The following is a 115,343-nucleotide window of genomic DNA, read 5'->3' as shown; positions in this document are numbered from 1 at the left end:
TCTCGTCCTGAACAAGTCCAAGTACGATAACGTTCTTGTATGGAGCTTTGTCAAAGATAAGTGTTGATATGGCGAGAAGTGAATAGAACCAGCCTCTTGTCTGGTCAACAGCCTCCGAAATGAAGTCAGCAGGGAACTGCTCTTCAAAAAGCTCCTTATTCTCAAATGGATAGTGATGCTGAGCGAAAGGCATAGAACCTGAATCGAACCAGCAGTCGATAACTTCTGAAACTCTCTTCATCTGCTTGCCGCACTCAGGACACTTTATTGTAACAGCGTCGATGTATGGGCGGTGAAGCTCGATATCGTCCGGACAGTTGTCTGACATTGACTTAAGTTCCTCGATAGAACCGATAGAATGTCTGTGACCGCATTCACACTCCCAGATATTAAGAGGAGTACCCCAGTATCTGTTTCTTGAAATGCCCCAGTCCTGAACGTTTTTCAGCCAGTCGCCGAAACGTCCCTTACCGATGCTCTCAGGGATCCAGTTGATAGTATCGTTGTTTGCGATAAGTCTGTCCTTTACATCGGTCATCTTGATGAACCATGTATCTCTTGCATAGTAGATGAGCGGTGAGCCGCATCTCCAGCAGTGCGGATATTCATGCTCGAACTTAGGAGCGTCGAAAAGCTTGCCCTGTGCGTCCAGATCCTTCAGAACTTCAGGGTCAGCGTCCTTAACGAACATACCTGCATAAGGTGTTTCAGCAGTAAGATCACCCTTGCCGTCAACGAACTGAACGAAAGGCAGATCATACTTCTTTCCTACCTTAGAGTCGTCCTCACCGAAAGCAGGAGCGATATGAACGATACCTGTACCGTCAGACATTGTAACATAGCTGTCGCAGGTGATGAAATGAGCCTTCTTGTTCTGCTTCTTGGCAGCTTCGCCTGCACATTCATAAAGCGGAACGTAAGGGATATATTCAAGATCCTTGCCCTTGTAAGTTGCGATAACTTCATAAGCAGCCTCGCCGTCCTTAGCAAGCTTGCCGAGAACTGTGTCGAGAAGAGCCTCTGCAAGGATATATGTGTAACCGTCGCAAGCCTTTACTCTGCAATAGGTTTCATCAGGGTTTACGCAGAGCGCAACGTTTGAAGGAAGAGTCCATGGAGTAGTTGTCCATGCGAGGAAGTAAGCGTCCTCCTCAGCAAGCTTGAAACGAACAACAGCTGAACGCTCCTTGACCGTCTTGTATCCCTGAGCAACTTCGTGTGAAGAAAGAGGAGTTCCGCATCTTGGGCAGTAAGGTACGATCTTGAATCCCTTGTAGAGAAGTCCCTTGTCGTAGATCTGCTTTAAAGCCCACCATTCGGACTCGATAAAGTTGTTGTCATAAGTTACATAAGGGTTATCCATATCAGCCCAGAAGCCTACTGTACCTGAGAAATCCTCCCACATACCCTTGTACTTCCATACGGATTCCTTACATTTCTTGATGAACGGCTCAAGACCATATTCCTCGATCTGTTCCTTGCCGTCAAGTCCCAGCAGCTTTTCAACTTCCAGCTCAACAGGAAGTCCGTGAGTATCCCAGCCTGCTTTTCTCGGAACTTTATAGCCTTTCATTGTGCGGTATCTAGGGATCATATCCTTGATAGCTCTTGTGAGAACGTGACCGATATGCGGTTTGCCGTTTGCAGTCGGAGGGCCGTCATAGAAAACATAGCTTTCGCCCTTGCTGCGTGTGTCGATACTCTTCTCGAAAATGTTGTTTTCTTTCCAGAAATTCTCGACTTCTTTTTCTCTCTGAACGAAGTTCAGATTGGTGTCAACCTTTTTGTACACGGAGAATCATTCCTTTCTAAAATAAGGCTAAATATTCTAATGCAAAAATATTCAAGTAATAAAAAAGCTCCCGCCCCTGAAATAGGACGAAAGCAAACTTTCGGATAAACCACCTGTTTCACAGCATACGATCATATGCGTTCCTTTAACGCAGGAAATACGTCGTTCCATACTCGGCGCAGCCTTTCCGGACTGAAACTCAGGAGTGATCTTCGGCAATAAGCTTTTAGCACCGCACTTTCACTGTCTGCGGCTCGCTGGAGCTTTTGCATAACTGCTTACTCTCTCCGTCAAAGTTTTTACTTAATATTCGGCATTGTTATACATACAAGATATTATATCATTGCTCCGCCGATTTGTCAAGAGAAACACACAATTTTAGCCGTTACATAAAAAAATGTTAAGATCGAAGGAGCATAAAAACTTAAAGAGCAAAATAAAAACAGGCTGTTGCATAAACACCAGCCTGTTGAGATCATGTGATCGAAATGTATTAGCCGAGCTTCTTAGCGAGCTGTGACTTCTTTCTTGCAGCATTATTCTTGTGAAGAATACCCTTTGAGCAAGCCACATCAACCTTCTTGATAGCAGTTCTTACTACCTGCTCCTTATCAGCAGCGTTAGCTGTTACAGCAGCGTCAGCCTTCTTAAGAGCAGTCTTAAGATCGGACTTGATCGCCTTATTTCTCATTGTCTTTGTATTGATAACCTTAACTCTCTTCTTAGCAGACTTAATGTTTGGCATACAGACACCTCCCTCATCAAATGTGAATAGATTTGCACTTATTTGGATAAGCTATCCGCAGACTGAGAGGAAATGCGGAAAGCAGATTAAACAAGCCTTGTTAATTATTTTACCACATAGTACAGAAAAATGCAAGCCTTTTTTGAAAAAAAAACATACTTTTTTACAGGTGTGTTTTGTGCATTTTAACAGATAGTCAAAATAAATAAGAACAAATACTTTTGGAGGGCATTAAAATGGGAATACGGACAGATCTTGCAATGGAATCGGCGGCGGAGATACTTTCGGAATATAATATCAGCGGCATAGAGAACCGCACCCGGCGCATAGATGAACTTGACCTTGAAATAACGGACATCAATATAACCACACCGCAGGCTGCACTGCGTGTTGGCAGACCGCAGGGGAGATATATCACTGTCAGAGCCTCGGACGGTACTTTCGATCACTTTTCCCCCTGCTTTGAAAAACGCTGTGAGGTGATAGCAGAGCAGATAAGACTTCTTGCAGGCAATGCCGAGCGTGTCCTTGCCGCAGGTCTTGGCAACAGGGATATAACCCCCGACGCAGTAGGACCTCTCTGCGCTGACAGGATATTTGCCACAAGGCATATTAAAAAGTATGCCTCTGAGATAGATAGTTCAGACCTTACGGAAATGTCTGTCATTCAGCCGGGAGTAATGGGCAAAACAGGCATAGAGGCAAGCGAGCAGGTAAAAGCCGCTGTTGACAGCATAAAACCTGCGGCAGTCATTGCGGTAGACGCTCTGGCTTGTTCCGAGATAGATAACCTTGGCTGTACTATCCAAATGTGCGATACGGGAATCTCCCCAGGCAGCGGCGTGCAGAATTCACGGAAGGAGCTGTCAGAAAGCACCTTGGGAGTACCCTGTATAGCCATAGGTGTGCCTATGGTCATAGACCTTTCCACCGCAGCAGAAAAAATGTTTTCCGCCTCTGCGAATGAAAAAGCGGCTGGAATGACCGTTACGCCTAGAAATGTTGATAAGCTTGCGGCGAATTGTGCGGAGTATATATCCCTCAGTATAGATCTGGCATTCCAGAAGTCATTGACGGCTGAGGAACTGAGATCCTTGACACAGTAAGGCTTATACATTATAATATAGTAAAGGCGGAAAATGCCGTTTTATGGTGGTTTTCGTTAGTAAAATGCAGATGTAAACTTTTTATTAATTTGAATCATACGATTATAGAAAACGTTTTCTGTAATCGTATTCTGTCATTTATTTATCACCTAATTGTCATAATCGCCAAAAATGTAACCGATTTATATTGCAAAATGCTGATTGACTAATTATTGTATTTTTGTTATGATATAAATGACGAAGATATATAACGCTTTCGTGTTAGATAAGTGCTTTAGGGTAAGGAAGCACTTGTTTATTTTTCAAGGAGGTTACTATTAATCATGAAAATTACGAAAAGATTACTGGCAGGCGTATGTGCGCTTACACTTTGCTGCGGTCTTGCAGCCTGCGGCGGATCAGGTTCAGATACTGAATCTTCATCTAAGGCTAAGGCTATCGAAATGAACGACGATCAGAAGGCTCAGGTAAGTGAACTTGCCAGCAAGCTGGAAGATAAGGAGCTTGCAAACAAGACTATCAAGTGGATGGCTCACTATGACATCAACCCTGGTGACGGAAAGGTCGTTCCTCCGGGACTTCAGCTTTTCAAGGATAAGTATGACGGAAACATCGAGTACGTTCAGACAACTTGGGAAAACAGATATACAGACCTCGCTAAGGCTGTAATGGCTAACGATTCACCTGACTTCTTCCCTGCATCAGACATGGACGGTTTCCCGAAGGGTGCTATCAAGGCAATGTTCGAGCCTATCGATGATTATATTGATTTCGATTCAGACACATGGTCTGACGTAAAGGCTACAAATGACTCATTCGTATTCAACGGTGGTCACTATGTTGCAGCTATCCAGTCTGCACCAAACTTTGTATGCGTATACAACACAAAGACTATTGAAGAAAGTGGTCTTGAGGATCCTGCTGAGCTCTACTATAACGACGAGTGGACATGGAGCAAGTTCACAGAGATGTGTCTTGACTTCACAGACGCTGACGCTGACAAGTACGCTCTTGACGGTTACTGGTACGGCAAGGCTCTTAACGATACTTGCGGTGTGCCTCTTATCGGTATCGAGGATGGTAAGCTTGTAAACAACATGAGCAATCCTCAGGTAACTAAGGTTCAGGAGCTTATGTATGAACTCCAGAAGAACGAAGTTGTATTCGACCGTTCAAGCAACAACTGGAGCACAAGAGGCGACGGTACAACAGGTGAAGGTCTTGGTTCAGGACTTACACTCTTCATCCCAGTTGGTACATGGGCTATCGAGGCTTCTCCGGCAGAAGTTAAGCCTTTCGGTGACGTTGAAGCAGGCGAAGTTATGTTCTGCCCAATGCCTAGAATGGACGATTCCGATACATATTATGTATCTGCAAGAGTTGAAGGTTACTTCCTCTGCAAGAACGCTCCAAACCCAGAGGGCTTTGCAGCATACATGAACTGCCTTAAGGTTGCTAGCGCTGAGGCTGCTAACATCACAGAAGAACAGCTCAAAAATGACTATAAGTGGAATGACGATATGATCGCTATGCGTCAGGAGATCATGACACTTGTTAATACAAACCCTGTATATGATTTCCAGGATGGTGTTTCTGCTGAGCTTTCTACACAGATGCAGAACGTAAACCAGGCTACAATGATCACAGGCGGCGGAGCTACAACATGGACAGCTTGCGTTGCTGAGTATGAGAAGGCAGTTGACTACCTCATCAAGGAAGCTAACTCAAACATTTCTGATACTCCGGAGGAAATGGAATAATCAGTACAGCTGATGTTTATACGATATTAAAAGTATAATCAAGATATTTCAAGGGACAGACTTTGCGGTCTGTCCCTTTTGTGTTGGAAAGGTTATGAAATGTGTTGGCAGAATATGCTTTAAAAACATAAAAATCTTCTGAATTTATCATACATTTATCACATTGAAAAGTATAATATAATTATAGCAAAAAGATAAAGACATCTGAGAGTGGAAGCATTCAGATGACGCATATAGGAGGTATTCATTATGAATGATTACAATAATTTCGGAAGCTTTAATAACGGCAAGCCAAACGATCAGAACGTCAGAAATGAGCAGAACAATGCAAATAACGCAAATGCTCAGAACATGAATAACGGTCAGCCGTACAACAGAATGAACGGCGCACAGTTCACAAACCAGAACAACGCAAACGGCTCGTATAATTACGGTCCACAGAATGCAAACAATATGGGCGGTATGAACGAGTTCTCATATAACCCCGGCAAGCCGAAGAAAACTATCGGCAGAAAGATCCTTACAGCCTGCATAGCTATCCTCAGCGTTGCGGCGATAGCTACTACTTCTATCGTAGGCTATACACTTGTTACTGGCAAGAATCCTATCCCGACTTCATCAAGCGATTCATCAGTTTCTTCAAAGGACGATTCATCTTCTTCATCTGCAAAGTCAACAGTTGACAGAGATAATCTCCCAACGCTTGAACAGCTTGCAGCTCCTGACGATGCACTTTCTATCCCTGAGATAGTTGAAAAGGTTTCACCGTCAGTTGTGGGAATTTCCTGCATCACTTCAAGCGGCGTTCAGACAGGTTCAGGTATCGTGCTGAGCGAGGACGGTTACATCATCACAAACGCTCACGTTATCAGCGGCGCACAGTCTATCTCAGTTGTTCTTCCAAGCAGCTATTCAGATTCATCTGACAGCAGCTCAGACAGCTCTGATGAAAACACAGAGGATAACCTCACATTCACAGCAGAAAAGGTCGGCAGCGACGATCAGACAGACCTTGCCGTACTTAAAATAGATAAAACAGGTCTTACACCTGCCGAAATAGGCAAGTCAGCAGACGTTCAGGTCGGCGAACTTTCTATCGTTATCGGTAACCCTCTCGGACTTGACCTCGCAAACTCTGTTACCGCAGGAATAATCTCTGCTAAGGACAGAACTATCACAGTCGAGGACAGAACAATGAACCTTATGCAGACAGACGCTTCTGTAAACAACGGTAACTCAGGCGGACCGCTCATCAACGCTTACGGTCAGGTGATCGGCATCACTTCAGCAAAGGTTTCTTCATCAGTCGCTGAGGGACTTGGATTTGCTATCCCGATCGACGAGGCTCTCCCGATCATTGACGATCTTATGAAGAACGGCTATGTAACAGGCAGACCAAGCCTCGGTATCTCAGGAACAGACGTTACAAGCGCTTATTCAAGCTATTACGGAATTCCACAGGGCTTCCTCGTTGCAGACGTTTCAGAGGGCAGCGGTGCTGAAAAGGCCGGTATCCAGCAGAACGATATCATTATCGCTATCAACGATACTATGATAACTTCTATAAATGAACTCAACGAGATAAAGAATAAGTGCAGCGTCGGCGATACAGTTACGCTGACGATATACAGAAACGGCAAGAAGATGGACGTTGACGTTGTCCTCGGCGAATCTTCAAATGAGGAATCATCTTCTTCCGACGATCAGAGCGACCAGAACGCTCAGCAGGAACAGCAGCAGGGTCAGCAGAACTACGGATATTCTAGTCCTTTCGGTAGCTTCGGCTGGTAAATCTGCAAAGTTTATAACTGTAATGTAAGTTTTCTCCATACTTTTTCATATTCTTTTACTTCTGGAAAGAGCCGTACTCAGGTGCGGCTCTTTCTTTTGCTGTATGCGGCAGGCTTTAACCCTATGGCAGCGGTCGGCATATAATATGTCAGCGGAACAGGAACGTGAATGCTTTTGTTTCGCAAAAAAAGAAAAAGGACGGTAGACAGAATGGAAAATTTTAATATAACGGGAACTTATATCGCAATGACGTCGATAACCTATGCAATGAAAGCAAAGGATATCCTCAACGGTCTGGGGTACTTCTGTGAAGTCACCCGAACCCCGAAAAATATGGGCAGCGGCTGCGGATATTCGCTGAGAATAAAGGATAACCCCGATCTGATAACGGCACAGCTGGACAGACATATGCTGCCCTATAAAGGCGTGTTCAGACCATGAGCGGAGGTGAAAGCCTTGACGGCGAATTTTGATAACTCGGCGACCACCTTTCCAAAGCCTGAAAGCGTGAGGAAAGCTGTTTCCACGGCTATGGTGAGATACGGCGGAAATCCGGGAAGGGGCGGACACAGCCTGTCTGCGGCGGCAGGAGAGCAGGTTTACAGGGTGAGGAAAACGGCGGCTGAATTTTTCGGCGCAGATGTGGAAAACACCGTTTTTACGCCAAACTGCACCTATGCGCTGAATATGGCAGTAAAGGGGATAATGCAGAACGGCGGTCATGTAATTATAACCTGCTATGAGCATAACGCCTGCTCACGTCCTGTGTTCGCTTTGGCGAAAAACGGCAGGGCGAGATTTTCGATAGCAAATATTTATGAAGACACCGACAGGACGATCGACGAGCTTTCTGCGCTCATTATGCCCGAAACAAAGGCGGTCTGTTGTATAATAGCGTCAAACGTCACGGGGCGGATAATGCCTTACAGGGAGATAGCCGAGCTGTGCAGGAAAAGGGGACTGTGCTTTATAGCTGACGGCGCACAAGCCTGCGGCATACTCGACCTTAAAATGTCAGACGGATTTAATTTCCTCTGCACATCGGGACATAAGGCGCTTTACGGTCCATCGGGAACAGGTCTGCTCATCTCGGACGGACAGTATAAGCTTTCGACCATCGTCGAGGGCGGAACAGGTGCGACCTCCTCCGAACTGGATCAGACGCCTTTTATGCCCGAACAGCTTGAAAGCGGCAGCGTTAATACCACAGGCATAATCGGTCTTGGAGCAGGCATAGAATTTGTCAGAAGAAAAACTCCTGCGGTCATCAGAACGCACGAAAAGTCCCTGTGCGAGCTTTTTGAAAACGGTCTGAGAAATATAGGCGGAGTGATCGTCTATGACGAGAGCAGCGAGCGTGTGCCTATAACGGCATTCAACTTGGGGGAGGAACATTCCGACAGGATAACCACTCTACTCAACGAGGAGGGCTTTGCACTCAGAGGGGGACTTCAATGCGCCGCCCTTGCTCACAGGACACTCGGCACAACTGAGCAGGGAGTTGTAAGATTTTCACCCTCAGCTTTCAACAGCAGGGAACAGGTAAGACGGCTGCTTGCGGCAATACAGAAGATCAAGAGAAAAAATTGAATATCATAAAAACTCACATCGGCGGTCAGTTTCAAAGCTGTCCGCCGATAATTTCTGCGTTTTATGACGAAAAATAAGCACTCTGAGATTGTAAATTTGTTGTGAACCGGTAACAAATTGTGCATATTTACAGAGCTGGTTTGTAAAAAGCCGAATTTTTAATAATATGTATACAAATTTACCAAAATTGATGTATAAGTCTTGACAAAGCGGGCGATATGCTATATAATAATATCATTGAAACAATTAATAGATACAATAACCATAAATGTTATTCCGTCCCTAGTGATTAAGTAAACTTCGATTAACAAATTGGATAGATTGACTTATTGAACATATTGAATTTGTGAATATGTACAAATCTGAAAAAAGTTTTGAAAAACTATTGACAAATACGTTCAAAAGTTGTATAATGTAATCACAGTAAAGGAAATGAACAAATGAATGTACTAATTCAAAAAATTTGTTTCAATACTTAATTTTGTAAAGTTTACCGCTAAGGTACTTTAATATTTTTTATTTATTATGGAGGGATTTTCTATGAAGAAATCTAACAAGAAGGGCTTCACCCTTGTAGAGCTCGTAGTAGTTATTGCAATTATCGGCGTACTTGCAGCTATTCTCGTGCCTTCAATGATGGGCTATGTAAAGAAATCAAGACTTAAGACAGCTAACGGAAACGCTAAGACAGCTTACAATGCAGTAGCAGAGTATGCAGCTGATCAGGAAACAAAGGGTACACCTGTTACTTGGACATCTGGTTCAGGCAATACTTATGATTGTAAGACAGACGCAAGCGGCGTTCAGCACGTTCTTTATTCAGCACTCGCTGACAATGGTAACGAAGCTGGTGAAGCTTATGTAGGCGGTGCTGATATCAACAGCAAGACTACATTCTTCGTTCACTGGAGAAAGACATCTTCTGACACGATCACTGGTCAGTATCCAGAGGCTACAGCTGATGTTGATTCTTGCCCAGCATTCGGAACATGGACAGCACAGTAATCCTGTAACTGAATTATGAATAATCAAGACGGTAACTTCGGTTGCCGTCTTTTTTTTGTACTTACATAAGCGAAAAAATTAAAAAGTTTTAAAATATTGCTCTTACGGTTGACATAACCCTCGAATAAGGTTATAATTAAAAGGTATGAAAAATTATTCGTATAAGGGGATATATGCTTGAAATATATTTTTAAAACCAATTCTGCGCAGGAAACTATCTCCCTCGGCGAAAAGATAGGCGCAAGACTCTGCGGCGGCGATATCATCGCTTACAGCGGCGGTCTTGGCGCAGGAAAAACCACCATTACAAGAGGAATTTCCCTCGGTATGGGACTTGGCGACGAGGTGACTTCCCCCACATTCGCCCTTGTGAATGAGTATAGGGGCAAAGGGCTGAGCCTTATCCATTTCGATATGTACAGGATAAATTCTGCCGAAGACCTTGAAACCACAGGCTTTTTCGACTATATGGACGAGGACACCGTCCTTGCGGTGGAGTGGAGCGAGAATATCGCTGACGAGCTGCCCGAAAACTGTATAAGGGTGGATATTCAGCGTACCGACGAAAATTCAAGGACCATAACGGTGGAAACAACTGACGGAGATGACAGATTTGAAGATATTAGGAATTGATACCAGCGGAAAGGTTGCGTCCGTTGCTATAACCGACGGCGAACGTCTGCTGTGGGAAAAATCGGTCTATACAAAGCTTACCCATTCGCAGGTAATACTGCCTATGGTAAAGCAGGCGCTTGAGGAAACTGAGCTGGATCTCTCAGACCTCGACTGTGCCGCTGTGGCGAAAGGACCCGGTTCATATACAGGCCTGCGTATCGGTATCGGTGCGGTAAAGGGAATGTGTATGGGTGCGCCTAAGCTTAAATGTGCAGGAGTTTCAACTCTGCTGAGCCTTGCGTATAACTGCTGTGCGTTCAATGGAAAAATAATTTCTGTTATGCGTGCAAGACCGAAGATAGTCTATGCCGCAGAGTTTGAATGTGATAACGGCAGGATAAAAAGGCTTACCGAAGATAAAGTCTGCCCCGAAGATGAATTTTTCGGAAGTGCTGACCTTAGCGGAAAGGTGATGCTTGTTGGTGATAATGCGGCTGAGATAAAGGCACAGCGTTTTGCTGACAATGCGGATATTATCTGTGCCGCTGCGCCGAACGTTCTGCAAAGAGCGTCCTCGCTTTGCCTTGCGGTCGAGGCTGATAATGAGCTTGTAATCACTGCGGACAAGCTGGAGGTATCTTATCTTCAGGCGACAAAGGCTGAAAAGGATAAGGCACATTCATAAAAGTAAAAAATATAAAGAAAATTTAACGGAGGAACTGATATGAAAATAGCAATAGGCTGTGATCACGCAGGTCCTGCCCTCAAGGCGGAGATACTTGCGCATCTTGACGAAAAGGGAATAGAGTACACCGATTTCGGCATTCAGGAGGGTGAAAAGGTAGATTACCCCGAAAAGGCTGAGGAGGTTTGCAGAAAGATTGCAGACGGCAGCTATGATATGGGTATCCTCATCTGCGGCACAGGAGTCGGAATGTCCATGTGCGCAAATAAGGTAAAGGGCATAAGAGCTGCCTGCTGTTCAGATTATTTTTCAGCAAAGTATACAAGAGCGCATAATGACGCAAACGTGCTTTGCATAGGCGCAAGAGTTCTCGGCGCAGGACTGGCAGCAGAGCTTGTTGACGTGTTTATCGAAACACCGTTCGAGGGCGGCAGACATCAGCGCAGAATAGACAAGATAACTGATATCGAAAACAGAAATTAAGTTGTCATTAAATATAAAAAACCTGTGAGCAGTTTATCCTGCACACAGGTCTTTTTTTGTAATGTTATGATCTCATTGCCCCCGACATTATACAGCCGCCTGCCGCACCTGCGGAGAGTATCTGCGGAAAGTTTTCCTCAGATATCCCGCCGATAGCGTAAACGGGTATGTCAAGCGCAGTGCATATGCTTTCAAGAAACTCCGTCCCTCTGGGCGGAAGTCCCTTTTTGCAGTCGGTGGCGAAAATATGCCCTGCGGCAACGTAGCTTGCACCTAAGCTTTTGGCAAGCACAGCCTGCTCCATACTGTGAACGGAAGTACCCGTAACATCAAATTCATCACAAAGCTCAGCCGTCAGCAAATCGAGCGGCATATGAAGCCTTTTCACACCCAGAGATCTTGCCGCCTGCGGATAGAAATGCAGGGTAAGCTCCACACAGCTGTCCTCACAGGCTCTCAGAACACGTTCCGCAAGCTGGGTGTATTCTTTCTCCGTCAGATCCTTTTCACGCAGTATGAGCCGTTTTATGCCTGTCTGCGCAATGCGGCTCACCTGCTCTTCAAGTGGTCTTGGACAAAGACTGCGGCATGACACCGCAATTATCTTATTCGGGTATGTAAACATAATCGTTGAGTACAGGCTGCAGTCCCTTTGAACGTATAGCTGCGCATACTTCGTCAAGACTGCGGTCATCACTTATCTCGAACTGGTTGTCGCCCTTTGATTCTTCCTCAGTGTGGCTGCCTATGCCGGTGCTTACTCCTGCGGATATCTTTGTGGCGCACATACCGATAACATTGTCACGGAAACCTGCCCTTTCACGGGTGGAAATGGTAAGTCCTGCGAACGGCATAAATATCCTGTATGCACACATAACCTGCAAAAGCTGTCTTTCGTGAACGTCCTTTGGATTTATCTTATCGTTGTTTATGATAGGGCGCAGACGTGGGCAGGAGAATGATATCTCTGCGTGAGGATATTTTCTCTGAAGAAGATAAGCGTGTGTTCCCACAGCGAAAGCGTCCTTGCGGAAATCGTCAAGTCCAAGCAGAGCCGCAAAAGCAACTCCACGCATACCGCCCCTTATCGCTCTCTCCTGAGCGTTCAGACGGTAAGGGAAGATACGCTTGTGACCTGCAAGGTGGAGAGTTTCGTATTTGTCGCTGTTGTATGTTTCCTGAAATACCGTAACATAGTCAGCGCCGCACTTGTGAAGATATGCATACTCGTCTGTGTTCATAGGGTAAACCTCAATGCCCACATTCTTGAAATATTCATGAGCTATCTCGCAGGCTTTTCCGATGTACTCCACATCGCTCATTTTTCTGCTCTCGCCTGTGAGAATGAGTATCTCCTCCATGCCTGTCTTTGCGATAGCCTCCATTTCACGGCGGATACCCTCATAGTCAAGCTTTGCACGGCGAATCTTGTTGTGACAGTTGAATCCGCAGTAAATGCAGTAGTTTTCACAATAGTTTGCAATGTAAAGTGGTGTGAAAAGACATACGCTGCTGCCGAAATGCTTTGCCGTTTCGATAGTAGCACGTCTTGCCATCTGTTCAAGGAAAGGCTCTGCGGCAGGGGAGAGAAGTGCGCCGAAATCCTCCGTTGTTGGATATTCCGCCGCAAGGGCACGTTTTACATCGTCAGCTGTGTATTTGTTGTAATCGTAAGCTTTCATTCTGCTTACTACCTGCTCGCCGATATCTGAATCCTCCAGTATCTCCATATCGGGCAGATATTTCATATGGTCTGTACGTTCCTGTTCCATTTTATATTCTCCTTACTATCATTCCTGAATAAATCCTGTGAGCGGTGATGAGGCTGACGCACGGTCAAGCACTCTTCCTGTGCCTGCGAGGTAAGCTGTTCTTCCTGCGATAATAGCGTGTTTGAAAGCCTTTGCCATCTCAACTATGTTTCCTGCTGTGGCGATAGCTGTGTTAGCCATTATAGCAGCCGCACCCATTTCCATAGCCTCACAAGCCTGTGACGGCTTGCCGATACCTGCGTCAACGATTATAGGCAGGTCGATCTCTTCAATGAGTATGCGTATGAACTGCTTTGTGGCAAGTCCCTGATTTGAACCGATAGGAGCGGCAAGAGGCATTATAGCTGCTGCGCCTGCATTGACCATATCTCTTGCGGCATAAAGGTCAGGATACATATATGGCATAGGGATAAAGCCTTCCTTAGCCAGCATCTCGCAAGCCTTTGCAGTTTCGTAGTTGTCAGGGAGAAGATATTTTGAATCGTGGATTACCTCTATCTTGATAAATTCTCCGCAGCCTGCCTCTCTTGCAAGGCGGGCGATCTTTACAGCCTCTTCAGCATTTCTTGCACCCGATGTGTTAGGGAGAAGTGTGATGCCCTTTGGGATATGTTCAAGGATATTTCCGTTAAAGCTGTTTACACGGCGCAGCGCAAGTGTGATTATCTCTGCGCCTGCGTGTTCTACCGCAGCGTTGATAAGGTCAAGGTCAAATTTTCCTGAACCGAGAATAAAGCGGGAATTAAATTCCTTTCCGCCGATAATAAGCTTGTCTTCCATAATAATATTCACCTTTCTGTTTTTAGTTTTCTGAGTTTAATGAGTTTAAAATTATTTCGATTATCTTGCTTGCCTGATGTCCTGCGCAGATAATCACCCTTGCGGCAGTCAACCCCTCGCCGTCAGCAACGTCCGTAACGCCGTCGCCGCATATGAAAAAGCGGTCTGTTATCCGTCGGGTAGTTATCTCGTTGGCTCTTCCCCAGCCTGCCATTCCCGAACCTGAAACGATGTACTTTTCGGGGAACTTTTCAAGCAGCGTGTTCACCAGCATGGCTTTCTGATCGGGGCGGTCGAATGCCTCGCAGATTATATCACAGTCCTTGAAAATATCGGCACAGTTTTCCTCCGTTATCTTTATGTTATGGGACTCTATCCTGCAAAATGGATTTATGCAGCCGAGGATAGATGTGAGAGCCTGAGTTTTCGGCTTGCCGATATCGGCTAAAGTGTAAAGCTGACGATTGATGTTTGAAAGCTCGACTTTGTCGAAGTCCGCAATGGTAAGCTTGCCTATGCCGTTTCTCGCAAGAGCGCAGGCTGTGTTCGAGCCTAGTCCGCCCAAGCCTGCAATGCCGACGTGAGCCTTTTTCAGCCTTTCGTAAATAGGCTTTTTGCTGCGTGAATCAAGAGCAGCCGCAAATTCCTGTTCGGTAATGGCAAAACTGTTCATATCAGCCGCCTCCCACAAAGCCGATGACTTCAACTTCATTGCCGTCCTCAAGAACGGTTTCGCCGTACTTTGCTTTCGGCAGTATCTCGCCGTTTATCATTACCGCAACGTGAGCAGGGTCACGGTTCTCTCTCTCAAGGTATTTCAGTACAGTCAGTCCCGTTGCCTCAGCCTGTTCGCCGTTTATAAGCAGCATCATATCACTCCTCTGTAAAAATTTTACACAAAATAAAAAAGACTGCGTTCAGAATTGCACCGAAGGTGGTACACCCCTGAACACAGTCTTTTGTGTTTAATTAATTATACCATATTTGCGTGTCAGATGTCAAGCATTTTGTACGCTTTTTTAATGTCATACATTGTATGTGCAAAGCATACATTAACGCCGTGTGAATTAAGTTGAAAACTGTCGGTAAAGATAAAAAGTTAACTAAAGAAATCGATAACAATTACGGCGTAACTGGCACATATGACAAAATATTAGCAGGACAATGTTAAAATTACAAAAAAGCATTGACTATAATTAACAAATGATATATAATATATGTGTAAATAAAAATGGAAAAGTAGAAGTAAAGTCAGAAGTATATAATCCGATTGGATTAAGTTTGTTTTGAGTATAGACAAGGGGGAATCTTAATGATCGGAACACAGACTGCCAGTCCTGTAATGGAGCAGACTGACTATGTTGGAGAATTGGAAACTGAACACCATACCGCAAAAAATATAGACATTTCAAGCCGTGCTGCGGCTGTCGTTAAGGAAAGGGAAGTCCCTGAGCTGGATTTCAAGTATGATCCTAAGCCTGTTTACAGCTTTGTAAAGCGATTTGCAGATATATTCCTTTCGCTTATGGCGCTTATCATGCTTTCACCGCTGTTTCTGGTGGTGAGTGCTGCTATCTTTATAAGAGATCCTGGAAATCCTTTCTTCTCACATTATAGAGTGGGCAGAAACGGCAAGAAGTTTAAAATGTACAAGTTCCGCTCAATGTATAAGGACGCCGAGGAAAGAAAGGCTGAACTTATGGCGGCGAACGAGTGCAAGGGCGCAAACTTTAAAATGGCTGACGATCCGAGGATCATCGGAAAGCTGGGCAAGTTTATAAGAAAGAGTTCTATTGACGAACTTCCGCAGCTTGTGAATATCCTTAAAGGCGATATGTCTGTTATCGGTCCAAGACCGTTCGTTCCGGACGAGCAGGATAAGCTTCCGAAGGAAAGACTGCTGGTAAGACCCGGTCTGTCATGCTACTGGCAGATAAACGGCAAGAATGAGCTTTCTGAGGAAATGGCTAATTACTATGACCTCAAATATATAATGGACAGATCTGCTGCAACGGACGTAAAGATAATCCTTAAAACAGTAGAGGTAGTTCTGAAAAGCTCAAACAGCTAAATCGGAACAAACTGGAAAAAATCAATATGAATATCAAAAGATCCCTGCCATATGACGGGGATCTTTTTTGCTTTATATTTTCTGTTTTTTAGCTGCATTAGCCGCATTGACCGCAAGCAAATGCTGCTCCTCATATTTATGCTTTGTGGCAAGTCCGCCTCTTATATGTCGCTGTTGTTTGTTTTCCTCTAAGATTTCTTTTACCTTAGCGTATAAAGCCGGGGATATTCCCGGAAGCCGTTCGGAAAGATCTTTATGTACAGTCGATTTGCTCACACCGAAAGCTTTCGCCGTGGCACGGACTGTCGTTCGTCGGGAAACCATATATTCTCCGAAGATCACCGGACGCTCCTTGTCGGATTCAACCATTATTCACACCCCTATACATTTTTATGTAGTAAAATATATGCATAGGGGATTGTAAATATTACCGAATTATTTGCCGAGTATCTCCTCGATAGACTCTGCACAAAGCTCTATTGCCTTGTCGATCTCTTCTTCATTTATAATGAGCGGTGGGTTAAAGTACAGCACATCGCCCAGCGGTCTTAAAAGCAGACCTTTTTCAAGAGCCTTTTTGTAAATGCTGTAACCCGTTCTCAGACCGCCGTCAAAGCCTTCCTTTGTTGACGGATCTTTTACAAGCTCCATTGCGTTTATCAGACCGAGATGACGTATCTCGCCCATATGCTTGTAATCACCAAGCCGCTCGTTGAGCCTGTTGTTCAGATAGACTGCTCTCTTCTGAGCGTTTTCAAGTATGTTTTCCTCACGGAAAAGCTTTTGCACAGCCAGTGCGCAGGCGCAGCCGAGTGGATTTCCCGAATAGGTGTGTGAGTGCATAAATGCCTTTCCCTCGCTGTAATCCGCATAGAATGCGTCATATATCTCCTGCGTGGTTATGGTTATCGCCATAGGCATATAGCCGCCTGTAAGTCCCTTTGAGATGCACATAATGTCAGGGCTTACGCCTGCGTGATCGAAAGCGAACATCTTTCCTGTACGTCCGAATCCTGTTGCTATCTCGTCCGCAATGAGCAGAACGTCATACCTGTCGCAAAGCTCACGGAGCTTTTTGAGGTAGAGAGCAGGATACATCTTCATTCCTGCACTGCCCTGAAGAAGCGGCTCAACGATAACTGCGGCTGTTTCATCCGCATAGAGTTCAAAGTCCTTTTCAGCGTGTTCAAAACATTCGCACTGACAGCAGTCACGGCATTTTCCGTATGGACATCGGTAGCAGTCGGGTGCTTGTATCCTTATGGTGTCCATAAGCATCGGCTTGTATATCTTAGCATAAAGATCCATTGTACCCACAGAGAGCGCACCTATTGTTTCACCATGATAGCCGTCGCTCAAGCACATAAAACGCTTTTTCTTAGGCTTGCCCGTCTGATACTGATACTGAAAAGCCATTTTCAGAGAACATTCCACCGCCGCAGAACCGTTGTCCGAAAAGTTGAACTTGCATAGTCCTTTCGGGATCATCTCCATAAGCTCTTCACACAGCTTTATTGCAGGCTCGTGAGAGAAGTTTGCGAAAATAACGTGTTCAAGCTTGTCGATCTGCTCCTTTACCGCCGCATTTATTGCAGGGTTGCAGTGACCGAGAAGATTGCACCACCAGCTTGAAACTATGTCGATATATTCCTTGCCGTCCTTGTCATAAAGCTTTACGCCTGAACCGTGATCGACGATAATAGGTTTAAGCTCCTCATAATCCTTCATCTGTGAGCATGGGTGCCAGATGTATTTCAGATCCTGCTCAACAAGCTGTTTTGTACTGTAACTGTCCATTTTATCATATCTCCTTATAAAGGGAAAGCAGCATCTTTTCGTCGATGTCGATATCCTTGTCGCCTATTTTTACATATGCGCATACAGGTACTGAGGTAAGCTCCTGCATCATTTTTGCGTTGTCCTCCTGCATAACTCCGCCTGTCCAGTTGTTTAAAACTATGCCAGATATAGGTATATCTCTGTTTTTCAGATATTCCACCGTCAGCACAGTTGTGTTTATCGAACCGAGTTTAGGTTCTGTAACTATGATAGTCGGCAGTTTGAACTCTTTTATGATATCTTCAAGGAATATCTTTTCCTTGTCGTCATATCTGATAGGACACATTATTCCCCCAGAGCCTTCCATTGTGACATAATCGTAGGCTTCCTTTACACGTTCAAAGCCTTTTTTTACAACGGACATCTCCACAAGATCTCCCTCGATCTGTGCCGCAAGGTGAGGCGACAGTGCATTTTTATAAATGTACGGCACAAGCATATCCAGCGGTTCGCCTATGTTGGCAACAGTGTTTACATAGCCTGCGTCGCTTTCCTCCACCGATTCCGCACCGCTGAGCGCAGCTTTATAGTAGCCTGCGTTTATTCCCATTTCTCTGAGCTTTTTTACGATAAGCGCTGTAACGTATGTCTTTCCGTCATCTGTACCTGTGGCTGTGACGAACAGCCCTTTTGAAATTTTACCCATTATCCCACTCTTTTCTTTTTTATTTTATTCTATCTTTTATATTTATTATATCACTTTTGTTCACACATTTGAAAGACCGACCTTGTAACCAAGTCTGTCAAGGGTAAGCATATCTTTTTCGATGGTTATTCCCTGTGTGGTGAGCATATCGCCTGTTATAGCGGCATTTGCTCCCGAACAGAAAAGCTTTTCTCCCTTGTCAGGCATAAGTCCTCTTCCGCCTGCAAGTCTTATAAATCCGTCAGGGATAATAAAGCGGAATATCGCAGTAGTCCTTGCCATTTCCTCGGTGGAAAGGACCTTGTTGTTTTCAAGTGGTGTGTGTGGGATAGGGTTGAGCATATTTACAGGGATAGATCTTACACCAAGTTCTCTTGCCTGAAGTACCATATCTATTCTGTCCTCCATAGTTTCGCCAAGTCCCATTATTCCGCCGCTGCATATTTCAAGTCCTGCCGCCTTTGCAGCGTTGATAGCAGCTATCTTGTCGGCATAGGTGTGGGTCGTGCATATCTGTGGGAAAAATCTTTCAGAGGTTTCGAGATTGTTGTGTACACGCTGAACGCCTGCGTCTTTCAGTTTTCTGAAATTCTTTTCGTCAAGAAGTCCGAGAGAAACGCAGATAGATATAGGACAGACCTTTTTTATCTCTCTTATGCTGTCGCAAAGCTTGTCTACCTCGCTGTCTGAAAGCTTTCTGCCCGAACATACGATAGAGTATCTCGGAACGCCTCTTTCGTAGTTGTAAAGCGCCTGTTCAAGTATCTTGTCTGTATCAAGCAGAGGATATTCCTCAATGCTTGTGCAGTAGTGAGCAGACTGAGCGCAGTATTTGCAGTTTTCAGAGCAGCGTCCGCTCTTTCCGTTTATAATGGTACACATATCAAATGTGTTTGAGCAGAACTTTTCCCTTATCTCGTTTGCGGTATCGCAAAGCTCCTCGAAAGGAGCGTCGATAAGCGATATCGCCTCATCTCTTGTAATAAGTTCTCCGCCGTATATTTTCTCTTTAAGTTTCTTTATTGTGTTGTTCATATTAAATGTCCTCTGTTATTATCTGCGGTATTTTGATGTGATAGGTATAAGTCTTTTTCCGATAAGTGTGCCTAAGAAGCAGAATGCAATATCTCCCGGAACGACCAGCAGGAAGCAGTGAAGTATAAGCGCCCATACTCCGATCGGTGTTCCGCCTACCCAGTAGTTTGAAACTATGTAACAGTGAATAAGACCTAATGCATAAACTATGCCCATTCCTGCAAAGTTTGCCGCAAGTATCCTCTTGTATGACGGGTTCTTAACTGCGTTTGCGATCTTGCCTGTAACATAAGTGCCTATGATAAATCCGATAAGATATCCGAAACTTGGTTTAAAAATATAGTAAAGTCCGCCGCCCTCCGTGAATATCGGAACGCCCAGAAGTCCCAGAACCACATATGCGCCTACGCTTGCCGCACCGTATCTTCCGCCGAGTATGATCCCTGCCAGCATTGTGATAGGGTACTGTAAAGTGAAAGGCACAACAGGTATCGGTATCCTTATAAATGCGCCTACCGCAGTAAGAGCGGTGAAAACTGCACACATACATATCATAACGGTCTTATTGTTGCTTTTTGCGGGTGAGTTTGGTGTGTTTCTTGTGTCAGTCATAATTTTTTCTCCGTTTCCTGTTTATTAGTTCTGAGCCTTTCTTATGCTTATCTCGCCTGTGGAGATAGTATGCTCAGTTGAGTCCTCAAATCGTGCTATAAGCCTGCATTCGTTGTCCACGTCAATCATGGTGGCAGGGATAGTTTCTTTCGGCGAGATAATGTTTATCTTCTCGTTCCTCCACATAAGACGTTTTCTGTACCCCTCCATATAGGTGTGTTCATCAAGCTCGTGGTAGTATTTCATAAAGCGCTTTATCAGCTCTGCCGCAAGCCTGTTTCTCAGATCACCCTCACGGCGGTCAAAAACCGCTCCTGCGATATCCTTTATCTCATCGGGGAAACCGCCCTCAGGCTGGTACACGTTTATTCCTATACCCGATACAGCATATTCAAGTCCGCCGTTTTCCATACTGAAAGCCGCCTCGGTGAGTATGCCGCATATCTTCCTGCCGTCTATATAAACGTCATTAACCCATTTTATCTCAGGCTTTTTGTCCGAAAGCGCCTCGATAGCCTCAGCCACCGCCACCGCTGCGGCAGTAGTAATTTTCAGCGCCTCATTTGCTGACATAACAGGTCTTAGCAGTATACTGATGTAAAGTCCCGTATCAGATGGGGAGAAAAAGCTCCTGCCCAGTCTGCCCTTGCCAGCCGTCTGCGCACCTGCAATGACCACCGTTTTTTCTTCTGCGCCGTTGTTTGCAAGCTCCCGCAGTCTTGTGTTTGTGGAGTCTGTTACCTTGTAGACCTGAAGAGGTATATCGTTAAGTTCGTCACCGAGATATTTTCTTACACCGTCCTCACTCAGCACGTCGCTGTCCGTTTCAAGGCAGTAGCCTTTGTTTGTTACAGCTGATATGGCACAGCCGTCCTCCCTCAGAGAGTTTATGGCTTTCCATACCGCCCCTCTTGTACAGCCGAGCTGGTCTGCTATCTCAGCTCCCGAAAGATACTTTCCTCTGTTTTCTTCAAGGAGTTTTATAAGTTTATCTTTTGTTTTCATATGCAATATGCCGTCTGCTGAAAATTTATCAGCAGCTTACCTCCTTACTTTTTTCGATCAATGCCTTAAACAGTATACCACTAAAAAAACTTATTGTCAACTTAAAATTTTAATTTTGGTATACAATATAAAAACCGCCCGAAAATACGTTGATTTTCAGACGGTTTTACCGCTTAGTATTAAATTAAAAATGCACTTACCAAGGCTTTACTGTGCCGACGATCTCTGAAATATTTGCGATGCCGTTGTCCTCACAGTACTTCTCCATACCCTCGATTATCTTCACAGGGGCATATGGATCAGCGAAGATAGCTGCGCCCACCTGTACGGTCTGTGCGCCTGCCATCATCATTTCGACAGCGTCCTCCCAAGTGGATATTCCGCCCATTCCGCATACTGGGATATTCACAGCATTTGCAACCTGCCATACCATTCTTACAGCCACAGGGAATACCGCAGGACCCGAAAGTCCGCCCACATTGTTTCTGAGGATCGGTCTGCGTGTCTTTATGTCTATCCTCATTCCGAGAAGAGTGTTTATAAGTGAAACAGCGTCTGCGCCGTTCGCCTCAACGGATTTAGCAATATCAACTATGCTTGTAACGTTAGGTGAAAGCTTTACCATAAGAGGCTTGTCAGTAGCGTCTTTTACAGCCTTTGTTACTGCCCCTGCAACATTGCAGTCAGTACCGAAAGCCGCACCGCCCTGCTTTACGTTAGGGCATGAGATATTCAGCTCGATAAGGTCAACAGCTGTGCCGTTGAGTTTTGCCGCAAGTTCTGCACATTCTTCAATAGTCGAACCTGCGATATTTGCAACTATCCTTGTGTCCTTTGTAACAAGGTTAGGCAGCTCGTAGTTGATGAACTTGTCAACACCGCCGTTCTGAAGTCCTACTGAGTTGAGCATACCGCTTGGAGTTTCGGCAACTCTCGGACCCGGATTGCCCTCTCGTCTGTGGAGGGTCGTGCCTTTTACGGATATTCCGCCCAGCTTTGAAAGGGGATAGAACTGTTCATATTCTCTTCCGTAGCCGAAAGTTCCGCTGGCAGGTATAACAGGATTTTTAAAGTCTATTCCGCAGAAATTTACGTTCAGTCTGCTCATTCAAAAACTACCTCCTTGCTGTCAAATACAGGACCGTCCTTGCAGACGTGTGAGTTGAATTCTTCGCCGTCCTTGACCGTTCTGCATACGCATACAAGGCAAGCGCCTACGCCGCAAGCCATTCTCTGTTCAAGTGATACCTGACAGTAAATGCCGTTTTCAGCAGCCATTTTTGTAATGTTTTTCAGCATCACCATAGGACCGCAGGCATAGATTATGTCAGGCTTTTCCTTTGCAAGAACGTCAGCAAGAGCGTCGGTAACAAAGCCCTTTCTTCCTGCCGAACCGTCATCTGTGCAGAGTATCGTTTCGCATCCCATAGCTTTCAGATCCTCCTGAAGAATGCAGGCAGCCATATTTCTGAAACCGCTTATGACAACAGCGTTCTCGCCGTATTCCTTTGCAATGCCGACCATAGGCGGAGTACCTATTCCGCCGCCGATACAGACGCACTTTTTGCCCTTTTCAAGAACCTTGAATCCGTTTCCAAGCGGTGCGATAATGTCTATCATATCGCCCTTGTTAAGCTCTGATATCCTGTCTGTTCCGTGACCTCTCACCTCAAAAACAAGTCTTATCGTGCCTTTTTCCTTGTCTATATCGCAGATAGAGATAGGTCTGCGGAGGAAAAATCCCTCTGCCTGTACCTGTGCGAACTGTCCTGCCTTTGCAGCCTTTGCGATGTGCGGACAGTAAATCTCAATATCAAAAATACCTTTCGCAAGGGTCTTTTTTGAAACTATGGGGTATTTGCCCTGCTTGTACATTAAAAGTCCTCCTGTCTTACTTAATTTCTTGAAATTCCTGTACTAAAGAACAGGCGGAATATATCCGCCTGCAAAAATTATTCAAGTGTTATCTTCGGAAGATATGAGATGATATCTTCTTTCATTCTTATGACCTCACGTCTTGCAGCCTTTGCAAAATCGTGTTCGTCACAATTCTCTTCCTTCTTGTAAGCGCACATTACACCACGGGAGGAGTTTACTATCGCACCAAGACCGTTCTTGTCAAATCCCTTTGAAACGCCCTCTGCGCCGCCGCCCTGAGCGCCGTAACCGGGAACAAGGAAGAATGTGTGCGGCAGAGCCTTTCTCATCTCAGCCAGCTGTTCCGGATAAGTTGCGCCCACAACAGCACCTACGCCGCTGTAACCATACTTGCCCATGACTTCTTCGCCCCATTTTTCGCACATATCGCCCATGGTAGCGTAAACTGTCTTGTCGCCGATCTTAAGATCCTGAAGTTCGCCTGAGGACTTGTTCGATGTCTTTACAAGCACGAAAATGCCCTTGTCGAAAGCCTTGCACTGTTCAAGAAGAGGATCAATTCCGTCTGAACCGAGGTAGCCGTTTACTGTAAGAGCGTCAGCACCGAAAGCCTCGATCTTTTCGCCGCCTACGTCAGTAAGTCCGAGGTGAGCGGTTGCATAGGCCTCCATAGTTGCGCCTATGTCGTTTCTCTTGCCGTCGGTCATAACGAACATACCTTTTTCCTTAGCATACTGTATCGTCTTGTACAGCGTCTTTACGCCCTCATAGCCATACATCTCATAGTATGCAGCCTGCGGCTTTATAGCAGGACAGATATCGTGTATCTCGTCGATTATCGCCTTGTTGAATTCCCATATAGCCTTTGCAGCACCCTTGAGTGTCTTGCCGTATTTCTTGAATTTCTTTTCCTTTATATACTCAGGAACGTAGTCCAGCTTAGGGTCAAGTCCTACTACTGACGGGTTCTGAGTTTTAACGATATTTTCAATAAGTCTGTCAAGTGACATTTTCGATCTTCCTTTCTGTCAGGGTTTGCGACCGTATCCGATAGCTTTTTACAACTCAAAAACGATCTTTCCTCTGCATATGGTGTAAATATTCTTTCCTTTGAGCTTTTCGCCCTTGAACACACTGTTCTTTGATTTTGAGTTAAGCTCCGCAGGAATTACCTCCCACTCATAGTCGGGGTCTATCACAGCGAGATCGCATCTTTCTCCAACGGCGATCTTTATGGGTTCAAGCCCCATGATCTTTCTAGGATTGATAGACATTATCTCAGCTATTTTGTTCATATCGCACTTTCCTGTGTGGTAAAGCTTAGTCAGCGTTGCCGCAAGGGAAGTTTCAAGTCCCACAACGCCGTTAGGCGCTTTTTCAAAGTCAGCCTTTTCCTCAGCGGAATGTGGAGCGTGGTCTGTGATTATGCAGTCGATAGTGCCGTCAAGAACAGCTTCCTCAACAGCCTTTCTGTCCTCCTCCGTTCTGAGCGGCGGCGACATTCTGTAATCTGCGTCACGGGACAACAGCTTTTCGTCCGTGAAGGTAAAGTAATGCGGTGCAGTTTCACAAGTCACCTTTACGCCGTCCTTTTTAGCGGCTCTGATGATGTTTACCGAACCCTTTGTTGAAACGTGGCAGATATGCACTCTTGCGTTGCAGCTCATAGCAAGGCAGATCTCTCTTGCAGTGATGTAGTCCTCAGACGCTCTGTCCATACCCCTGACTCCAAGCTTTTCCGAGATCTCTCCCTTGTTGATTATTCCGCCGTTGATTATTTTAAGATCCTCACAGTGTGATGTTACGATAAGACCGTTTTCGTTCGTAAGCTCAATGGCTCTTCTCATAAGCTCTGCATTTTCCACAGGTCTGCCGTCGTCGGATATCGCAGTAACTCCTGCGGCTTTAAGATCGTCATAATCGCAAAGCTCTTCGCCCTTCATACCCTTTGTGACGCAGGCTATCGGCAGTACGTCTATACCTGTCTTTGCGCCCTTTTCAAGAATGTATCTCACACCCTCGGCTGAGTCGATAGGCGGCTTTGTGTTCGGCATACAGGCAACGCCCGTAAAACCTCCCGCCTTTGCAGCGTTCGCACCGGTGATGATGTCCTCTTTATAAGTAAGACCTGGGTCACGGAAATGAACGTGCATATCGAACAGTCCGGGCAGAGCGTAAAGCCTGCCCTCGCCGTCAATAACTCTGACTCTGCCGTCCGCATCGGGACAGCTTATCTCACCGATCTCAGTGATGATCCCGTTTTCCACCGCAATATCAGTTATCTTATCAAGACCTGTCTGCGGGTCACAGGCTCTGACGTTTTTCAAAAGAAGATCCATAGTTTTTATCCTTAATTACTTTGATTTGCCGTCGTAGAAGTCCTCTACGGTAACAGTTCTTTCACAGTTGTAAACCTCTGTTGAGTTGGATACGATGAACTTGCATGTACCCTTTTCCTCTTCCTTCTGGATCTTGTTGTTTCTGAAAGCGACAGCGGTCTTGTCCTCTTCAGGGTATTCAAGATCTCTGTAAGTGAGGGTAGAGAACAGGAAAAGATTCTCGCCGAGATCTACGCTTTCGTCCTTGCCGAAAGGCAGGATAAGGAGCTTTATCTTCTTGTCATCCTCGTCGATCTTGAAGTAGCCCTTTGCGATGATAGCGTTGTCATCTTTAAGTGAAGCGTCCGGATCGTCATTTTCAAGGTGTACCATCTTGAAATCGCCCTCTGTGGAGAATTCAAGGACTACCTTGTTCTTTGTGTCTGTCCAGTAGCCTCTGATGAGCTGTCTTGATTCTGAATCGGTGCTTTTGTCAGGTGAGTTGAAAACGTATGTGCATATGAAGATGCCGCATACTACAAAAATAACGAAAATTATGCCTAGTAAACCTGATATGAATTTTTTCATCGGGATCAAACCTCCATAATTCTATAATTCTATTTTTATTTTTGTTATTACTTTATCTGAAGAACAGCGCCCTTGTTTGCCGATGTAACGAGTGAAGCATATCTTGCGGCATAGCCTGTCTTTATCTTTGGCTCTTTCGGAGTCCAGTTCTTCTTTCTCTCAGCAAGCTCTTCATCAGAAACCTTAAGCTCGATGCTGTGAGCGTTGATGTCTATTGCGATAGTGTCGCCCTCGTGAACGAAAGCGATAGTTCCGCCCATTGCAGCCTCAGGGCAAACATGACCGATAGCAGCTCCTCTTGTAGCACCGCTGAAACGTCCGTCTGTGATGAGTGCAACAGTTGAGCCAAGTCCCATGCCCTGAATAGCGGAAGTAGGATTGAGCATCTCTCTCATTCCCGGACCGCCCTTTGGACCTTCATATCTGATAACAACAACGTCGCCTGGAACGATCTTTCCGCCTCTGATAGCCTCGATAGCCTCTTCCTCGCTGTCGAATACTCTTGCAGGACCTTCGTGCTTGAGCATTTCAGGTGCAACAGCAGATCTCTTTACAACGCAGGTGTCAGGAGCAAGGTTGCCCTTAAGAACAGCGATACCGCCGTTCGGCATGAACGGATCATTGAGAGGTCTGATGATCTCAGGGTCTTTGTTCTCGCAGCCTGCGATATTCTCAGCAACAGTCTTTCCTGTGCAGGTGAGGCAGTCTGTGTGGATAAGATCCTTCTTAGCCAGCTCGTTGAGAACAGCGTAAACGCCGCCTGCCTCATTAAGATCCTCCATATATGTATGACCTGCAGGAGCAAGGTGACAGATGTTCGGTGTTCTTTCCGAGATCTCGTTTACAAGCTCCAGATCGAGGTCGATGCCGCACTCATGAGCGATAGCAGGGAGGTGGAGCATTGAGTTTGTGGAGCAGCCGAGAGCCATATCAGCAGCGATAGCGTTCTCGAAAGCCTTTTCAGTCATGATATCTCTTGGTCTGATGTTCTTTTTAAGAAGATCCATAACAGCCATACCTGCGTGCTTTGCAAGCTTAAGTCTTTCTGAATAAACCGCAGGGATAGTGCCGTTGCCCTTAAGTCCCATACCGAGAACTTCTGTAAGGCAGTTCATTGAGTTTGCTGTGTACATACCTGAACATGAACCGCAGGTAGGACATGCCTTGTTCTCAAATTCCTCAACGTCTGAAAGGTCGAACTTGCCTGCGTTATATGTTCCGACAGCCTCAAACATTGATGAAAGGGAAGTCTTTGAACCCTTTACATGACCTGCGAGCATAGGACCGCCCGAAACGAAAACGGTAGGAACATTTACTCTTGCCGCAGCCATGAGCAGACCCGGAACGTTCTTGTCGCAGTTAGGTACCATAACGAGAGCGTCAAAGTGATGAGCAAGCGCCATACATTCAGTTGAATCGGCAATAAGATCTCTTGTTACCAGAGAATACTTCATTCCCTGATGTCCCATAGCGATACCGTCGCATACTGCGATAGCAGGGAATACAACAGGAGTTCCGCCTGCCATTGCAACGCCCATTTTAACAGCTTCAACGATCTTGTCGATATTCATATGACCCGGTACGATCTCATTATAAGAAGAAACGATACCTACCAGCGGTCTTTCCATTTCTTCCTTAGTCATTCCCAGTGCATTGAAAAGGGATCTCTGAGGGGCTTTGTCTACGCCCTCACAAAAAAAGTTGTTTGCCATTTTAAATTACCTCTTTTATACAAAAAATATTTTTCAGTTTTAACAGTATCCAGCATTACTGATGTGAAAGTCCGAGGAAAGCCGCACCGATTATGCCTGCGTCATTTCCCAGTTTAGCAATAACTATCTCAGTGTTCTTTGCCGAATTCTTTGTGTAAACTTCCTTAGCCACAAGCTCTTTCAGCGGGAGAAGAAGAGGGTCGCCCTCGTTGCATACTCCGCCGCCGATACAGAGGATATCAGGCTGGAAAATGTTTATTGTGTTTGTTATGCCGCAGGCAAGATACTTTATGTACTTGTCAACGACTTCCTTGCCTGCTCTGTCGCCTGCTCTCATAGCATTGAAAGCAGTTCTGCCTGAGATCTTTCCGTCCTCTTCGTTCATCTTCCACATGATAGACGACTTATCTTCAAGCATAGCCTCTTTTGTCATTCTGATAAGACCTGTTGCAGAGGAGAAAACTTCAAAGCAGCCTTTTCTTCCGCAGGTGCATTCAGGACCGTTAGGGTCAATAACAGTATGACCTATCTCAGCTCCGGCAAAATTAAATCCTGAATAGATCTTTCCGTTGATGATTATTCCACCGCCTACGCCTGTGCCGAGTGTGATGCATACTGCATCGTTTGCACCCTTTGCGGCGCCTGCAACATACTCACCGTATGCTGCTGCGTTTGCGTCGTTCTCAACATAGCAAGGCTTGTCGATATACTTTCTCATAAGATCTACAACGTGGAAGTTGAGAAATCCCAGATTGTTTGAATATTCGATAACGCCTGTGTCGGAGTTTGCCGTACCCGGAGTGCCTATTCCAACAGATTCGATCTGAGCAATGTCAAGCCCAGCCTTTTCCACAGCTTCAAGAGCCACCTTAGCCATATCCGCACATATCTTTTCAGCAGGTCTTGGCAGATTTGTCTTGCAGGTAGCCTTTGCAATGATCTCGAAATCCTCAGTCACAACGCCTGCCTTGATGTTTGTGCCGCCGAGGTCTATACCTATGTAATACTTCATAATAATTATTTCTCCCTTTTACTTACTTAGCTTGCCGACTTTCTTTTCGGATCAAGCTTCAGCTTTTTTATCACCTTAGTCGATCTTTGTAAGGATAAATGTGCATTTTCCGTCAACAGTATATTTTCCTGTGCCTGCTGAAACGAAAATGCTGTCGCCCTTCTTAGCCTTTATGCCGTCCACAACAGGTTCGCCCTCAAGAACGAGTATGCTGTTGAACGACTTTTCGTCAGCCTCAAGTTCAGCCTTTGTTTCAACATTTACTCTGTAAGTTGTGAAATATTCGCACTTTGAAAGCAGCTTGATGTTGTATCCGTCCTTCTCCTCAACAGGTGTTTCAGGATACTGCTTTGCAGGTCCGAGAACAGTAACGTCCTTAGCCTTTTCAACGTGCAGCTCTCTCGGCTTGCCGTCCTTGCCAACTCTGCCGTAGTCGTAAATTCTGTATGTAGTATTTGAGTTCTGCTGTATCTCAGCAATAAGGATACCCTTTCCGATAGCGTGAAGAGTACCAGACTGGATAAAGAACACATCGCCCTTCTTTACAGGAACAGCATTTGTTACTTCGAGAAGAGTGTTGTCAGCGATCCTCTGAGCAAACTCGTCCTTTGAGATCTCCTGCTTGAAACCGTAGAGCAGCTGTGCGCCCTCGTCGCAGTCAACAACATACCACATCTCAGTCTTGCCGTATTCGCCCTCAACTCTCATAGCGTATTCGTTGTCAGGGTGTACCTGTACGGAAAGATTGTCCTTAGCGTCGATAAGCTTTATAAGGATAGGGAAGTTCTCAAATCTCTCGCAGTCGGTACCAAGAACAGACTTGCCTGCCTTTTCAATGTACTCCGAAAGAGTAAGTCCTGCGTACTCGCCGTCAGCAATAACGCTCGGACCGTCCTTGTGGCATGAAAGCTCCCAGCTCTCAGCGACCTTGTCGTAGTCACAGTCCTTGCCGTATTCGTCACGCAGACGTGTGCCGCCCCATATGTAATCCTTGAATGCAGGTTTAAGTTTAAATACTGCCATTTGTATATACCTCCGTAAAATGATTGAATTAAATATAAATATACCTTTTATAATGATACCATAAAACGGCTTTCAAGTCAAGGCAAAATAAAGGCAAAAAAATCTGATTTTTTTGAAAAAAGCCCTTGACAAACGGGATGATATGGTGTATACTAGGTTAGTAAACAAAGCAGAGCATTGATCCGTTCTCACCTTAAACGCCCGACGGAGGCTGTGAAAAGGTAACATAAGATCGCATTAACATAAGTTTGTGATATTATGCGGGCACGGATTTGATCTGTGCCCGTTTTATTTTATTTTTGGAGGTGCTGCGTCATTAGCAACAAAGAACATCAGATCAATGAAGAAATTCGCGATAAGGAACTTCGTGTGATCGACGTTGACGGAACTCAGCTTGGTATTCTGAGTGCAGAAGAAGCGCTGGATATAGCGTTTAAAAAAGATCTCGATCTGGTAAAGATCGCTCCTCAGGCTACACCGCCCGTATGCCGTATAATGGACTACGGAAAGTTCTGCTTTGAGCAGACTAAGCGTGAAAAGGAAGCCAGAAAGAACCAGAAGGTCATTGATATCAAAGAGGTAAGAATGTCCTCTACGATAGATACTCACGACTTTAACACAAAGGTCAATCAGGCGGTAAAGTTTCTTAAAAACGGCGATAAGCTCAAGGTGTCTGTAAGATTCCGCAAGCGTACAGTTGCACACCCGCAGTTCGGCGAAGAACTTCTTGTAAAGTTCAAGGAAGCTGTTTCTGAGGTCGGCGTTGTTGACAAGCCATCTAAAATGGAGGGACGAAGCCTTGTGATGTTCGTAACTCCGAAAACCAGCAAGTAAATAATTAAGGAGGATAAATAAAATGCCAAAGATCAAGACACATTCCGGTGCAAAGAAGCGTTTCAGCGTAACAGGCAGCGGCAAGGTTAAGTTCCAGCACACAAACAAGAGACACAGACTTACACAGAAGGATCACAAGCGTAAGAGAATTCTCAGAGGCGCAGCTTACGCAGACGATACCAATATCAAGAACGTAAAGGCTCTTATCCCTTACAAATAATAACGAGTTGTAGGGAAAACAATATTTAAAATTTCAGGAGGTAATTAACTATGGCTCGTGTTAAGGGAGCAATGATGACTCGAAAGAGAAGAAATAAGACACTTAAGCTTGCAAAGGGCTACTTCGGCGCAAAGAGCAAGCACTTCAAGATGGCTAAGCAGGCTGTAATGAAGTCAGGTCAGTATGCATACATCGGCAGAAAGCAGAAGAAGAGAGATTTCAGAAGACTCTGGATCACAAGAATCTCAGCTGCCTGCAAGATGAACGGCATCAACTACTCAACATTTATGAACGGCGTAAGCAAGGCTGGCATCAACCTCAACAGAAAGATGCTTTCCGAGATTGCTATCAGCGATCCTGCTGGTTTCACAGCTATCGTTGAAAAGGCAAAGGCTGCTCTTTAATAAAATAAAAAACACGCACGTTTTTACAGACATGCGTGTTTTGTTCTATAATAAGGTCGGTAATTTTTAGTATAAGAGGTGATCGAAGCTGCATATTATCAGTAAGGATAATCCTAAGATAAAGCTGTTCTGCAAGCTTTCCCAAAGCAAGAAACAGCGCCGTGAGAACGGTATGTATGTCCTTGAGGGAGCAAGACTTTGCGGCGAGGCTATTGAAAAATATCGTAACGGAGAGTTGGATATCTATGCAGCTTTCGCTTCTGAAAAAGCCCTTGAAAGGTATTCGCAGTATATACCGACTGAGCTTTTTGAAGATGAAAAAGCTGTTGATTTCTTCACCGTAAGCGAAAGCGTTTGCGACTTTATGAGCGGTACAAAAGGCTCTCAGGGAGTTTTTCTTATTGCTAAAACAGATGAAAGAATTCTTGCGGACGCTGATATTTCGGCTGGGAAAAGGTGCGGAAAATATATCGTTCTGGATAATCTTCAGGATCCCGGCAATGTGGGAACTATTCTCAGAACTGCCGACGCAGTAGGTGTTGACGGAGTTGTGATGTGCAATAACTGCTGTGAGCTTTATAACCCGAAAACCATACGTTCTGCTATGGGTTCGGCACTCAGGCTGAATATATATAACGCCGGTGAACTTTCGGAGGTCTGCGAGGTGTTCGCTAAAGCAGGGGTGAAAACTTTTGCTGCGGTCATTGACAGCGATGCGACTTCTGTTGCGAAATGTGATTTCAGTGGCAGCTGTGCGGTGGTCATCGGAAACGAGGGCAACGGACTTTTAAAGGAAGACGCTGACTGCTGTGATGAGAAGATAACCATAAAAATGCACGGAAATATTAATTCTCTTAATGCCGCTATGGCAGGGGGAATAATCCTCTGGGAGATGTTCAGAGAGGATAACGGCAGAGATACTAAGCTTTGAGAAACGGAGGTATCCGTATATGGCGGCTAAACGTGAAGCATTGTGGCTGTGGGCAGTGACGGTTTTCGGCACAGGAAAAAGACTGTGGCAGGCGGCTGAAAATATCGAAGATATGGCTGAGTTTACAGACGCTGTGAAAAAGCACGGGCTGTCATATATCACTCAGGCTGAGTATGACAGAGCGGACGCTCTCAGTTTTGAGCAGGCGGAAGAAATGCTTGAAAACTGTGAAAAGAGCGGACAGAAGTATTTATGTTATGAAAGTGAGGGCTATCCCAAACGGCTGAGGAAGATCGCTGATCCTCCTGCAATGCTGTTCTATAAGGGTAACCTTGACTTTTTAAACGATAAATGCGTAATAAATGTGGTGGGAACAAGACACCCCTCGGAGTATTCGCTGAATACGGCGGATAAGCTTTGCAGGGAACTTTGCGAAAAAGGATTTATTCTCGGCTCAGGCTTTGCCAACGGGATAGATCAGAGGGTGAACTGTATCTCACTTGAAAATAACAGCTTTCCGCTGGCGGTTTGTGCCTCGCCGATAGATTATGACTATCCGAAGGGCAGCTCAGAGCTGAAAGAAATGATAGCCGAAAAGGGCGTTGTGATATCTGAAATGCCGTCGGGCAGCAGAATGTTCAGCGGTTCTTTTACGGCGAGAAACAGGATATCTGTGGGGTTGTCTGACGGAGTCCTGTTTGTTGAGGCAGGAAGTGAGAGCAGGGGACTGGATAACTTTTCCCATGCTGTGTATCAGGGCAAAACCGTGTTTGCCGTTCCGCCTCATGATATTTATGATAAAAGATATTTCGGTCAGCGTGACCTTATCAGAAACGGCTGTGTGCCTGTTTTTGATGCACAGGATATTGTTAGAACGCTGTCGGAGGGAAATGTTTACGGCTTGAAGTATGCATCGGAAAACGGCGGATATGCAATGCCGACGGAAGATTCGGGATTTTTCGGTGCGGAAAATAATATAGTTAAAGCACATAAAGCTCATAAGCACGGCCGCAAAACTGAAAAGCCTGCGGGATATCCCGATGAAACTATTTCTGAAACGAAAAATAATAAAAAGAACGATATCGACTATTCCGCTCTGGAAGAGCAGCAGGCGGATATATGCAGACTTCTTGAAGAAAAAGCTATGCTTGCGGACGAGATCGCAGCAGTGCTTGAAAAAGATATTTCGGAGGTCTTTGCTGAACTTACCGAGCTGGAGCTTAATGGATATGTTGCGTCGCTGCCCGGAAAAATGTACGGGCTGATACGTTAAAACCTTAGAACGGAGAATGAATTTGTCTGATTTAGTAATTGTAGAGTCGCCGCATAAGGCGAAAACAGTAAAACGCTATCTTAGCGGAGATTATGAGGTAGTCGCCTCAATGGGACATCTGAGAGATCTCCCGAAATCAAAGCTGGGAGTTGATATAGACAACGATTTTGAACCGCATTATATCAACATCAAGGATAAGGAATCACTTATCAAGGAAATAAAGAAAAAAGCAAAAAACAGCGACCACGTCTATCTCGCAGGCGACCCGGACCGTGAGGGAGAGGCTATCTCATGGCATCTGGCACAGCTGCTCGGTCTGGATATGAACGAGAAGAACAGAGTTGCTTTTAACGAGATCACAAAGAGCGGTATTGAGGCAGGTATGAGCCACCCAAGAACTATCGACCTCAATCTTGTGAACGCTCAGCAGGCGAGAAGAATACTCGACAGAATAGTCGGCTATAAGCTTTCACCGTTCCTTTGGAGAAAGATAAGAAGAGGTCTTTCCGCAGGAAGAGTGCAGTCTGTTGCAGTTAAGATGATATGTGACAGAGAAAATGAGATAAGGGCATTCGTTTCGCAGGAATACTGGTCTATCGATGGAAAGTTCCTTGCAAAATCAAGCCGTAAGGCTTTTTCAGCAAAGCTAAATACCATTGACGGCAAAAAGGCTGAACTGAAAAGCAAAGAGGAAACGGACGCTGTCCTTGCAAGACTTGACGGAGCGGAGTTCGTTATCGACAAGGTGAAGAAAAGCGTGCATAAGAAAACACCTGCCGCACCGTTCACAACTTCTACTCTCCAGCAGGAAGCTTCAAGACGATTGGGATTTCAGGGCAGACGTACAATGAAAGCCGCTCAGGAATTGTATGAAGGTCTTGAAATAAACGGTATGGGTGCGATAGGTCTTATCACATATATGAGAACCGACAGCCTGCGTATCTCTGACGAGGCTAGAAACGCAGCCTATACTTTTATAAAAGGAAAGTACGGCGACAAGTATATTCCTGAGTCGCCAAAGGTGTATAAAACAAAGGGCAATGCGCAGGACGCTCACGAAGCTATACGTCCTACCGACCCGAACATCACTCCTGACCTTGTAAAGGCGAGCGGAGTAACAAACGATCAGTATAAGCTGTATAAGCTTATATGGGAAAGATTTATTGCGTCCCAGATGGCTAACTGCCTTATGGATACCATGTCGGTGGATATCTCTGCCGCAGGCTGTATGTTCAAGGCAACAGGCTATTCAGTGAAGTTCGACGGCTTTACTGTTCTTTACGAAGAGTCAAAGGACGAGGAGGACGATAAGAAAAATGTGCTGCCTGCCATAGAAAAGGGCGACGTTATAAAGGCGAAGTCCATTGACGGCAATCAGCATTTCACTCAGCCGCCTCCGAGATATACCGAGGCTACGCTGGTAAAGGCTTTTGAAGAAACCGGTATCGGCAGACCGTCAACTTATGTTACCACCATTACGACCATACTCAACAGAAGTTATGTTGAACGTGACGGAAAACAGCTCAAGCCGACCGCTCTGGGCGAGGTAACGAACCAACTTATGAGCGAGCATTTCAACAAGATAGTTGACGTGAAGTTCACAGCTAATATGGAAACGAGCCTTGACGAAGTTGAAAGCGGAAAGGCAAGCTGGGTAAAGACTCTGAAAGATTTCTATGCCGATTTCGACAGCGAGCTTTCTGAGGCGGAAGTCGCTATGGAGGGCAAGCGTGTCAAAGTCCCTGACGAGGAAACGGATCAGATATGCGAGATATGCGGAAAGCCTATGGTAATAAAGATAGGCAGATACGGAAAGTTTATGGCTTGCTCAGGCTTTCCGGATTGTACGAATACAAAGAGGATAGTTCAGGAAACGGGCGGCATATGTCCGTTTTGCGGCAAAAAGGTGCTGCTCAAAAAGTCCAAGAAGGGCAAGAAGTATTACGGCTGCGAGGATAATCCTGAATGCAGCTTTATGACATGGGATCTCCCGACGGAGGAAAAATGCCCTAAGTGCGGTTCTACCCTCTTCCAGAAGGGCGGAAAGAACGGCATACTGATATGTCATAAGCCTGACTGCGGATACGAAAGGAATTTATCAAATGACGGTTAAGGTTATCGGAGCGGGACTTGCAGGCTGCGAGGCTGCATGGCAGCTTGCCTGCGCAGGGATAGATACAGAGCTTTATGAAATGAAGCCGAAAAAGTTTACCCCTGCCCATAAGTATAAAGGCTTTGCGGAGCTTGTGTGTTCAAACTCGCTCAAAGCCGAGCGTGTCGATTCCGCAGCAGGAATGCTTAAAGAGGAAATGCGCAGACTGGGTTCGCTTACCATAGAATGTGCCTATGCCGCAAAGGTTTCGGCAGGCGGTGCGCTGGCGGTGGACAGAGAAAAGTTTTCCGACCTTGTGACGGAAAAGATAAAAGCTCACCCGCATATAACCGTTATAGAGGACGAGGTAACAAAGATACCTGAGGGCAATGTGATAATCGCCACAGGTCCGCTGACCTCAGACCTGCTGGCGGAGGATATTAAAAAGCTGTGCGGAGATTATCTGTATTTCCATGACGCAGCAGCTCCGATAGTCACATATGAAAGTCTTGACAAGGACAAGGTTTTCTTTGCCTCACGCTACGGAAAAGGCGAGGCTGATTATATAAACTGTCCTATGGATAAGGACGAGTATATGAGATTTTATAATGAACTTATCAATGCGGAATCCGCTCCGCTCCATGAGTTTGACAAGGAGCATTTCGGCAAGGATAATTTCAAGGTGTACGAGGGCTGTATGCCTGTTGAGGTGCTTGCCAAAAGGGGCGAGGATACGATGCGGTTCGGTCCGCTCAAACCTGTGGGACTGACCGATCCAAGGACAGGAAAAAGACCTTACGCAGTAGTTCAGCTGAGAGCGGAAAACGCAGGGGGAACGATGTATAACCTTGTTGGCTTTCAGACAAATCTCAAATTCGGCGAGCAGAAGAGAGTGTTCTCGCTTATCACAGGACTTGAAAATGCAGAGTTCGTAAGATACGGAGTAATGCACAGGAACACATTTATAAATTCGCCGAAGCTGCTCAATGAACAGTTCAATATGCGTGAGCGTGAGAACCTCTATTTCGCAGGTCAGATGACAGGCGTTGAGGGATATATAGAATCTGCGGCAAGCGGCATTTTCGCAGGGCTCAATATGGCAAGGCATCTTCAGGGCAAGAGCTATGTGAGCCTGCCGGAAACAACGATGCTGGGTGCGCTTTCAAAATATATAAGCGACCAGACTGTTGAAAAGTTCCAGCCTATGGGCTGCAATATGGGCATACTGCCTGCGCTGCCTGAGAGGATAAGGGATAAAAAGCTTAAATACAGCATGATAGCTGAAAGAGGTCTTGCGGATCTCGATAAGGTCCTTGAAGAAATATGATGTCTTGCCCTGTGCAGTGAGATGTGGTATAATAAATTGGAAAACTGTACAGAGGGGAGCGTGGATAGGATATGGAGCATATAAGCGATAAGATCCTGCTGACGGTAAGCAGGATAGTCACGGCTTTCTTTGAGATGACAGGAGATCTTGCGGACAGGTTCGGCTTTGATGTCGGCATGAAAAAGCTTATGGCGATACAGGTGGTCGCAGTCATATGGACGGCGATAGCGGCGCTGATAACGTCCTGCTGTATGATACCTGAGCTTAAAAAGAAAAGATCAGCACCATGTATGATCGCCATGTGCGTTTGCGTTACATTGGCTGTTATAGAGATCGTTCTGACGGTGGTGTGCATACCTGCGGCGGCTGTGCTGCCGATCGTGAATATAGTGCATATCATATTTGCGGTCATGGTACTGGTACATATGAGAAAACGAAAAGGAAAGCTTTGCAGACTTGCGGCAGCTGTTCTGATGATACTGTCGGCGGCAACGCTGCTCTTGTCGGGAATGATATTTACTGCTGCGGCAGGCTGATAAATTTAAGATAGATTTAATAAGGAGAATGTCTTATGAATATAGTTATAGACGCATTCGGCGGAGATAATGCCCCGCTGGAAGTTATAAAAGGCGCTATTGACGCTCAGAGAGATTTCAGCGTTGACATCACTCTTGTGGGCGATGAAAAGAAGATAAAGAAGTGTGCATCAGATAACGGACTTGATATCTCTGCACTTCAGATACGTCACGCAGATACAGTTATAGAGATCTGCGACGAACCTACCGAGGTAATAAAGGGCAAAAAGGACTGCTCAATGGCTGTCGGTATGAAAATGCTTGCCGACGGAGAGGGTGACGCTTTCGTTTCAGCAGGTTCAACAGGTGCGCTTGTGGTGGGCGCAACATTTATCGTAAAGAGAATAAAGGGCATAAAAAGACCTGCCCTTGCAACTATCCTCCCAACAGCAGGAGATCCTACGATGCTGCTGGACAGCGGAGCAAATGCGGACTGCCGTCCTGAAATGCTTGTTCAGTTCGGTATTATGGGTTCAGCATATATGAACAAGATACTGGGCGTGGACGAGCCGAGAGTTGCCCTTGCAAACATCGGTGCAGAGCCGTCAAAGGGAAGAGATCTGGAGCTTGAAACATACAAGCAGCTGCAGACCGCACCTGTGAACTTTATAGGAAACCTTGAGGCAAGACAGCTCCCTCTCGGTGACTGTGACGTGTGCGTAGCGGACGGATTCAGCGGAAACCTTATGCTCAAGCTGTATGAGGGTATGGCTAAGTTCTTCTCAGGAGAGCTGAAAACCCTGCTCACAAAGGATTTCAAGTCAAAGATAGCAGCTTTGCTTGTGCTTAATAATGTAAAGGAGTTCAAGCAGAAGGTTGACTATTCCGAATACGGCGGAGCGCCTCTTCTCGGAACAGCAAAGCCTGTTATAAAGGCTCACGGCAGCTCAAATGCAAGAGCATTCTACAACGCAGTAAGACAGGCAAAGCAGTTTACTGAAACAAAGGTCATCGACTCTATCACAGAGGCGCTTGATTCAATGAAAGAAAAGCAGGAGATCTAATATGGACGAACGTCAGAATCTTTTGGATTTTCAGAAGAAAATCGGTTACACATTCAAGGACGAAAAGCTGCTCTACGAGGCACTTTCCCATTCTTCCTTTGCAAATGAAAATAAAAAGCACAGAAACAGCAACGAGCGTCTGGAATTTCTGGGCGATTCGGTGCTGTCCATAGTTGTGTCGGATTATATCTTTGAGCATTTCAAGCATCTTCCTGAGGGCGAGCTTACAAAGCTGAGAGCGTCACTGGTGTGCGAAAAGGCTCTGTTCGAGTTCTCGAAAAAGATAGAGCTTGGAAAGTATATTTTCCTCGGAAAGGGCGAAGAGATGACAGGCGGAAGAGAACGTGCGTCTATCGTTTCCGACGCTATGGAGGCTGTTATCGCAGCTATATATCTTGACGGCGGCATAGAGCCTGCAAGAAAGCATATAATGGGATTTCTGCCGAAGGATATCACCCCAGACCATACTACTGCATTCCACGATTACAAGACAGTTCTTCAGGAGATAATACAGAAAAATCCTGAGGAGAAGATAGAATATTTCCTTAAAGCCGAGGACGGCCCTGACCACGATAAGAAATTCACAGTTCAGGTGCTGCTCAACAGCAACGTTATCGGAACGGGAATAGGCAGATCGAAGAAGAGCGCAGAGCAGAACGCTGCAAAAGAAGCGCTGGAGCTTATGGGATATGCACAGTAATATTTCAATATTCGTCCCCCATGTGGGCTGCCCACATATGTGCGCTTTCTGCAATCAGCGGACTATTACGGGAACGGAAAGCATACCTCATGCCGCAGATGTAAAAAGAACCTGTTCGCAGGCTATGGAGCAGATAAAAGAACCTCAGAACACGCAGATAGCCTTTTTCGGCGGCAGCTTTACGGCTGTTCCGAGAGAGTATATGACCGAGCTGCTTGAGGCGGCGCAGGAGTTTATCGGTGACGGAAAGTTCAGCGGCATAAGGATATCCACACGTCCCGATTACATTGATGACGAGATACTTTCCCTGCTGAAAAAATATAACGTCCGATCTATCGAGCTTGGCGCACAGTCCATGTGCGATGAGGTATTGCAGGCAAATGAAAGAGGACATAGCGCACAGGACGTTGCTGATGCCGCACGGCTTATAAAAAAGTACGGCTTTGAGCTTGGACTTCAGATGATGATAGGTCTTTATAAAAGCTCAGAGGAAAGAGAGCGTGAGTCTTTTGAAAAGATATGCGCCCTCAGACCCGATACGCTGAGGATATATCCTGTGGTAATTCTTGAGGGAACGGCTTTGGGAGAGCTTTACAAGAAAGGCGAATACAAGCCTTTCAGCTTTGATACAGCGGTAAAGCTGTGCGGGCAGTTTCTTGAAGAATCGCAGCAGCTCGGCATAAGAGTAATAAAGCTTGGACTTCACGCCAGTGAGTTTGTGGAGGATCAGGCTTTGGGCGGGTTTTATCACCCCGCTTTCCGTGAACTGTGCGAAAGCGAGATATATTTCGGCAGGATAGTTTCGGCGATGAAAGAGAACGGAAAAACTTCTGCGGTGATATCCGTTCCGTCAAGAAATCTCAGCAAAGCACTGGGACAGAAAAAGAGCAATTTAAAACGCTTTGAGGATATGGGTCTGAATGTAAAGATAGTTGCAGACAAGGCTCAGAGCGAAGATGTTTATTTAAAGATGATTGAGGATAAAAGCGATATCAGAAAATAAAGAACGGCGGTGTGTAAATGTATCTCAGATCTTTGGAAATGCACGGATTCAAGTCATTTCCCGATAAGACAGAATTAAAATTCAATAAGGGAATTACCGCCGTAGTAGGTCCGAACGGTTCGGGAAAGAGCAACATTGCCGACGCTATGCGCTGGGTAATGGGCGAGCAGTCCTCAAAGGCTCTCCGTGGAGAGAAAATGGCTGGAGTTATTTTTCACGGCTGCAATACCCGAAAGGAGTCGCCTTTTTCACAGGTAACTATCACCATAGACAATGAGGACAGAGCGCTTGATATAGAGAGCGACGTTGTTGCGGTTTCAAGAAAGCTTTACCGCAACGGCGACAGCGAGTATATGATAAACGGCAAGGCGGCAAGACTAAAAGAGGTCAACGAGCTGTTTATGGATACCGGTCTTGGCAAGGACGGATATTCCATTATCGGACAGGGCAAGATAGCCGATATCGTAAACGGAAAATCCAACGAGCGAAGAGAGATATTTGAAGAGGCGGCAGGCATAGCGAAATTCCGCTATAAAAAGCAGGAGGCTGAGAAAAAGCTTGCGGCTGCGGAGGAGAACGTTTCACGTCTGAACGATATACTTGCGGAACTTGAAAACAGAATAGGACCTTTGCAGAAACAGTGCGAAAAGGCAAAGCGTTTCAGAGTCCTTGATGATGAAAAGAGAAAGCTTGAAGTGTCTGTGTGGGTGTACAGACTGGAGGAGTACAAGACAAAGCTTGACGAGTTTGAAGAGCGTATCGCACTTCTCGACAGTCAGCATTCACAGCTTGCGGAGGAGCTTTCAGGTGCTGAAAAGGAGATAGACCGCAATTTTGAGATGAGTGCAAAATGTGCGGCGGACGTTGAGAACTACCGCCAACAGATGCATATGAAAGAGCTTGAAAAGCAAAATTCCATGTCCGAGGCTGCGGTTTGTGAAAATGATATCTCACATATGAAAGAAAATATCCAGAAGCTCAAAGACAGGATAGAGCAGTCGAGAGCGGACAGATATTTCTATGAAACTGAGCTTGAAAAGCGCAGAGCAGGTCTTGAAGAGCTTATGGAGCAGCAGAGCGAGGCTGCAAGGCTCGTTTCGGAAAAGGAAAACGAGTTTACCGAGCTTGCCGCAAAAGCGGAGGAGTCGGATAAAAGCGTAAGCGACGTGAACTCTGCCATTAGTGCAGCGTATCTGAAAAAGTCAAAGCTTAGCTTTCAGATAGAGAGCGTCAAGAATACCATTGCCGAAACGCAGGACAGCATATCGGCAGCGGAGGAAACAAGAAAGCAACTTGAAAACGACAGCAGATTTGCACAGTCGGAGCTTAAAAAGCTTGACGCTGAAAGAAAAAAAGCGAACGAAGATAAGCTAGAAAATCAGAACCGCCTTGAGGGACTGGAAAAGCTTTTCGACGTAAGAAAGCAGAAACTTTCACAGGTCAGCAAGGAGTTTTCAGATACCGAGATATCAGCACAGCAGATATCGGGAAAACTTCAGATGCTGAGGGATCTTGAAAATTCAATGGAGGGCTTCGGCTACTCCGTAAAACATATAATGAAAGCTGTCAAGCAGGGCAGGATAAGCGGAGTATGCGGCTCGGTGGCACAGCTTATAACAGTAAAATCGGAATATTCCGTTGCAGTCGAAACTGCTCTGGGCGGTGCGCTCCAGAATATCGTGGTGGAGAATGAGGACTGCGCAAAGCGTGGCATACGTCTGCTGAAAGAGAACAAGGCCGGACGTGCTACCTTCCTGCCGATAACTACCGTAAAGGGAACAAGGCTTGACAGCAGGAACATTGAACACGAAAACGGCTATGTTGCAATGGGCAGCGATCTTGTGCAGTGCGACAGCAGGTACAGCGGCATAATAAGCTATCTTCTCGGCAGGATATGCATAGCTGAGGATATAGACAGCGCCACGAATATCGCAAGGAAAAACGGATTTAAGTTCCGCATAGTTACCCTTGACGGACAGGTGATAAATTCGGGCGGTTCTTTCACAGGAGGAAGTGTTTCAAAGAATACAGGAATACTCACACGAAAGAACGAGATAGAAGAGTCGGAGAAAAAGCTGTCCGTACTGAATGCGAAAAAAGAGGAACTTTCGGCAAAGCGTGAAAGGCTCGTTCAGGAGGTCGATAAGTTCTCGGCGGATATCGAAAGCGCAAAGGAAAACCTTAATATTCTCGGCAATACCTGCATAAAGCTTGAAATGGAGATAAAGAGAGTAAGGGAGATAACCGAGCGTTTCGAGGGTTCTGTAAGGGAGAACGACAGCCTTGCGGAGCAGCTTGGCAAAAAGCTGAAAGAGGCAAATGAGGAGCTTGAAAATGCTGCGCAGGAGGCTGCGGCGGAGGACAGGAATATCCTTGAAATGGAGGCGGAGCTTGAAAAAACTCAGTCTGCACAGTCGGACCTCAGACAGCAGCGTGAGGATATAAGCAGAGAGCTTTCCGAGCTGAGGATAAAGGCTGCCGAGATAAATAAGGATATCCAGTCGGCAAAGGATTCGGTATCCCAGCTTTCAGCGTCCATAGAAAATAATGAGAACGGCAGCGGAAAGACGGAGCTTGAAATAGCGCAGATAGAAAATGCTATCGAGGAAAAGAAAAAGCATATCGAAGAGATAACGTCGGGTCTGTCGGGATTTGACGATGAAACGGAAAAGCTTGCCGAACTTATAGAGCAGGCAAGACAGCAGCATATCGAGTATGACGCTGCGGCTAATAAGCTGAGAGCGGCTCAGAAAAATAAGCTGGAGGAAAAGTCAACACTTGCCCAGCAGCTTACCCGTGCGGAGGAAAGAAAAAATACCGTTACGGCGGACTTTGATAAGCTTGCCGCACAGCTGTGGGACGAATATGAGCTGACAAGATCTACCGCTGCCGAACAGGCTGAAAAGATAGATGATATGCCTGCGGCAAACAAAAGGCTCACCGAACTGAAAAATCAGATAAGAGGACTTGGAAGTGTGAACCTTGAAGCTATCGACGAGTATGCAGAGGTCAGCGAACGTTATGAGATGATGACATGGCAGCTCAATGATGTCAACGTTTCAAAGGCAGAGCTTTGCGAGATGATCGACAGCCTTACGGAAAAAATGAAATCTGTTTTTATGCAGAATTTCGATATAATAAACGGAAACTTCAAAAAAATATTCAGCGAACTTTTCGGCGGCGGAAAGGCGGAACTTACCCTTACCGATCCGGAAAATGTTCTTGAATGCGGGATAGAGATAAATGTTCAGCCGCCCGGCAAGGTAATAACCAGCCTTATGTCCCTTTCGGGAGGAGAACAGGCGCTTGTGGCGATAGCTATCTACTTCGCCATACTGAAAAATTCGCCGTCGCCTTTCTGTCTGCTGGACGAGATAGAGGCTGCGCTCGATGATGTAAACGTGTCGAGATACGCTCAGTATCTTCACAGACTGACGGATAAAACGCAGTTCATCACCATCACCCACAGACGTGGAACTATGGAAGAGGCTGACGTTCTCTACGGCGTAACGATGCAGGAAAAGGGTATTTCAAAACTGCTGAGAATGAGCGTCGAGGAAACAAGACAGATGAAGTTTGAGGAATAAATTACGAGAGGAGATAAGTTATGGGATTTTTTGAAAAGCTGAAAAACGGTTTGAAAAAAACTAAGGACTCTATGATGAGCAAGATAGAGAGCCTGCTCCATTCCTTTACAAAAATTGACGAGGATCTTTTTGAAGAGCTGGAGGAAACGCTCATTATGTGCGACATAGGAGTGAACACTTCGGTGAAGATATGCGATATGCTCCGTGAGCGTGTCAAGAAGGACGGCATAACCGATCCAACTGCAATAAAGGACGTTCTTAAAGAGGTCATAACAGAAATGCTGGGCGAGGAACAGCCTCTTGATATGTCCACCACACCGTCAGTCATACTTGTTATCGGCGTAAACGGCGTTGGAAAAACAACGACTATCGGCAAGTTGGCATATCAGCTCCACAACGAGGGCAAAAAGGTCATCGTTGCGGCGGCAGATACTTTCAGAGCCGCTGCCATAGATCAGCTTGAAGTGTGGACTGAAAGAGCGGGAGTTGATATGATCAAGCATAACGAGGGTTCTGACCCTGCGTCGGTAGTCTATGACGCTCTGGCAGCGGCAAAGGCAAGAAACGCTGACGTTGTTATCTGCGATACGGCAGGCAGACTTCATAACAAGAAAAATCTTATGGATGAGCTGAAAAAGATATCCCGTATCGTTCATCAGCAGGCTGAGGGCTGCGCACTTGAAGTGCTGCTGGCTCTTGACGCTACCACAGGACAGAATGCCGTAAATCAGGCTCAGCAGTTCAACGAGGTCGCAGATATCACAGGAATAATCCTGACAAAGCTTGACGGAACAGCAAAGGGCGGAATAATCATAAGCATCACAGACGATCTTAAGATACCTGTAAAGCTTGTGACAGTAGGGGAGAAGATCGACGATATTCAGCCGTTCAATGCGAAGAATTTCGTTGACGCACTTTTTGAATGATTTGAACGATTTTAACAAAACAAAAAATTGAAAGTATTTAGTGATCAGGAAAAAATCAGAAGAAAAATTCGTAGGGGGTAATTGAATATGGATAAGGTTTTGTTTGTTGTGAATATGCAGGAAATGTATATGGGCAGATCAAGAGATAAGAATGCATATCCTTATGACGCTGATGCAATGATAGAGAGTATCAATAAGCGTATCAGCGAATATGCACCTGAAGAGGTCTTTTATATCGTAAGCATAAAGAAAGGTCTTTTCGGAGGTTCGATGCCTAAGGAGGGCTCGGCTGAGGCAGGTCTTGTGACCAAGCTGAAGGTCGTATCCAAGAATATTTATCAGAAAAACAAACCTGACGCCTTTTCAAACGTGGCTCTTGAAGATTTTATGAGAGCCAGAAATGTAAAAGAGGTCGAGATGGTGGGAGTTGACGGAGGAATATCCATAGGTCATACCGCTATCGGAGCTATCGAATGCGGAATGAGAGTAGTGTTCAACGAAACCTGCATAGGCACAGTTTCAAAGGAAAAGCAGATGAAATGTGCGGAGAAGATGAAGAAGAGCAGGATCTCTTATATCCACGAATAGAAATTGGAGTAAAGTATGATAAAACTTGTTATCGCCAGCAATAATAAAGGCAAAATAAGAGAGTACCGCCAGCTGCTTGAACCGCTGGGTTATGACGCAGTTTCACAGTCTGAGGCAGGCATACACCTTGAGGCTGAGGAAACGGGAAATACCTTTGCGGAAAATGCCGCTATAAAGGCAAGAGCCATAAAGGATCTTGCCGAGGGCTGCGCCGTTCTTGCAGACGACAGCGGACTTGCCGTTGACGCTCTGGGCGGAGAGCCTGGGATATATTCAGCGAGATACGGCGGACTTGATACAGATGAGGAGCGTACTGCGCTGCTGTTGAAAAATCTTGAAGGCGTTGAGGACAGCAGGAGGACTGCTCACTTTGTGTGCTGTATACACTTTATCCGTGAAAACGGCGAGGAGATAATGGCAGAGGGAAAAGTCAGCGGACATATAGGTCACGAACCTGTGGGCGAAAACGGCTTCGGCTATGATCCTGTTTTTATGTACGAGGGCAGGAGCTTTGCACAGCATTCGGCGGAGTTCAAGAACAAGGTGTCCCACAGAGCAAAGGCTCTTGAACATCTTATGGAGCAGCTTGAAAAGATCTGAGTTAAAACAGAAAGGATAAAAATATGATAACAACCAAGCAGAGGGCGGAGCTTAAAAGCATCGCCGCAAATATCACACCAGCCTTTCAGATAGGCAAGGGCGGAGTGAACGATCAGCAGGTAGCACAGATAGACGATTATCTCAGAGTACACGAGATAGTTAAGATAAAGGTGCTGAACAATTCTCTTTACAGCGCAAGAGAGGCGGCAGAGGAGATATCAGAGAAGATCAATGCCGAGGTCGTTCAGATAATCGGTTCAAAGGCTGTGCTGTTCAAGCGCAACGAAAAAGAACCTGTTATAAAGCTTAAGGCGAAATAATGAATATAGGTATTTTCGGGGGAACATTCAACCCTGTGCATAAGGGTCATGTCAGCGCTCTGAAAAAAATATTGTCTGCGGTCAGCCTTGACAGAGTGCTTGTGCTGCCCGACAGGATACCGCCCCATAAATCGGCAGAGGGACTTGTCAGCGGCAGCGACAGACTTGAAATGTGCAGGATAGCATTTTCCGGCATTGAGAATATAGAGATATCGGACTGGGAACTTAAAAATGAGGGCAAGAGCTATTCTGTCATAACCCTCAGACATTTTCATGAGGTCTTTTCTGAGGATAAGCTTTATTTTATAATGGGCAGCGATATGCTTGCCTCCTTTGAGAGCTGGTACAGATATGAGGAGATACTTACGCTTTGCTCCCTGATATGCGTATCACGCTCGCAGGAGGATACAGACAGACTTGAAGGGTATGCAGATAAACTTCGTGCAAAAGGCGGCGAGGTCATCATCGTGCCTGTTGAGCCTTTTGAGATATCCTCTTCGCAGATAAGGGATATGCTGAAAAAAAATCTTGATTGCACTTGCTATTTGGACGAAAATGTTGTACAATATATAATGGCAAAAAATCTATATTGACGTTCAGAGGTAAGTTAAGTGACAGACAAGAAAGTAATAGGAAAGTATAAAGCATATCTGAAAGAAAATCTTTCAAAGAAAAGATATAACCATTCGGTGAATGTGGCAAACGCAGCAGTCGCACTGGCTAAACGCTATGGTGCGGACGAGGATAAAGCTTATGTGGCAGGACTTCTGCATGATACTGCAAAGGAACTTCCTGCGCAGGAGCAGCTTGCGATAGTTGAAAGGTCGCCGCTTAATGTGTGCGATATCGAGAAAAAGACTACTCCGCTTTTTCATGCCGTAGCAGGGGCAGAACTTATACAGACGTTGTTCGGTATAACAGATCCTGAGATAATCGACGCAGTCAGATATCATACGGTAGCCTGCGGCAATATGGCTAAGCTTAGTCAGATAGTCTATCTTGCGGACCTTATATCTGCCGACAGGGAGTATAAGGACGTAAACAAAATGAGAAAATATGCTGAAAAAAGTCTTGAAAAAGCAATGTTCGAGGCTTTGAAGTTCTCCATAAAGGATTCGGCGGATAAGGGGAATACCATACCCGTTTCGACCTTGGAGGCATACAATGATTTCGCCGCTGCGGCAGCAAAGCGCCGCTGATGTGAGGTCAGAAAGAAAAAAAGAGAAAATATTTATGCAGCGTGAAAAAATCTTATGTATCGGAGGTAGACCCATGCCCCATATTTTTCACGGCTGACGAAAATGTGCATGGGCAGATTTATGGCAGAGATCACAACAAAAGAAAAGCTTGCCGCTATCGTCAAGGCTCTTGATTCAAAGAGAGGCGAGGATATACAGGCAATAGGCATCGGCGATCTTACGATACTTGCAGACTATTTCGTTATCGCCAACGGTTCATCCACCACACAGACAAAGGCTCTTGCGGAAGAGGTAGAGTTCAAGATGTCACAGCTGGGGATAGAGCCGCTGCGTACCGAGGGATATCAGGGTCAGACATGGATCGTGCTTGACTACGGCGATATCGTGGTACACGTTTTCTATAAGGAAACAAGAAGCTACTATAATCTCGAAAGGCTATGGTCTGACGGAAAGTCAGTGGATATTTCAGAATATATAGAGGCTGAATAAGGGGTAATAATATGGAACATTCAGTAAACGGAAGAAATCTCTGCGGCATCATAGGCGGCTGGCTTGTAGTCAAGGGGATAATCAATCTTATTGTCGGTTTCAGCTTCGGCAATATCATCACGCTGCTCATATCGGCTGCGCTTGCGTATCTGCTGATATCGGGAAAGCCTTTTATGAACTATGTAACGGCTGTGATAGTTGCGGCGGTAGTTATAGCACATATTTTTACAAACATAAAAAACGGCTATGTGCTTTATATCATCGAGGCTATAATCGACGTTGTGTGCGTTGTACAGCTTTTGGTCAATAAAGATATAAAAGAGCATTTCGGTCAGAACTGACATATATAAATTATGAGTGATATAAACTATGTCGATACGGAAACCGAGGAGGAGCTTATCGCCGAGGGCAGAAAATGGCTGCTCATAGCGGGGATAGTGCTTGCGGCGGTGAATGCTGCGGTGTTCCTGTCAGCTTTTGTTCCACATAGCGTGACGGATATTATCGCAGCGGCAGGTTCGTCTGTCGGGACTGTGTGCGGCGTTATTCTGGCGGCAGGCACAAGGCATTGCAGAAAGGTGATGGCAGCCGATCTTTTGCTGAGCGCACTGCCTGTGGCGGCGGTGCTGATAATACGCTTTATCGGTATGTTCAGCGGGTATTCTGCGGAGCTTATGGGGTTTATGCAGATATTAAAAGCGGTGTGGGAATTTTTAAAGACCTTCGCCGTACATATCTTAGCCATAGCGGCCTACGGCTTTGCACAGGTGCTGGCATTCGTCAATATTTATGAGACCAAAGCGGTCAGATCTTACATTTGCAGCAAAAACGCTTGAATGTAATTTAACGGCAGTTTGCCTATATAAAACAATTCAATTTTTAAAGGACTGATAAAAATGAAGAACTACGATTTTTCCGCCATTGAATCAAAATGGCAGGCTTACTGGGAGGAGCATAAGACCTTCGAGGCAAGCGACGATCATTCAAAGAAAAAGTTCTACGGACTCGTTGAGTTCCCTTACCCATCAGGTCACGGTATGCACGTCGGCCATATCAAGGCTTATTCAGGCCTTGAGGTAGTAAGCAGAAAAAGACGTATGCAGGGATACAACGTTCTTTTCCCTATCGGATTTGACGCTTACGGACTCCCGACTGAGAACACAGCTATCAAGACTGGCGTTCACCCAAGAAAGGTAACGGACGATAATATCAAGAAGTTCACAGGTCAGCTCAAAAGAGTAGGCTTCTCTTTCGACTGGTCAAGAGTTATTGACACCACCGAAGAGGGTTACTATAAGTGGACACAGTGGATATTCCTCAAAATGTTCGAGAACGGTCTTGTTTTCAGAGATAAGACTCTTGTAAACTACTGCCCAAGCTGTAAGGTAGTGCTTTCAAATGAGGATTCACAGGGCGGAAAGTGTGACGTTTGCCACAGCGATATCGTTCAGAAGACCAAGGAAGTTTGGTATTTAAGAATAACAGAGTATGCCGACAAGCTCCTTCAGGGACTTGAAGAGGTAGACTATCTGCCTAATGTAAAGCTCCAGCAGCAGAACTGGATAGGCAAGTCCACAGGTGCGTTCGTTGATTTCAAGATCAAGGAGCAGGACGAAAAGCTGAGAATATATACAACACGTCCCGATACTCTTTACGGCGTTACATTTATGGTGATCGCTCCTGAGCATCCGATCATTCAGAAGTACAGGGACAGCATCGCAAACATTGCTGATCTGGACGCTTACAAGGCTGAATGTGCAAAGAAGAGCGAGTTCGAGAGAACACAGCTCGTAAAGGATAAGACAGGTGTTAAGATCGACGGCCTTACAGGTATAAATCCTATCACAGGCAAGGAAATACCTATCTATATTTCTGATTATGTAATGATGGGCTACGGCACAGGCGCTATCATGGCTGTACCTGCTCACGATACAAGAGATTATGATTTTGCAAAGAAGTTCGGCATAGATATAATCGAAGTCATCAAGGGCGGAGATATTTCTAAGGAAGCCTATACAGGCGACGGCGAAATGGTGAACTCAGGCGAACTTAACGGCATAACAAACAAAAAGGACGCTATCGCAAAAATGCTGGAAGTCCTCGCTAAGCTCGGCTGCGGCGAAAAGGGCGTTCAGTATAAGATGAAGGACTGGGCATTCAACAGACAGAGATACTGGGGCGAGCCTATCCCGATCGTTCATTGCCCTCACTGCGGAATGGTCCCTGTTCCATATGACGAGCTGCCTCTTAAGCTGCCGCCGGTGGAGAATTTTGAACCGGGTACAGACGGCGAAAGCCCTCTTGCAAAGATAGACAGCTTTGTAAACTGCACCTGCCCTAAGTGCGGAGGAAAGGCTAAGAGAGAAACTGATACTATGCCTCAGTGGGCAGGATCTTCATGGTACTTCCTCAGATACTGCGATCCGAAAAATGACAATGAGTTCGCATCACAGGAGGCTCTTAAATACTGGATGCCTGTTGACTGGTACAACGGCGGTATGGAACACGTTACAAGACATATGATCTATTCACGTTTCTGGCACAAGTTCCTCTATGACCTCGGTCTTGTTCCGACTTCAGAGCCTTACGCAAAGAGAACTGCACAGGGACTTATCCTCGGACCTGACGGCGAAAAGATGTCTAAATCAAGAGGAAACGTTGTAGACCCGAACGACGTTGTTGACGAGTACGGCGCAGACGTTCTCAGACTGTATGTACTCTTCATGGGCGACTATGAAAAGGCAGCTCCGTGGAGCGAGAGCAGCGTAAAGGGCTGCAAGAGATTTACCGACAGAGTATGGGCGCTTCAGGATAAGGTAGTGGACAGCGACGATTACAGCGACAAGCTTCGTTCGTCTATGCACAAGACTATCAAGAAGGTTTCGGAAGATATTGAAAACATGAAGTTCAATACAGCTATCGCAGCAATGATGTCGCTGCTCAACGAGATCTATGAAGTCGGCTCTATCACAAAGAAGGAATTCAGAGATTTCCTTATCATACTCAATCCTTTCGCACCGCATATCACTGAGGAACTTTATCAGATCATCGGCTGCGAGGGCGTTCTTGACGAGCAGGAGTGGGTAACATATGACGAGGCTCTCTGCGTTGATAAGACAGTCGAGATCGTTTGCCAGATCAACGGCAAGGTAAAGGCAAAGCTGACTATCGCAGTTGACGAAGCTAAGGAAGATGTTATCGCAAAGGCTAAGGCAGACGAGAATGTGGCTAAGCTTATGGACGGCAAGACCGTTGTCAAGGAGATCTATGTTCCGAATAAGCTTGTAAACATCGTTGTAAAGTAACGACAGGATATTTTGCGGAAACTTTGGAAAAAATACTTTAAAAAAGTTAAGAAAATCAGTACAAAGCTATTGACTTTTAGTGCAAAATGTAGTATAATAAATTTTGTAATTACGTTAGCTTGTTATATTTCGCAGGTTGCAGACAGAGTGCTCCTATGATTTTCGGAGCGAAACGTTATCGTTTCGAGTTTGCATTCGCAGACACCTTCACTATCACCGGCTAAATTTGCGGAAGGCTGACGAGTTACCTCTGTCATAGGTGGCAAAGGGAGGGAATAATTTTGGCAGAAATTCGTGTTGGCAAAAACGAAACTTTGGATACAGCTCTTAAGCGTTTTAAGAGATCATGCGCCAGAGACGGCGTTATCGCTGAGGTTCGTAAGAGAGAACACTACGAAAAGCCTTCGGTAAAGCGTAAGAAGAAGTCCGAAGCTGCTCGTAAGCGCAAGTATTAATATGTAATGTAAGGCGGGCATTTCTATGCCCGCTTTTTGTTTTATAAATAAACAGGAGATCTTATGTTTTTTAAACCTACTTATGTTTTCGACAAAGCGGGGGAGATCACTCCCGAGTTTTTAAAGGAAAAGCGTATCAAAGGACTTTTGCTTGACCTTGATAATACGCTGACTACTCATAATAACCCTGTTCCGCCGCAGTCCAGCCTTGACTGGCTCACCGAAATGAAAGCGGCAGGGATAAAGCTGATGATCGTTTCAAATAATCATGCTCCGAGAGTAAAGCCTTTTGCGGAGCAGCTTGGACTGGATTTTATCCCTGAGGGGAAAAAGCCGCTGACCTTCGGCTATACAAAGGCTATCGAAAAACTTGGACTTGATAAGAAGAACGTTGCTGCGGTGGGGGATCAGATATTCACCGACGTGCTTGGTTCAAATCTGAAAGGGATACGTTCAATATTTGTTTTCCCCATAGAGCCTGAAACCAGTCTGCCGTTCAGATTCAAGAGAGCCTGCGAAAAGCCGTTTTTACCTAAAATGAGAAAGGATCGTATATGAACGAATTTTTTAAGGATATAATAGGTAAAGTATGCGTTATAGACGCTGAGGAAAATTACTATGACGGATATGTCATAAAGGATATCAGCGACAGTTGGCTCGTTGCTGCGGATGAGGACGATCCCAAAGAGATAGCGTATGTGAATATGCGCTATGTTTACAGTATTGAACCTGTTAAGGAACACATCAAGAACGATGACGTGGGATTTTTCATGCACCGCAAAAAGGAAAGAAAAGATAGAAAAGATAAAAAGGAGAAATACTGATGAGCGCAAAATTCGGACCTGCGGGTAATTCCGAGGCTTTTTCTGCAAAATATAAGGCTACCGTACAAGCTCCGGGATATCTTGAAGAAATGGGACTTGACCATTACGAGTATCAGTGCGGCAGGGGAGTAAAGGTGTCGGACAAGGTGGCTTTTGCCCTTAAAAACAAGGCGGAGGAGCATAACATCGGCCTTTCGCTCCATGCGCCGTATTTTATCTCCCTTTCAAGCCTTGAGGCTGAAAAGCGTGACAACAGTATAAATTATATCCTCCAGTCATGCGACGCTGCAAGCAGAATGGGCGCAGAAAGAATAGTTATCCATTCGGGCAGCTGCGCAAAGATAAGCAGAGCGGACGCTCTGGAGCTTGCAAAGGATACTCTTACAAGAGCAAGAAAAGCTGCCGTTGAGCAGGGCTTTGAGCATATAGTTTTCTGCCCCGAAACAATGGGAAAAGTCAATCAGCTTGGAAATCTTACAGAAGTGCTGGAGCTTTGCAGACTGGACGATACGTTCCTCCCAACGATAGACTTCGGACATCTCAATGCAAGAGAGTTCGGCTATATAAAGGGCAAGGCCGAGTATGAGAAAATGCTGGACGAGGTGGAGAATATGATAGGTCACGACAGACTGAAGATCTTCCACAGCCATTTCTCAAAGATAATGTTCACTAACCCCGGCGGAGAGAAAAAGCATCTGACCTTTGACGATGATCAGGGTTATGGACCTGACTTTGAACCGCTTATGGAGATAGTAGCGAAAAAAGACCTTTCTCCGGTCTTCGTGTGTGAGAGCGCAGGTACACAGGATAAGGACGCTCTGACTATGAAAAAATATTATTTGTCAGTTAAGGAGTGATTTTTTATGAAGAAAATTCTTGTTATCCACGGACCGAACCTTAATCTTCTCGGAGAGCGTGAACCGGGAGTTTATGGTACAGATACATTTGAAAGCATAAATAATGAGATAATCGCACACGCTGTAAAGTACGGCTTTAACTGCGAGGTTTTCCAGTCTAACCACGAGGGGGAGATAATAGATACTCTCCACCTTGCAAGAAAAAAGTATGACGGAGTTATCCTTAACGCAGGCGCTTATACCCATTACAGCTATGCAATAAGGGACGCTATCGCAGCTATAAAGATACCTGTTATCGAAGTACACCTCAGCAATATCCATGCAAGAGATGAGTTCAGAAACAAGTCCGTTATCGCACCTGTCTGCAAAGGTCAGATAAGCGGTTTCGGAAAATATTCCTACCTTATGGCTGTTGACGCACTTTATTATAACTGGAAAGAAAGTGATGTCAATGAATAAGCTGGAAATACTTCAGAGCAAGATAAGCGGCATTGCCGACTGCGGAATAATCACCGACGATGTGAACAGAAGATACTTCACTGGTATGAAGTCAAGCGCAGGAACGCTGCTCGTTTTCCCCGACAGTTCTGTTTTTATCATAGATTTCCGCTATATCGAAAAGGCGAAGAAAACTGTGAAAAACTGCGAGGTCGTTCTTGAACAGGGCGGACTTTATAAGCAGATAAAGGATATCTTTGCGGCGAGAAATGTAGAAACTGCCGCCATTGACAGTCAAAGCTGTACAGTTGCTCAGCTCAATATGTACAGCAAAGGTCTTGGCTGCGAGATAAGATGCGATGATAAATTTGCAAAGGCTGTCAGAGAGATACGCATAGTCAAAACACCTGACGAGATAGAAAAGATGATATGCGCCCAGCGTATTGCCGAAAAGGGATTTGAGCATATGCTTGACTTCATAAAAGCAGGCAGAACAGAAAAGGAAGTACAGCTGGAGCTTGACTACTATATGCTTTCCCATGGGGCAGAGGCTCTCTCTTTCGATACCATTGCGCTTTCGGGAAAGAATACTTCTCTCCCTCACGGAGTCCCTTCCGACAAGAAGATAGAGAACGGCGAATTTGTCCTTATGGACTACGGCGCAGTTGTGGACGGATATCATTCGGATATGACAAGAACAGTATGCGTCGGAAAGCCTGATGAGGAAATGGAAAAGGTGTATAACATCGTTTTGAAAGCTCAGCAGGAGGCTATATCAAAACTCAGAGCAGGTATGACCGGCTTTGAATTTGACAAGATAGCAAGAGATATCATCGCAGATGCAGGCTACGGCGAAAACTTCGGCCATTCCCTCGGTCACGGCGTTGGTATGGAGATACATGAAGACCCTGTCGGTTCACCGAGAAGAAAAGATATCGTTCCCGAAAATTCCGTTATAACTATCGAGCCGGGAATATATATCGAGGACAGGTTCGGCATAAGGATAGAGGACTTTGCGGTAGTAAAAGCCGACGGCTGCGAAAACATGACTCTCGCTCCGAAAAATCTTATCTGCCTATAAAAAAGTTCAAAAAAACACTTGCAAAATATGCAATTATATGTTATGATATTAATATGAGTATGCGTGTATGTTTGCGTTGATACATTCATACAGTTTAATATAATTTGGAGGTACAAAATATGGTAACTGCTGGTGATTTCAGAAACGGCATGACATTTGAGGAAGACGGCAACGTAATGCAGATCGTTGAATTCCAACACGTTAAGCCTGGTAAGGGCGCAGCTTTCGTAAGAGCTAAGGTAAAGAACGTTATCTCAGGCTCAGTTGTTGAAAAGACATACAACCCGACAGCTAAGTTCCCAACAGCTTATGTTGAGAGAAAGGATATGGAGTATTCATACAACGACGGCGATCTCTATTACTTCATGGATCCTGAGTCATATGAGCTTATCCCTGTAAATGCAGGCGAGCTTTCAGACAACTTCAAGTTCGTTAAGGAAAACATGGTATGTAAGATCCTTTCCTATAAGGGACAGGTATTCGGCGTTGAGCCTCCTTACTTCGTTGACCTTGAAGTAACAGAAACAGAGCCTGGCGTTAAGGGCGATACAGCTACAAATACAACAAAGCCTGCTACTGTTGAAACAGGTGCTGAGATCAGAGTTCCTCTCTTCATCAACACAGGCGACAAGATCAGGATCGACACCCGTACCTGCGAGTACATGGAGCGTGCATAAACTGATATTTGATCTGACGGCGGTTAATTGAACCGATCGGTAAAAAGGAGGTCTTTTATAATGGAGCTTTCAAAGAAGGTATCATATCTCAAGGGTCTTATGGACGGACTTAAGATAGACGAATCAACAAATGAGGGCAAGATCCTTACAGCTATGGCTGACATTCTTGACGAAATGGCAGCAACTATCGAGGATGTTGCAGAAGAGGTCGATGAAACAGTTGAGCTGGTAGATGTTCTTAACGAAGATCTTAACAGCCTTGAAGACGAAGTTTACGGCTGCGACTGTGACGATGACTGCGATGACGACGATTGTGACTGCGGCTGCTGTGACGACGATGATGATTTTGACGATGAAGAGCTTTATGAGTGTGTATGTCCTAACTGCGGCGACACAATTATGCTTGGTGAGAACATCATTGCAGAGGGTTCTGTTGACTGCCCTAACTGCGGCGAAAATCTTGAATTTGATTTTTCAGAACTTGACGAGGAAGATACTGAGGAATGATCCTTTTAAGGCGTTAGCCTGTATCTTTTGTTCAGCTTAAATTTAACATTGTGTTTCAGGGGTGGTGAAATTCCACACCGGAGGTCATAGTCCTCGACCGCAGAGATGCGCTGATTCGGTGAAATTCCGAAACCGACGGTAAAGTCCGGATGGAAGAAACGACAGTTTAATTTTGAATTTGCGCCCCCGATATATAGTCGGGGGCTTTTGCATTATTTTCCTGCGTTTCTCCCGATAATTTTAATTATTTGGAGGAATTTATAATGACGAGTACATCAAATATGAACGCAGTGCCAAGCGGCAAGACGTTCACAACAAGAAAAATAGTTATGATAGCTATGATGAGCGCAATAGCCACGGTGATATATTATCTGGATTTCCCTGTGCCGCTTATGCCTGCATTTATAAAGCTTGATCTTTCAAACGTTATATCACTGCTTGCAGGATTTTCTATGGGACCGGCGGCGGGAGTTGCAGTTTGCCTTATAAAAAATCTTATCCATATCGTTATAAAGGGTATGGGTACGACAATGGGTATCGGAGATATTTTCGACTTTGTTACCTCGGCTGTTTTTACGTTCACAGCAGGAATGATCTATCTTAAAAACAAGACTAAAAAGGGAGCGGTCATCGGAAGTATTATCGGTGCGGCGGCTTTCACGCTTATCAGCCTGCCGCTGAACTATTTCATAGTTTACCCGATCTATTTCAAGGCTTTCGGCGGCGAAGCTCTTATTCTCAGTATGTATCAGCAGATAATGCCTGATGTAAAGAGCATCTTCTCAGCGCTGTGCATATTCAATCTGCCTTTCACATTCATAAAGGGTGTAATATGTGCCGCTGTTACGATACTTATTTACAAGCCGCTTTCACCTATTATAAAGGGTACAAAGTAGAACGTATAAAGCATATCTGACAAACAAAATTAAGCTGAACAATTTAATAAGATAAATAAAAAACTGCTGTATCCGTTTTGAATACAGCAGTTTTTGTATGAGCAAAATTATTGAAATTTACTTAACAGCGTCCAGAAGAGCCTGTGCCTTGTCGGTCTTTTCCCAAGCAACACCAAGATCTTCTCTTCCGATGTGACCGTAAGCTGCAAGCTTCTTGTACTGCGGCTTTCTGAGGTCAAGATTCTTGATGATAGCAGACGGACGAAGGTCGAATACCTTTGTAACAGCTTCTGAAAGCTTTTCGTCTGAAACCTTGCCTGTACCGAATGTATCTACCATTACTGAAACTGGGTTTGCAACGCCGATAGCATATGCAAGCTCGATCTCGCACTTAGATGCAAGTCCTGCGGCAACGATATTCTTTGCAACGTATCTTGCAGCGTATGTTGCACTGCGGTCAACCTTTGTCGGGTCTTTTCCTGAGAAAGCTCCGCCGCCGTGACGTGCATATCCGCCGTAGGTGTCAACGATGATCTTTCTTCCTGTAAGTCCGCTGTCGCCCTGAGGTCCGCCGATAACAAATCTGCCTGTCGGGTTTACAAAGTAAGTTGTGTTCTCATCGAGAAGTTCAGCAGGGATAACTGCCTTTATAACCTTTTCGATAATGTCTGCTCTGATCTGTTCGAGAGTTACAGCGTCATCGTGCTGTGAAGATACTACAACAGCGTCGATCCTTGCAGGCTTGCCGTCATCATATTCAACAGTTACCTGAGTCTTTCCGTCAGGTCTGAGGTAAGGAAGAGTACCGTTCTTTCTTACTTCTGTAAGCTTGAGCGCAAGCTTGTGAGCCAGTGAGATAGGCATAGGCATAAGCTCAGGAGTTTCGTCGCAGGCATAACCGAACATTATACCCTGATCTCCTGCGCCTGTGTCGAAAGCGTTCTCATCTCTGCCTTCGAGGGCATTGTCAACACCCATAGCGATGTCAGGTGACTGCTTGTCGATAGTTGTCATTACTGAGCAGGTGTGACCGTCAAAGCCGTACTTTGCTCTGTCATAGCCTATCTCAATAACTGTATCTCTTACTATCTGCGGGATATCTACCTGTGCTTTTGTGGTGATCTCACCCATGCACATTACAATACCGGTTGTGGTAACAGTTTCGCAGGCAACTCTTGACATAGGGTCCTGCGCCAGCATAGCGTCCAGAATTGCGTCTGAGATCTGGTCGCAGATCTTATCGGGATGTCCTTCAGTAACGGACTCTGATGTAAACAGTGATCTTGTCATAACTTTTTCCATTCCTTTCTTAAACATAAGGGTCGGTTTACTTATAGATGTACAAAGTAAATAGCCATAAAAAAACTCTCAATCCGAAAATTGAGAGCTGAAAATTCATTGAAAATTTCCTCATCTTTCGGAAATAACCGCAGGATTTAGCACCTTGATACAAAGATCAGGTTGCCGGGCTTCGCAGGACCTGTTTCCTCCACCACTCTTGATAAGGCTATTTAATTTAACACAACAATTATACAATATTCCGACACTATTGTCAACAGTTTTTCAAAAAATAAAATTAATTTTATGTTACTATTCAGATAATATTTTCAAAAGCCTCGTCCGCAAGGATAGCTTTACCCTTTTCTTCGGACATATTCTTGAAGCCTTCAAACTTCTTTTCAATGATGTCATATCCGTGATTTACCGTGACATCGCCTCTGCCTATCCTATGATAATCTGAACCTAACAGCTGAACGCATCCGCTTTTTATAAGTTTCATACAGCTTCTCTTTGACGAGAATTTTGTAAGGGATTTTGCATTTATCTGTCCCACAACGTCAAGCTGCATAAGCTGCATAAGTTCTTTCATAGACGTAAAATTCAGATAACGTTCAATGTGTGCGATTATGACCTTTACATCTCCCGAATCGACTATCTCAGCAACGCCGTTTATTATCTTGTCGGTAAGCTGAACATAAGGCATTTCAAGCAGCAGCCAGTTAGTTCCGCTGATGCACAGCTTTGAAAGCTTATCGTATCCCACAAGAGCCTGATCGTAAAGCACCTCTGCACCGAAATATATCTCAGGGTGTTCAGGTTTCAGATGCGGTTTGAGCTTTTCAAATGCCGCTGTTCTGCGTTCAAGAAATCTGTCCACAGATTGTTCGCTGCAGTAAAAGTGCGGAGTGGCTACGATAATTTTAGTATCGTTGGCTGCCATTTCGTCTAAGATCTTTACAGATTCTTCAACGTTTCTTGAGCCGTCATCTATTCTTGGAAGAAAATGAGAATGAAAATCTATGTACATTTTAACAGACCTTTCTTTTGATATTTTGTCACCGCTGCATAATGCAAATCATACTGCTGTTTGCAGCTTTTTTACGTTTCATAAAAATTATAACATAGTCGGAGAAAAAAATCAATGCCGTATGTATAAAATATTACAACTTTATACAAATTAATATTTTATAAATGTTTAAAGATCTGCATATATCTGTATCTGCCGTCATAAAACTTCAAAAAACGCAGAAATACATCTGATGCTAAAATTACCCCGACCACGCTTGACAAGCTTTTAATAAAATATTATAATGAAACTGAAGATAAAATAAGCGTTTATATTGCCTATATTTGATGTGTATATATTGATAAAAATAGAGAAAGTATAGGAGGAAAATAGTTATGGAACCGTCAGTAGAACCTTTGATAAAAGATGAAAACGATAACAACGATGACGCATATAAAAATGAATGTGACAAACAGGAAAATTCCGAGCAGGAAAGTCAGCAGAATGAAAATAATAATGATATTGATGATAATAATGATGCTGATGTTGGTGAGCAGGAAAATCAGCCGCCAAGAATAAAAGGCTGGAAAAAAATTTTGCTGATCTTTGGAATAGTAGTTGTCGTTCTGGGTGCGACTGTGGGTGTTCTGTTCGCCTCCCACGTTCTGTGTGTACATGAATGGTCTGAACCTACCTGCACTCAGCCGCAGATATGCAGTATATGTAAAAGAGAAAAGGGTAAACCATTAGGGCATGACTGGAACGAGGCGACCTGTACCGAACCACAAATATGCAAGGTGTGCGGTGAAAGTCAGGGTGAAGCGTTGGGACACAAGTGGTCTGCGGCTACCTGTCTTGAACCTGCGATTTGCAGTGTGTGCGGAGAAACTAACGGAGAAGCGTTAGGACATTCATGGATAGAGGCAACCTGTCAGAACCCTAAAACCTGTGCTGTATGCGGTGAAACAGAGGGCGAGGCACTCCCTCATGAGTGGAAAGACGCAACCTGTACAGAACCTAAAACTTGTAAAAACTGTAATGCTACCACCGGAAAAGCTAATGGACATAAGTGGAAAGATGCGACCTGTACTGAGCCGAAAACCTGCGAGATATGCGGTGAAAAGAAAGGCGAATCTAACGGACATTCATGGATCCCTGCAACAATAGCATATCCTAAGACCTGTGAGGTCTGCGGTAAAACTTCGGGCAGCAGTCTTGATTATGCATATATGGGTGAAGCGATAGTAGGCGGCGATTCTGACAGCTCACTTGTTCTGAGGGAAACTAAGTCTGACAGTGGCAAAAAGCTTGCAACTATTCCGAGCAAGACAAAAATAGATATCTGGGATTGCGGTGAATATGACTGGTACTATACAGCATATGATGGAAAATATGGTTATATAAAAACGCAGGGCAAACCAACATTTGTTAATAAGTCCACATTATCAGGAACTTATGAAACTTTTTATGAAGGCATGAGGACTTGCATTTATAGTGATAGTGATTTTGAGGTCTATGTTACTGGAATGAGTGAGTATCATCAACTGATCCTTGAAGTTAATAATTACAGTGATGAAAAAATAGAAATGTGGTTAGGTACTCGTTTTGGTAATGATTCTATATTTGATTCAACGCTATGTGAGGATGTTATTTTTTCACCGGGAACACACAAAGATTTTGAAGCAAGTCTAAATCCGGTTTCTACGATCGACCCTGATGGCAGAGGTACATTTAATCCAAAAGGTGCGTCAACAATGATCGTATCCATAGATAAATATGTAAAAAAAGAAGGCAGCAGTTATTATCATCAAGTTGGCTCACAGGATACGACATTTTATTTGGATCAACCATAATTGAAATAATCAAATCGTAAAGCGGTCAAATTTGTCTATGATAAAATTAGACCGCTTTGCTGCCTGTTTAAATATTAAATAACGCAGAAATATATCCTTAGTGCTGTTGTAAAATGCCCTGCGGTCTGTTATAATATATACATAAGAAAAGGAGAGGAGTACCGCTGTGGAGGAGAATACAAACAAGCTGCTTTATGAGTTCCCGCCTAAGCTTTCAAGAGCGGAAAGGCAGGCAAAAGCCGTTCACGATCTTCAGGAGCATAAAAAAATGCGCTCCAATATGTACAGAAATATAATTCTCGGAGCAGTGATCTTCGGGATATCTTTTCTGTCGCCTGTTGCGCTGGTAAAAATACTTCTTATGCTCATAGCCGTCGGCAATATAGTTACCGCTCTGCTGCTGTACAGATTTTATGCGCTGAGCCGTGATACTGAGGAATATACAAGGATATATTCAGACAGATTTGAACATTGTCAGGTTTCGGGACTAAGCGGCAAAAAGCTTTGCTCGGTCATATATTTTGATGAGATAGAAAGATCCAGTCAGAATAATCGCGGCAGACTTGTGGTGGAGTTAAGGGCGGCAGAGGAGTCCGATTTCAAAACCTTGCTTAAAAACGGAGAAGAGGCAGAATATATCCCCGAAAATAATACAGTAACGCTTTTTTTCGCCGACACAAAGTCAAAGCTTAAACTGATAGACGATTTCTACGAGCAGATAAAATACCCACACAAGGAATACAACAAAATAGATGACGAGGACGGCGACGGATATTATTCCAAAGAGGATATGGAATGGGATAAGCTCCATAAGCACGGACTATAAAGAACAGTTGTAAAAATTTCATAGAAGTAATAGTTGTAAATTTCATAGAAATAGCAGTTGTAAAATTTCATAGAAACAATAGTTGTAAAATTTCTTAGAAACAGCAGTTGTAAAATTTCTATGAATGCCCTTGAAATGGGAGCGGAAATGTGCTAATATAATCTTAATTAGTAATATCACAATTTCAAACACGATGACCGAGAGAGTAAGCAGTATCAATGGTCCTCAGAGAGAAACGCATTATGCTGAAAGCGTTTTGTATCATGACCTGCCGAAGTTCACTTGCGAGTGGTTCCGCCGAAGTCGCAGTAAGCGGAAACGTATGCCTGCGTTATAAGGCGGGGGAGTGTCGGCTCCTGCTAATAGGTGGTAAGCAAGATAAGCATACTGTGCAGTCTTGTCCTGATTAGTTCAGGACAGGGCTTTTATTATTTTAGGAGGATAAGCAATGAAAGAACAGTTGAAAAACATTGAAGAACGTGCAAAGGCAGAGCTTTCACAGATAAGCGACGCCAAGCTGCTGGAAGATTTCAGAGTAAGATTTCTCGGCAAAAAGGGCGAGATAACTTCAATACTTAAACAGATGGGCAAGCTTTCCGCTGAGGAAAGACCTGTTATCGGTCAGCTTGCGAACAAGGTAAGAGCAGATATCGAAGAGGCTCTCACTGAAAGAAAGACAGAGCTTAAAAGCAAAATGGAGCAGCTCAGACTTAAGGAAGAGGAGCTTGACGTTACTCTCCCCGGAAAACAGCAGAAGATAGGACGTGCTCACCCTCTTAACGTAACACTTGAAGAGGTAGAGGAAGTTTTCCTCGGTATGGGATTTGACATAGTTGAAGGTCCTGAGGTAGAAACGGATCACTACTGCTTTGAGGCTCTTAATATGCCTAAGCATCACCCTGCAAGAGATACACAGGATACATTCTACATCAATGAAAACGTACTGCTGAGAACGCAGACATCTTCCGTTCAGATCAGAACTATGGAGAAGATGAAGCCGCCGATCAGAATCATCTCACCGGGCAGAGTTTACCGTTCTGACGCTGTTGACGCTACTCATTCACCTCTCTTCCACCAGATCGAGGGACTTGTTATCGACAAGGGTATCACAATGGCTGACCTCAAGGGTACTCTTGAACTGCTTATGAAACGTCTTTACGGCGAGGACGCAAAGATCAGACTTCGTCCGCACCACTTCCCATATACAGAGCCTTCAGCAGAAGTTGACCTTATGTGCTTCAACTGCCACGGTGCAGGCTGCTCAATGTGCAAGCAGGAGGGCTGGGTAGAGCTTCTCGGTTCAGGTATGGTACACCCTAAGGTGCTTGCAGACTGCGGTATCGACCCTGAGGTATACAGCGGATTTGCTTTCGGTATCGGACTTGAAAGAATCACAATGGGCAGATACAGCATAAACGATATGCGTCTGCTTTACGAGAACGATATGAGATTTTTAGAGCAGTTCTGATAATAGGAGGTAAAATATAATGGATCTTTCAATGAGATGGCTCGCAGACTATGTTGACTGCGATATGCCGATAAAGGATTTTGTTTCGGGTATAACACTTTCAGGCTCAAAGGTAGAATGCTATGAGCAGGAGGGCGAATACCTTTCAAATGTTGTAGTAGGTAAGATACTTTCAGTCGTTCCTCATCCGGACTCCGACCATATGGTCATCACACAGGTAGATGTTGGAGAGGACGAGCCTGTTCAGATCGTTACAGGTGCGCAGAACGTAAACGAGGGCGATTTTGTCCCTGTTGCAAAGCATAAGTCTACCGTTCTCCACGACGGCAAGCAGGTAAAGATCACAAAGGGCAAGCTGAGAGGCGTTGCGTCAAACGGTATGCTCTGCTCACTGGGCGAGCTTGGTCTTACTGTTCACGATTTCCCATATGCTATCGAGGACGGAATCTTTATCCTCGGCGACGAATGCGACAAGACTGTCGGAATGGATCTTAAAAAGGCTATCGGCTTTGATGATACAAAGGTAGAGTTCGAGATAACTTCAAACAGACCTGACTGCCTGTCCGTTATCGGTCTTGCAAGAGAAACTGCCGCAACTTTCGGCAAGGAGCTTAAGGTAAAGAAGCCTGAGTTCAAGGGTATCGAGGGCAATATAAACGATATGCTCAAGGTGAAGATACACAACACCGACCTCTGCAAGAGATATATGGGCGCAATAGTTAAGAATGTAAAGATAGGACCTTCACCACGCTGGATGAGAGAAAGACTCCGTGCAAGCGGCGTTCGTCCGATAAATAATTTCGTTGATATCACAAACTATGTTATGCTCGAATACGGCAGACCTATGCACGCTTTCGACCTCAGATATGTAAGCGGCGCAGAGATCAACGTAAGAAACGCTAAGGCAGGAGAAACTATCACAACTCTTGACGGCGAGGAAAGAGCGCTTTCAGAAGAGATGCTCGTTATCGCCGACGCTGAAAAGCCTGTTGCAGTAGCGGGCGTAATGGGCGGCGAATACAGCGGAATAATGGACGATACAACTACCGTTGTTTTTGAGTCTGCCTGCTTTGACGGCGCATCTGTAAGAACCACAGCTAAAAAGCTCGGTATGAGAACAGACGCTTCCGCAAGATACGAAAAGGGACTTGATCCTCACGAGTGCTATGAGGCTCTTATGAGAGCTTGCCAGCTTGTTGAAGAGCTTGGCGCAGGCGAGGTCGTAAATACGATCATAGATGAAAACTATCAGAGCGAAGAGCCTAAGACCGTTGAGTTCAACGCTGAGTGGATAAATAAGTTCCTCGGTACAGATATCCCTGAGGAGCAGATGATAAAGACTCTCGAAAGCCTTGATATCAAGGTTGAGAACGGCAAGGCAGTTTCACCTTGGTTCAGAATAGATCTGGAGTGCAAGGCTGATATCGCTGAGGAAGTTGCAAGAATTTATGACTACAACAATATCCCAGATACTATCATCAGAGGTGTTGCGCAGGCTCAGAGAACTCCAAAGCAGAAGTTCGATAAGACAGTAAGAAACGCTATGCTTGCTATGGGCGTAAACGAGATCTCCACATTCTCATTCATTTCGCCTAAGTATTTTGATAAGATAAATCTTCCTGCTGATTCAAAGCTGAGAAACACAGTTACTATAATGAACCCTCTCGGCGAGGACACAAGCGTTATGAGAACAACTATCATTCCGTCAGTTCTTGAAGTTGCAGGCAGAAATTACAGTTACAGAAACCCTGAATGCTATGTTTTCGAGGTAGGCAGCGAATATCTCCCTGTTGAGGGCGAGGTGCTTCCAAACGAGCCTGAAAGACTTGGCTTTGCGGTTTATGATACAACAACTGATTTTGACTTCTATTCTGCAAAGGGTATAGTTGAGGGACTTCTCAGCAAGGCAGGCGCAGAGAATGTTGAGTTTGAAAAGGCTTCAGCTGACTGCTCATTCGATGAGTACAGCGCATTCCACCCGGGCAGATGTGCCGTTGTCAAGGTAGACGGTAAGGAGATCGGAATTTTCGGTGAACTTCACCCTAAGACAATGGAGAACTACGGTATCGAGGCAAGAACATATGCAGGAAAGATTAACCTTCCTGAGCTTATGGAGGTTTCTACTTCCGTTAAGACATATAAGCCGCTGCCTAAGTTCCCTGCAACAACAAGAGATCTCTCAATCGTATGTGATGATGAGATACCTGCTGCACAGCTTGAAAAGGCTATAAAGAAGGCTGTGGGCGGAATACTTGAAAATATCAAGCTGTTTGACGTTTATAAGGGCGAGCAGATAGAAAAGGGCAAGAAGTCCGTATCATACTCTATTTCCATGAGATCCCTCGACGGAACACTTACAGACGAGCAGGCTGATAAGGCTATGGAAAAGGCTCTTAAGGAACTCAAGAATATAGGCGCTGAACTCAGAATGTAAATTTTATTGGCGTAGGTTGTTAACAAATTATAAAATTTCATGTAAAGCTTGTTATTTTCGTTAAAATGGAGTATAATATATAAAGTGGATTATGTTCATAATATTTATTATATTTAAGCTTATATAGTAAGGAGTTGAGCTTTTATGCACGAACAGACTATGGAATTTTCCGTTGCGAGAGATAAGGAAGCGGAGCTGAAAAAAACGCTTACAGTTATCTATGACGCACTTAAGGAAAAGGGTTATAATCCGATCAATCAGATAGTAGGTTATATTCTTTCAGAAGATCCTACTTACATAACTACTTATAACAATGCCAGAAGCTTGATCCGACATATTGACAGGGACGAGCTTTTGCAGGCGCTTGTTAAGAGCTATCTTCAGGCATAATGAGAGAACAAAAGGGAAGCGGAAGTATTTACCGTTTCCCTTTTTTATTTATATCGTATTAATATCCCTTTTCGGCGCACAATAACCGAAAAGGAGGATATGAAAATGCGACTATATATAAAGAATATAAAGAAACTCAAAGGCAGGCTAATTATGCCTGCGGCGGTGATCATCTCGGCGGCTATGCTCGCTTCATGCGCAGGCGGCAGAGAGGAAAACGTGCAGGACAAGACGGATAAGACGGGAACAGTAACTTCCGCACAGGCTGAACCTGTGGGAGCGGTAAGGGCGAAAGAGGAGAAAAAGCTTGACCTTTCAGCTTTGTCAAGAGAGTCCAACGGCTATGGTCAGGGCGTTCAGACGGATCAGCAGAACCGCACAACAGGTGCGCTTGATTTTAATGCCCAGTACGGGGGACTTAATGCCTGCGCCATAGATGAGAAAAGCGACAAAATAACGCTCACTTTCGATCAGGGATATGAAAACGGATTTACTGCCGATATCCTCGATACGCTGAAAGAGAAAAAGGTAAAGGCTGTGTTCTTCCTGCTGGAGGACTATGCAGAAAAAAATCCTGAGCTTGTTCAGCGTATGATAGACGAGGGGCATATTATCGGAAACCACTCGGTCCACCACTATTCGATGCCGAGCCTTGACCAGTCGGCTTGCGAGAGCGAGATAAAGGATATGCACAAGTATATAAAGGAAAAGTTTGATTATGATATGACGCTTTTCCGCCCGCCTATGGGAGAGTTCTCGGAGTTTTCCCTCGGAGTGACTTCAAACTGCGGATACAGGACAATGATGTGGAGCTTTGCCTATGCCGACTGGGACGTGAACAACCAGCCTGATAAACAGCAATCCCTGCAAAAGCTTACCGACGCCGCCCACCCAGGCGCTATATATCTCCTCCATTCGGTATCTCAGACCAATGCGGAGATACTGGGCGATCTTATAGATAATGTAAGAGCAAACGGATTTGAATTTAACTGATGAAACCACAGACTGCCCTAAATTACAGGCAGTCTGTTTTTATGAGCAGATTGTGGAAAATATCATCGAATGGAAAGAAAAATATCTGCTATTTTTTACATTGACGCAGACTTCTGTTTTGTGGTATAATATTAAACAGAATAAGGTTTTATTGGAAACGTACATTCTTCCTGAATGATTAACGAACAACACATATTCTTAGAAGTATTGTTTAGTTATTTTATTTAAGGAGGATTTTTTATGCCCAAAAATTTGTTTCAGGAAATAGTTTTTACAGTTATAATGGTGTTTGTTATGGTGTACGCTATGATATGCTATAATATCGCTCTCAATATCGGCGGTATGGATAACAGCGTGTTTCTATCTGCATTTCACGAACTCATTATAATGGGTCCTATCGCATTTATTGCGGACTTTTTTGTTGTGGGAAAGATAGCAAAGGCTAAAGCTTTTAAAATGGTGAACGTAAAGAGGGATAATCCGTTCTTTCTGGTGCTTGCCATTTCGGCAGTTTCAGTTATCTTTATGTGTCCGATCATGAGCCTTGCGGCAACTCTGCTCTTTAAAAATGCAGGCAAGCAGGTGATCGCAGTATGGCTTCAGACAACGGCGATAAATTTCCCAATGGCTCTCTGCTGGCAGATATTCTTTGCAGGTCCTATCGTGAGAGCGGTTTTCGGTCTGATATTCAGAGAAAAGAAAACTTCCGAACAGACATCAGCCTGTCTTACAGCGGAATAATATAAATATATTTGTGTGCGCACGGCGTTTCATTGACTGCTGTGCGTTTTTTTGTACAGTAAAAATTAACTCACAAATTATTGTTAATTATCTTATTATGTTTGTCTAATTTGCTTTCTAAAAAAAGTGTGAACCCCCTTTACAAAGAACTGAGGTTGTGGTATAATATTAATCGTAAAAATTTGCGTAAAAAAGGAGGAGCTTATAGTGCAGAAAGCATATCTGATTCTGGAAAACGGTACTGTTTTTGAGGGTAAAAGTTTCGGTGCGGTAGGCGAAGCTATTGGTGAAATTGTTTTCACAACAGCTATGACAGGCTATCTCGAAACACTTACTGACCCTAGTTATTATGGTCAGATCGTCGTTCAGACTTTCCCTTTGATCGGTAATTACGGTGTTATTCCCAGTGATTTTGAGAGCAAATGTCCTCACGTTAAAGCTTATATTGTAAGAGATTGGTGTCAAGAGCCTAGCAATTTCCGTTGCGAGGGTGATCTTGACATTTTTTTAAAACAGCAGAACATAGTAGGTCTGTATGGTATCGACACCCGCCAGCTTACAAGAATAGTAAGAGAGCATGGTGTAATGAACGGAAGGATCGTTCCTGAGGGAGCAAGCTTCGGTCTTACAGATATCAAGAATTATAAGATAATCGACGCAGTAAAGAATACGACCTGTGAAGAGGAAATGGTTTATTCACCTGAGGGCGAGGTAAAGAATAAGGTAGTTCTTTTCGACTTCGGCGCAAAGGCTAATATCTGCCGCTCACTCGTTAAGAGAGGCTGCGAGGTAACGGTAGTGCCTGCTTATACTACCTGTGAAAGAGTTATGGAGCTTGCTCCGGACGGAATAATGCTTTCAAACGGCCCAGGAGATCCTGCTGAGAACACAGAGATCATTGAGGAACTGAAAAAGCTTTCTGAAAAGAAGATACCTACTTTCGGTATCTGCCTCGGACATCAGCTTTACGCTCTTGCTCACGGCGCTCAGACACATAAGCTCAAGTACGGCCACAGAGGAGCAAACCAGCCTGCCGAGAACGTTAAAACAGGCAGAGTTTATATTACCTCACAGAACCACGGCTACGCAGTAGTGAACGATTCTCTCCCTGCCTGCGCAGAGGTGTCATTCGTCAATGCGAATGACGGTACCTGCGAGGGCGTAAGATATCTTGACGAGCCTGCATTCTCTGTACAGTTCCACCCTGAGGCTTGCGGCGGACCGCTCGATACAGGATTCCTGTTCGACGAATTTATCAGCCTTATAGAGGAAAATAAGAAGAACAAATAATATTTCAGATTTTTTTGAAAAATCCATCATTAAGAAAGGATTGAATATAAGTGCCTTTAAATAAAGATATTAAGCGAGTTCTTGTTATCGGTTCAGGTCCTATCGTCATAGGTCAGGCTGCTGAGTTTGACTATGCAGGCACACAGGCTTGCCGTGCGCTTAAGCAGGAGGGACTTGAGGTAATACTTATCAACTCAAACCCTGCTACTATCATGACAGATAACGCTATGGCTGATAAGATCTATATCGAGCCGCTTACACTTGAAACTGTAAAAAGAGTTATCAAGAAAGAGCGTCCTGACTCGCTGCTCTCCACACTGGGAGGACAGACAGGACTTACCCTTTCAATGCAGCTTGCAAAAGAGGGCTTCCTTGACAAGTATAACGTAAAGCTTCTGGGCGCTAACCCTGAAACTATCGACAAGGCTGAGGACAGACAGATGTTCAAGGACACTATGGAGTCCATCGGTCAGCCATGCATCCCTTCAAAGGTCGTAAATACCGTTGAGGACGCTGTTGACTTTGCAAATCAGCCCGGTATCGGATATCCGCTCATCATCAGACCTGCTTTCACCCTCGGCGGAACAGGCGGCGGTATCGTTAATAATGAAGAAGAGCTTATAGATATCACAAGAAACGGTCTTTACCTTTCACCTATCACACAGGTACTCGTTGAGAAGTGTATAGCAGGCTGGAAAGAGATCGAGTTCGAGGTAATGAGAGATTCAAAGGGCAACGTTATCACAGTATGCTCTATGGAGAACTTTGACCCTGTCGGCGTACATACAGGTGACTCTATCGTTATCGCTCCGACTGTAACACTTGCAGATAAGGAATATCAGATGCTGCGTTCTGCCGCTCTGAAGATCATTGATACACTTAAAGTTGAGGGCGGCTGTAACTGTCAGTTCGCACTTAACCCTGAAACATTCGACTATGCAGTTATCGAAGTAAATCCGAGAGTTTCACGTTCTTCTGCACTTGCGTCAAAGGCAACAGGTTATCCTATCGCCAAGGTCGCAGCTCAGATCGCTATCGGCTATACCCTTGATGAGATCAAGAATGCCGTTACAGGCAAGACATATGCCTGCTTCGAGCCTGCACTCGACTACGTTGTAGTTAAGCTGCCTAAGTGGCCTTTCGATAAGTTCGTTTACGCTAAGCGTGACCTCGGTACTCAGATGAAGGCAACAGGTGAGGTAATGGCTATCGGCACAACCTTTGAACAGGCTATCATGAAGGCTGTAAGAGGCGCTGAGATAGGTCTTGATTATCTTACTGCTCCTAAGTATGAGGAGCTTAGTGATGAAGAGGTAGCTGCAAGACTTCATCAGTGCAACGATGAAAGACTCTTCATCGTTTTTGAGGCACTCAGAAGAGGTACGACTGTTGACGAGATCCACGCTATCACTAAGATAGACGAATGGTTCCTTAATAAACTCCGCAAGCTTATCGACGTTGAAAGAGAGCTTGCAAAGGGCGATTATTCTGAGGAAACATATATCCACGCTAAAAAGCTTGGCTTCCCTGATAAGGTCATCGAGCGCCTTTCAGGAAAGAAGATAGAAAAGCCTGCTCACGCAGTATTCAAAATGGTAGATACCTGCGCTGCTGAGTTCGCTGCTATGACGCCTTACTTCTATTCAACATATGACAGCGAGGACGAGGCTGCCGAGTTCATTCAGAGCAAGGGTTCTGACAGACAGACAGTTATAGTTTTCGGTTCAGGTCCTATAAGAATCGGTCAGGGTATCGAGTTCGACTATGCGTCAGTTCACTGCGTATGGGCGCTCAAAGAGCATGGCTATGATGTAGTTATCGTAAACAATAACCCTGAAACAGTTTCAACAGACTTCGATACTGCCGACAGACTTTATTTCGAGCCTCTTACAGATGAGGACGTTATGAATATCATCAGAGTTGAAAAACCTGTTGGAGTAGTTGTTGCCTTCGGCGGTCAGACAGCTATCAAGCTTACAAAGCACCTCAATGAGCATGGCGTAAGAATACTGGGAACACCTCCTGATTCTATCGACGCTGCCGAGGACAGAGAAAGATTTGACGAGCTGCTTGAAGAACTCAAGATCAAAAGACCTGAAGGCTTTACGGTTATGACAACTGAGGAAGCTCTTGAGATCGCAAATAAGATACATTACCCTGTTCTTATGCGTCCTTCATATGTACTTGGCGGACAGAATATGATAATCGCTTTTAACGACGATGATATCAAGGAGTATATGGCTATCATTCTCGCTCAGGGAATCGAGAACCCTGTACTTATCGACAAGTACCTTATGGGTACAGAGCTTGAGATCGACGCTATCTGCGACGGCGAGGATATCCTTATCCCGGGTATCATGGAGCATATCGAGAGAACAGGTATCCACTCAGGTGACTCTATCGCAGTTTACCCTGCATGGAACGTTTCTGATAAGCTTATCGAGAGAATAGTTGACTGCTCAAAGCGTCTGGCTATCTCACTCAATACAAAGGGACTTGTAAATATCCAGTACCTCATTTACCATGACGAGCTGTTCGTTATCGAGGTAAACCCACGTTCTTCAAGAACTATCCCTTACATCTCAAAGGTAACAGGCGTACCTATGGTAGACCTTGCGACAAGATGTATGCTGGGCGAAAAGCTTGCTGATATGGGTTACGGCACAGGTCTTTACAGAAATTCACCTTATGTTGCAGTTAAAGTTCCTGTATTCTCATTTGAAAAGCTTATCGGCGTTGATAACCACCTCGGACCTGAAATGAAGTCAACAGGTGAAGTCCTTGCAGTTTCAAGCTCACTTGAAGAGTCACTTTATAAGGGACTTACAGCAGCAGGCTATAAGCTTGACGCTAAGGGCGGCGTGTTCATTACTGTAAGAGATGCGGATAAGGCTGAGATACCTCAGACCGCAAAGATGTTCGCTGACCTCGGATTTAAGATCTACGCTACTCACGGTACTGCTATGGTACTCCACGATCACGGCATAGAGGCTGAGGAAGTTAAGAAGATCCATGAGTCAGAGGATAAGAACACTCTCACACTTATCGAGAGCGGAAAGATCTCATACGTTATCTCAACTTCTTCAAAGGGCAGAATACCTACGAGAGATTCCGTTAAGATCAGACGTAAGACTGTTGAATGGAATATCCCTTGCCTTACTTCTATCGATACTGCAAACGCTATCGCAGCGTCTATCCGCAGTAAGTATACAGAGTCAACAACTGAGATAGTTGATATCAACGATATGAGAAGTGAAAAGCAGACCCTTAAGTTCACTAAGATGCAGGGCTGCGGAAACGACTATATCTACTTCAACTGCTTCGACCAGAGAATAGATAACCCAGAGGGATTCGCACTCAACCTCTCCGACAGACACTTCGGTATCGGCGGCGACGGCGTTATCCTCATCTGCCGTTCAAAGGTAGCTGACGCTAAGATGAAGATGTATAATCTCGACGGCTCAGAGGGTAAGATGTGCGGAAACGGTATCAGATGCGTTGCCAAGTTTATGCGTGACAACGGACTGGTAGACAGCGATGAAATGACTATCGAAACACTGTCCGGAATAATCAAGGTATCTCTCAGCCGTCACTACGGCGAGGTAAACGGCGCTACTGTTGATATGGGCAAGGCTATACTTGAACCTGCTCAGATACCTGTTGCACTTGATCCTGATGAAAACGGCAGAGTAGTTGACAGAAAGGTCAATATCGGAGGAGAGGATTACAACATCACCTGCGTATCAATGGGAAATCCACACGCAGTAGTATTTGTAAAGAATGTTGATAACCTCGATATCGACAAGATCGGACCTGCTTTCGAGTATGACAGCATATTCCCTGAAAGAGTAAATGCTGAGTTCATAAAGGTAGTAGACAGCCATACACTTAAAATGCGTGTATGGGAGAGAGGTTCAGGCGAAACATTTGCTTGCGGAACAGGCGCTTGCGCTGCTGTCGTAGCGGCAGTTCTCAACGGCTATTGCCCGAAGGACGAAGAGATCACAGTTATCCTTAAGGGCGGTAACCTGAAGATAAGATATACAGATGAAACTGTATACCTCACAGGCGATGCAGTAACTGTATTCTCAGGCGAGATCAGAATATAACGATAGCATTATAAAATCAAACACAGGCACGACCGCATAAGGGATATGCTTTATGCGGCACAGCCTTGAATTTACTAAGAAAAGGAGCTATAATAATGCCACAGATCAATGAAAATTTTCTCAAGCTTGAAAAGAATTATCTCTTTATAAATATCGCAAAGAAGAGAAATGCTTTTAAAGAGGCTCACCCGGACGCAGATCTTATCGCAATGGGTATCGGAGATGTTACACTCCCGATCGCCAAGGTAGTAGTTGACGCCATGAAAAAGGGCGCAGACGAAATGGGCGTAAAGGAAACATTCAAGGGTTATGAGGACAGCGGCGCCGGCTATGACTTCCTCAGAGAGGCAGTTTCAGGCTACTATAAGAGCTTTGGCGTTGACGTTCCTGCTTCAGATATAAGGATAAATGACGGCGCAAAGTCAGACTGCGGAAATATCGTTGATATTTTCGGCGATGATAACGTTGTGCTTGTTACAGACCCTGCATACCCTGTTTATGTAGACACAAATATTATGAGCGGAAGAAAGGTCATCTACGCTAACTCAAATGAGGAGAACGGCTTTGCCGCTATGCCTGACGAGAACGTAAAGTGCGACCTTATCTACCTTTGCTCACCTAACAATCCGACCGGCTCTGTTTACACTAAGGAACAGCTTAAGGTATGGATAGACTATGCAAAGAAGAACAACGCTGTTATCATTTACGATTCAGCTTATGAGGCTTTCATTACAGAGGATAATATTCCAAGAAGTATCTTTGCTGTTGAGGGCGCAAAGGAGTGCGCTATCGAAATGTGTTCACTCTCTAAGACAGCAGGCTTTACAGGTATGAGATGCGGATACACAGTAGTTCCTCACGAGCTTATGGTAAAGGCATCAGACGGCTCAGAAGTTTCTGTTGCACAGCTTTGGAACAGACGTGAAGGCAGCAAGTTCAACGGTGTTTCTTATCCTGTACAGTGCGCAGCAGCAGCTGTATTCACAGAAGAGGGTCAGAAGCAGATCAAGGAGAACATCAGATACTATCAGGAAAATGCAAAGGTCATTTCTAAGACTTTTGATGAGCTTGGCATCAAATATACAGGCGGAAAGAATTCACCTTATATCTGGTTCAAGTGTCCGAACGATATGGGTTCATGGGAGTTCTTTGATTACCTCCTTGAAAATGCAAACGTAGTCGGCACACCTGGCGAAGGCTTTGGAAAGAACGGCGAAGGCTGGTTCAGACTGACTGCTTTCGGTGATAAGGACAGAACTATCGAGGCTATGGAGAGATTTAAGAAGCTCTTCGGCAAATAATCTTATATATGATCTTCAGGACAGACTGTATGAACGGTCTGTCCTTTTTTGTTGAGAAAAAGCACATATTTCTAACGTAAAGAAATATTATGAACAAATTTATTCTTTTGTGTTGACAAACTCTCAAATATGTGGTATAATTAACATATCAAAAATAGAGTATTTTGTTAATGTGAGCAAACAAGACAGTTCATCTGGGGGAGTAAAAATGATAGAAAGTTTGAAATCCTGCTTTTTCGGCGGATATAACAAGATGGATACGCTTCACGCAGTGGATAGTCTTATGAATGAGATCTATCAGCTGGAGCAGGCAATATCCATAAAGGAAAACGGCGAGCAGTACAGAGTGCCGCCGACAACGGGGGATATAAAGATAAGGAGTGCAGCCTGGGGCGGCTTTGCAAAGGACGATGTAAATTTATTTTTAGCTGAACTTCGTGGTAAAACAGCTGAACTTAGAGCAAAACTTTAAAAACAATAATTAGCGTAATATTAAGCAGCAGAGTAACATCTGCTGCTTTTTTTGTGCCTAATTTAGTTAATTTTATGCGTGGGTTGAATGTGATCAAGTACTGTTATACAAACAATTTTTGATAAAAATAGCAAAACCTGTCCAACAAAAGTCAACTGTAAACGTTAACATTGTATAATATATTTTCATATACTAAAATAATCATACACATAAAGTTAAAAAATTAAAGTTAATATTCATGAACAGTTGTGTATATCTACAAAGTTTATAAACGAAAACGTTTGACTTAAATTAAGTGCATTGTAATGATTGCTAAAATATGATAATATATATAAGGGGAGAAAAACATAAGAGAAAGGCGGCTCGGTCATGGTTAAAGCGTATATTCAGTTGGAAAGCTATGATGACGTAATGAAGTTTCATAAAGCAGCGTCAACTTGCAGGTATGATCTAAAAATACAAAAGGACGCAGATGTCATCAATGCAAAATCACTAATGGGTCTGCTTTGTGTGGGGACAGGTAGGATCATATCACTTATTGCAAAATGCAACGATCGTGGCGACGTGATAAATAAGTTCGGTGATTTTATCGTCAACGGTTTTTAACTGAAATATTGTGCGACAGCGGCGTAAAAGCCGCTTATTTTTTGCGTATGTGTTGAAAAATGCAGGAAAATATGCTATAATAGCTTTAATAAGAAATGAGGGGGATTTGATCATGAATGAACTTATCCAGCAGTTTATTATCGACGAGGTCACTGAACTGACCTATAAAGACCTGTGGAATTTTGTGAAATCAAATTCCATCTGTCGTGGAACTTATGAGGGAAGAAATCATATTGTTATGAAAATATCTTCCAATCAGTTCATAATCTATCGTGTGTGCATCGGTATGGAGAATACAAAATATCAGGAGGCTGTGCTGATCGCAAAGAACTACCTGCTGAAAAAAATAAACAGCAGAGCATATCAGCTCCAGCTGGAGGATATACAGAATATTCTTGATTAAGGCAATTTTGATATGACCGAGAACATCGGAGAACTGCGGTCATATAAGGAGAATTTTAAAATGAGTGTGCCATTGGCTGAAAGAATTAGACCAAAAGTCCTTGACGATATCGTGGGGCAGACCCACCTGCTCGGTAAGGACAAACCGCTCCGCAGGATAATCGAAAGCGGAAAAATACCGAATATGATCTTCTACGGTCCGTCGGGTATAGGCAAGACCACCGTTGCAAGAATGATCGCCGAGAACGCAAATATGACCATGTACAAGCTCAACGGCACAAGTGCTTCTATATCTGATATAAAGGATATCGTGGCGGAAACGGAAACTTTCAGCGGCATAAACGGGATATTATTGTACCTTGACGAGATACAGTATCTTAATAAAAAACAGCAGCAGTCTTTGCTCGAATACATAGAAAATGGTAAAATCACGCTTATCTCATCTACTACGGAAAACCCGTATTTCTATGTTTACAACGCTATTATAAGCCGTTCCACTGTCTTTGAATTTAAACCGCTGACCTCGGAGGAGATACTGCCTGCCATAAAAAGAGCCTTTCAGCTTATGACGGACGAGTTAGGCTTAAAGCTGAGGTTAGAGAACGGTGTTCTTGAGCATATTGCAAGAGGCTGCGGCGGAGATGTGAGAAAGTCTATAAATACTGTGGAGCTTTGCATACTTTCGGCGGACAACGACGGCGAGAGCCTTACTGTAAGGCTTGATAACGTCAAGCTGCTCACTCAGCGTAGCAATATGCGCTATGATCGTGACGGAGATCAGCATTATGATATACTTTCCGCCCTGCAAAAATCCATAAGAGGTTCGGACGAAAACGCTGCGCTTCACTATGCCGCACGGCTTATCGAGGCGGGGGATATAATCTCTCTGTGCAGAAGATTGCTTGTTATAGCCAGCGAGGATATCGGTCTGGCTTATCCAATGGCGGCGGCAATAACGAAATCCTGCGTTGATTCGGCTTTGCAGCTTGGACTTCCTGAGGCGAGGATACCTCTTGCCGAGGCGATCATACTGCTTGCCACTGCGCCTAAGTCCAACAGTGCAGAAAGCGCCATAGACGCTGCCCTTGCAGATGTGAAAAACGGCGACATTGGTGACTTCCCACGTCATCTTCAAAATAAACACGCAGACGGCGAGGGTGCAAAAGTCAAGGGACAGCATTATCTTTACCCCCATAATTATCCCGACCATTGGGTGAAACAGCAGTATTTGCCAGATCAGCTTGTCGGAAGAGTTTACTATCACTACGGCGAGAATAAGAACGAGCAGACAGCAAAAAAATACTGGGATAAAATAAAAGGTGAATAATATTAAAGTATTAAAGCGGAGCTTAACGGCTCTGCTTTTTTGTATATTTTGCAGAAATATAGGAAAGACTATTGACTAACTAATGGTTATGTGGTATTATATAAGCGGTTAGTAAGTGCTAACCATAGGCTGACGAATAAATATAGTCGGCTTATATCGTAATATTGGGTTAGTTAAAACTAATCAAAAAGGAGAAAAAGTTATGTCATATGCTGAGATCGCCAGATTTGAAAGAATGCTGGCTTACCATACCGCCCCTGCAATGCTTGGGGTAAAGCCTGCAAATCTTATATCTGTCAATATGAACGAATATGAGATCGAGGCAAATATAGACAGATTTAACAGACTTGCGGCTGCGAAAGGGTTGAAAATACGCAGACTTTGCAGAGTGCGCAGCAGAATGCTCCTGCTTGTCTATAACGAGAAAAAGCTGCTCAAACAGCTTTCCGATGAAGCCGTATGCGAAATGTTCGAGCGTTTCGGCTACGGAAAAAATTCAGACGCAGAACAAAAGCTGGAGATACTTACAAAGAGGATTTCCGAAACAGGGGATTTTCCACACGAGATAGGACTTTTCCTCGGTTATCCGACTGAGGATATAAACGGCTTTATCGCAAACAGGGGAGAAAACTATCTGCTTTGCGGCTATTGGAAAGTTTATTCCGATGAGGAGAGAGCAAAACGTCTTTTCAACAGTTACAATAAATGCCGCAGCTATATAATGAAAAAGCTGGACAGCGGCGAAGATATATACAAAGCGCTGAGAATAAGCTGATAAATTTATAATGCAGGAAGTAAGGAAGTATTAGACTTTATTATAAGCTGAGAGAATGGCAGTCGTGTTAAAGCGGCTGCCATTCTTGCGTTATTTATAGGTATCATTTGCGCCTATGATATGCACCGCCCTCATTCGGTAGGCTGAATATCTGTGGAGAGGTCGGTCAAGTTCGTCAAATGAGTGTGCGCAGACCAGCGGCACACCTCGCTTGCGGTCTGTCACAACAAGTGAATGATAAAAACGCTCCCTGTCGCCCAGCTGGATAATATCGCCCTTTTCAGCAAGCGCAATGTCGGTTTCTATTCCGTACGGACCGACAGAATTATTTGTAACAAGAAATCTGTAAAGATATTCAACATCTGTCCAAGCCGCCGACCTGCTGTGAAGAGAAGAGTAAAACCAACCTGTGTCGGGAGTAAAATTCATTATCCCGCAGCCTGCGTAAATGCATTGTGAGGCAAAATTCGTGCAGTCGCCGCCTATGTTTTCAAAGTCATAATAGTTCGGATTTCTGCTCAGCGCCCAACGCCTTGCATAATCCGCCGCACTGCTGCGGTCATAAATAATTTTAGCCATATATCGACCTGCCATACAAAAAATAACAGGCACACCAAAAGCGTATGCCTGTTAAATAATATGCTGTCTGTGTGATATTATGCTCAGTTTTTCGGCGGAGCAAATGATTCCATTATTTTCAGCGCAACCCTTATGCCGTCGGTAGCCGCACTCATTATTCCACCTGCATAGCCTGCGCCCTCGCCGCATGGGTAAAGATTTTCACAGGAAAGGGAAGTCAGTGTGTCGCTGTTTCTCGTTATGCGCACAGGGGAGCTTGTTCTTGTTTCGGGTGCGCTGAGGATAGCGTCGCCATTGCCAAAGCATTTCATTTTTCGGCTGAAATCATTAAGACCTGTTTTCATCATATCCGTAACAAAAGTAGGAAAAAGCTTGTTCATATCCACAGCTTCAAGTCCCAGAGCATATGTCGGCACAACGCTGCTGTCGAGTGAAGGTTTACCTTCGAGAAATCCCTTGACAGTTGTGCCGCAGGCTTTTGCGCTGCCCGAAAGTTCAAAGGCTCTCTTCTCTATTTCCCTTGCAAAATACATTCCGTCGAGAGGGTGAGTTCCGAAATCTTCGGGAGTGACGGATATAACCAGCGCAGCGTTTGCGTTTTCTCCGTCACGGGCAAACTCGCTCATGCCATTCGTAACAACTGTGTTTCCCTCAGACGCAGCAGGCACGACCGTTCCGCCCGGACACATACAGAATGTGTAAGCCGCTCTGCCGTCGGGATCTCTTTTGGAAAGCTGATATTCGCCTTTCGGCAGCAGGGGATTTCCTGCGTGTACACCGTAAAGGCTCTGCTCCACATCAGCCTGCTTATGCTCAATCCTTGCGCCGACGGAAAAAGGCTTAGGCTCAAGGAAAATATTCTTTGCCGCAAGCATTTCAAAGGTATCCCTTGCAGAATGACCGATAGCGAGGACAAGTGCGGCGGTCTGAGTTTCGCCGTCGGAATGTTTTACGCTTTCCACGGCATTGTTCCGTATGGTGAAGTCGGAAACCGTATCTTCAAATCTGACCTCTCCGCCCAGCTGGATTATCCTTTCTCTGATAGCCTTGACTATCCCTCTGAGATTGTCTGTTCCGATATGGGGCTTAGCCTTTGCGGTTATCTCGGCAGGAGCGCCGAACTCGGTGAAGCGTTCAAGAACGTATCGGCAGAGTGGGTCTTTTATGCGTGTGGTCAGCTTTCCGTCTGAGAAAGTTCCTGCGCCGCCCTCGCCGAACTGAACGTTTGAAGAGGTGTTGAGCTTTCCGCCTGTCCAGAAATTATTTACCGACGCAGTACGTTTTTCAACACATTCTCCACGCTCGATTATAAGCGGCTTGTATCCCTGCTCAGCCAGTACAAGACCGCAGAACATTCCCGCAGGGCCAAAGCCTGCTATAACTACCCGACCGGAACGCTGAACGTCTGATATTATCGGTTCAAAGCGGCTCTCCTCAGTATAAGAAAGCCTGCTGTTTTTGCCGCATATCCTTTTCTCTGCCGCAGGGTCGTTAAGCCTTACGAAAACTGAGTGGACAAAGTGAATGTCGTTTCTCTTTCTGGCGTCAAGGGAAGTTTTATGGATTTGTATCTCTCTTACCTCAGAACTTTTTATCCCTGCCGACTTCAGAGCGGCGGCAAAGACAGTTTCTTCGTCCGAATTGAGTGGAGAGGGTATCTGATTGATGATTATAGCCATTTTTGACCTCCGAATATATATCCGACAAAAAGGGAATATCAGACGTGACGTTCAGATATTCCCTTAAAAGCCTGTTTAATTATTTTTACTGATCCTACTTGCTGATAGTAACGATCTGCACATCATTTGTGCCGTAGCACCATACGTTGTTGTAGTCGGGAACATAGATCGTTGCCGCCCTTGAATAAGAGCCTGCCTCATATATATCGCTCAGACTGACTCTCGCATAAATATCATCGTCCGTAAGCTGTTCCATAACGCTTTCCGGACCAAATATCGTTACGTTTGTAAGCTTTTTGGTTTCAAGCTCTACCGACATATTCGCAGGAGTATCAGTAATATTTATCCTGCTTGAATCAATGGTAAAGGTCTTTGATGTGTAACCCTCGCCGTCGAAGCTTACTTCAACATTCTCTGCCCCCGTAAGGTTTATCTCGCCCGAATTTACAGGTATGGCAAAGGTGAATTTCTTAGCAAGATTTATGTTTGACAGCGGTATAGTTCCGACATAAACGTCCTCAGTATCACTGCCGTCCAGATCAGGGGAAATAACGGATATGCTGTTTTCCGAAAGCGTCATAGGCAGCGAGCTTATGTCAAATTCCTTCGGTGCGCCCGATATCTCGACCTGAAGATTTACAGTTTTCTTTTTGTACACAACAAAGTTTATGGTGTACTCGTCAGCGTCCTTTATGGTGAATTTCGAGCTGTCCAGCTTGTTGTCGTCTGCGTCATAGAACACGATATCGTCGGTAGTCATGGACATTTCTTCCTTGATCTTCCGTGACTTCGATATCCTTGCAGTAGCACGGCTGACGTTGTCAAGTTCGTTCTTAGGACCTTCGATTGTTATTTCAGACGGAGTAACGGCAGCTTCTTTAAGGGTGTAACCCTCCTCAGCTGTGATAAGCGGAGCTTCCGCCGTAAGTTCGACCGTCTTTGTTGTTATCCTGTCAAAATCCACTTCGATAGTTTCAGGCGAAACGGAAACTATCGTGCAGCGGTCTGTGGAATGGGTGCTTTTGACCTCGATGTCAAGCTTGTATGTTCCCTCTTTCGTTACCGAATCAAGGTTCACGGTAGCGGAGAGATCGTTGGCGGTGTAGTTGCCTATCTCGTAGTTCATGCCCTTGATCTCAACATCAACGGTTATATCGCTGTAATTTATAGCGTCAAGACCTTTTTCCTCAGCCTTTGTGCCTGCAAGATTGAAGTCAACAGGTACGCTGGTAATGGTTTTGTTTATGGTCGGGTATTGTGTAATGGAAAGCACGAACCACACGATTATTGCGATTATGAGTGCAAGTATCCTCAGACTGAGGTCTGTGACTGTGCCTGTTGCGCTTTTCCATTTATGCTTTTTAGCCTTGTCGGGTTTCTTCTGCAGAGTATTGTTCTTTACTTCTTCCATTTTGAGATCACCCTTCCTGCAAAAGAATTTTCCTTAATGGAATTAGTGTCCTTATCGGGGATAATTTTTTCAAGAAGCAGCTTTTTGAGAGATTCTTTGGTGTAACCTCTTGTAAGCTCGCCGTTTTCGGCAACTGATATAGCGCCTGTTTCCTCCGACACAACGACTACCACAGCGTCAGAGTTCTCGCTCATGCCGATAGCGGCTCTGTGTCTTGAACCGAGCTGCTTGTTGATAAGTTCGTCCTTCTGCGGTCTTGGCAGAAAGCAGCCTGCCGCAAGTATCATGCCGTCCCTCATGATAACTGCGCCGTCGTGGAGCGGTGTGTTCGGGTAGAAGATGTTTCCGAAAACTGCCACCGACGGTGTACAGTTGAGAACAGTTCCCGTAGCGATCTGTTCGCCAAGCTTTGTCTTGCGCTCGAAGATGATGAGTGCGCCTGTTTTTGTGGAAGAAAGGTTCTGCGCCGCATCGCATACAGCGTCGATAGCGGTGTTCCACTTATCCTCCTCCGACACGGTATCGGAAGAGCCGAAGAAGCTGATCTCAGCGATCTTTGCACGTCCGACCTTTTCGAGCATACGCCTGAGTTCAGGCTGGAACAGTATGATAAGAGCAAGAAAGCCCCATTGAAAGCACAGTTTAAGGAGATATCTTATGGTCTGAAGATTGAACACTACCGCAAGCAGATAGCAGGCGACCAGAACGAGTATGCCTTTTGTGAGCTGCTGTGCTCTTGTTTCTCTGATGAGCTTTATGCCGTTGTATATGAGAAAATAGAGTATCAGAATATCGACTATATCGTTAAGACCGATAGTTTTGAACACGCCCCATACTGAGTTTAGTGCGCTTAATACAGCGTCCTGCAAGACCTGTATCCTCCTTTGCAATAAGATTTAAATAAAGATAATTTATATAACTAATTTAAACTAACATAGATTTTTATGAAAGCTATATAAAATCCTTCACATATAATAGTATTATAACATACAAATAAAAAAAGTACAATACCAAATTGAGATTTTTTGCGCTGATTTGTAATTTTTTTATGCGAAATGCTGAGAAAAATATCAAAACGGTAACAATGTAGATTATGGTTAAATAATCGAAAATAAATTTAATTTAGAAAAATATAAAAAAACTATTGACAAATCATTTCTAATGCGTTATAATAAGACTTGTCAGTTGAACAAAGAAATAAAGTTCATTACGCTGACGATCGGCAAACTGATATGCCTGCGGGGGAGAATGGGGTATATAATCAAAAAATGACTGCAGGGTATCGGTAAATGTTACATTATATTGAATTATGAATAGGTGATTGGACGTAAGGACAGCGTAGATTTCGCTGTCCTTACGTTTTTATATGAAAATTTTAAATTGCCGTTAAAAAAGGAAAAAAGAAAAATAATATGCCGAAAAAAGCTTTAAATTTTGAAAATGCTATTGAATTCGGCGGGAAAATAGTGTATAATTACACCAATATGAATGTGGCTCAGAACGGAGGATATTTTATGGCTGATGAAGCTTTTGTTAAATTCAGTAACGTATATAAACGATATAAAATGGGCGAGGTCACTATAACTGCGTCGGACGGAGTGGATTTCGAGATAGGCAAGGGCGAATTTGCCGTTATCGTGGGAGCGAGCGGTGCGGGAAAGACAACTATTCTCAATATGCTGGGCGGAATGGATACCTGCGACGAGGGAGATATTATCGTTGACGGCAGGAATATCGCAAAGCTTTCCAAAAAGGAGCTTATTTCGTACAGACGGTATGATATCGGCTTTGTTTTTCAGTTTTACAACCTTGTGAACAACCTTACCGCAAAGGAGAATGTGGAGCTTGCCACACAGATATGCCCGAACGCAGAGGACAGCGAAACTGTTCTGAAAAATGTTGGACTGGGCGACAGAATGAACAACTTCCCCTCGCAGCTTTCGGGCGGCGAACAGCAGAGAGTTTCCATAGCCAGAGCGTTGGCGAAAAATCCTAAGCTGCTGCTTTGCGACGAGCCGACAGGTGCGCTGGACTATAATACGGGAAAAAATATCCTAAAGCTTTTGCAGGACACCTGCCGCAAGAACGGTATGACAGTTATAGTCATAACCCACAACTCGGCTATCGCCCCTATGGCGGACAGGATAATCACAGTAAAAAACAGCAGGGTACATTCTGTTCAGATAAACGAAGATCCTGTTGACGTATCTGAGATAGAGTGGTAAAAATTTCGGGGACAAATGGGGTAAATATACGGCTTTTATGCGAGGATATATATGAAAACAAGAAGTTTGAGATATGAAGATTATGAGTACAAAAATTTACCCATATACGGCGGTGGATTTGTAACGGGGATACTTTTTCACCCCAACGCAGAGCGACTTTATATCCGCACGGACATAGGCGGACTTTACAGATATGATCTTAAAAATTCGGTGTGGGAGTTTCTCGGCGCACATATAACTGCCATAGACAATGCGGAAACCTATCCGCTTGCCATTGCGGTAGACAAGGACGATCCCGACAGCCTTTTCAGCGTATGCGGAAACAGAGAGGTATCATATCTGTGCATATCATATGACTGCGGCAGCAGCTTTATCCGCCGCAAAGTGCCATGCTCAGTTCATGGAAATCACCCCGGCAGAGGCACAGGCGAAAGGCTGCATATACGAAACGGCAGGATATATTTCGGCTCAATGACCGCAGGTATACTTGTATCTGAGGATATGGGAGAAAGCTGGGATATTTTTACCGTAAACGGCGAAAAGAACATTTCCTGCCTGTGGATAAGCGATGATGAGAGCCTTGTTATCGCAGGCTGTTCGGGGGAGGATAATTCTCCCGACGGCGAAGTAAGGGGACATACGCTTTATTATTCCACAGACGGCTGCAAAAATTTCATTCCGCTGGATATTCCGCAGTACGAAAGACATGAGGAAGCTACCTATCAGGGTTTTGTACCTCAGCGAATGGCTTATAACGGCGAGTTTTTGTATGTAACGTTCAATTTTCCTGAGAAGGTCGCATACGGCGGCTTTGGTTCGTATGCCTGCGACGGCGGAAGAGCCTGCGACGGAGCGGTGTACAGATACAGGATAGAAAATGGCATACCTGTATTTTCTGCGGATATAACCCCATACGATGAGGACGCAGAGCAGGGCAGGAGAGCGGCAGGCGGTTTCAGCGGAATATGCTGTTCTGAGGGAATGATACTTGCAAGCACGATATGCAGACATCAGGGCGACATAATTTACCGCAGCTATGACAACGGCAAAAGCTGGGACAGGATACTTTACGGGACACGCAAGGGCAGGATAAACTGGAGCGTATCCTATATGAGACCCGAATATAACGGCGGCGGTTCGTGTCTGCACTGGCTAAGCGATTTAAAAATATCGCCTTTTGACAAAGACCTTGCGCTTTTCAACACAGGCACAGGTATATTTATGCTGAGAGATCTCCGTGGGGAGGACGCATACGCAGAGCCTTTGTGCAGAGGCATAGAGGAAACCGTACATCTTAACGTTTACTCTCCTCCAAGCGGCAAGATAAGGGTCATAGACATAGTGGGCGACCTTGGCGGCTTTGCCTTTGAGGACATAGAAAAGCCGTGCGAGAACAGTTTTGCGGACGAAAATGGGAACAGGTACATAACCTGTCTGAACGCAGACTACACGCTGAAAGACCCCGAATATGTTGTTGCAACGCCGAGAGGGAACTGGACAGGAAAGACGTTCGGCGGAATTATCGTGTCCTCCGACTGCAAAAACTGGAAAAGGCTTCCCGACCCTACAGGCATAAGCGAGGAGATAGACAAGGCTGTCGAGGATATCCGCAGACCGAATGTTGACTCTGGCTGGGCGGCTGTAACTGCAGACGGCAGGCGGATAATATGGGCAATGACAAGGAAATTTTCCTCACACATGACAGTATACACAGACGATGAGGGCATACACTGGCACAGGTCAGTATTCAAGGACAGCAATGGGGAAACTATTTCCCGGGAAATGGCCGTAAGGGTATATTCAGACCTTTATGACGCTGACTGCGTATACGGCATAACGGACGAACTGAGGCTGTTTGTAAGCTTTGACAAGGGAGAGGTATTCAGAGAATACGGCACAGGACTTCCGCACAGGCAAATAAAGTTCAACCGTTTTCAGGTAGCAAGGCAGACAGGCAAGCCGTACACATTCTGGATAGCGGACGGCAGTGGATTATATGTATGCAGTTTTGACAAAGAAAAGGCGCATTCGGAGAATAAGCTGTTCGAGGGGGAGTACACATTCACCGCAGGCTTTGGCAAGGGCAGAACGGAAGATATGCTTTCGCTTTACTGCACAGGAGTTATCGGCGGTGAATACGGATTTTTCCGTTCAGACGATTTAGGCGAGAGTTTCACAAAGGTAAATGATCCTCGGCACAATTATGGTGACATAATAGCGGTATGCGGCGACGGACGAGAACATGGCAGATTCTATCTAGCCACCGGCACCTACGGCATCCTCACCGGTCTTCCCAGACGGGGTAATTCGGGACACTCGTAAACTCGCTGTCTGCTGTCCGAACTTCTCATTTGCTCTCGGAAGAAACTGAGATATGGCTTTTACTTAGGAAAATTTGATTAGGTTTTATATGACTTTCTCAATGTTTCCGTAGGGGCGACCTGCGGTCGCCCGATTATACCAATACTAGCTTTCCTATACCTACTGCCATTTTCCAAATTACCTGCGGTTGCCAGCTTATACCAACTTCTTATACTGACTTTGTCATTATCTTGGCTTTAAACGCTTATACCAACTTTGCTAAAACTTGCCGCTATTTTAAGAATACCTGCGGTCATTCGTGTATGAGAAGTACTCTGCCAGCGGATATGCTGAGTAATGCAACCTCGGTCAACGTCATTTCTAAAACTTTTCTATATAAAATATTTTTTTGCCTATACAAAAACTTTTGTATTTGACCTTGATAGAGGTTGTACTATACTTTTTATGAACTAACCGAATAATGTGGCTGACTAAATGACTTTATAAAAATAAAAAGACCTGAGAAGTGATTTTCTCAGGTCTTTGTTGTCTTTTCAGCGGTCTAATAACCGTATCCATATGTGTTGTTCACATCGTTGTTCTGATAGAACGTTCCGTTTGCTATCTCTTCTTCGTACAGCTTTGATGCCTCTTCAATGTTCGAGCAGTCGCCGTATATTATATATTTGATAAAAGCGGAATTTGCCTGGAAGTTTGTCGAAAGCACTTCCATGTTCCATATTACTTCATCGGTGAAATAGCCGTCGGCAGGTATTCTCAGTTCCTGAACATCGTAATCCATATAATCAAAAGCGTTTAGCAGAAGCGACGCTATCTCGCCGTTGGTTATATCTGTCTGTACCTCAGGGAATACTTTGTTTATAAGCTTGTCAAGCTCCACAAGGCTCAGCTTTTTGGACTTTTCGATTATCTCTTTTATTACGATACGCTGACGCTGTGTTCTGCCGTAATCGTCGCCGCAGTTATAGCGTATTCTCGCATATGCAAGGGACTGATTTCCGTTGAGGTGCATATCTATCTTCTCATCGTCCGTACCCTTTGTGTAAAGGGATTTGTCGATATAGTCCGTACCCTTTTTGTTGCCGAGATACTTGTTCTGTTCAGAAAGCGGTGCGTCCATTGCGTTCGCCTCGTTGCACGCTACCGTAAGGTCAAGTCCGCCTACCGCCTCGACTATATCAATGAACTGTCTGAAATTGACTTTAACGTATCTGTCTATCTCGATACCGAAATAGTCCTCGATAACTTCTTCAAGATAAGACGCTCCGCCGTGCCAGTAAGCCGCATTGAGCTTTCCGCTGCTGTCATACTGCGACATATAAACGTACATATCACGCATAAGCGAGGTCATCGTTATTGTTCTCTGCTCGCTGTTGAGAGAGATTATCATCATAACATCGGTGTTTCCTCTGTCGTTGCCCTCTGTGTCACGGATATCCTCACCGATAAGCAGGATATTCATTACGTTCTCATCGGATATCTTTGAAGAGTTCTTTTTCAGTTCAGCTTTGAGTTCTTCTTCTTTCTGCTTCTGGTCAAAGGTATCCGCCTCGTCAACATACAAACTGCTGTCGATAGGCGCAGGACCCGTGTTCACCTTGTCGTCACCGCTTCTGTCAAGAAGTCCCGTGTAATGGAAGAACATTCCCACAATGACCGCAAGAACGATAACGATAAAGATAAATATAAATCCGAGAGTGACCAGCGTTTTTTTCTTTTTGCTCCAGCCCTTTTTCTTTTTTGGATTTTTTATATTTTTCTGATCTATTTTGCCTGAGCCGTTTTTCTTGTCTTTCTTTTGTCCGTGAAGTTCAGTATCATTCATAAATTTATCCTCATTTCAACGGATTTTGCAGTTTCTCCGCAATTCGTTGCATATAGTTTATCTACAACAAAAAACTCATTATATAAATATAATTATAAACTATTTTACATTTAAAAACAACGCACAAATATAACGAATTTCACTTGCATTTTACATAAAATTTTAGAATTTCAAATAATTTTCCCCCGATTTTTCACAATATTCACACATAGCGTGACAAAATGTCTTATAATAACATTCAGCACAGACCGCTTCTGCGGCAGGCTTTGTGCGGTGTTTACAGATTATTGCTCAAATTGTCTGTTAATTTGACAATTTTCAAAAAGTTTACGGAAATTAATATAAAGCACTTGCGTTTTTATAAAAAATTTGCTATTATTAATATTAAGAGTTTTTTATGAAAAACAGAGAAATTTTCGGCAGTGTTTCGGATCTTTCTCTTAAATTTTGTTATGGAGGATTTTTGTTATGCCTACTAAGTATGTCTTTGTCACAGGTGGAGTTGTTTCAGGTCTTGGTAAGGGTATTACTGCAGCCTCGCTTGGACGTCTTTTAAAAGCGAGAGGATACAGCGTTACCATTCAGAAGTTTGACCCTTATATAAATGTGGATCCGGGTACTATGTCCCCATATCAGCACGGCGAAGTGTTCGTTACTGACGACGGTGCGGAAACTGACCTCGACCTCGGTCACTATGAAAGATTTATAGATGAGAACCTTTCCGTGAACTCAAATGTCACAACAGGTAAGATCTACTGGACAGTTCTTAATAAGGAAAGAAGGGGAGATTATCTGGGCGGCACAGTACAGGTAGTTCCTCATATAACAAACGAGATCAAAGACAGACTTTACAGAGTCGGCAAGAGCAGCAATACAGATATCGTTATCACAGAGATCGGCGGTACAGTGGGCGATATCGAGTCAACTCCGTTCCTTGAGGCTATCAGACAGGCTTCTATCGAGCTTGGAAGAGAGAATGCGGTATTTATCCATGTGTGCCTGCTGCCTTATATTTCAGGTTCTAAGGAGCTTAAGACAAAGCCAACACAGCATTCCGTAAAGGAACTGCTTTCTATCGGTATCCAGCCGAATATACTCGTTCTCCGTTCAGAAATGGAGATCCCTGAGGAAGCAAGAGCAAAGATAGGTCTTTTCTGCAATGTCAGAAAAGAGGACGTTATACAGAACCTTACTGCACCTTCACTTTACGAAGTTCCGCTCTGGCTGGAAAAAGAGGGACTTGCTGACGTGGTATGCGACCACCTCAAGCTTGAAAAGAGAACTCCTGACCTTACAGGCTGGAAGGAAATGATAAAGCGTGTAAAGAGCTGCGACAAGAAGGTAACTATCGGTCTTGTCGGAAAGTACGTTGAACTTGAGGACGCTTATCTTTCAGTTGCCGAGGCACTTCGTCACGGCGGCTTTGAAAACAGCGCAGAGGTAGATATCAAGTGGATACAGTCTGAGAATATCACAAGAGAGAATGTTGGCGAGGCACTTGCAGGCTGCGATGGAATAATCGTTCCGGGCGGTTTCGGCGACAGAGGCATCGAGGGTATGATCGAGTCTATCAGATATGCCAGAGAGAATAAGATACCTATGTTCGGTATCTGTCTTGGAATGCAGATGTCAGTAGTTGAATTTTCAAGAAACGTTGCAGGATTAGAGGGCGCAAATTCATCAGAGTTCGGCGAAACTCCTTACCCTGTTATCGACATTATGGATTCACAGAAGGACGTTACGGAAAAGGGCGGCACAATGCGTCTTGGACTTTACCCATGCAAGCTGACAGAGGGTTCACGCTGCAAGGATATCTACAACGCAGACCTTATCTACGAAAGACATCGTCACCGCTGGGAATTCAACAACGAATTCAGAAAGCTGCTGGTCGAGAAAGGACTTGTTCTTGCAGGTCTTTCACCTGATGAAAAGCTTGTTGAGATAGTTGAGCTTCCTAAGGACGTTCACCCATGGTTCGTCGGCGTTCAGTTCCACCCTGAGTTCAAGTCAAGACCAAACCACGCTCAGCTCCTTTTCAAGGACTTTATCAGAGCGGCTGTTGAGTATTCAGAGAAGTAATAAGGCATACGGCTAAAAATTTAAAACATTAAAATATATGCTTTCAGAGCGGTCGGGAGAAATTCCGACCGCTTTTTAGTGTTATTCATACAATTTGTACTTGAAAATATCAGCATTATATGTTATTATTATATAAGATTGTGAGAGCAACGCAATAAATCAAACTGCAAGGGAGTGGATATGTCTGCTTAAAGATCTGGAAAAGCCTGTTAAGTATCTTAAAGGCATGGGCGAAAAAAGAAGCGGACTTTATGAAAAGCTCGGCATAACTACCGTGTATGACCTGCTTTATCATTTTCCGAGATACTATCTTGATTTCACCTGCCCCGTGCAGATAAGTCAGGCTCCTTTGGGCGAAAACTGTATACTGCGTGGCAGGGTAGTTAAAAAGATACCTGCCGCAAGGATAAGACGTGACCTTACGGTGTACAAGGCGGTGTTCACCGACGACAGCGCCGATATTACCATTATAATATACAATTCGGGATATGCTTTCGATAAGCTCCAACTTGACTGCGAGTATTTTCTTGTGGGAAAGGTCACGGGGAATATGCTACGCCGTGAGATAAATTCGCCGCAGATATTTCCTGCGGATATGTGCGACCTCGTTCAGCCTGTCTATCATCTGACAGAGGGCGTAAGCCAGCTGCTGCTGAGGCAGAGTATGCACGAGGCTTTGAAAGCTTTCGATAGATTTATTTACGAACCCCTTCCGAAATGGGTAATGCAGAAGTATAAGCTGTGTTCCCTTGAATATGCTTTAAAGAATATCCATTTTCCGCAGGATATGCACGCCTGCGAGATAGCGTCGGAAAGACTTATCTTTGACGAACTGCTTACGCTTCAGCTTGGTATGCTTATGATGAAAGAGCGCAGCAGGCTGTCAAGCGGCTGCAGAATGAAAGATGTATCTATTGATGATTTTTACGGCAGTCTGCCTTTTACCCTTACTAACGGTCAGCTTGGCGCAGTAAATGACTGCATAAAGGATATGTGCGGCGAAAGTCCTATGAACAGGCTGGTTCAGGGCGATGTCGGTTCGGGCAAAACTGCGGTCGCAGCAGGTGCGGCATACTTTGCTTTTAAAAACGGCTGTCAAACTGCGCTTATGGCTCCGACAGAAATACTTGCCTCGCAGCATTATGAAACTATGACAGAGTTCCTTTCGCCCCTCGGCGTAAAAACCGCCCTGCTGACAGGTTCAATGACCGCAAAGCAGAAAAAGCTGGTCAAAGAGGGGATAGAGAGCGGTGAATATTCCGTTGTCGTGGGAACACACGCTCTGGTGCAGAAGTCAACTGTTTTCAATAAACTTGGTCTTGTCATTACGGACGAACAGCACAGATTTGGCGTTGAACAAAGGGCGCTGCTTGCTGAAAAGGGAGAAGATCCACATAAGCTTGTAATGTCCGCTACGCCGATACCGAGAACTTTGGCGCTTATGATATACGGCGATCTTGATATTTCGGTGCTGAAAGAACTGCCTAAGGGCAGACAGCCTGTCAGCACATATGCGGTCACAGGGAAACTGCGTGAGCGCACATATAATTTTATTAAACAGCATCTTGACGAAGGCAGACAGGGGTATATAGTCTGCCCTATGATAGATGAGAGCGACAGCGACCTGCGTGACGTAAAAAGCTACGCAAAGAAACTGTCCGAGGGGGTATTCAAGGATTACAGCGTAGGACTTCTTCACGGAAAGATGCTGCCTGCGGCAAAAGAAAAGGTTATGGAGGAGTTTAAGGAGCATAAGATAGATCTGCTGGTGTCAACAACTGTAATAGAGGTCGGGATAGACGTTCCGAACGCAACTATCATGGTCATAGAAAATGCCGACAGATTTGGTCTTTCACAGCTTCACCAGCTCAGAGGACGTGTCGGCAGAGGACAGTTCAAGTCCGACTGCGTTCTTATTACAGACAATCCCACCGACGAGGTCAAACAGAGGCTCAAAATACTCTCTTCATCGTCCGACGGATTCAGGATATCGGAGGAGGATCTCAAGCTGAGAGGTCCGGGAGATTTTTTCGGCAGCAGACAGCATGGCCTGCCTAAGCTGAAAATAGCCGATATGTCAAGAAATACAGACGTTCTCAGATCGGCGGGAGCTGCGGCGAGGGATATCCTTGCGGCGGACAGGAAGCTTGAAAAGCGTGAGAATGCCTGCCTTAAAGAGCTTGTGAATATGCTTTTTGAAAAGAATTTATCCGATAACTGATTTTAGGAGGATTTTATGGATCTGCTTCGTACTTTGCTTTATACCCTCGGCAGGATAGGTCTGCTCATAATGCTGGTGCTTTTCGGCGCTTTTATGGGCGAGATACTTTTCCCTGCGGTAACATCATTCCTGCCGTCGTCTATGATAGGATTAAAAGAGTTTATGATAAACGATACCGTCCAGTCGGCGGTGGCGCTTATAGTGGTTTGCCTGTTCTTTATATGGGTGTTCTATGACGACGGAAAAAGACATTCGGCTTATGAGGACTGGAGCGTTGTGAACATTCTCATAGTGCTTATGGTCATGCTGGTGATCTATTTCATACCTGCTATTTTCAGAGATTCCTTTACCGCAGAGGGAAGAGCAGATGTGTTCTATATGATCTTTTATTATCCCTGCACCTGCTTTATGACTGAGGAAAAGGATAACTTCCTGATAGGGATACTCATAAGCACATTAATAATGATAGCCTGCGCTTTTTCGTCCTATACCGCAGCTTTTGTGAGATATATGAAAAAGCACCCAAGCCTGCGTGTGAAGTATGAACGTGCGGCTGAACAGGACGATGACGACGCAGATAGTGCGGAAAATGCTGAAAATCCTGAAAATGATTGATCTTTTAACTCCAATACACAGTTTGTTTTCAAAAACAACTGTAATGTTATCTAATTGTTAATAAATTATAACTGATATTGCATTTGTATAATGTATATAAAATGATAATGATTATTTTGTGAATAAAAATGTAAAAAAAGTGGTTTTTACTCTTGCGAAAATTATTAAAAAATGTTATAATGATTAAAATATGTTTTGTGATTTGCTTTCGGAATCTGCATCTGCCGCAGAAATTTATCACTGAGACAGAGTCGCAAAGCATTTAATAAGTGGAGGTGTATCTAAAAATATGAAAACTTATACCTACGTTGCGAAGGATACCTCGGGCAAGACCATAAAGGGTACTTACGAGGCTGAGAGTGCACAGGAGGTACTGGACAAGATTCACGAACAGGGTTTGTTCTGCGTGAGCTATGCCGAGAACTTGGGTTCCGGCAAAAAGAGCGCACATAAGTTCAAAACCAAAGAGCTTGCATATTGCTGCCGTCAGCTTGCAGCTATGATGACGTCCGGTCTTACCATTGTAAAGGCACTCGATATTCTTTACAAGGAAGAGGAAGATAAGGGCGCAAAGGAAGTCTGGAGAGGCGTTTATGAAGACGTTCAGAAAGGTCAGAGCTTTACGGAGGCGCTCGATGCAAGAAGAGGCTGTTTCCCTGACTTTCTCATATCAATGGTAGACGCAGGTGAAACTTCAGGTACTCTGGATCTTACTATGCAGCGACTTCAGGAGTTCTATGCTAACTCCAACAAGCTTAATAATAAGGTAAAGAGTGCGATGACTTATCCTATTATCCTCGGCGTTCTTTGTATCGCAATGGTAATCGGTATGTTTACCTTTATCATGCCTATCTTCTCCGGAATGATGTCAGAAGATAAGATGCCTGCTCTTTCAAAGGCTCTGTTCGCATTCAGTGACTTCTTCAAGTCAAAATGGTACATTATTCTTATAGTAGTTGTTGTACTGGTAATTGCATGGATCTATGCTCTGAAGGTAGAATCCGTAAGACTGAAATTTGATTACATAAAGATAAAAATGCCTGCGGTCGGTCCGCTTATGGTAAAGATCTATGAAGGCCGTTTCTCAAGAACTCTTTCATCACTTTACTCCAGCGGTATCCCGATGGTAGAATGCCTTGAGCGTTCTTCAAGAATACTTGGCAACTCCTATGTTGACAAGATGTTCCTTCAGGTAGTAGACGAAGTTAAGCAGGGTTCTCCTGTTTCAACAGCTCTTTCAAAGACAGAGATATTCGAGGGAATGTTCTGCTCGATCATCTACGTTGGTGAAGAGTCTGGCGCTCTTGACGATATCCTTGTTAAGACTGCTGACTACTACGAGGAAGAAGCAGACGCAGCTGTAACAAGACTGGTCGGTCTTATGGAGCCTCTGCTCATCGTATTTATGGGTCTTTGTATCGGTCTTTGTCTGGCAGGTATCTTCCCACTGCTTTACGGTGGTATCGGAGAGCTGGAAAATTCGTAAAATATCTGACGCTTTTATGCTTCAGTTACTTTTCATTACGGCAGAAAACACAAAAAATTATTTAAGAGGTGAAGGAATAAATGCTATCATTTGACTTTTCTGATAGACAAATTAATATCGTAAAAGGCGACAACTCCGCCAACAAGATACGAATTGAAAGTTCACTCGTTGTTCCTGTCCCTGAGGACATGATCGTTAACGGCGAGGTAGTAAATCTTTCAGGACTTTCAGATCTGCTGCTGACTACACTTAAGTCAGAGCAGATGATGGATAAGGAAGCTATCGTAACCTTTTCATCAAGCAACATCGTTTTCAAGGAGCTTATAGTTCCAAAGGCAAAGGGAAACGAATTCCTGACAATGGTTCAGAACCATATGAGTCAGGAAATGGGTATTACCGATGAGTACTCGATTTCATATACTGTTGTAGGAGAAGCAGGAGAAGAAAATCCGGGAGCAGTTAAGGTACTTGCTACTGCCTGCCCAAGTACAGTAGTTGACGGTTTCAGAAAGCTGTTCGCAGTAATGAGCATCAACCTCAGATCTGTAAACATCGGCTGTAACTCTATCGCAAGAATAGTTCTTGCTGATAAGTCAAATATCGAGAAGATGCCTCTGCTGGTATGCCAGCTGGACAACAACTTCCTCGGACTTACACTTTTCGAGAACGGACAGATGGCATTCGCAAGATATGTACCTATCTCACCTGATGAGTATGACTCAGAGGACTACGTTCTTGAAGCTCTGAACGAGAACATTTTCAGAATGGAGCAGTTCAACAAGGCAAGAGGCGGCACAGGTCTTGAAAACGTAATTCTTTACGGTTTCATCGAGGACTACATCAAGATCGTTGACGCTCTTGACGGACTTGATATCAAGGCTTCCGTTCTCGGCGTTCCGTCACAGATCACAGGTTTTGAGAACTTCGAGTTCACTGTATTCGCTAACGCTATCGGTGCTCTCTATAAGAGAAACAAGCAGACAGAAAGGATCAACCTCCTCGAAGTTGACCAGTCAACAGGTAAGGGCGGAAATTCAGGCGTAAGCTCAATGCTTATGACAGCAGGTATCCTTGCAGCTGCTTCCGCAGTTGTTATCGGTGCGATAACAGGATTCCTCCGTCTGAGAGTAAGCTCAATAAATGATGATATAGACGCAGTAAATGCCGATATCGACAAGTGTCAGGTAGTTATCGACGAGAACAAGGTTCGTCATAACAGACTTGAGATCATTGAGCAGTACAAGACATACGTTGAAAACTGTCAGGCAAATCTTGATACACTTCCTACTATCGACAAGACAAAGTGCGATAAGATCGATGAGATCATAAAGAACAACAGCGCAGATTATCAGTCAATGACATTTGATGCAACGGACGGCGCTATCACTCTCAGCAAGATCGAAGTCAAGGATCAGGACGCTGTAAAGACACTCGTAGACGAACTCGGAAATATTGATTTCGTAGGCGCAACTGTATTCAGCGGTTATTCCGGAACAGGTGAGTCTGACGATCCTGTTATCATCAGCTCACTGCAGCTTATACTTTTGGAAGAGGGTGAATAAATATGAAGCTTAATTATCGTGATAAAATACTTTTGACAGTCGTTATTGTAATTCTCGTATGGGCAGCAGGTATCATGCTGTTCATCAAGCCTGCTATTTCAGATGTAAGCGACGCTTCTGCTAAGCTTGATACACAGAAGGCTACGCTCAGCGACCTGCAGGCGCAGATCGATGCTGACAAGGATCTCGACACAAGGATCGACACAGCATACAGCGAGGTTACTCAGCTTTCAAACAACTTCTATTCATATCAGCAGACACAGGAAGCTACTCAGGTAGTTGACGATCTTCTTAAAACTGATAATATCGTGAATGAGGATATGACAATTTCTTCATACTCAACAATGGTTCTCAAGGCTTACGCTTTTGATGTACAGAGCGCAACAACTGAGATGGATACTAAGGTTGATGACTATGTAAACGGCACAACTGAAAATACTGATGAAGCTGCCGATGGCACAACATCAGCTGCTGTTAATGCAAATGCAGGAAACGGTCAGTCTATCGGTGCTTACACAATTTCATTCAGCTTTACAGGTACACTCGACGACGTTAAGAACTTCTGCACAAAGCTTAAGTCCAACCCTGAAAAGACACTTGTTATCGACGAGTGCTCATTCAAGTTCAAGGAAGACAGCACAACAGAAGTTGAGGGCAGCATGAGCCTCAGCATGATCGTGCTTAAGAAGCTCCCTAACCCAGAGGGATAAGAGGGGATAAAATGTTATCCCTGAGCGGGGTAATATTCGATACTGATTTGGTAGACGGCGGGAATTTTGCCGTCTGCCAAATAGTGCTATAAAATAATTAAAATTTTTATTTTGGTTATTGGCAATTAAATAATGCAGAAAGGTGGTTATTATGAAAATCAAGTCGAAATCAAGACAAGGTTCAGTTTTGTTTACGGTACTTGTTGTTTCTATGATGATGATGGTGCTGGTCGCAGCAGGGATCTCTCTTGTCGGTCATACCAACACTAGAACAAATAAGGAATATCGTTTAAAACAAGCATACTTTATGGCATCTTCCTGTTTGGAAGGTTTCGTTACAGAAGCTACCACATATTCCGCAGAAGGCTCTGCTACCGATGAACAGGCAAGAGCAAATATCCAGATGCTTCAGGACATAGCCGCAAGCGGTGAGGAAATAGATGTTAAGGTAACTGACGAACTCGGAAATGAACTTTCTGACGTATATCAGAGAGGAATGGGTTCATGCAAGATAAAGCTTGAAGAAAACGGCTCAGAAAATAACCTTAAGGCTATCGCAACAGCAGAGTATCTCGGAGAGGAACAGACAGTTGTTGCATACTTCTCTATCAAACCGATCTCAGATAAGCAGCCTATGAACAACGCTCTTGAGATCATTGGTACAGACGGAGGCGGTAACAACGGTTATAACAACGTTGAAGTTTACGGTAATACCGCAGCCAGCGAGATTGAATCACACAATAAAAACACATGGTATAACCTTAACGCAAATGACAGTAAGTTCAGAGGCGATATGACAATGCTCGGTTCTGTTACTATCAGTACAGGTTTTACCCTCGGTTCTAACCCTTATTATATAAGCGGCTCAACTGAAAATCTGACACCTGGCGGTTCGCTTACAGTTTCAAGATCACTTACTTTTGGCAACCGTGCGAGTGCGTTGAGTGATCTTACCAAGGACAGCACAAATAACGATGAACCGACATACAACTATATAAATGTTGGCGAATGCCTTATTATGGGCGGTGTAAGCAACACTAAGGTCGGCAGCAGTAATACAACTCAGGTAGATATCTATGCATCATCTATCGTGTTCGGAAAGCTTTCTTCTGCACCTGCAGCTTTGCAGAACGCTGTAAAGTCATCTGTACAGCCTGCTGAAAAGGTCGGAGATTATGCGTCTGCCATGGAAGGTGAGCGTGGACAGGAACAGACTGTATACGGCAATATCTACACATATGATGTTGGCGGAGAGTTCAACGGCAACATTTATTTCAATGGCATAAACAACCACATCTACGGCGATATTTACAGCTCAGGCGATGTTTATGTAAATGTAAACTCATCACAGCTCGATTTCAGTGGCACACTTTACATTCTCCCAGGAAAGCACGTTTATCCTGAGGGCGCAATAAGTAACGTTGTTGAGAGAGATTGGACAAATGACGGCGGAAGATCAAAGAGACCTGCTATCAACACTACCGAAGCAACAGTTCAGCAGTATGTATACTATCCTGAGCATATGCTTTGCCAGAGCGGAGTTTCATCTATCAAGGAAACTTATGCCGCTATGTATGACAGCTCAAACAACATCAAGTCAACTGTAAAAGAGATCACAGATGAATCTTTCAGAAACACAAGCGGAGCAGCTACGACAGACTCTGACGGAAACAGCGTAACTTTCGACTATATCGTTACAGAGAGCTGTGTTATCAACTACACCGATAACAAGAAGATACTCATAGATGTTGATAATGCTGTTATGAATGAGGACGGCAGACACGATATCGTAGTTATCCTTAAAAACGGCGGAAATATGGGTAACGAGAACCTTATCCTTGTTAAAAACTCAACTACAGAGGACGACGGTGACAATCAGAGATTCTGCTACTTTGTAAGTGATTCGGGCGTTGGTACAACAAATGATGAATACAGCGCTGACAACTCTTCAAAGTCAACATACGATCACGATACTTTCAAAACATCAACTTTCACATTCGGCGGAACACAGAGAAAGCTTATGGATTTTGAAAGTTATACCCACAGCTCATTCTACAACGGTTCAAACAAGGTAAACCCAACAGATCAGGAGATATCAGACGCATACAGCCTTGGAAAGGGCAACATTATCTTCCTTCTTACAGAGGGCTGTACACTCAGTACATCACCGAATAATATGATCCTTCAGGCGTCTATCTATGCACCTAGAGCAACGGTAAACTTCCAGAGAGGTACTTCAATGAACATCGTTCCGCTCAAGTCGGACGGATCGTATACAAACGTTGGTATCATCGGCGCTGTAATCTGTAATCAGTTTATTACAAGTGCAAACAACGTAGGTATCGTTTATCAGGAAGTTTCACCTAACTCAATGCTCCCTAAGGCTAAGGGAAGCAAGCAGATCTACACCAGCGGATTCAAGCTTGTTAAGTATTCAAATTCATAATTTCAGAAAGGGGAATTATCCATGAAAAATAATGCGAATAAAAAGGGTATGACCTTAGTTGAAGTTATAATTGCTATGGCTGTTTTTGCATCTATCACCACAGGCTTTACAATGGCGGCTTCCTATTGTGTAAAGGCGCAGGCGAAGGCAAAGACCAGACTTACTGAAACTAACGAGCAGACCACAAAGCTGGAAAACTATTCTGGCGTTATCGACTATGATGTCGCAGACGTAGATCAGCTTGAAACGGGCGCTAACAAATGGACAATGACATATGAATTTCCAAATGCAGGCGACTCCGGCTATACTATAACAAATGATAAGCTTCACGGCTATACTTCAAAGTCAAGCGATGAAGTTCTTAAACTGGGATTTTTCTCAGCTATCGACAGGATCAATCTGAATGCGGGCGAGTATTGGATCACGATCTATAACTGGTCAAGCGACGATAAGCTTTGGGATATCTCATGCAACTCAAACTTTGCGTTCTTTGATAACGAGGGCGACCTCACAATGCCGCTTAATGCACTCAATACACAGGGTGTTATGGCAAGCGGTGGAGCAGTCAAGTTCGGTATTAAGGATATGGGCGGCGGAAACCTTGCCAACGCAGTCACCATTAAAGAATGGGGCGACACGGGCGACGGTGTGACTATCGACCTTTCGCAGGACGGCTATATCGACGATCAGAGATACGGTTTTGTATACTACACCGATTCTGGAACATTTTTGACGGAAGAAGAATTTGACGCAGAATTCGTTCCGTCAGGCGAATAAGGGGGCAGCGGCAGATGAAGAAAAATTTAAAGGCTTTTACACTGGTTGAGCTTGTCGTTGTTTCCTGTATGATGGTTATTATGATGGGTGCGATACTTAACTTTATCAAGCCAATCAACAACTTCTATCACCGCACATTCTCAACAGCAGATTCAAATGATATAGGAAATATCATTATGGACTATTTTGAATCTGAGGTAAGATATTCAACGAATATGATCGTACTTGAGGACTACGAAGGTATGCCTGAGGTAAGCGGCGGATATCTTATGACTTCAAGCGGTGCAAAGGCAAGCACTATCAAGTTCACAGACGTTATCATCATTGATAACAACAATAACAGAGGTTCTGTTCTCTCAACATACAGCGCAACAGATACCCCTGCACATCGTAAAAGGGCAAAGGGTTCTATAATCAAGGCTAATATGACAGCCAGCGGAACTATTGACCTGACAAACGCAAAGTTAGCTGTCAGCGAGGAAACACTCAGCGACTACGGCTGCAATTTTACCGCAAGACTTTCAAACACCACTAAGAACAAGTGTCTGTCTATCGGTATGAAGCTTTACAGCCCTGAGTATAACGGTTCTTCATATGTGTTCAACAAACTTGATTACGATCAGACAAGAGATCTTGAACTTGTAAATATCAACATCATCAAGACTCCTATGAAGGCTGACTACTACACAAATGCAGTGGACGACAGCGGAAACCTCTATGGTACAGCTATCGACTACTCAACTTTCACACAGGCATCAAATCCCGGCGGACTTTCAGCAGGACAGAATGCATTCTATGATACCACTAAGAAGTACACATACATTTTCTACACAAAGAGCGTTCCTACCAATTCAGACAGATGCAAGATCAAGCTCCTTGACAGAAATGGCACAACTGTTCTTGATACAAAGACCATCACAACAGGTTCTACTATCCCACAGAATGTTATTGATTCATGGTATGCAAACGTAAGCTTTGCTTCATACACAACATCTGACGGTTCAGGAAATTACTATCAGTACACACTCGATAAGATAGAAACATCAACACATAAGAACATTAGTGACTATCTGACTGAGGGCGTATCTGAGGATCTTGAATTTGTACCAAGCTTTATTTCATCTCTGGTAGCTTCACCAGAAGGATTTGTATACTTCTATGACTGCTATGATGACGCAGGAAACGACCTCGGCGCATATACAAATCTGAAAAACAAGGTCGCATATTACGAGGATAATGCTACTAACAGCGCACTCGGCGCATCTTCGATAGTAAACTGCACAATGACAGGAACAGGTGATGAGGCTCACATCTTTGAAAGATGGAATACATCTCCTGACGGCACAGGTTCAGACTTTGTTGACGGTTCATCATTTGCAGCGGCAGGCGATTATGAATACTATGCGATCTATCGTGAAAGAGCTAAGTATCATGTAATATTCCAGGACGAAAGCGGTTCTGAGATCAGCAATGACGAGTATTATGAGGGTATCACAAATAATGCCAACATAACGATTCCTGCTGATCCGTCAGCTCCTGAGGGTAAGGTATTTGTCGGTTGGTTTGAAGACGGCGACAAGACTAAGACAGCATTGACAGCGTTTACAGGTTTATCATATGATATCACATTCAGACCTGTATTTGAAGACGCTCCTGAGTCAGGTGCACATCTGGTAGTATCATCAACAGTATCACAGAAGATGAACTGGGGCAGACCTGTATGCTACCTTGAAATCAAGGTTAAGAACTTAGGTACTGAAGCAAGTTCCGGCGGAGAAACCCTTACACTTACATTCAGCAATACCGTTGGAAGCATCAACGGCGGCTGGGGCGATGCATATGGTTCAACAAGCATTTCAGGTAATGTATTGACTGTATCAATGAGCAGTGCAATTAATCCGGATCAGGAAAAGAGCATATATATCCAACTTTACGGCGGAAATACAAGTGACTACGATTTCGATCTGGTATCTGCTTCATTTGATTAATAAGACTAATGATTTCTCACAAGCGGCAGCAATGCCGCTTGCTGAAAAAATCCCCATAAGTTTTTATGAGGATTTTTTGAGCGAAAAATTGTGGGTAAAAATGGTGCACGATTTGAACATACAGAAAACAAAAAAAACACCGCCGATTTCTCAGCGGTGCATATAGCGGTTTATATCCGTTCCTGCTGTCTGTCAGCAGAGGCTGAATATAAGTCTTACCTCTTCGGCAAGCGTTTCATTCAGACCTGTGAAATTCATGTACCATTCGCCTATCTTATCGCCCCATATAACGGCGATACCGATTCCGACTGAAAGGTATGGACCAAAGGCAAATACTGAATCGCCTTTGATATGTTTGATGATAAGTCCGCATATCGAGCCGATTATCAATGCTGCGAGCATTGCGACCAGTATTCCCTGAGTTCCGAGGAAAAGTCCTGCCGCCGCCATAAGGTAAACATCACCCATTCCCATCGCTCTTTCGTGGGACGCAAGCACGATTATCAGCAGCGGAATGCTTACAACAAACATACCGATAAGCTGTGACTTCAATGTCAGTCCTGTAACATTTCTGCAGAAGAAATATTCGGGAACAGCAAGAAGTCCTATAAAAATTACAACATATGTATTGATAAGCTGCGTATCCCAGTCCATAAAGAATACCACGATAAGCGCTGAGAAAAGCAGCGATACGAGTGATGCGTAAAGCGGATCTATCGCAACATCGTAGTGAAGAAATACCAGCAGATAGATGACTGCGTTCAGCAGTTCCACAACTGTGTATCTCGGTGATATCTTCTCACCGCAGTTACGGCATTTTCCCCTGAGCATACACCAGCTTATAATAGGGATAAGGTCACGTCTGCGTATCGGTTCACCGCAGCTCATACAGTGGGAATTGCGCTTTATCAGGCTCTCTCCTTTAGGAAGTCTGTAAATACAGACGTTGAGGAAGCTGCCTATGCAGGCACCGAACAGAAATACAAAGATATAAATTACAGTATAATAGATCATCAGTTGGCTGTCCATTTTTATCCTCCTTTCGATAAAATTGCGAAACGCTGATTTATTCCGTAATATTTATTTTAGCACATTCAACGCTAAATTACAATACATAATTAATGATTTAAAATTTTTTTAAAAAGTTATTTATTCCGTAGGTAAATGGCTTTTCGAGAAATCTGACTGCGGGGACAGGAGTATATCTATGAAAAACGGACCAATAGGAAAGTACCTTGTTGAAAAAGGTCTGATAACAGAGCAGCAGCTTCAGGAGGTACTGGATAAGCAAAAAACTGAAAAAGGTAAGCTTTTCGGAGATGTCGTCACAGAAATGAAATATGTATCTGATGTTGACTTTGCCAAAACGCTTGCGGAACGTCTTAACGTTCAGTATATCGACCTTGACAATACTGAGCTTATGCCCGATATCGTAAAGAAAATACCTGAGGCTACGGCAAGAAAGTATAATGTAATTGCTGTCAATAAGGTCGGAAAGCGTATGATGGTAGCGACAAACGATCCTATCAACTTCTATGTTTTTGAGGATCTGAGAGTTATCACAGGCTGCAACATCACCGCTCTTCTGGCAACAAAGGCTGCTATCAACAGAGCGATAGGTAAGATGTACTCAGCAGGACAGGTTAACTCCGTGGTCGATGAGGCTACTAAGGAGAAAGAGGAAGAGATCAACCTCGAAGAGCTTGACCTTACAGCGGACAGAATCGAAAACGCTCCTATCGTTAAGCTTGCTACGGCGATAGTTGAAAACTCATACAGACAGGACGCAACGGATATACATATCGAGCCTTTCAAGGATTACACAAAGATCCGTATCCGTGTAAACGGCGACCTTATCGAGCTTATGACTATAACAAGCGCACTTCATACATCACTTATCACACGTTTCAAGATCCTGAGCGGTATGAATATCGCCGAAAAGCGTATCCCGCAGGACGGACGTATGTCACAGGTCGTTGACGGCACTACGCTCGACCTCCGTGTATCTAATCTGCCGATGGTTTACGGCGAAAAGGTCGTAATCCGTATCCTTGCAACGGGTGACGTTGCGCTCAGAAAGATCACAGATCTTGGTATGACAGATTACAACTACCACAGATTTGAATCCTGTCTTAAAGTTCCGCAGGGAGTTGTACTTGTTACAGGTCCTACCGGTTCAGGTAAATCTACTACGCTTTATGCGGCTCTCGGTGAGATCGCTAAGCCTAACGTAAATGTTATCACAGTTGAAGACCCAGTCGAAAAGAAGGTAGACGGTATCAACCAGTGTCAGATCAACGATAAAGCCGGCATGACTTTCGGTGCTGCCCTCCGTTCTATCCTCCGTCAGGACCCTGACATCATAATGGTCGGAGAAATGCGTGACGCAGAAACTGCCGAGATCGCTATCAGAGCGGCTATCACAGGACACCTTGTGCTTTCCACACTTCATACAAACGACGCTGCTTCCACAGTAACAAGACTTGTGGATATGGGCGTTGAGGCATACATGGTAGCAACTTCCCTTATCGGTATCGTAGCGCAAAGACTTACTAAGGTGCTTTGCCCTGACTGTAAGAGAGCAAGACTTTCAAGACCTGATGAAAATGAGCTTATGGGTATAGACAGTTCTATACAGGTTTATGAGGCTGTTGGCTGCCCTAAGTGCAAGAACACAGGTTACAGAGGAAGAACCGCTATCCACGAGATCCTTCTTGCCACACCTGAGATGCAGGCTCTTATCACAAGAGGTGCAAAGGCTGACGAGATACAGGATCTTGCAAGAGAGCAGGGCTGCCTGCTGCTTAGAGATAACGTTTCTAAGCTGGTTCAGGAGGGCAGGACCTCTATGGATGAACTTATCCGTGTAACATATGCGGTATAAGCAGGGGAATTTAGTATATTTGTTAAAAAACCAGAAAATTATTTGGAGGTAAAATATAATGGCTATTGATATTAACAAGATCCTTGACGAAGCAAGAGCGCTTGGCTGCTCGGACCTGCATTTCACAGTAGGTATCCCGCCGATCGTAAGACAGGGCGGTAACCTGAGAAAGCTTTCCTCATATCCTGATATGACAGAGATCGAAATACTTAAGATCTGTGAGGATATGTGTACAGATAAGCAAAGACAGCAGATCAAGGATCATATAGATACTGACTTTACATACGTTTCATCAAGAGGCTTCCGTCACAGAGTCAATGTTTATCGTCAGAGAGGAAACACAGCTATCGCTCTCCGTCTTCTCAGAAACGATATCCCGACGCTGGCAGACCTTGACCTTCCTCCTGTACTTGCAGAATTTGCAATGCGTCCTCGTGGACTTGTGCTTGTAACAGGCCCTACCGGTTCAGGTAAGTCAACAACTCTTGCTGCTATGATCGACCACGTTAATATTCATAAATCAGCACACATAATCACAGTCGAAGACCCTATCGAGTATATGCACGCTCATAAGAGATGTATGGTAAACCAGAGAGAGATCGGTCCTGACGTTCCGAGCTTCTCCATGGCGCTCCGTGCCGCACTCCGTGAGGACCCGGATATCATCCTCGTAGGAGAAATGCGTGACTTTGAAACTATCGAAGCCGCTGTAACCGCCGCAGAAACAGGACACCTTGTAATGTCCACACTTCATACAACAGACGCAGCGTCAACTATCGACCGTATCATCGACGTTTTCCCTGCACACCAGCAGCACCAGATCAGAACACAGCTTGCATCAGTACTTGTTGGTATCTGTACACAGACCCTCTGCCGTACATTCGACGGAACGAGCCGTGTTGCCTGCTGTGAGATACTTAACGCAACAGACTCTATCAAGGCAATGATCCGTGACGACAAGGTACACCTTATCGGTTCAGCTATGCAGACAGGTAAGGCAATGGGAATGCAGACAATGGATCAGGAGCTTGCAAAACTTGTTAAATCAAGAACTATCTCAATGGAGGTCGCTCTTGAAAAGTGCGTAAATGCAAACGACCTGAAGAGATATATCCAGCAGGGTTAATTTCCTGACAGAAACGGAGGAAAAGTCCATGCAGTAAAATTCTGTGTTTTATTGCATGGGCATTTTTATGAATAATATAAACGAAATTAAAGGAAGCAAAAGAATAAAGTACATAGACAGCCTTAAAGGCTTTGCTATGATATTTGTTGTCATCGGTCATATTGCAGACGGATATATGGGCGACAGCACAGGTTCAGCCTATAATGTGTGGAGCAATATTTATACATATATCTATTCTTTCCATATGTATCTTTTTATGATGGTCAGCGGATTTTTGTTCAGCACCGCTTATATAACTGAAAACGGCGGCCTTAAAAAGGACAGGGTAAAGAAACAGATCTTTAATCTGCTGGGTGTGTATGTTATTTTCAGCGTAGTAATGTGGCTGTTTAAGTTCGTCTGCGGAAAGATAGTGAACAACTCGGTATCGGTAAAGGATATACTTCTTATATTCGGAAAGACTATCTCGCCTTACTGGTATCTTTATGTGCTTATAGCATTCTACCTCATATTCTCAGTAAGCAAAATAAGAATGCTTGATGATAAAATAATGCTGACAGCGGCTTTTGTGCTGGGTCTGCTGAGTATGTTTGTGAACATAAACAACTGGTTTGAGATAAAGAGGATAATGTATTATCTCCTGTTCTTTGCTATGGGAGTAGTATATCAGCGAAACAGAAAGAGCGTATTTTTCAGCAAAGGCGCAGTGGTTATAATGATAGTTGTTTCAGCTGCAATGCTGCCGCTGCTTAGCATTGGCGATATGAATGTATATCTTAAACACACGGTAAAATTCCTTTGTGCGATAGGTCTGTCGGTAATGTTTTTCGCCGCATTTGAGCATATAGAAGTCCTCTCAAAAGTGTGGATATTCAATATCTGCGGTAAATACTGCCTTGAGATATATGTTATCCACTGCATATTTACTGCCGCAGTAAGGATAGTTATGGATAAGGTCGGTATTGTGAATATCCCGATATGCCTTGTTGCAAATCTGCTCATAAGCACAGCCGCACCTATGATCATATCTATAATATGCAGAAAGCTGAACATACACGGACTGTTTTTCAAACCGTACAGCTTTATAAAAGAGAAAAAATAGGGAATAAACAAATAAGATATTTAAAAGGCTGTCCGCAGGGGCAGCTTTTTTTATGCCCTCAGTGCGTATATTTGCACTTGAATTATGTCAATATTTATTGTATAATATTATTTGCAGGATAAAATCAAAGGAGTATATTTTATGAGATCAAGAATTATCACAGCTCCCCCAAGATGTGTGGCTGTTAATATTGATGAGGAAAAGGCAGCGACGCTGAAAAAGCTGCTTGAAGAATACAAGGCAGAGCTTTTTATTGCGGACAAGGACTGCGGAGGGCAGAAGATAGGCTGGCTGTGCGGCTTTAACGGATTTTCCGAGAGCGACAAGAAAGAGGAATGCAGTGAGCAGCTTATGATCTTTTCGGGATTTAGAAATAATGTTCTCAGCGGGCTTGTGGTGGAAATGAGAGAGTGCGGCTGTTCGGTTGACTTGAAAGCGGTTGCAACTCCACATAATCAGCGCTGGACGGTGAACGAGCTTGCCGAGCATCTTCATAAAGAGCATGAGGCAATGCATGGGATAAATAACAAAAATTAAATCAGGAAGTCGATAGAAATGATAAAGCAAAAATACAAAGGAATATTTTATATAATTTTATCTGCATTCAGTTTTGCGTTTATGTTCGCATTCGTGCGTATGGCAGGGGATCTCCCGACGATGCAGAAAACATTTTTCAGAAATTTTGTTGCGCTGTTCTTTGCAATAGGTATTCTGAAAAAGGATCATATAAAATTCAAGGTCGAGGGCAAAAAGAACAATGCGGTGCTGTTCGTCAGAGCCTTTGCAGGTTCGATAGGCATGATATTCAATTTCTATGCCATTGACCATATGGTCCTGTCGGACGCATCTATGCTCAACAAGATGTCGCCGTTTTTCGTAATAGTGTTCTCGTTTATTTTTCTCAAAGAAAAGCTGACGGCATTTCAGGTGCTGACAGTAGTGGGAGCGTTCGTGGGAAGTATGTTCATTATGAAACCTAGCTTTTCAAACGTCGATTTTATCCCTGCGTTGTTGGGATTTCTGGGCGGCATGGGAGCAGGACTTGCTTACACCTGCGTCAGATATCTTGGTCAGCACGGAGTAAAAGGCCCGATAATCGTGGCATATTTCTCTGCTTTCTCCTGTCTTGTAACGCTGCCGTTTATGGCTTTCGACTATCATCATATGTCCTTGGCGCAGACTCTCTGCCTGCTTGGTGCAGGTGCTGCTGCGGCAGGCGGACAGTTCTCCATAACAGCCGCATACACATATGCCCCTGCGAGGGAGATATCCGTCTATGACTATTCGCAGATAATTTTCACCACCATTCTAGGATTTCTCTTTTTCGGAGATATCCCCGACGGCTGGAGTTTTCTCGGATATGTCATCATCGTTACAATGGCTGTGCTTGTGTTCCTGTACAACAATTTCTGGCACATGCAGGAGGACACAGCGGAAAAGGCAAAACAATAAAATAAAACAGCACAAAAAATGCAGACAGCTTTTTAAATCAGCTGTCTGCTTTTTTATCCGCTATTTGCAGGCATCGTCATAAATTATGTCGATAGCCTTTTTGATATCCACAGGTTTTTCAACGAGAAATCCCTGAATAAAATCATTATCGAAGTCTTTGAGCAGCTCTTTCTGCTGTTCGGTTTCAACACCCACTGTAACGATCTTGCTGCCGAGAGCGTGACCCATTGAGATAATGCCCTTGATGAACTTGGTCCTGCTGTCAGAATTTCCGATAGCTGCCGTGTATCCGCAGCCTATCTTGATCGTGTCGGCAGAGATATCTCCCAGATGTTTAAGTATACCGCTGCTGCCAAAATCGTCTATGGCGACCGAAACGCCGATATTGTGAAGTTCGTTTATAAGCTCCTTGGCTTTATTAAGATAAGAAGTTATGAGCTTTTCGTTTATCTCTATCTCGACATTGTGAGCATCTATCTTGTTTTTGCGGAGATTTTCCTTTAGTGTCGAAAGGAAAAGTTCGTCCAACATAAATTCTGGCGTGAGGTTCAGCGAAAGCTTGAGAGCAGGTTCGATATCGAATGCGCTTTTAAATTCCGCCAGTGCATTCTTTATTACCCACCTGTCGATATCCGAAACGATATTCAGCTTTTCTGCAAGCTCTATGTATTTCTTAGGTGGTACAAGCTCGCCGTTATCGGATATTCTCAGCAGAGCCTCAAAACCTCTGAGCGAACCGCTGTGAAGGTCATACTGCGGCTGATAGAAGATCTGAAAGCTTTCTTCCGAAATAACACGACGGAGAATGTTTTCCGCCTCCATATCCGCCATAACGTCGTCACGCTGAGAAGACTTGAAGTAGCTTATCCTGTGCTTGCCCTGCTGTTTTGCTATGTAGAGAGCGGTATCTGCGCACTTCATAAGCTCCATAGGTTCGTTAGAATCGTCTGGATAAAGTGCGATGCCCATACTTGCGGTAGGGTAGAAATTCTTTTCGTTAATGGTGAATTTCTCCTTAAAGCAGTACATATAACGTTCGCCACGGGCGCTGATATTTGTCTTGTCAGTAAAATCTGTGATGATAAAAGCGAACTCATCACCGCCAAGACGTGAAAGGCAGTCCTGATCTCGCTTAACTCCATTCCAGCGGCGGGTGATCTCTTTAAGCAGTTCGTCGCCGTAATCGTGTCCCATAGTATCGTTTATGCTCTTGAAATTGTCGATATCTATTATAGCCAGCGCAAAAGGAGTTCCGCTGTCGGCAAGCCTGTTCATAAGCATATTAAGGCACTGCCTGTTAGGGAGATTTGTGAGAGCATCGGTTTCGGTTATCTCGTTGATTATAGTTTTGTTCTTGTTTATATCACGGAGATAACGCCATATTACACAGATAGTTACAAGCCCTGCAAATGTAGTCAGAACGCCCGGCAGTGCCATCCAGTTGTTCTTGAATATTATCTGAGCGATAAGGTGCATGAAACTCAGCATATATATTATAACAAACTGTATAAATCCCGTCCGCTTGCATATTACGACCGCACATAGGCTTGCAAGCATCTGCAATGACGAGAGTACGCCGCAAAGGCTGTATACTTTAACTGAGTTGCTGCCGATATTAAAGCTGCTTTCGCTCAGAGAGCATTTGGAGAGAAAGATTAATAATATGAAATAAATAACTGCACTGAGAATAAGAACAAATGCATTTCTTATCTTCAGTGAATTCTTTTTCAGGTGTAACATATATGATCTCCTTGAAGGGATAATTTTGTTATCTTACATAAAATAAGTATAACACAGCATATATAATTTAAAATTATCAAAGGTTTTCATCATGGAGAATTTTTGATTAACATATATGATTGACATTATGTAGATTTTATTGTATAATTAATCTTGTAAAATTAATTATTAGCGTAGGGATATTTCCCTATGTAATACTTTTATCAGGAGGAAAATATGGGAAGAGGCGGCAGAGGCGGAGGTGGCGGCGGCCACAGTTTCAGCAGCGGAGGCAGCAGAGGATTCAGCTCCCACTCAAGTTCACATTCATCAAGAGGCGGCTATGGCGGTTCCCGTTCGGGCGGCAGCTTCGGCGGAGGGTATCACGGCGGATATCATCACCACAATTACAGCTACTATAATGGATTTTACGGCGGCCCGAGGATAAGGAATAATTATTACTTCACACAGCCGGGAATGACCTTTAATGCAACAGGCTGGCTGCTCCATATGGTGAAGCTTTTTGTCATAGGCATATTGATGTTCGTGGTATTGTTTGCCATGAGCTATAATAACGGAAGTTCGGAGATAACGAGATCCACCGTAAAACGTGAAAAGCTTGATCCGTCTTATGTAAAGGAAATAGATGAATATTATACCGACGACCTCGGCTGGATAGGAAGTTCATTTACCCTTGAATCGGGAATGAAGGATTTTTACCGCAAGACAGGCGTTCAGCCCTATCTGTATATATGCGACAGCATTGACGGCAATGTTAATTCGCAGGCAGATCAGGAGGCTTTTGGAAACAAGATATATGATTCGCTCTTTGATGACGAAGGTCATGCACTGCTGGTGTTCTGCGAATACAGTTCGGGTGATTATGTATCTTTCCTCACTGTGGGAAATGCAGCCAAAACTGTTCTCGACGAAGAGGGAAGAGAGATACTGCTTGACTATGTGGATCATTATTACTATTCAGATTATGAGGACGATGAGTTCTTCTCACTTGCATTTGAAAAAGCGGGAGATCGTATGATGACGGTGCAGAAGAGCCATACATGGATAGTTGTCCTTGTCATAGTTGTGCTTGTGGGACTTATTATCCTGTTCAGACAGCTTGAAAAGAAGAGTCAGGAAAAGGCTGACAAGATGAGAGCGGCGCAGGATATACTCAATACTCCGATAAATGAATTCGGGGATAACAATGCTGAAAATCTTGCAGGCAAGTATGAAAACCGCCGATAATTTAACAGAGAGAAAAGACAATGGGTATATTTTCAAGAATAAAAAATATCGCATCATCAGAGATAAGCGATATAAAAAACAGATATAGCAGTGAAAATGATATCAGCGAGTATATCACCGACCGCATAATCGAGCTTGCGGATATCAAAAGATCCTTGGCGGAGCTTGTGGATCATAGGGTAAGGCTTGAACGTCAGCTTGCTGAATACGATCAGCAGATATCACGTTTTCAGGGACTTGCCGAAAAGGCTCTTAAAGCAGGCAGCGAGGAGGACGCAAGGACTTTCCTTGCGAAAAAGCACCAGCTTGAAAAGGAAAAAGCGGGCATCACTCAGCGGTATGAGGAGATATGCCGCAGTATTGAGCAGCTGAAAAAAACATACGATCAGATGGCTGCGGAGATAAACGAGTTGAAAGAGCGTATGAATTCCCTTAAAGGCAGGGAGGCTGCCGCTGATGCAAGGCAGACGTACAATGAAATGAAAGACAGCAGCACCGCTGACGAGCTTTTTGATAAGTGGGAAAGTGATGTTGACATCAAAGAGGGGAGAGCTGACGCAGGAGATTATTCCTCCGCAGAGAGTGATCCGCTTTCCGATGAGATAGAAAAGCTCAGACAAAAGCTTGACGAAACTGACAGAAAATAAGCAAAGGCTTTACGCAGATAAAATGCGTAAAGCCTTTTTCGTAATATTTAATTCTGTTTGCGGACGACAGCATATTCATCGTCTGTCTTGTAATAAGGACAGGAGTAGTTCGTTTCGCTGAGGAAACGGTACATTTCGTCCTCATCAAGGTTTACCATACAGCTGTACTGCTCAAAATCTTCATCAAAAACATAGTTTGAACAGCTTTCACAGCATGAGCTTTTCTTATTATTTCCCATTACTTCATGACCTTCTTCAATACGTCCGAAACGTTCTCCAGCGAACGGCTGAACTCTTCCATTTCTTCATTTGACAAGCAGGAGAATTTTTCGATAAGATCGTCTATTATCTCCGCTTTCATTTTATTGAAAAATATTTCAGCCTCTTCCGTAAGCTTTATATTTATCACACGGCGGTTCTCAGGATTATGCATTCTGACGATAAAGCCTTTGTCAACAAGCTGTGCGACCGCTCTGGTAGCCTGCTCGTTGGAAGTGTTTATCTTTGCCGCAAGCTTTGACATCGTAAGCGTTCCGCAGAGTGAAAGCGAGAGCATTATTATCTGCTGAGTCCGAGTGATGTCATATTTTTTTCTGTCAAATGTATCGAAAACCAGTTTTCTGCTGATAGGGTATATCTCATACATTGTCATTATGCATTTCGCCCTGGCGTCATTGTTCATTTTTATAACCGTCCTTAAAAATTTAATGGTAGTTATAACAGTTATAACTATGAATAATTATACCACTAATTATACGTTTGTCAATAGAATAATTATATCAACATTTGATTTTGTCAACAATTATTTTTGTTGATTTTCGTCACCTGTTCTCATAATATATCTTATAAAGATCCACTACCTTGCTGAGATCTGATGTATCCAGTGAGATACCCGACATTTCGTCTGAGATCTGATCCATTGTGAACGGAGCAGAGGCTGTGCTGTTCCTCAGAGTTTTCGCAAACATTACCGCAGCTGTGGAAAGGTGGAAGCTGTCGGAAATATTCTTTCTGTTCGTGTATGAATCTGCCGTTACAGCCTTGTCGATAAGCTTGCTTACGTCCTCGTCAGACTCTTTGTATCGTACCGAAACAGTAAGAAGTTCGCCGTCAAGGTCGCTGTCTGAGGAAGTTTTCGAGATTTCCCTTGTGGGGTAGCTTACGTCGCTCTGATATTTAAGAGTTTTTCCGCTGCTCTGTGCAGGCATATCATTTTTCAGTATAAGTTCATACATTGCCGTTACCTGCTGACCCGAACCTATGTCGCCTGCGTCCTTTGTATCGTCCTCAAAATCCTCGTCTGCAAGAAGTCTGTTTTCATATCCGACAAGACGATAGCTTTCAACATTTGAAGGGTTAAATTCCACCTGCACCTTTGCGTCCTTTGCAACTGTGAACATTGTGCCGCTGAACTCTGTCACAAGCACTCTTTCAGCCTCGTCCACGCTGTCAATATAGGAGTAGTTGCCGTTTCCGTTGTCTGCGAGGGCTTCAAGCTTGTTGTCCTTGAGGTTTCCTGTGCCGAAACCGAGAACGGAAAGGAAAATTCCGCTGTCACGCTTTTTCTGAATAAGGTCCGTAAGCTCTTCCTCCGTGGAAAGACCAACGTTCAGATCGCCGTCGGTAGCAAGGATAACTCTGTTGTTTCCGCCATCGATAAAATACTTTTCTGCTATCTCATAGGCTGTGTTTATGCCGTCTGCGCCTGCTGTTGAGCCGCCAGCCGTAAGGTTATAAAGTGTGCTTGTTATCTCGTCTGATTCCGCACCGCTCGCACCTTCAAGAGCCACTTCGTCTGAGCCTGCGTATGTTACGATAGACACCGTGTCGTCCTCACCGAGATTTCCTGCCAGCATCGAGAAAGCCTCCTGTACCAGCGGCAGCTTGTCATAGTCTGCCATTGAACCGCTGACATCTATGAGGAAAACTATGTTTGAGCTTATATCTCTTGTTTCAGCCTCTTTAGCCTGAAGTCCGACCAGCATAAGCTTTGCGTCACTGTTCCAAGGACAGTCGGTAAGCTCCGTTGTAATGGATATCTTGTCATCACCCTGCGGCTGAGGATAGTCATACTTGAAGTAGTTGATAAATTCCTCAGTACGAACTGCGTTCGGGTCAATATCCGAACGATCTTCTATCATTCGTCTTACGTTGGAGAATGACGCTGTATCAACATCTGTTGAAAATGTCGAAAGGGGATATTCTGAAACATTCTTGAACTCGTTCTCTGTTATCTCGTTGTATTCCTCATTATTCGGCTCGATTGGTTCAATGGTATTGATCTGATCCTCTTCATTCAGACCATCTGTGTTCAGGTCATTATGGTACTTATAATCATTCTCAGCGTTGTTATTATAGGAATATCCGTTTGAGGTTTTGTTTGAGTGACTGCTTTCTTCGCTTGCGCCGCATGACGCAAATATAAATGAAGTCATGATTACTGCTGCTGCCATTGCCGCTGTTCTTTTTGTTCTGTTTTTCATAGTGATCTCCCTTTCGTTTTTTATTTTGTACGTTTTGTACTGTCAGGAGCGTAAAGGCTGATGCCTAAGTGTTTTTCCAGCTTTCTATAAGCTCTGTAAGATCTTCCTGCGGACAGTATCTCATTCTGTCGTAGTAAAAATCATTTTTGCCAAGCTCCTCTTTGTTTACCGAACAGGAATTTTCATCAAGACTGTTCCAGCCGTTCTGGAACACCGCTCCGCCGTCAAGAGTTATCTCTATCTGAGGTGCATTTTCAAAGACAAGGTAGTATTTTCCGCTCTCTTTTTTCAGCGGTATGAAATACTCTCTGTTTTCCTGCATGATGTACGGAGTGCTGCTTTTTACGGTAAAGCTGCCCGTCTGAGTATCATGTCCGTCCTTTGAGTAAAGCTCGTTGACGCGGAGAGTGTAATTCCCTCCGCTTGCGGTCAGATCGGCTTTCAGCACAGTTACATCTGCGAAGCAATCTGTCTGTTCCAGAACGTTTTTCTCTACGAAGTATTCGTC

The 115,343-nt window shown here is 44.4% G+C and carries 108 protein-coding genes and 2 riboswitches (2 of these 110 running past the window's edge); of the genes, 74 read left to right on the top strand and 34 right to left on the bottom strand.

The genetic code is table 11. From position 1 onward, the window contains the following. Positions 1–1,792 carry the 5' portion of an isoleucine--tRNA ligase gene (gene ileS / locus Q0E19_RS05500; protein ID WP_294408057.1) on the bottom strand. Its footprint begins 1,355 nt before the window's first position, so the window shows 1,792 of its 3,147 coding nt (coding positions 1–1,792); its start codon is at positions 1,790–1,792; its stop codon lies off the left edge, out of view. 493 nt (positions 1,793–2,285) lie between these two features. Further along, complete coding sequence (rpsT, locus tag Q0E19_RS05495; RefSeq protein ID WP_294408056.1) at positions 2,286–2,537, bottom strand: 30S ribosomal protein S20; 252 nt, start codon at positions 2,535–2,537, stop codon at positions 2,286–2,288. A gap of 236 nt (positions 2,538–2,773) precedes the next feature. Between rpsT and gpr the strand changes: the two genes are divergently transcribed. From gpr to rpiB, 9 genes are all read left to right on the top strand, one after another. Then, on the top strand, positions 2,774–3,643 hold the full coding sequence (gpr, locus tag Q0E19_RS05490; protein WP_294408055.1) for a GPR endopeptidase: 870 nt from the start codon (positions 2,774–2,776) through the stop codon (positions 3,641–3,643). Between the two features lie 323 nt (positions 3,644–3,966). Beyond that, a complete protein-coding gene (locus Q0E19_RS05485) occupies positions 3,967–5,403 on the top strand; it encodes an extracellular solute-binding protein (protein ID WP_294408054.1) in 1,437 nt (478 codons plus the stop codon). A 249-nt stretch (positions 5,404–5,652) separates the two neighbouring features. Continuing rightward, a complete protein-coding gene (locus Q0E19_RS05480) occupies positions 5,653–7,194 on the top strand; it encodes a trypsin-like peptidase domain-containing protein (RefSeq protein WP_294408053.1) in 1,542 nt (513 codons plus the stop codon). A 210-nt stretch (positions 7,195–7,404) separates the two neighbouring features. Further along, positions 7,405–7,635: a DUF3343 domain-containing protein gene (locus Q0E19_RS05475; protein WP_294408052.1), complete on the top strand. Its 231-nt coding sequence runs from the start codon at positions 7,405–7,407 to the stop codon at positions 7,633–7,635. Positions 7,636–7,641: 6 nt separating this feature from the next. Next, positions 7,642–8,784 (top strand): aminotransferase class V-fold PLP-dependent enzyme, encoded by a 1,143-nt coding sequence (locus Q0E19_RS05470; RefSeq protein ID WP_294408051.1) that lies wholly within the window; start codon positions 7,642–7,644, stop codon positions 8,782–8,784. 540 nt (positions 8,785–9,324) lie between these two features. Further along, positions 9,325–9,789, top strand: a complete 465-nt coding sequence (locus Q0E19_RS05465) for a type II secretion system protein (RefSeq protein WP_294408050.1) — start codon at positions 9,325–9,327, stop codon at positions 9,787–9,789. A 177-nt stretch (positions 9,790–9,966) separates the two neighbouring features. Next, positions 9,967–10,422: a tRNA (adenosine(37)-N6)-threonylcarbamoyltransferase complex ATPase subunit type 1 TsaE gene (gene tsaE / locus Q0E19_RS05460; protein ID WP_294408049.1), complete on the top strand. Its 456-nt coding sequence runs from the start codon at positions 9,967–9,969 to the stop codon at positions 10,420–10,422. Further along, positions 10,403–11,089, top strand: a complete 687-nt coding sequence (tsaB, locus tag Q0E19_RS05455) for a tRNA (adenosine(37)-N6)-threonylcarbamoyltransferase complex dimerization subunit type 1 TsaB (RefSeq protein WP_294408048.1) — start codon at positions 10,403–10,405, stop codon at positions 11,087–11,089. The genes tsaE and tsaB overlap by 20 nt, the downstream gene beginning before the upstream one ends. A gap of 39 nt (positions 11,090–11,128) precedes the next feature. After that, the gene (rpiB, locus tag Q0E19_RS05450; RefSeq protein ID WP_294408047.1) at positions 11,129–11,572 is read left to right on the top strand and encodes a ribose 5-phosphate isomerase B; all 444 of its coding nucleotides are present in this window, start codon (positions 11,129–11,131) and stop codon (positions 11,570–11,572) included. A 64-nt stretch (positions 11,573–11,636) separates the two neighbouring features. Here rpiB and Q0E19_RS05445 read toward each other — a convergent pair whose 3' ends face one another. The 5 genes from Q0E19_RS05445 to thiS are packed head-to-tail and all read right to left on the bottom strand — an operon-like array spanning position 11,637 to position 14,996. Beyond that, complete coding sequence (locus tag Q0E19_RS05445) at positions 11,637–12,197, bottom strand: thiamine phosphate synthase (RefSeq protein ID WP_294408046.1); 561 nt, start codon at positions 12,195–12,197, stop codon at positions 11,637–11,639. After that, positions 12,178–13,344, bottom strand: coding sequence for a 2-iminoacetate synthase ThiH (thiH, locus tag Q0E19_RS05440; protein ID WP_294408045.1), 1,167 nt, complete (start codon positions 13,342–13,344; stop codon positions 12,178–12,180). Before thiH ends, Q0E19_RS05445 begins: the two co-directional genes overlap by 20 nt. 18 nt (positions 13,345–13,362) lie before the next feature. After that, positions 13,363–14,124 carry a thiazole synthase gene (locus Q0E19_RS05435; RefSeq protein WP_294408044.1) on the bottom strand — a complete coding sequence of 254 codons (762 nt, stop codon included), beginning with the start codon at positions 14,122–14,124 and terminating at the stop codon, positions 13,363–13,365. Positions 14,125–14,146: 22 nt separating this feature from the next. After that, positions 14,147–14,797, bottom strand: a complete 651-nt coding sequence (gene thiF, locus Q0E19_RS05430) for a sulfur carrier protein ThiS adenylyltransferase ThiF (RefSeq protein ID WP_294408043.1) — start codon at positions 14,795–14,797, stop codon at positions 14,147–14,149. Between the two features lies 1 nt (position 14,798). Further along, positions 14,799–14,996: a sulfur carrier protein ThiS gene (gene thiS, locus Q0E19_RS05425; protein ID WP_294408042.1), complete on the bottom strand. Its 198-nt coding sequence runs from the start codon at positions 14,994–14,996 to the stop codon at positions 14,799–14,801. A gap of 440 nt (positions 14,997–15,436) precedes the next feature. Here thiS and Q0E19_RS05420 point away from each other — a divergent pair, with 440 nt between their 5' ends. Next, positions 15,437–16,195: a sugar transferase gene (locus Q0E19_RS05420; RefSeq protein WP_294408041.1), complete on the top strand. Its 759-nt coding sequence runs from the start codon at positions 15,437–15,439 to the stop codon at positions 16,193–16,195. Positions 16,196–16,267: 72 nt separating this feature from the next. Here Q0E19_RS05420 and Q0E19_RS05415 read toward each other — a convergent pair whose 3' ends face one another. The 14 genes from Q0E19_RS05415 to Q0E19_RS05350 all read right to left on the bottom strand — a co-directional run bounded on the left by Q0E19_RS05415 (position 16,268) and on the right by Q0E19_RS05350 (position 29,863). Beyond that, complete coding sequence (locus Q0E19_RS05415; RefSeq protein ID WP_294408040.1) at positions 16,268–16,564, bottom strand: sporulation transcriptional regulator SpoIIID; 297 nt, start codon at positions 16,562–16,564, stop codon at positions 16,268–16,270. A 66-nt stretch (positions 16,565–16,630) separates the two neighbouring features. Then, complete coding sequence (gene bioA / locus Q0E19_RS05410) at positions 16,631–17,992, bottom strand: adenosylmethionine--8-amino-7-oxononanoate transaminase (RefSeq protein WP_294408039.1); 1,362 nt, start codon at positions 17,990–17,992, stop codon at positions 16,631–16,633. A gap of 4 nt (positions 17,993–17,996) precedes the next feature. Then, positions 17,997–18,680 carry a dethiobiotin synthase gene (bioD, locus tag Q0E19_RS05405; RefSeq protein ID WP_365904649.1) on the bottom strand — a complete coding sequence of 228 codons (684 nt, stop codon included), beginning with the start codon at positions 18,678–18,680 and terminating at the stop codon, positions 17,997–17,999. A gap of 60 nt (positions 18,681–18,740) precedes the next feature. Further along, entirely contained in the window at positions 18,741–19,715 is a 975-nt protein-coding gene (gene bioB, locus Q0E19_RS05400) for a biotin synthase BioB (protein WP_294408038.1), read from the bottom strand. A gap of 18 nt (positions 19,716–19,733) precedes the next feature. Then, positions 19,734–20,327, bottom strand: a complete 594-nt coding sequence (locus Q0E19_RS05395; RefSeq protein ID WP_365904646.1) for a biotin transporter BioY — start codon at positions 20,325–20,327, stop codon at positions 19,734–19,736. Between the two features lie 24 nt (positions 20,328–20,351). After that, the gene (locus Q0E19_RS05390; RefSeq protein WP_294408037.1) at positions 20,352–21,332 is read right to left on the bottom strand and encodes a biotin--[acetyl-CoA-carboxylase] ligase; all 981 of its coding nucleotides are present in this window, start codon (positions 21,330–21,332) and stop codon (positions 20,352–20,354) included. Between the two features lie 196 nt (positions 21,333–21,528). Beyond that, the gene (locus Q0E19_RS05385; protein WP_294408036.1) at positions 21,529–22,440 is read right to left on the bottom strand and encodes a dihydroorotate dehydrogenase; all 912 of its coding nucleotides are present in this window, start codon (positions 22,438–22,440) and stop codon (positions 21,529–21,531) included. Continuing rightward, positions 22,437–23,207, bottom strand: a complete 771-nt coding sequence (locus Q0E19_RS05380) for a dihydroorotate dehydrogenase electron transfer subunit (RefSeq protein WP_294408035.1) — start codon at positions 23,205–23,207, stop codon at positions 22,437–22,439. The genes Q0E19_RS05385 and Q0E19_RS05380 overlap by 4 nt, the downstream gene beginning before the upstream one ends. 77 nt (positions 23,208–23,284) lie before the next feature. Next, positions 23,285–24,220, bottom strand: a complete 936-nt coding sequence (gene pyrF, locus Q0E19_RS05375; RefSeq protein ID WP_294408034.1) for an orotidine-5'-phosphate decarboxylase — start codon at positions 24,218–24,220, stop codon at positions 23,285–23,287. Between the two features lie 48 nt (positions 24,221–24,268). Then, positions 24,269–25,549 (bottom strand): dihydroorotase, encoded by a 1,281-nt coding sequence (locus Q0E19_RS05370; RefSeq protein ID WP_294408033.1) that lies wholly within the window; start codon positions 25,547–25,549, stop codon positions 24,269–24,271. Between the two features lie 15 nt (positions 25,550–25,564). Further along, a complete protein-coding gene (locus Q0E19_RS05365; protein ID WP_294408032.1) occupies positions 25,565–26,116 on the bottom strand; it encodes a hypothetical protein in 552 nt (183 codons plus the stop codon). Positions 26,117–26,163: 47 nt separating this feature from the next. Then, a complete protein-coding gene (gene ilvD, locus Q0E19_RS05360) occupies positions 26,164–27,828 on the bottom strand; it encodes a dihydroxy-acid dehydratase (RefSeq protein WP_294408031.1) in 1,665 nt (554 codons plus the stop codon). Positions 27,829–27,883: 55 nt separating this feature from the next. Further along, entirely contained in the window at positions 27,884–28,840 is a 957-nt protein-coding gene (locus tag Q0E19_RS05355) for an ROK family protein (RefSeq protein WP_294408030.1), read from the bottom strand. A 75-nt stretch (positions 28,841–28,915) separates the two neighbouring features. Continuing rightward, positions 28,916–29,863: a type I phosphomannose isomerase catalytic subunit gene (locus Q0E19_RS05350; protein WP_294408029.1), complete on the bottom strand. Its 948-nt coding sequence runs from the start codon at positions 29,861–29,863 to the stop codon at positions 28,916–28,918. A gap of 279 nt (positions 29,864–30,142) precedes the next feature. On the opposite strand from Q0E19_RS05350, the gene infC reads away from it, so the two are divergent. The 31 genes from infC to Q0E19_RS05195 all read left to right on the top strand — a co-directional run bounded on the left by infC (position 30,143) and on the right by Q0E19_RS05195 (position 56,975). Next, positions 30,143–30,697, top strand: a complete 555-nt coding sequence (infC, locus tag Q0E19_RS05345) for a translation initiation factor IF-3 (protein WP_294408028.1) — start codon at positions 30,143–30,145, stop codon at positions 30,695–30,697. Between the two features lie 22 nt (positions 30,698–30,719). Beyond that, the gene (gene rpmI / locus Q0E19_RS05340) at positions 30,720–30,917 is read left to right on the top strand and encodes a 50S ribosomal protein L35 (RefSeq protein ID WP_022286867.1); all 198 of its coding nucleotides are present in this window, start codon (positions 30,720–30,722) and stop codon (positions 30,915–30,917) included. A 50-nt stretch (positions 30,918–30,967) separates the two neighbouring features. Continuing rightward, positions 30,968–31,321: a 50S ribosomal protein L20 gene (rplT, locus tag Q0E19_RS05335; protein ID WP_294408026.1), complete on the top strand. Its 354-nt coding sequence runs from the start codon at positions 30,968–30,970 to the stop codon at positions 31,319–31,321. Between the two features lie 172 nt (positions 31,322–31,493). Then, positions 31,494–32,252, top strand: coding sequence for an RNA methyltransferase (locus Q0E19_RS05330; RefSeq protein WP_294408025.1), 759 nt, complete (start codon positions 31,494–31,496; stop codon positions 32,250–32,252). Positions 32,253–32,271: 19 nt separating this feature from the next. Continuing rightward, positions 32,272–33,525, top strand: a complete 1,254-nt coding sequence (locus Q0E19_RS05325) for a DNA-processing protein DprA (RefSeq protein WP_294408024.1) — start codon at positions 32,272–32,274, stop codon at positions 33,523–33,525. Between the two features lie 22 nt (positions 33,526–33,547). Then, a complete protein-coding gene (gene topA / locus Q0E19_RS05320; protein WP_294408023.1) occupies positions 33,548–35,638 on the top strand; it encodes a type I DNA topoisomerase in 2,091 nt (696 codons plus the stop codon). Continuing rightward, the gene (trmFO, locus tag Q0E19_RS05315) at positions 35,628–36,944 is read left to right on the top strand and encodes a methylenetetrahydrofolate--tRNA-(uracil(54)-C(5))-methyltransferase (FADH(2)-oxidizing) TrmFO (RefSeq protein ID WP_294408022.1); all 1,317 of its coding nucleotides are present in this window, start codon (positions 35,628–35,630) and stop codon (positions 36,942–36,944) included. The genes topA and trmFO overlap by 11 nt, the downstream gene beginning before the upstream one ends. 71 nt (positions 36,945–37,015) lie before the next feature. Beyond that, positions 37,016–37,480 (top strand): hypothetical protein, encoded by a 465-nt coding sequence (locus Q0E19_RS05310; RefSeq protein ID WP_294408021.1) that lies wholly within the window; start codon positions 37,016–37,018, stop codon positions 37,478–37,480. A 35-nt stretch (positions 37,481–37,515) separates the two neighbouring features. Further along, positions 37,516–38,523, top strand: a complete 1,008-nt coding sequence (plsX, locus tag Q0E19_RS05305; RefSeq protein WP_294408019.1) for a phosphate acyltransferase PlsX — start codon at positions 37,516–37,518, stop codon at positions 38,521–38,523. Position 38,524: 1 nt separating this feature from the next. Continuing rightward, a complete protein-coding gene (gene rnc, locus Q0E19_RS05300; RefSeq protein WP_294408018.1) occupies positions 38,525–39,223 on the top strand; it encodes a ribonuclease III in 699 nt (232 codons plus the stop codon). Further along, complete coding sequence (locus Q0E19_RS05295; RefSeq protein WP_294408017.1) at positions 39,213–40,226, top strand: radical SAM protein; 1,014 nt, start codon at positions 39,213–39,215, stop codon at positions 40,224–40,226. The genes rnc and Q0E19_RS05295 overlap by 11 nt, the downstream gene beginning before the upstream one ends. Before the next feature lie 17 nt (positions 40,227–40,243). Further along, positions 40,244–43,813: a chromosome segregation protein SMC gene (gene smc / locus Q0E19_RS05290; RefSeq protein WP_294408016.1), complete on the top strand. Its 3,570-nt coding sequence runs from the start codon at positions 40,244–40,246 to the stop codon at positions 43,811–43,813. Positions 43,814–43,833: 20 nt separating this feature from the next. Further along, positions 43,834–44,739, top strand: coding sequence for a signal recognition particle-docking protein FtsY (gene ftsY, locus Q0E19_RS05285; protein WP_294408015.1), 906 nt, complete (start codon positions 43,834–43,836; stop codon positions 44,737–44,739). A gap of 87 nt (positions 44,740–44,826) precedes the next feature. Then, positions 44,827–45,327, top strand: coding sequence for an isochorismatase family protein (locus Q0E19_RS05280; RefSeq protein ID WP_294408014.1), 501 nt, complete (start codon positions 44,827–44,829; stop codon positions 45,325–45,327). 15 nt (positions 45,328–45,342) lie between these two features. Beyond that, the gene (rdgB, locus tag Q0E19_RS05275; RefSeq protein WP_294408013.1) at positions 45,343–45,927 is read left to right on the top strand and encodes an RdgB/HAM1 family non-canonical purine NTP pyrophosphatase; all 585 of its coding nucleotides are present in this window, start codon (positions 45,343–45,345) and stop codon (positions 45,925–45,927) included. Positions 45,928–45,950: 23 nt separating this feature from the next. After that, the gene (locus Q0E19_RS05270; RefSeq protein WP_294408011.1) at positions 45,951–46,247 is read left to right on the top strand and encodes a YhbY family RNA-binding protein; all 297 of its coding nucleotides are present in this window, start codon (positions 45,951–45,953) and stop codon (positions 46,245–46,247) included. Continuing rightward, positions 46,247–46,840 (top strand): nicotinate (nicotinamide) nucleotide adenylyltransferase, encoded by a 594-nt coding sequence (nadD, locus tag Q0E19_RS05265; protein WP_294408010.1) that lies wholly within the window; start codon positions 46,247–46,249, stop codon positions 46,838–46,840. Before Q0E19_RS05270 ends, nadD begins: the two co-directional genes overlap by 1 nt. 18 nt (positions 46,841–46,858) lie before the next feature. Next, positions 46,859–47,446, top strand: a complete 588-nt coding sequence (yqeK, locus tag Q0E19_RS05260; protein ID WP_294408009.1) for a bis(5'-nucleosyl)-tetraphosphatase (symmetrical) YqeK — start codon at positions 46,859–46,861, stop codon at positions 47,444–47,446. A 108-nt stretch (positions 47,447–47,554) separates the two neighbouring features. Then, on the top strand, positions 47,555–47,935 hold the full coding sequence (gene rsfS / locus Q0E19_RS05255; RefSeq protein WP_294408008.1) for a ribosome silencing factor: 381 nt from the start codon (positions 47,555–47,557) through the stop codon (positions 47,933–47,935). Positions 47,936–47,946: 11 nt separating this feature from the next. Further along, complete coding sequence (locus Q0E19_RS05250; RefSeq protein ID WP_294408007.1) at positions 47,947–48,276, top strand: hypothetical protein; 330 nt, start codon at positions 47,947–47,949, stop codon at positions 48,274–48,276. Between the two features lie 12 nt (positions 48,277–48,288). Next, on the top strand, positions 48,289–48,771 hold the full coding sequence (locus Q0E19_RS05245; RefSeq protein WP_294408006.1) for a hypothetical protein: 483 nt from the start codon (positions 48,289–48,291) through the stop codon (positions 48,769–48,771). Positions 48,772–48,825: 54 nt separating this feature from the next. Then, entirely contained in the window at positions 48,826–51,240 is a 2,415-nt protein-coding gene (gene leuS / locus Q0E19_RS05240) for a leucine--tRNA ligase (RefSeq protein WP_365904666.1), read from the top strand. A 281-nt stretch (positions 51,241–51,521) separates the two neighbouring features. Beyond that, positions 51,522–51,695 (top strand): 30S ribosomal protein S21, encoded by a 174-nt coding sequence (gene rpsU, locus Q0E19_RS05235; RefSeq protein ID WP_002847085.1) that lies wholly within the window; start codon positions 51,522–51,524, stop codon positions 51,693–51,695. Positions 51,696–51,758: 63 nt separating this feature from the next. Next, on the top strand, positions 51,759–52,253 hold the full coding sequence (locus tag Q0E19_RS05230) for a YqeG family HAD IIIA-type phosphatase (RefSeq protein ID WP_294408004.1): 495 nt from the start codon (positions 51,759–51,761) through the stop codon (positions 52,251–52,253). Continuing rightward, positions 52,250–52,519 carry a hypothetical protein gene (locus Q0E19_RS05225; protein WP_294408003.1) on the top strand — a complete coding sequence of 90 codons (270 nt, stop codon included), beginning with the start codon at positions 52,250–52,252 and terminating at the stop codon, positions 52,517–52,519. Before Q0E19_RS05230 ends, Q0E19_RS05225 begins: the two co-directional genes overlap by 4 nt. Next, positions 52,519–53,376, top strand: coding sequence for a TIM barrel protein (locus Q0E19_RS05220; protein ID WP_294408001.1), 858 nt, complete (start codon positions 52,519–52,521; stop codon positions 53,374–53,376). Before Q0E19_RS05225 ends, Q0E19_RS05220 begins: the two co-directional genes overlap by 1 nt. Before the next feature lie 6 nt (positions 53,377–53,382). Further along, entirely contained in the window at positions 53,383–53,835 is a 453-nt protein-coding gene (aroQ, locus tag Q0E19_RS05215; protein WP_294408000.1) for a type II 3-dehydroquinate dehydratase, read from the top strand. After that, positions 53,828–54,895, top strand: coding sequence for an aminopeptidase P family protein (locus Q0E19_RS05210; RefSeq protein WP_294407999.1), 1,068 nt, complete (start codon positions 53,828–53,830; stop codon positions 54,893–54,895). The genes aroQ and Q0E19_RS05210 overlap by 8 nt, the downstream gene beginning before the upstream one ends. Positions 54,896–55,014: 119 nt before the next feature. After that, complete coding sequence (gene efp, locus Q0E19_RS05205) at positions 55,015–55,572, top strand: elongation factor P (RefSeq protein ID WP_294407998.1); 558 nt, start codon at positions 55,015–55,017, stop codon at positions 55,570–55,572. A 60-nt stretch (positions 55,573–55,632) separates the two neighbouring features. Further along, positions 55,633–56,079, top strand: coding sequence for a CD1247 N-terminal domain-containing protein (locus Q0E19_RS05200; protein WP_294407997.1), 447 nt, complete (start codon positions 55,633–55,635; stop codon positions 56,077–56,079). Positions 56,080–56,126: 47 nt separating this feature from the next. Then, positions 56,127–56,244, top strand: a riboswitch (FMN riboswitch). 98 nt (positions 56,245–56,342) lie between these two features. Next, positions 56,343–56,975 (top strand): ECF transporter S component, encoded by a 633-nt coding sequence (locus Q0E19_RS05195; RefSeq protein WP_294407996.1) that lies wholly within the window; start codon positions 56,343–56,345, stop codon positions 56,973–56,975. 117 nt (positions 56,976–57,092) lie between these two features. On the opposite strand, the gene metK is transcribed toward Q0E19_RS05195, so the two are convergent. Both metK and Q0E19_RS05185 read right to left on the bottom strand, forming a co-directional pair. Next, a complete protein-coding gene (gene metK / locus Q0E19_RS05190; protein ID WP_294408079.1) occupies positions 57,093–58,265 on the bottom strand; it encodes a methionine adenosyltransferase in 1,173 nt (390 codons plus the stop codon). 117 nt (positions 58,266–58,382) lie between these two features. Beyond that, a riboswitch (SAM riboswitch) is annotated at positions 58,383–58,483 on the bottom strand. Between the two features lie 86 nt (positions 58,484–58,569). Continuing rightward, a complete protein-coding gene (locus Q0E19_RS05185; RefSeq protein ID WP_294407995.1) occupies positions 58,570–59,283 on the bottom strand; it encodes a CpsB/CapC family capsule biosynthesis tyrosine phosphatase in 714 nt (237 codons plus the stop codon). A gap of 374 nt (positions 59,284–59,657) precedes the next feature. Between Q0E19_RS05185 and Q0E19_RS05180 the strand changes: the two genes are divergently transcribed. The 15 genes from Q0E19_RS05180 to Q0E19_RS05110 all read left to right on the top strand — a co-directional run bounded on the left by Q0E19_RS05180 (position 59,658) and on the right by Q0E19_RS05110 (position 78,249). Further along, positions 59,658–61,115 carry an SH3 domain-containing protein gene (locus Q0E19_RS05180; protein ID WP_294407993.1) on the top strand — a complete coding sequence of 486 codons (1,458 nt, stop codon included), beginning with the start codon at positions 59,658–59,660 and terminating at the stop codon, positions 61,113–61,115. Positions 61,116–61,281: 166 nt separating this feature from the next. Continuing rightward, entirely contained in the window at positions 61,282–61,941 is a 660-nt protein-coding gene (locus tag Q0E19_RS05175) for a hypothetical protein (RefSeq protein ID WP_294407992.1), read from the top strand. Positions 61,942–62,389: 448 nt separating this feature from the next. Then, positions 62,390–63,409 carry a phenylalanine--tRNA ligase subunit alpha gene (pheS, locus tag Q0E19_RS05170; protein ID WP_294407990.1) on the top strand — a complete coding sequence of 340 codons (1,020 nt, stop codon included), beginning with the start codon at positions 62,390–62,392 and terminating at the stop codon, positions 63,407–63,409. 19 nt (positions 63,410–63,428) lie between these two features. Next, a complete protein-coding gene (gene pheT, locus Q0E19_RS05165; protein ID WP_294407989.1) occupies positions 63,429–65,843 on the top strand; it encodes a phenylalanine--tRNA ligase subunit beta in 2,415 nt (804 codons plus the stop codon). A gap of 144 nt (positions 65,844–65,987) precedes the next feature. Next, on the top strand, positions 65,988–66,233 hold the full coding sequence (locus tag Q0E19_RS05160; RefSeq protein ID WP_294407988.1) for an IreB family regulatory phosphoprotein: 246 nt from the start codon (positions 65,988–65,990) through the stop codon (positions 66,231–66,233). 105 nt (positions 66,234–66,338) lie between these two features. Next, positions 66,339–67,226: a polysaccharide deacetylase family protein gene (locus Q0E19_RS05155; RefSeq protein WP_294407987.1), complete on the top strand. Its 888-nt coding sequence runs from the start codon at positions 66,339–66,341 to the stop codon at positions 67,224–67,226. A 240-nt stretch (positions 67,227–67,466) separates the two neighbouring features. Continuing rightward, positions 67,467–67,967, top strand: coding sequence for a DUF2798 domain-containing protein (locus Q0E19_RS05150; RefSeq protein WP_294407986.1), 501 nt, complete (start codon positions 67,467–67,469; stop codon positions 67,965–67,967). Between the two features lie 204 nt (positions 67,968–68,171). Further along, positions 68,172–69,257, top strand: a complete 1,086-nt coding sequence (locus Q0E19_RS05145; RefSeq protein ID WP_294408078.1) for a carbamoyl phosphate synthase small subunit — start codon at positions 68,172–68,174, stop codon at positions 69,255–69,257. A gap of 50 nt (positions 69,258–69,307) precedes the next feature. Next, positions 69,308–73,366: a carbamoyl-phosphate synthase large subunit gene (carB, locus tag Q0E19_RS05140; protein WP_294407985.1), complete on the top strand. Its 4,059-nt coding sequence runs from the start codon at positions 69,308–69,310 to the stop codon at positions 73,364–73,366. Between the two features lie 95 nt (positions 73,367–73,461). Then, entirely contained in the window at positions 73,462–74,667 is a 1,206-nt protein-coding gene (locus tag Q0E19_RS05135) for an LL-diaminopimelate aminotransferase (RefSeq protein WP_294407984.1), read from the top strand. Positions 74,668–74,875: 208 nt separating this feature from the next. Continuing rightward, complete coding sequence (locus Q0E19_RS05130) at positions 74,876–75,139, top strand: hypothetical protein (protein ID WP_294407983.1); 264 nt, start codon at positions 74,876–74,878, stop codon at positions 75,137–75,139. A 369-nt stretch (positions 75,140–75,508) separates the two neighbouring features. Further along, complete coding sequence (locus Q0E19_RS05125) at positions 75,509–75,745, top strand: HPr family phosphocarrier protein (protein WP_294407982.1); 237 nt, start codon at positions 75,509–75,511, stop codon at positions 75,743–75,745. A gap of 112 nt (positions 75,746–75,857) precedes the next feature. After that, the gene (locus tag Q0E19_RS05120; RefSeq protein WP_294407981.1) at positions 75,858–76,148 is read left to right on the top strand and encodes a hypothetical protein; all 291 of its coding nucleotides are present in this window, start codon (positions 75,858–75,860) and stop codon (positions 76,146–76,148) included. Positions 76,149–76,208: 60 nt separating this feature from the next. Then, positions 76,209–77,474, top strand: a complete 1,266-nt coding sequence (locus Q0E19_RS05115; protein WP_294407980.1) for a replication-associated recombination protein A — start codon at positions 76,209–76,211, stop codon at positions 77,472–77,474. A 202-nt stretch (positions 77,475–77,676) separates the two neighbouring features. Beyond that, entirely contained in the window at positions 77,677–78,249 is a 573-nt protein-coding gene (locus tag Q0E19_RS05110; RefSeq protein ID WP_294407979.1) for a DUF3793 family protein, read from the top strand. Positions 78,250–78,339: 90 nt separating this feature from the next. On the opposite strand, the gene Q0E19_RS05105 is transcribed toward Q0E19_RS05110, so the two are convergent. The 4 genes from Q0E19_RS05105 to cdaA form a co-directional block, all read right to left on the bottom strand. After that, positions 78,340–78,828, bottom strand: a complete 489-nt coding sequence (locus Q0E19_RS05105) for an amidase domain-containing protein (protein WP_294407978.1) — start codon at positions 78,826–78,828, stop codon at positions 78,340–78,342. Positions 78,829–78,911: 83 nt separating this feature from the next. Then, positions 78,912–80,507, bottom strand: coding sequence for an FAD-dependent protein (locus Q0E19_RS05100; RefSeq protein WP_294407977.1), 1,596 nt, complete (start codon positions 80,505–80,507; stop codon positions 78,912–78,914). A gap of 94 nt (positions 80,508–80,601) precedes the next feature. After that, positions 80,602–81,918, bottom strand: coding sequence for a hypothetical protein (locus tag Q0E19_RS05095; RefSeq protein WP_294407976.1), 1,317 nt, complete (start codon positions 81,916–81,918; stop codon positions 80,602–80,604). Beyond that, complete coding sequence (gene cdaA, locus Q0E19_RS05090) at positions 81,906–82,787, bottom strand: diadenylate cyclase CdaA (protein WP_294407975.1); 882 nt, start codon at positions 82,785–82,787, stop codon at positions 81,906–81,908. The genes Q0E19_RS05095 and cdaA overlap by 13 nt, the downstream gene beginning before the upstream one ends. A 645-nt stretch (positions 82,788–83,432) precedes the next feature. Here cdaA and Q0E19_RS05085 point away from each other — a divergent pair. Beyond that, positions 83,433–84,143: an ABC transporter ATP-binding protein gene (locus tag Q0E19_RS05085; protein WP_294407974.1), complete on the top strand. Its 711-nt coding sequence runs from the start codon at positions 83,433–83,435 to the stop codon at positions 84,141–84,143. A 51-nt stretch (positions 84,144–84,194) separates the two neighbouring features. Continuing rightward, positions 84,195–86,465 carry an endoglucanase gene (locus Q0E19_RS05080; protein WP_294407973.1) on the top strand — a complete coding sequence of 757 codons (2,271 nt, stop codon included), beginning with the start codon at positions 84,195–84,197 and terminating at the stop codon, positions 86,463–86,465. Positions 86,466–87,006: 541 nt separating this feature from the next. Here Q0E19_RS05080 and Q0E19_RS05075 read toward each other — a convergent pair. Next, positions 87,007–88,290 carry an LCP family protein gene (locus Q0E19_RS05075; protein ID WP_294407972.1) on the bottom strand — a complete coding sequence of 428 codons (1,284 nt, stop codon included), beginning with the start codon at positions 88,288–88,290 and terminating at the stop codon, positions 87,007–87,009. 468 nt (positions 88,291–88,758) lie between these two features. Between Q0E19_RS05075 and Q0E19_RS05070 the strand changes: the two genes are divergently transcribed. From Q0E19_RS05070 to Q0E19_RS05030, 9 genes are all read left to right on the top strand, one after another. After that, positions 88,759–90,369, top strand: coding sequence for a CTP synthase (locus tag Q0E19_RS05070; RefSeq protein WP_294407971.1), 1,611 nt, complete (start codon positions 88,759–88,761; stop codon positions 90,367–90,369). A 154-nt stretch (positions 90,370–90,523) separates the two neighbouring features. Next, positions 90,524–92,590, top strand: coding sequence for an ATP-dependent DNA helicase RecG (gene recG, locus Q0E19_RS05065; RefSeq protein WP_365904664.1), 2,067 nt, complete (start codon positions 90,524–90,526; stop codon positions 92,588–92,590). Positions 92,591–92,605: 15 nt separating this feature from the next. Further along, entirely contained in the window at positions 92,606–93,205 is a 600-nt protein-coding gene (locus Q0E19_RS05060) for a hypothetical protein (RefSeq protein ID WP_294407970.1), read from the top strand. A 289-nt stretch (positions 93,206–93,494) separates the two neighbouring features. Further along, complete coding sequence (locus Q0E19_RS05055; protein ID WP_294407969.1) at positions 93,495–94,691, top strand: type II secretion system F family protein; 1,197 nt, start codon at positions 93,495–93,497, stop codon at positions 94,689–94,691. A gap of 80 nt (positions 94,692–94,771) precedes the next feature. Then, positions 94,772–96,253: a pilus assembly protein PilM gene (pilM, locus tag Q0E19_RS05050; RefSeq protein ID WP_294407968.1), complete on the top strand. Its 1,482-nt coding sequence runs from the start codon at positions 94,772–94,774 to the stop codon at positions 96,251–96,253. Between the two features lie 2 nt (positions 96,254–96,255). Continuing rightward, entirely contained in the window at positions 96,256–96,963 is a 708-nt protein-coding gene (locus Q0E19_RS05045; protein WP_294407967.1) for a hypothetical protein, read from the top strand. A gap of 151 nt (positions 96,964–97,114) precedes the next feature. After that, positions 97,115–99,409 (top strand): hypothetical protein, encoded by a 2,295-nt coding sequence (locus Q0E19_RS05040; RefSeq protein ID WP_294407966.1) that lies wholly within the window; start codon positions 97,115–97,117, stop codon positions 99,407–99,409. 21 nt (positions 99,410–99,430) lie between these two features. Further along, positions 99,431–100,186: a prepilin-type N-terminal cleavage/methylation domain-containing protein gene (locus tag Q0E19_RS05035; protein WP_294407965.1), complete on the top strand. Its 756-nt coding sequence runs from the start codon at positions 99,431–99,433 to the stop codon at positions 100,184–100,186. Between the two features lie 14 nt (positions 100,187–100,200). Next, positions 100,201–102,174: a hypothetical protein gene (locus Q0E19_RS05030; protein WP_294407964.1), complete on the top strand. Its 1,974-nt coding sequence runs from the start codon at positions 100,201–100,203 to the stop codon at positions 102,172–102,174. A 192-nt stretch (positions 102,175–102,366) separates the two neighbouring features. Here Q0E19_RS05030 and Q0E19_RS05025 read toward each other — a convergent pair whose 3' ends face one another. Further along, positions 102,367–103,203 carry an A24 family peptidase gene (locus Q0E19_RS05025; protein WP_294407963.1) on the bottom strand — a complete coding sequence of 279 codons (837 nt, stop codon included), beginning with the start codon at positions 103,201–103,203 and terminating at the stop codon, positions 102,367–102,369. A gap of 178 nt (positions 103,204–103,381) precedes the next feature. Here Q0E19_RS05025 and Q0E19_RS05020 point away from each other — a divergent pair, with 178 nt between their 5' ends. The 5 genes from Q0E19_RS05020 (at position 103,382) to Q0E19_RS05000 (ending at position 108,738) form a co-directional block, all read left to right on the top strand. Further along, on the top strand, positions 103,382–105,058 hold the full coding sequence (locus Q0E19_RS05020; RefSeq protein WP_294407961.1) for a type II/IV secretion system protein: 1,677 nt from the start codon (positions 103,382–103,384) through the stop codon (positions 105,056–105,058). A 58-nt stretch (positions 105,059–105,116) separates the two neighbouring features. After that, positions 105,117–106,184, top strand: a complete 1,068-nt coding sequence (locus tag Q0E19_RS05015; protein WP_294407960.1) for a type IV pilus twitching motility protein PilT — start codon at positions 105,117–105,119, stop codon at positions 106,182–106,184. A 67-nt stretch (positions 106,185–106,251) separates the two neighbouring features. Further along, a complete protein-coding gene (locus Q0E19_RS05010; protein ID WP_294407959.1) occupies positions 106,252–107,286 on the top strand; it encodes an acyltransferase in 1,035 nt (344 codons plus the stop codon). A gap of 141 nt (positions 107,287–107,427) precedes the next feature. Next, on the top strand, positions 107,428–107,823 hold the full coding sequence (locus Q0E19_RS05005; protein WP_294407957.1) for a DUF3783 domain-containing protein: 396 nt from the start codon (positions 107,428–107,430) through the stop codon (positions 107,821–107,823). Between the two features lie 18 nt (positions 107,824–107,841). Further along, positions 107,842–108,738, top strand: a complete 897-nt coding sequence (locus Q0E19_RS05000; RefSeq protein ID WP_294407956.1) for a DMT family transporter — start codon at positions 107,842–107,844, stop codon at positions 108,736–108,738. A gap of 60 nt (positions 108,739–108,798) precedes the next feature. Here Q0E19_RS05000 and Q0E19_RS04995 read toward each other — a convergent pair whose 3' ends face one another. Continuing rightward, positions 108,799–110,478: a bifunctional diguanylate cyclase/phosphodiesterase gene (locus tag Q0E19_RS04995; RefSeq protein ID WP_294407955.1), complete on the bottom strand. Its 1,680-nt coding sequence runs from the start codon at positions 110,476–110,478 to the stop codon at positions 108,799–108,801. Between the two features lie 216 nt (positions 110,479–110,694). On the opposite strand from Q0E19_RS04995, the gene Q0E19_RS04990 reads away from it, so the two are divergent. Continuing rightward, positions 110,695–111,705: a hypothetical protein gene (locus Q0E19_RS04990; RefSeq protein ID WP_294407954.1), complete on the top strand. Its 1,011-nt coding sequence runs from the start codon at positions 110,695–110,697 to the stop codon at positions 111,703–111,705. Positions 111,706–111,725: 20 nt separating this feature from the next. After that, complete coding sequence (locus tag Q0E19_RS04985) at positions 111,726–112,352, top strand: PspA/IM30 family protein (RefSeq protein WP_294407952.1); 627 nt, start codon at positions 111,726–111,728, stop codon at positions 112,350–112,352. Between the two features lie 47 nt (positions 112,353–112,399). Here Q0E19_RS04985 and Q0E19_RS04980 read toward each other — a convergent pair whose 3' ends face one another. The 4 genes from Q0E19_RS04980 to Q0E19_RS04965 all read right to left on the bottom strand — a co-directional run. After that, entirely contained in the window at positions 112,400–112,591 is a 192-nt protein-coding gene (locus tag Q0E19_RS04980; protein WP_294407951.1) for a DUF6472 family protein, read from the bottom strand. Then, positions 112,591–113,034 (bottom strand): MarR family transcriptional regulator, encoded by a 444-nt coding sequence (locus Q0E19_RS04975; RefSeq protein WP_294407950.1) that lies wholly within the window; start codon positions 113,032–113,034, stop codon positions 112,591–112,593. Before Q0E19_RS04975 ends, Q0E19_RS04980 begins: the two co-directional genes overlap by 1 nt. A gap of 139 nt (positions 113,035–113,173) precedes the next feature. Next, complete coding sequence (locus Q0E19_RS04970) at positions 113,174–114,835, bottom strand: VWA domain-containing protein (RefSeq protein WP_294407949.1); 1,662 nt, start codon at positions 114,833–114,835, stop codon at positions 113,174–113,176. A 64-nt stretch (positions 114,836–114,899) separates the two neighbouring features. Beyond that, positions 114,900–115,343, bottom strand: partial view of a hypothetical protein gene (locus Q0E19_RS04965; protein WP_294407948.1) — the 3' portion only. Its footprint extends 426 nt past the window's final position; only the last 444 of its 870 coding nucleotides appear in the window; the start codon falls outside the window, past its right edge; the stop codon is at positions 114,900–114,902.

The organism is uncultured Ruminococcus sp. (genome assembly GCF_934476685.1).
Classification (GTDB): Bacteria; Bacillota; Clostridia; order Oscillospirales; family Ruminococcaceae; genus Hominimerdicola.
The sequence above is the reverse complement of the archived record's forward strand: the minus strand, read 5'-3'. Positions and strand labels throughout refer to the sequence as shown.

Coding starts and splice junctions, on each gene's coding strand:
- Q0E19_RS05110 (WP_294407979.1), top strand. CDS start 77,677: ATGTCATATGCTGAGATCGCCAGATTTGAAAGAATGCTGGCTTACCAT.
- pheT (WP_294407989.1), top strand. CDS start 63,429: ATGGATCTTTCAATGAGATGGCTCGCAGACTATGTTGACTGCGATATG.
- Q0E19_RS05005 (WP_294407957.1), top strand. CDS start 107,428: ATGAGATCAAGAATTATCACAGCTCCCCCAAGATGTGTGGCTGTTAAT.
- efp (WP_294407998.1), top strand. CDS start 55,015: ATGGTAACTGCTGGTGATTTCAGAAACGGCATGACATTTGAGGAAGAC.
- Q0E19_RS05310 (WP_294408021.1), top strand. CDS start 37,016: ATGGAGCATATAAGCGATAAGATCCTGCTGACGGTAAGCAGGATAGTC.
- Q0E19_RS05160 (WP_294407988.1), top strand. CDS start 65,988: ATGCACGAACAGACTATGGAATTTTCCGTTGCGAGAGATAAGGAAGCG.
- gpr (WP_294408055.1), top strand. CDS start 2,774: ATGGGAATACGGACAGATCTTGCAATGGAATCGGCGGCGGAGATACTT.
- bioA (WP_294408039.1), bottom strand. CDS start 17,992: ATGGACAGTTACAGTACAAAACAGCTTGTTGAGCAGGATCTGAAATAC.
- Q0E19_RS05020 (WP_294407961.1), top strand. CDS start 103,382: ATGAAAAACGGACCAATAGGAAAGTACCTTGTTGAAAAAGGTCTGATA.
- Q0E19_RS05385 (WP_294408036.1), bottom strand. CDS start 22,440: ATGAGCAGACTGAACGTAAATTTCTGCGGAATAGACTTTAAAAATCCT.
- Q0E19_RS05365 (WP_294408032.1), bottom strand. CDS start 26,116: ATGAAAAAATTCATATCAGGTTTACTAGGCATAATTTTCGTTATTTTT.
- Q0E19_RS05015 (WP_294407960.1), top strand. CDS start 105,117: ATGGCTATTGATATTAACAAGATCCTTGACGAAGCAAGAGCGCTTGGC.
- thiF (WP_294408043.1), bottom strand. CDS start 14,797: ATGAACAGTTTTGCCATTACCGAACAGGAATTTGCGGCTGCTCTTGAT.
- Q0E19_RS05415 (WP_294408040.1), bottom strand. CDS start 16,564: ATGGTTGAATCCGACAAGGAGCGTCCGGTGATCTTCGGAGAATATATG.
- Q0E19_RS05220 (WP_294408001.1), top strand. CDS start 52,519: ATGAGCGCAAAATTCGGACCTGCGGGTAATTCCGAGGCTTTTTCTGCA.
- Q0E19_RS05130 (WP_294407983.1), top strand. CDS start 74,876: ATGATAGAAAGTTTGAAATCCTGCTTTTTCGGCGGATATAACAAGATG.
- Q0E19_RS05135 (WP_294407984.1), top strand. CDS start 73,462: ATGCCACAGATCAATGAAAATTTTCTCAAGCTTGAAAAGAATTATCTC.
- aroQ (WP_294408000.1), top strand. CDS start 53,383: ATGAAGAAAATTCTTGTTATCCACGGACCGAACCTTAATCTTCTCGGA.
- Q0E19_RS05330 (WP_294408025.1), top strand. CDS start 31,494: ATGTATGTCCTTGAGGGAGCAAGACTTTGCGGCGAGGCTATTGAAAAA.
- Q0E19_RS05435 (WP_294408044.1), bottom strand. CDS start 14,124: ATGGAAGACAAGCTTATTATCGGCGGAAAGGAATTTAATTCCCGCTTT.
- Q0E19_RS05395 (WP_365904646.1), bottom strand. CDS start 20,327: ATGACTGACACAAGAAACACACCAAACTCACCCGCAAAAAGCAACAAT.
- Q0E19_RS05035 (WP_294407965.1), top strand. CDS start 99,431: ATGAAAAATAATGCGAATAAAAAGGGTATGACCTTAGTTGAAGTTATA.
- Q0E19_RS05195 (WP_294407996.1), top strand. CDS start 56,343: ATGACGAGTACATCAAATATGAACGCAGTGCCAAGCGGCAAGACGTTC.
- Q0E19_RS05230 (WP_294408004.1), top strand. CDS start 51,759: ATGTTTTTTAAACCTACTTATGTTTTCGACAAAGCGGGGGAGATCACT.
- Q0E19_RS05250 (WP_294408007.1), top strand. CDS start 47,947: ATGGAACATTCAGTAAACGGAAGAAATCTCTGCGGCATCATAGGCGGC.
- rpiB (WP_294408047.1), top strand. CDS start 11,129: ATGAAAATAGCAATAGGCTGTGATCACGCAGGTCCTGCCCTCAAGGCG.
- Q0E19_RS05370 (WP_294408033.1), bottom strand. CDS start 25,549: ATGGATCTTCTTTTGAAAAACGTCAGAGCCTGTGACCCGCAGACAGGT.
- Q0E19_RS04990 (WP_294407954.1), top strand. CDS start 110,695: ATGGGAAGAGGCGGCAGAGGCGGAGGTGGCGGCGGCCACAGTTTCAGC.
- ilvD (WP_294408031.1), bottom strand. CDS start 27,828: ATGGCAAACAACTTTTTTTGTGAGGGCGTAGACAAAGCCCCTCAGAGA.
- Q0E19_RS05155 (WP_294407987.1), top strand. CDS start 66,339: ATGCGACTATATATAAAGAATATAAAGAAACTCAAAGGCAGGCTAATT.
- Q0E19_RS05325 (WP_294408024.1), top strand. CDS start 32,272: ATGGCGGCTAAACGTGAAGCATTGTGGCTGTGGGCAGTGACGGTTTTC.
- thiH (WP_294408045.1), bottom strand. CDS start 13,344: ATGGAACAGGAACGTACAGACCATATGAAATATCTGCCCGATATGGAG.
- Q0E19_RS04975 (WP_294407950.1), bottom strand. CDS start 113,034: ATGAACAATGACGCCAGGGCGAAATGCATAATGACAATGTATGAGATA.
- Q0E19_RS05445 (WP_294408046.1), bottom strand. CDS start 12,197: ATGTTTACATACCCGAATAAGATAATTGCGGTGTCATGCCGCAGTCTT.
- pheS (WP_294407990.1), top strand. CDS start 62,390: ATGAAAGAACAGTTGAAAAACATTGAAGAACGTGCAAAGGCAGAGCTT.
- rnc (WP_294408018.1), top strand. CDS start 38,525: ATGGACGAACGTCAGAATCTTTTGGATTTTCAGAAGAAAATCGGTTAC.
- Q0E19_RS05070 (WP_294407971.1), top strand. CDS start 88,759: ATGCCTACTAAGTATGTCTTTGTCACAGGTGGAGTTGTTTCAGGTCTT.
- Q0E19_RS05025 (WP_294407963.1), bottom strand. CDS start 103,203: ATGGACAGCCAACTGATGATCTATTATACTGTAATTTATATCTTTGTA.
- Q0E19_RS05295 (WP_294408017.1), top strand. CDS start 39,213: ATGCACAGTAATATTTCAATATTCGTCCCCCATGTGGGCTGCCCACAT.
- Q0E19_RS04980 (WP_294407951.1), bottom strand. CDS start 112,591: ATGGGAAATAATAAGAAAAGCTCATGCTGTGAAAGCTGTTCAAACTAT.
- Q0E19_RS05245 (WP_294408006.1), top strand. CDS start 48,289: ATGAGTGATATAAACTATGTCGATACGGAAACCGAGGAGGAGCTTATC.
- rsfS (WP_294408008.1), top strand. CDS start 47,555: ATGGGCAGATTTATGGCAGAGATCACAACAAAAGAAAAGCTTGCCGCT.
- Q0E19_RS05150 (WP_294407986.1), top strand. CDS start 67,467: ATGCCCAAAAATTTGTTTCAGGAAATAGTTTTTACAGTTATAATGGTG.
- Q0E19_RS05060 (WP_294407970.1), top strand. CDS start 92,606: ATGGATCTGCTTCGTACTTTGCTTTATACCCTCGGCAGGATAGGTCTG.
- Q0E19_RS05125 (WP_294407982.1), top strand. CDS start 75,509: ATGGTTAAAGCGTATATTCAGTTGGAAAGCTATGATGACGTAATGAAG.
- Q0E19_RS05115 (WP_294407980.1), top strand. CDS start 76,209: ATGAGTGTGCCATTGGCTGAAAGAATTAGACCAAAAGTCCTTGACGAT.
- Q0E19_RS05185 (WP_294407995.1), bottom strand. CDS start 59,283: ATGTACATAGATTTTCATTCTCATTTTCTTCCAAGAATAGATGACGGC.
- smc (WP_294408016.1), top strand. CDS start 40,244: ATGTATCTCAGATCTTTGGAAATGCACGGATTCAAGTCATTTCCCGAT.
- Q0E19_RS05075 (WP_294407972.1), bottom strand. CDS start 88,290: ATGAATGATACTGAACTTCACGGACAAAAGAAAGACAAGAAAAACGGC.
- Q0E19_RS05380 (WP_294408035.1), bottom strand. CDS start 23,207: ATGTACAAGCAGGGCAAATACCCCATAGTTTCAAAAAAGACCCTTGCG.
- Q0E19_RS05105 (WP_294407978.1), bottom strand. CDS start 78,828: ATGGCTAAAATTATTTATGACCGCAGCAGTGCGGCGGATTATGCAAGG.
- rdgB (WP_294408013.1), top strand. CDS start 45,343: ATGATAAAACTTGTTATCGCCAGCAATAATAAAGGCAAAATAAGAGAG.
- Q0E19_RS05010 (WP_294407959.1), top strand. CDS start 106,252: ATGAATAATATAAACGAAATTAAAGGAAGCAAAAGAATAAAGTACATA.
- Q0E19_RS05390 (WP_294408037.1), bottom strand. CDS start 21,332: ATGAAAACAAAAGATAAACTTATAAAACTCCTTGAAGAAAACAGAGGA.
- Q0E19_RS05120 (WP_294407981.1), top strand. CDS start 75,858: ATGAATGAACTTATCCAGCAGTTTATTATCGACGAGGTCACTGAACTG.
- Q0E19_RS05475 (WP_294408052.1), top strand. CDS start 7,405: ATGGAAAATTTTAATATAACGGGAACTTATATCGCAATGACGTCGATA.
- Q0E19_RS05030 (WP_294407964.1), top strand. CDS start 100,201: ATGAAGAAAAATTTAAAGGCTTTTACACTGGTTGAGCTTGTCGTTGTT.
- Q0E19_RS05000 (WP_294407956.1), top strand. CDS start 107,842: ATGATAAAGCAAAAATACAAAGGAATATTTTATATAATTTTATCTGCA.
- Q0E19_RS05270 (WP_294408011.1), top strand. CDS start 45,951: ATGATAACAACCAAGCAGAGGGCGGAGCTTAAAAGCATCGCCGCAAAT.
- rpmI (WP_022286867.1), top strand. CDS start 30,720: ATGCCAAAGATCAAGACACATTCCGGTGCAAAGAAGCGTTTCAGCGTA.
- Q0E19_RS05040 (WP_294407966.1), top strand. CDS start 97,115: ATGAAAATCAAGTCGAAATCAAGACAAGGTTCAGTTTTGTTTACGGTA.
- Q0E19_RS05095 (WP_294407976.1), bottom strand. CDS start 81,918: ATGGAAGAAGTAAAGAACAATACTCTGCAGAAGAAACCCGACAAGGCT.
- ftsY (WP_294408015.1), top strand. CDS start 43,834: ATGGGATTTTTTGAAAAGCTGAAAAACGGTTTGAAAAAAACTAAGGAC.
- rpsT (WP_294408056.1), bottom strand. CDS start 2,537: ATGCCAAACATTAAGTCTGCTAAGAAGAGAGTTAAGGTTATCAATACA.
- Q0E19_RS05180 (WP_294407993.1), top strand. CDS start 59,658: ATGGAACCGTCAGTAGAACCTTTGATAAAAGATGAAAACGATAACAAC.
- Q0E19_RS04995 (WP_294407955.1), bottom strand. CDS start 110,478: ATGTTACACCTGAAAAAGAATTCACTGAAGATAAGAAATGCATTTGTT.
- bioD (WP_365904649.1), bottom strand. CDS start 18,680: ATGGGTAAAATTTCAAAAGGGCTGTTCGTCACAGCCACAGGTACAGAT.
- bioB (WP_294408038.1), bottom strand. CDS start 19,715: ATGAACAACACAATAAAGAAACTTAAAGAGAAAATATACGGCGGAGAA.
- thiS (WP_294408042.1), bottom strand. CDS start 14,996: ATGATGCTGCTTATAAACGGCGAACAGGCTGAGGCAACGGGACTGACT.
- metK (WP_294408079.1), bottom strand. CDS start 58,265: ATGACAAGATCACTGTTTACATCAGAGTCCGTTACTGAAGGACATCCC.
- Q0E19_RS04970 (WP_294407949.1), bottom strand. CDS start 114,835: ATGAAAAACAGAACAAAAAGAACAGCGGCAATGGCAGCAGCAGTAATC.
- Q0E19_RS05355 (WP_294408030.1), bottom strand. CDS start 28,840: ATGAAGTATTACATAGGTATAGACCTCGGCGGCACAAACATCAAGGCA.
- Q0E19_RS05350 (WP_294408029.1), bottom strand. CDS start 29,863: ATGGCAGTATTTAAACTTAAACCTGCATTCAAGGATTACATATGGGGC.
- Q0E19_RS05465 (WP_294408050.1), top strand. CDS start 9,325: ATGAAGAAATCTAACAAGAAGGGCTTCACCCTTGTAGAGCTCGTAGTA.
- pilM (WP_294407968.1), top strand. CDS start 94,772: ATGCTATCATTTGACTTTTCTGATAGACAAATTAATATCGTAAAAGGC.
- Q0E19_RS05085 (WP_294407974.1), top strand. CDS start 83,433: ATGGCTGATGAAGCTTTTGTTAAATTCAGTAACGTATATAAACGATAT.
- Q0E19_RS05280 (WP_294408014.1), top strand. CDS start 44,827: ATGGATAAGGTTTTGTTTGTTGTGAATATGCAGGAAATGTATATGGGC.
- rplT (WP_294408026.1), top strand. CDS start 30,968: ATGGCTCGTGTTAAGGGAGCAATGATGACTCGAAAGAGAAGAAATAAG.
- trmFO (WP_294408022.1), top strand. CDS start 35,628: ATGACGGTTAAGGTTATCGGAGCGGGACTTGCAGGCTGCGAGGCTGCA.
- pyrF (WP_294408034.1), bottom strand. CDS start 24,220: ATGTCACTTGACAGACTTATTGAAAATATCGTTAAAACTCAGAACCCG.
- Q0E19_RS05210 (WP_294407999.1), top strand. CDS start 53,828: ATGAATAAGCTGGAAATACTTCAGAGCAAGATAAGCGGCATTGCCGAC.
- Q0E19_RS05480 (WP_294408053.1), top strand. CDS start 5,653: ATGAATGATTACAATAATTTCGGAAGCTTTAATAACGGCAAGCCAAAC.
- Q0E19_RS05200 (WP_294407997.1), top strand. CDS start 55,633: ATGGAGCTTTCAAAGAAGGTATCATATCTCAAGGGTCTTATGGACGGA.
- Q0E19_RS05420 (WP_294408041.1), top strand. CDS start 15,437: ATGATCGGAACACAGACTGCCAGTCCTGTAATGGAGCAGACTGACTAT.
- Q0E19_RS05225 (WP_294408003.1), top strand. CDS start 52,250: ATGAACGAATTTTTTAAGGATATAATAGGTAAAGTATGCGTTATAGAC.
- Q0E19_RS05045 (WP_294407967.1), top strand. CDS start 96,256: ATGAAGCTTAATTATCGTGATAAAATACTTTTGACAGTCGTTATTGTA.
- Q0E19_RS05485 (WP_294408054.1), top strand. CDS start 3,967: ATGAAAATTACGAAAAGATTACTGGCAGGCGTATGTGCGCTTACACTT.
- plsX (WP_294408019.1), top strand. CDS start 37,516: ATGAATATAGTTATAGACGCATTCGGCGGAGATAATGCCCCGCTGGAA.
- Q0E19_RS05080 (WP_294407973.1), top strand. CDS start 84,195: ATGAAAACAAGAAGTTTGAGATATGAAGATTATGAGTACAAAAATTTA.
- Q0E19_RS04985 (WP_294407952.1), top strand. CDS start 111,726: ATGGGTATATTTTCAAGAATAAAAAATATCGCATCATCAGAGATAAGC.
- Q0E19_RS05055 (WP_294407969.1), top strand. CDS start 93,495: ATGAAAACTTATACCTACGTTGCGAAGGATACCTCGGGCAAGACCATA.
- nadD (WP_294408010.1), top strand. CDS start 46,247: ATGAATATAGGTATTTTCGGGGGAACATTCAACCCTGTGCATAAGGGT.
- Q0E19_RS05100 (WP_294407977.1), bottom strand. CDS start 80,507: ATGGCTATAATCATCAATCAGATACCCTCTCCACTCAATTCGGACGAA.